Annotated in this window: 112 protein-coding genes, 1 tRNA gene and 1 pseudogene (1 of these 114 only partly in view); 74 read left to right on the top strand and 40 right to left on the bottom strand. The window is 69.4% G+C overall.

The window, feature by feature from the left end:
- Window positions 1-615 carry the 3' end of a 3'-5' exonuclease gene (locus ACYQ0J_RS03550; RefSeq protein ID WP_460170799.1) on the top strand. The gene continues 1,275 nt to the left of window position 1, outside the view, so only the last 615 of its 1,890 coding nucleotides appear in the window; its start codon lies off the left edge, out of view; its stop codon occupies window positions 613-615.
- On the opposite strand, the gene purD is transcribed toward ACYQ0J_RS03550, so the two are convergent.
- The 5 genes from purD to ACYQ0J_RS03525 are packed head-to-tail and all read right to left on the bottom strand — an operon-like array spanning window position 605 to window position 4,977.
- Window positions 605-1,858 (bottom strand): phosphoribosylamine--glycine ligase, encoded by a 1,254-nt coding sequence (gene purD / locus ACYQ0J_RS03545; protein ID WP_460170798.1) that lies wholly within the window; start codon window positions 1,856-1,858, stop codon window positions 605-607. The two genes, ACYQ0J_RS03550 and purD, sit on opposite strands and share 11 nt — an antisense overlap.
- Window positions 1,855-2,745 carry a phosphoribosylglycinamide formyltransferase gene (gene purN / locus ACYQ0J_RS03540; protein ID WP_460170797.1) on the bottom strand — a complete coding sequence of 297 codons (891 nt, stop codon included), beginning with the start codon at window positions 2,743-2,745 and terminating at the stop codon, window positions 1,855-1,857. The genes purD and purN overlap by 4 nt, the downstream gene beginning before the upstream one ends.
- Before the next feature lie 4 nt (window positions 2,746-2,749).
- Window positions 2,750-3,646 carry an MBL fold metallo-hydrolase gene (locus ACYQ0J_RS03535; RefSeq protein WP_460170796.1) on the bottom strand — a complete coding sequence of 299 codons (897 nt, stop codon included), beginning with the start codon at window positions 3,644-3,646 and terminating at the stop codon, window positions 2,750-2,752.
- On the bottom strand, window positions 3,640-4,434 hold the full coding sequence (locus ACYQ0J_RS03530; protein WP_460170795.1) for a fumarylacetoacetate hydrolase family protein: 795 nt from the start codon (window positions 4,432-4,434) through the stop codon (window positions 3,640-3,642). The genes ACYQ0J_RS03535 and ACYQ0J_RS03530 overlap by 7 nt, the downstream gene beginning before the upstream one ends.
- A 9-nt stretch (window positions 4,435-4,443) precedes the next feature.
- Entirely contained in the window at window positions 4,444-4,977 is a 534-nt protein-coding gene (locus ACYQ0J_RS03525) for a glycerol-3-phosphate acyltransferase (protein ID WP_460170794.1), read from the bottom strand.
- A gap of 94 nt (window positions 4,978-5,071) precedes the next feature.
- Here ACYQ0J_RS03525 and ACYQ0J_RS03520 point away from each other — a divergent pair, with 94 nt between their 5' ends.
- The 9 genes from ACYQ0J_RS03520 to ACYQ0J_RS03480 all read left to right on the top strand — a co-directional run bounded on the left by ACYQ0J_RS03520 (window position 5,072) and on the right by ACYQ0J_RS03480 (window position 12,811).
- The gene (locus ACYQ0J_RS03520) at window positions 5,072-6,106 is read left to right on the top strand and encodes a LacI family DNA-binding transcriptional regulator (protein ID WP_460170793.1); all 1,035 of its coding nucleotides are present in this window, start codon (window positions 5,072-5,074) and stop codon (window positions 6,104-6,106) included.
- An 11-nt stretch (window positions 6,107-6,117) separates the two neighbouring features.
- A complete protein-coding gene (locus ACYQ0J_RS03515) occupies window positions 6,118-6,561 on the top strand; it encodes a YqhA family protein (RefSeq protein WP_460170792.1) in 444 nt (147 codons plus the stop codon).
- Window positions 6,562-7,242, top strand: a complete 681-nt coding sequence (locus ACYQ0J_RS03510; RefSeq protein ID WP_460170791.1) for a hypothetical protein — start codon at window positions 6,562-6,564, stop codon at window positions 7,240-7,242.
- Complete coding sequence (gene mqnE, locus ACYQ0J_RS03505) at window positions 7,239-8,357, top strand: aminofutalosine synthase MqnE (protein ID WP_460170790.1); 1,119 nt, start codon at window positions 7,239-7,241, stop codon at window positions 8,355-8,357. Before ACYQ0J_RS03510 ends, mqnE begins: the two co-directional genes overlap by 4 nt.
- On the top strand, window positions 8,354-9,169 hold the full coding sequence (locus tag ACYQ0J_RS03500; protein ID WP_460170789.1) for a menaquinone biosynthetic enzyme MqnA/MqnD family protein: 816 nt from the start codon (window positions 8,354-8,356) through the stop codon (window positions 9,167-9,169). Before mqnE ends, ACYQ0J_RS03500 begins: the two co-directional genes overlap by 4 nt.
- Before the next feature lie 63 nt (window positions 9,170-9,232).
- Window positions 9,233-9,769, top strand: coding sequence for a YceI family protein (locus ACYQ0J_RS03495; RefSeq protein ID WP_460170788.1), 537 nt, complete (start codon window positions 9,233-9,235; stop codon window positions 9,767-9,769).
- Window positions 9,766-10,527, top strand: coding sequence for a VOC family protein (locus tag ACYQ0J_RS03490; RefSeq protein WP_460170787.1), 762 nt, complete (start codon window positions 9,766-9,768; stop codon window positions 10,525-10,527). The genes ACYQ0J_RS03495 and ACYQ0J_RS03490 overlap by 4 nt, the downstream gene beginning before the upstream one ends.
- 173 nt (window positions 10,528-10,700) lie before the next feature.
- Window positions 10,701-11,735: a 3-deoxy-7-phosphoheptulonate synthase gene (aroF, locus tag ACYQ0J_RS03485; protein WP_460170786.1), complete on the top strand. Its 1,035-nt coding sequence runs from the start codon at window positions 10,701-10,703 to the stop codon at window positions 11,733-11,735.
- Window positions 11,732-12,811: a prephenate dehydrogenase/arogenate dehydrogenase family protein gene (locus tag ACYQ0J_RS03480; RefSeq protein WP_460170785.1), complete on the top strand. Its 1,080-nt coding sequence runs from the start codon at window positions 11,732-11,734 to the stop codon at window positions 12,809-12,811. Before aroF ends, ACYQ0J_RS03480 begins: the two co-directional genes overlap by 4 nt.
- Here ACYQ0J_RS03480 and ACYQ0J_RS03475 read toward each other — a convergent pair.
- The 3 genes from ACYQ0J_RS03475 to ACYQ0J_RS03465 all read right to left on the bottom strand — a co-directional run bounded on the left by ACYQ0J_RS03475 (window position 12,808) and on the right by ACYQ0J_RS03465 (window position 15,667).
- Window positions 12,808-13,746: a GGDEF domain-containing protein gene (locus ACYQ0J_RS03475; RefSeq protein ID WP_460170784.1), complete on the bottom strand. Its 939-nt coding sequence runs from the start codon at window positions 13,744-13,746 to the stop codon at window positions 12,808-12,810. The two genes, ACYQ0J_RS03480 and ACYQ0J_RS03475, sit on opposite strands and share 4 nt — an antisense overlap.
- A 76-nt stretch (window positions 13,747-13,822) precedes the next feature.
- Entirely contained in the window at window positions 13,823-15,175 is a 1,353-nt protein-coding gene (locus ACYQ0J_RS03470; RefSeq protein WP_460170783.1) for an FAD-binding oxidoreductase, read from the bottom strand.
- Between the two features lie 9 nt (window positions 15,176-15,184).
- Window positions 15,185-15,667, bottom strand: coding sequence for a hypothetical protein (locus ACYQ0J_RS03465; protein ID WP_460170782.1), 483 nt, complete (start codon window positions 15,665-15,667; stop codon window positions 15,185-15,187).
- Window positions 15,668-15,736: 69 nt separating this feature from the next.
- On the opposite strand from ACYQ0J_RS03465, the gene ACYQ0J_RS03460 reads away from it, so the two are divergent.
- Window positions 15,737-16,189, top strand: coding sequence for an EVE domain-containing protein (locus ACYQ0J_RS03460; protein ID WP_460170781.1), 453 nt, complete (start codon window positions 15,737-15,739; stop codon window positions 16,187-16,189).
- On the opposite strand, the gene pilC is transcribed toward ACYQ0J_RS03460, so the two are convergent.
- Window positions 16,164-17,384 carry a type IV pilus assembly protein PilC gene (gene pilC / locus ACYQ0J_RS03455; RefSeq protein WP_460170780.1) on the bottom strand — a complete coding sequence of 407 codons (1,221 nt, stop codon included), beginning with the start codon at window positions 17,382-17,384 and terminating at the stop codon, window positions 16,164-16,166. The genes ACYQ0J_RS03460 and pilC overlap by 26 nt on opposite strands.
- Here pilC and ACYQ0J_RS03450 point away from each other — a divergent pair.
- Window positions 17,383-17,976 (top strand): L-threonylcarbamoyladenylate synthase, encoded by a 594-nt coding sequence (locus tag ACYQ0J_RS03450; protein ID WP_460170779.1) that lies wholly within the window; start codon window positions 17,383-17,385, stop codon window positions 17,974-17,976. The genes pilC and ACYQ0J_RS03450 overlap by 2 nt on opposite strands.
- Window positions 17,969-18,499 (top strand): SMC-Scp complex subunit ScpB, encoded by a 531-nt coding sequence (gene scpB, locus ACYQ0J_RS03445; protein WP_460170778.1) that lies wholly within the window; start codon window positions 17,969-17,971, stop codon window positions 18,497-18,499. The genes ACYQ0J_RS03450 and scpB overlap by 8 nt, the downstream gene beginning before the upstream one ends.
- Here scpB and ACYQ0J_RS03440 read toward each other — a convergent pair.
- Window positions 18,437-19,522 carry a PIG-L deacetylase family protein gene (locus ACYQ0J_RS03440; protein WP_460170777.1) on the bottom strand — a complete coding sequence of 362 codons (1,086 nt, stop codon included), beginning with the start codon at window positions 19,520-19,522 and terminating at the stop codon, window positions 18,437-18,439. The two genes, scpB and ACYQ0J_RS03440, sit on opposite strands and share 63 nt — an antisense overlap.
- Before the next feature lie 37 nt (window positions 19,523-19,559).
- Between ACYQ0J_RS03440 and ACYQ0J_RS03435 the strand changes: the two genes are divergently transcribed.
- The 6 genes from ACYQ0J_RS03435 to ACYQ0J_RS03410 are packed head-to-tail and all read left to right on the top strand — an operon-like array spanning window position 19,560 to window position 28,167.
- Complete coding sequence (locus tag ACYQ0J_RS03435; RefSeq protein WP_460170776.1) at window positions 19,560-20,192, top strand: N-acetyltransferase family protein; 633 nt, start codon at window positions 19,560-19,562, stop codon at window positions 20,190-20,192.
- 7 nt (window positions 20,193-20,199) lie between these two features.
- Window positions 20,200-22,401 carry a DEAD/DEAH box helicase gene (locus ACYQ0J_RS03430; protein WP_460170775.1) on the top strand — a complete coding sequence of 734 codons (2,202 nt, stop codon included), beginning with the start codon at window positions 20,200-20,202 and terminating at the stop codon, window positions 22,399-22,401.
- A 9-nt stretch (window positions 22,402-22,410) separates the two neighbouring features.
- Window positions 22,411-22,821, top strand: a complete 411-nt coding sequence (locus ACYQ0J_RS03425; protein WP_460170774.1) for a hypothetical protein — start codon at window positions 22,411-22,413, stop codon at window positions 22,819-22,821.
- Between the two features lies 1 nt (window position 22,822).
- A complete protein-coding gene (locus tag ACYQ0J_RS03420) occupies window positions 22,823-25,432 on the top strand; it encodes an AAA family ATPase (protein ID WP_460170773.1) in 2,610 nt (869 codons plus the stop codon).
- Window positions 25,411-27,141: a DNA primase gene (dnaG, locus tag ACYQ0J_RS03415; RefSeq protein WP_460170772.1), complete on the top strand. Its 1,731-nt coding sequence runs from the start codon at window positions 25,411-25,413 to the stop codon at window positions 27,139-27,141. The genes ACYQ0J_RS03420 and dnaG overlap by 22 nt, the downstream gene beginning before the upstream one ends.
- Before the next feature lie 42 nt (window positions 27,142-27,183).
- Entirely contained in the window at window positions 27,184-28,167 is a 984-nt protein-coding gene (locus ACYQ0J_RS03410; RefSeq protein ID WP_460170771.1) for a malate dehydrogenase, read from the top strand.
- An 84-nt stretch (window positions 28,168-28,251) separates the two neighbouring features.
- Here the strand turns inward: ACYQ0J_RS03410 and ACYQ0J_RS03405 are convergent, their stop codons facing one another.
- Window positions 28,252-29,469 carry an aspartate kinase gene (locus tag ACYQ0J_RS03405; protein ID WP_460170770.1) on the bottom strand — a complete coding sequence of 406 codons (1,218 nt, stop codon included), beginning with the start codon at window positions 29,467-29,469 and terminating at the stop codon, window positions 28,252-28,254.
- Between the two features lie 88 nt (window positions 29,470-29,557).
- Here ACYQ0J_RS03405 and ACYQ0J_RS03400 point away from each other — a divergent pair, with 88 nt between their 5' ends.
- Both ACYQ0J_RS03400 and rpoD read left to right on the top strand, forming a co-directional pair.
- On the top strand, window positions 29,558-30,709 hold the full coding sequence (locus ACYQ0J_RS03400) for a methyltransferase (protein ID WP_460170769.1): 1,152 nt from the start codon (window positions 29,558-29,560) through the stop codon (window positions 30,707-30,709).
- Between the two features lie 11 nt (window positions 30,710-30,720).
- Window positions 30,721-32,076: an RNA polymerase sigma factor RpoD gene (gene rpoD / locus ACYQ0J_RS03395; protein ID WP_460170768.1), complete on the top strand. Its 1,356-nt coding sequence runs from the start codon at window positions 30,721-30,723 to the stop codon at window positions 32,074-32,076.
- Here rpoD and ACYQ0J_RS03390 read toward each other — a convergent pair.
- Complete coding sequence (locus ACYQ0J_RS03390; RefSeq protein WP_460170767.1) at window positions 32,073-32,585, bottom strand: 2'-5' RNA ligase family protein; 513 nt, start codon at window positions 32,583-32,585, stop codon at window positions 32,073-32,075. The genes rpoD and ACYQ0J_RS03390 overlap by 4 nt on opposite strands.
- 170 nt (window positions 32,586-32,755) lie before the next feature.
- On the opposite strand from ACYQ0J_RS03390, the gene ACYQ0J_RS03385 reads away from it, so the two are divergent.
- The 10 genes from ACYQ0J_RS03385 to ACYQ0J_RS03340 all read left to right on the top strand — a co-directional run bounded on the left by ACYQ0J_RS03385 (window position 32,756) and on the right by ACYQ0J_RS03340 (window position 41,627).
- Window positions 32,756-33,871, top strand: coding sequence for a hypothetical protein (locus ACYQ0J_RS03385; RefSeq protein WP_460170766.1), 1,116 nt, complete (start codon window positions 32,756-32,758; stop codon window positions 33,869-33,871).
- Window positions 33,872-33,923: 52 nt separating this feature from the next.
- Window positions 33,924-34,412, top strand: a complete 489-nt coding sequence (locus ACYQ0J_RS03380) for an NUDIX hydrolase (protein ID WP_460170765.1) — start codon at window positions 33,924-33,926, stop codon at window positions 34,410-34,412.
- Window positions 34,390-35,274, top strand: coding sequence for a riboflavin biosynthesis protein RibF (gene ribF / locus ACYQ0J_RS03375; protein WP_460170764.1), 885 nt, complete (start codon window positions 34,390-34,392; stop codon window positions 35,272-35,274). The genes ACYQ0J_RS03380 and ribF overlap by 23 nt, the downstream gene beginning before the upstream one ends.
- A 40-nt stretch (window positions 35,275-35,314) precedes the next feature.
- Window positions 35,315-36,283 carry a sensor histidine kinase gene (locus ACYQ0J_RS03370; protein WP_460170763.1) on the top strand — a complete coding sequence of 323 codons (969 nt, stop codon included), beginning with the start codon at window positions 35,315-35,317 and terminating at the stop codon, window positions 36,281-36,283.
- Entirely contained in the window at window positions 36,280-36,876 is a 597-nt protein-coding gene (locus tag ACYQ0J_RS03365; RefSeq protein ID WP_460170762.1) for a response regulator, read from the top strand. The genes ACYQ0J_RS03370 and ACYQ0J_RS03365 overlap by 4 nt, the downstream gene beginning before the upstream one ends.
- Before the next feature lie 140 nt (window positions 36,877-37,016).
- A complete protein-coding gene (locus ACYQ0J_RS03360) occupies window positions 37,017-37,544 on the top strand; it encodes a TorD/DmsD family molecular chaperone (RefSeq protein ID WP_460170761.1) in 528 nt (175 codons plus the stop codon).
- Entirely contained in the window at window positions 37,516-39,813 is a 2,298-nt protein-coding gene (locus ACYQ0J_RS03355) for a molybdopterin-dependent oxidoreductase (protein WP_460170760.1), read from the top strand. The genes ACYQ0J_RS03360 and ACYQ0J_RS03355 overlap by 29 nt, the downstream gene beginning before the upstream one ends.
- Entirely contained in the window at window positions 39,813-40,400 is a 588-nt protein-coding gene (locus tag ACYQ0J_RS03350; protein WP_460170759.1) for a 4Fe-4S dicluster domain-containing protein, read from the top strand. The genes ACYQ0J_RS03355 and ACYQ0J_RS03350 overlap by 1 nt, the downstream gene beginning before the upstream one ends.
- Entirely contained in the window at window positions 40,393-41,151 is a 759-nt protein-coding gene (locus ACYQ0J_RS03345) for a polysulfide reductase NrfD family protein (protein WP_460170758.1), read from the top strand. The genes ACYQ0J_RS03350 and ACYQ0J_RS03345 overlap by 8 nt, the downstream gene beginning before the upstream one ends.
- A 44-nt stretch (window positions 41,152-41,195) precedes the next feature.
- Window positions 41,196-41,627: a rhodanese-like domain-containing protein gene (locus ACYQ0J_RS03340; RefSeq protein WP_460170757.1), complete on the top strand. Its 432-nt coding sequence runs from the start codon at window positions 41,196-41,198 to the stop codon at window positions 41,625-41,627.
- Between the two features lie 96 nt (window positions 41,628-41,723).
- Here ACYQ0J_RS03340 and gcvPB read toward each other — a convergent pair whose 3' ends face one another.
- The 8 genes from gcvPB to ACYQ0J_RS03300 form a co-directional block, all read right to left on the bottom strand.
- Window positions 41,724-43,148: an aminomethyl-transferring glycine dehydrogenase subunit GcvPB gene (gcvPB, locus tag ACYQ0J_RS03335; protein WP_460170756.1), complete on the bottom strand. Its 1,425-nt coding sequence runs from the start codon at window positions 43,146-43,148 to the stop codon at window positions 41,724-41,726.
- A complete protein-coding gene (gene gcvPA / locus ACYQ0J_RS03330) occupies window positions 43,145-44,461 on the bottom strand; it encodes an aminomethyl-transferring glycine dehydrogenase subunit GcvPA (RefSeq protein ID WP_460170755.1) in 1,317 nt (438 codons plus the stop codon). Before gcvPA ends, gcvPB begins: the two co-directional genes overlap by 4 nt.
- A 112-nt stretch (window positions 44,462-44,573) precedes the next feature.
- Window positions 44,574-44,960 (bottom strand): glycine cleavage system protein GcvH, encoded by a 387-nt coding sequence (gene gcvH, locus ACYQ0J_RS03325; RefSeq protein WP_460170754.1) that lies wholly within the window; start codon window positions 44,958-44,960, stop codon window positions 44,574-44,576.
- An 18-nt stretch (window positions 44,961-44,978) separates the two neighbouring features.
- A complete protein-coding gene (gcvT, locus tag ACYQ0J_RS03320; protein ID WP_460170753.1) occupies window positions 44,979-46,028 on the bottom strand; it encodes a glycine cleavage system aminomethyltransferase GcvT in 1,050 nt (349 codons plus the stop codon).
- Window positions 46,029-46,048: 20 nt separating this feature from the next.
- Complete coding sequence (locus ACYQ0J_RS03315; RefSeq protein ID WP_460170752.1) at window positions 46,049-47,773, bottom strand: ATP-binding protein; 1,725 nt, start codon at window positions 47,771-47,773, stop codon at window positions 46,049-46,051.
- Entirely contained in the window at window positions 47,773-48,657 is an 885-nt protein-coding gene (locus ACYQ0J_RS03310; RefSeq protein WP_460170751.1) for a DNA double-strand break repair nuclease NurA, read from the bottom strand. Before ACYQ0J_RS03310 ends, ACYQ0J_RS03315 begins: the two co-directional genes overlap by 1 nt.
- 4 nt (window positions 48,658-48,661) lie before the next feature.
- Complete coding sequence (locus ACYQ0J_RS03305; protein ID WP_460170750.1) at window positions 48,662-50,392, bottom strand: NAD-dependent malic enzyme; 1,731 nt, start codon at window positions 50,390-50,392, stop codon at window positions 48,662-48,664.
- A gap of 84 nt (window positions 50,393-50,476) precedes the next feature.
- Complete coding sequence (locus tag ACYQ0J_RS03300) at window positions 50,477-50,812, bottom strand: metal-sulfur cluster assembly factor (RefSeq protein ID WP_460170749.1); 336 nt, start codon at window positions 50,810-50,812, stop codon at window positions 50,477-50,479.
- Window positions 50,813-50,987: 175 nt separating this feature from the next.
- Here ACYQ0J_RS03300 and ACYQ0J_RS03295 point away from each other — a divergent pair, with 175 nt between their 5' ends.
- Together ACYQ0J_RS03295 and ACYQ0J_RS03290 are read left to right on the top strand one after the other, a co-directional pair.
- Window positions 50,988-51,677, top strand: coding sequence for a TerC family protein (locus tag ACYQ0J_RS03295; RefSeq protein ID WP_460170748.1), 690 nt, complete (start codon window positions 50,988-50,990; stop codon window positions 51,675-51,677).
- Entirely contained in the window at window positions 51,674-52,207 is a 534-nt protein-coding gene (locus tag ACYQ0J_RS03290; protein ID WP_460170747.1) for a DedA family protein, read from the top strand. The genes ACYQ0J_RS03295 and ACYQ0J_RS03290 overlap by 4 nt, the downstream gene beginning before the upstream one ends.
- Window positions 52,208-52,229: 22 nt before the next feature.
- Here the strand turns inward: ACYQ0J_RS03290 and ACYQ0J_RS03285 are convergent, their stop codons facing one another.
- Both ACYQ0J_RS03285 and ACYQ0J_RS03280 read right to left on the bottom strand, forming a co-directional pair.
- Entirely contained in the window at window positions 52,230-52,532 is a 303-nt protein-coding gene (locus ACYQ0J_RS03285; protein WP_460170746.1) for a P-II family nitrogen regulator, read from the bottom strand.
- Window positions 52,533-52,534: 2 nt separating this feature from the next.
- A complete protein-coding gene (locus ACYQ0J_RS03280; RefSeq protein ID WP_460170745.1) occupies window positions 52,535-53,491 on the bottom strand; it encodes a sodium-dependent bicarbonate transport family permease in 957 nt (318 codons plus the stop codon).
- Between the two features lie 47 nt (window positions 53,492-53,538).
- Between ACYQ0J_RS03280 and purE the strand changes: the two genes are divergently transcribed.
- The 5 genes from purE to ACYQ0J_RS03255 all read left to right on the top strand — a co-directional run bounded on the left by purE (window position 53,539) and on the right by ACYQ0J_RS03255 (window position 58,427).
- Window positions 53,539-54,033: a 5-(carboxyamino)imidazole ribonucleotide mutase gene (purE, locus tag ACYQ0J_RS03275; protein ID WP_460170744.1), complete on the top strand. Its 495-nt coding sequence runs from the start codon at window positions 53,539-53,541 to the stop codon at window positions 54,031-54,033.
- On the top strand, window positions 54,030-55,139 hold the full coding sequence (locus tag ACYQ0J_RS03270; protein WP_460170743.1) for a 5-(carboxyamino)imidazole ribonucleotide synthase: 1,110 nt from the start codon (window positions 54,030-54,032) through the stop codon (window positions 55,137-55,139). Before purE ends, ACYQ0J_RS03270 begins: the two co-directional genes overlap by 4 nt.
- On the top strand, window positions 55,136-56,194 hold the full coding sequence (locus tag ACYQ0J_RS03265; protein WP_460170742.1) for a glycoside hydrolase family 130 protein: 1,059 nt from the start codon (window positions 55,136-55,138) through the stop codon (window positions 56,192-56,194). Before ACYQ0J_RS03270 ends, ACYQ0J_RS03265 begins: the two co-directional genes overlap by 4 nt.
- Window positions 56,195-56,229: 35 nt before the next feature.
- Window positions 56,230-57,366 (top strand): phenylacetate--CoA ligase family protein, encoded by a 1,137-nt coding sequence (locus tag ACYQ0J_RS03260; protein WP_460170741.1) that lies wholly within the window; start codon window positions 56,230-56,232, stop codon window positions 57,364-57,366.
- 140 nt (window positions 57,367-57,506) lie between these two features.
- Window positions 57,507-58,427 (top strand): carbohydrate kinase family protein, encoded by a 921-nt coding sequence (locus ACYQ0J_RS03255; RefSeq protein WP_460170740.1) that lies wholly within the window; start codon window positions 57,507-57,509, stop codon window positions 58,425-58,427.
- Here ACYQ0J_RS03255 and hisH read toward each other — a convergent pair.
- The 3 genes from hisH to ACYQ0J_RS03240 all read right to left on the bottom strand — a co-directional run bounded on the left by hisH (window position 58,398) and on the right by ACYQ0J_RS03240 (window position 60,730).
- A complete protein-coding gene (gene hisH / locus ACYQ0J_RS03250) occupies window positions 58,398-58,994 on the bottom strand; it encodes an imidazole glycerol phosphate synthase subunit HisH (RefSeq protein ID WP_460170739.1) in 597 nt (198 codons plus the stop codon). The two genes, ACYQ0J_RS03255 and hisH, sit on opposite strands and share 30 nt — an antisense overlap.
- 115 nt (window positions 58,995-59,109) lie before the next feature.
- The gene (gene hisB / locus ACYQ0J_RS03245; RefSeq protein ID WP_460170738.1) at window positions 59,110-59,694 is read right to left on the bottom strand and encodes an imidazoleglycerol-phosphate dehydratase HisB; all 585 of its coding nucleotides are present in this window, start codon (window positions 59,692-59,694) and stop codon (window positions 59,110-59,112) included.
- On the bottom strand, window positions 59,687-60,730 hold the full coding sequence (locus tag ACYQ0J_RS03240; protein ID WP_460170737.1) for a pyridoxal phosphate-dependent aminotransferase: 1,044 nt from the start codon (window positions 60,728-60,730) through the stop codon (window positions 59,687-59,689). Before ACYQ0J_RS03240 ends, hisB begins: the two co-directional genes overlap by 8 nt.
- Before the next feature lie 28 nt (window positions 60,731-60,758).
- Here ACYQ0J_RS03240 and ACYQ0J_RS03235 point away from each other — a divergent pair, with 28 nt between their 5' ends.
- Both ACYQ0J_RS03235 and ACYQ0J_RS03230 read left to right on the top strand, forming a co-directional pair.
- Complete coding sequence (locus tag ACYQ0J_RS03235; protein ID WP_460170736.1) at window positions 60,759-61,139, top strand: HEPN domain-containing protein; 381 nt, start codon at window positions 60,759-60,761, stop codon at window positions 61,137-61,139.
- A complete protein-coding gene (locus ACYQ0J_RS03230; RefSeq protein WP_460170735.1) occupies window positions 61,096-61,455 on the top strand; it encodes a nucleotidyltransferase domain-containing protein in 360 nt (119 codons plus the stop codon). Before ACYQ0J_RS03235 ends, ACYQ0J_RS03230 begins: the two co-directional genes overlap by 44 nt.
- 104 nt (window positions 61,456-61,559) lie before the next feature.
- Here the strand turns inward: ACYQ0J_RS03230 and ACYQ0J_RS03225 are convergent, their stop codons facing one another.
- Window positions 61,560-62,495, bottom strand: a complete 936-nt coding sequence (locus ACYQ0J_RS03225) for a thiamine-phosphate kinase (protein WP_460170734.1) — start codon at window positions 62,493-62,495, stop codon at window positions 61,560-61,562.
- 27 nt (window positions 62,496-62,522) lie between these two features.
- Here ACYQ0J_RS03225 and ACYQ0J_RS03220 point away from each other — a divergent pair, with 27 nt between their 5' ends.
- The 4 genes from ACYQ0J_RS03220 (at window position 62,523) to ACYQ0J_RS03205 (ending at window position 67,168) form a co-directional block, all read left to right on the top strand.
- Window positions 62,523-63,239: a 2-phosphosulfolactate phosphatase gene (locus ACYQ0J_RS03220; RefSeq protein WP_460170733.1), complete on the top strand. Its 717-nt coding sequence runs from the start codon at window positions 62,523-62,525 to the stop codon at window positions 63,237-63,239.
- Window positions 63,227-63,931 carry a WecB/TagA/CpsF family glycosyltransferase gene (locus tag ACYQ0J_RS03215; protein WP_460170732.1) on the top strand — a complete coding sequence of 235 codons (705 nt, stop codon included), beginning with the start codon at window positions 63,227-63,229 and terminating at the stop codon, window positions 63,929-63,931. Before ACYQ0J_RS03220 ends, ACYQ0J_RS03215 begins: the two co-directional genes overlap by 13 nt.
- A 9-nt stretch (window positions 63,932-63,940) precedes the next feature.
- Entirely contained in the window at window positions 63,941-65,830 is a 1,890-nt protein-coding gene (locus ACYQ0J_RS03210) for a tetratricopeptide repeat protein (RefSeq protein ID WP_460170731.1), read from the top strand.
- Between the two features lie 168 nt (window positions 65,831-65,998).
- Window positions 65,999-67,168: a motility-associated ABC transporter substrate-binding family protein gene (locus ACYQ0J_RS03205; protein WP_460170730.1), complete on the top strand. Its 1,170-nt coding sequence runs from the start codon at window positions 65,999-66,001 to the stop codon at window positions 67,166-67,168.
- 41 nt (window positions 67,169-67,209) lie between these two features.
- Here the strand turns inward: ACYQ0J_RS03205 and ACYQ0J_RS03200 are convergent.
- A tRNA-Ala gene (locus ACYQ0J_RS03200) sits at window positions 67,210-67,285 on the bottom strand.
- A gap of 37 nt (window positions 67,286-67,322) precedes the next feature.
- Window positions 67,323-67,658: a hypothetical protein gene (locus tag ACYQ0J_RS03195; protein WP_460170729.1), complete on the bottom strand. Its 336-nt coding sequence runs from the start codon at window positions 67,656-67,658 to the stop codon at window positions 67,323-67,325.
- Window positions 67,659-67,720: 62 nt separating this feature from the next.
- Between ACYQ0J_RS03195 and ACYQ0J_RS03190 the strand changes: the two genes are divergently transcribed.
- The 18 genes from ACYQ0J_RS03190 to ACYQ0J_RS03105 all read left to right on the top strand — a co-directional run bounded on the left by ACYQ0J_RS03190 (window position 67,721) and on the right by ACYQ0J_RS03105 (window position 84,508).
- Window positions 67,721-68,359 carry a Rad52/Rad22 family DNA repair protein gene (locus tag ACYQ0J_RS03190; RefSeq protein WP_460170728.1) on the top strand — a complete coding sequence of 213 codons (639 nt, stop codon included), beginning with the start codon at window positions 67,721-67,723 and terminating at the stop codon, window positions 68,357-68,359.
- Window positions 68,356-69,102: a metallophosphoesterase gene (locus ACYQ0J_RS03185; RefSeq protein WP_460170727.1), complete on the top strand. Its 747-nt coding sequence runs from the start codon at window positions 68,356-68,358 to the stop codon at window positions 69,100-69,102. The genes ACYQ0J_RS03190 and ACYQ0J_RS03185 overlap by 4 nt, the downstream gene beginning before the upstream one ends.
- Window positions 69,095-69,910, top strand: a complete 816-nt coding sequence (gene rsmA / locus ACYQ0J_RS03180; RefSeq protein ID WP_460170726.1) for a 16S rRNA (adenine(1518)-N(6)/adenine(1519)-N(6))-dimethyltransferase RsmA — start codon at window positions 69,095-69,097, stop codon at window positions 69,908-69,910. The genes ACYQ0J_RS03185 and rsmA overlap by 8 nt, the downstream gene beginning before the upstream one ends.
- A 166-nt stretch (window positions 69,911-70,076) precedes the next feature.
- Entirely contained in the window at window positions 70,077-70,436 is a 360-nt protein-coding gene (locus ACYQ0J_RS03175) for an NADH-quinone oxidoreductase subunit A (protein WP_460170725.1), read from the top strand.
- Window positions 70,427-70,972: a NuoB/complex I 20 kDa subunit family protein gene (locus ACYQ0J_RS03170; protein WP_460170724.1), complete on the top strand. Its 546-nt coding sequence runs from the start codon at window positions 70,427-70,429 to the stop codon at window positions 70,970-70,972. Before ACYQ0J_RS03175 ends, ACYQ0J_RS03170 begins: the two co-directional genes overlap by 10 nt.
- Before the next feature lie 3 nt (window positions 70,973-70,975).
- Window positions 70,976-71,596, top strand: coding sequence for an NADH-quinone oxidoreductase subunit C (locus ACYQ0J_RS03165; protein ID WP_460170723.1), 621 nt, complete (start codon window positions 70,976-70,978; stop codon window positions 71,594-71,596).
- Window positions 71,593-72,813 (top strand): NADH dehydrogenase (quinone) subunit D, encoded by a 1,221-nt coding sequence (gene nuoD / locus ACYQ0J_RS03160; protein ID WP_460170722.1) that lies wholly within the window; start codon window positions 71,593-71,595, stop codon window positions 72,811-72,813. The genes ACYQ0J_RS03165 and nuoD overlap by 4 nt, the downstream gene beginning before the upstream one ends.
- A gap of 8 nt (window positions 72,814-72,821) precedes the next feature.
- Window positions 72,822-73,367: an NADH-quinone oxidoreductase subunit NuoE gene (nuoE, locus tag ACYQ0J_RS03155; RefSeq protein ID WP_460170721.1), complete on the top strand. Its 546-nt coding sequence runs from the start codon at window positions 72,822-72,824 to the stop codon at window positions 73,365-73,367.
- Window positions 73,364-74,677: an NADH-quinone oxidoreductase subunit NuoF gene (gene nuoF, locus ACYQ0J_RS03150; protein ID WP_460170720.1), complete on the top strand. Its 1,314-nt coding sequence runs from the start codon at window positions 73,364-73,366 to the stop codon at window positions 74,675-74,677. Before nuoE ends, nuoF begins: the two co-directional genes overlap by 4 nt.
- Before the next feature lie 2 nt (window positions 74,678-74,679).
- Window positions 74,680-77,031: an NADH-quinone oxidoreductase subunit NuoG gene (gene nuoG, locus ACYQ0J_RS03145; RefSeq protein ID WP_460170939.1), complete on the top strand. Its 2,352-nt coding sequence runs from the start codon at window positions 74,680-74,682 to the stop codon at window positions 77,029-77,031.
- Window positions 77,028-78,125, top strand: a complete 1,098-nt coding sequence (nuoH, locus tag ACYQ0J_RS03140) for an NADH-quinone oxidoreductase subunit NuoH (RefSeq protein ID WP_460170719.1) — start codon at window positions 77,028-77,030, stop codon at window positions 78,123-78,125. Before nuoG ends, nuoH begins: the two co-directional genes overlap by 4 nt.
- The gene (gene nuoI / locus ACYQ0J_RS03135; RefSeq protein WP_011174264.1) at window positions 78,122-78,670 is read left to right on the top strand and encodes an NADH-quinone oxidoreductase subunit NuoI; all 549 of its coding nucleotides are present in this window, start codon (window positions 78,122-78,124) and stop codon (window positions 78,668-78,670) included. The genes nuoH and nuoI overlap by 4 nt, the downstream gene beginning before the upstream one ends.
- The gene (locus ACYQ0J_RS03130) at window positions 78,667-79,197 is read left to right on the top strand and encodes an NADH-quinone oxidoreductase subunit J family protein (RefSeq protein ID WP_353300243.1); all 531 of its coding nucleotides are present in this window, start codon (window positions 78,667-78,669) and stop codon (window positions 79,195-79,197) included. The genes nuoI and ACYQ0J_RS03130 overlap by 4 nt, the downstream gene beginning before the upstream one ends.
- A complete protein-coding gene (nuoK, locus tag ACYQ0J_RS03125) occupies window positions 79,194-79,481 on the top strand; it encodes an NADH-quinone oxidoreductase subunit NuoK (RefSeq protein ID WP_011227704.1) in 288 nt (95 codons plus the stop codon). Before ACYQ0J_RS03130 ends, nuoK begins: the two co-directional genes overlap by 4 nt.
- Window positions 79,482-79,483: 2 nt before the next feature.
- Window positions 79,484-81,304, top strand: a complete 1,821-nt coding sequence (gene nuoL / locus ACYQ0J_RS03120; RefSeq protein ID WP_460170718.1) for an NADH-quinone oxidoreductase subunit L — start codon at window positions 79,484-79,486, stop codon at window positions 81,302-81,304.
- Window positions 81,298-82,707 carry a complex I subunit 4 family protein gene (locus ACYQ0J_RS03115; RefSeq protein ID WP_460170717.1) on the top strand — a complete coding sequence of 470 codons (1,410 nt, stop codon included), beginning with the start codon at window positions 81,298-81,300 and terminating at the stop codon, window positions 82,705-82,707. The genes nuoL and ACYQ0J_RS03115 overlap by 7 nt, the downstream gene beginning before the upstream one ends.
- A complete protein-coding gene (locus ACYQ0J_RS03110; protein WP_460170716.1) occupies window positions 82,704-83,981 on the top strand; it encodes an NADH-quinone oxidoreductase subunit N in 1,278 nt (425 codons plus the stop codon). The genes ACYQ0J_RS03115 and ACYQ0J_RS03110 overlap by 4 nt, the downstream gene beginning before the upstream one ends.
- Window positions 83,982-84,130: 149 nt before the next feature.
- Window positions 84,131-84,508 carry a hypothetical protein gene (locus tag ACYQ0J_RS03105; protein WP_460170715.1) on the top strand — a complete coding sequence of 126 codons (378 nt, stop codon included), beginning with the start codon at window positions 84,131-84,133 and terminating at the stop codon, window positions 84,506-84,508.
- Between the two features lie 5 nt (window positions 84,509-84,513).
- On the opposite strand, the gene rocF is transcribed toward ACYQ0J_RS03105, so the two are convergent.
- Complete coding sequence (gene rocF / locus ACYQ0J_RS03100) at window positions 84,514-85,389, bottom strand: arginase (protein WP_460170938.1); 876 nt, start codon at window positions 85,387-85,389, stop codon at window positions 84,514-84,516.
- 147 nt (window positions 85,390-85,536) lie between these two features.
- Here rocF and ACYQ0J_RS03095 point away from each other — a divergent pair, with 147 nt between their 5' ends.
- The 9 genes from ACYQ0J_RS03095 to lysN all read left to right on the top strand — a co-directional run bounded on the left by ACYQ0J_RS03095 (window position 85,537) and on the right by lysN (window position 93,073).
- Complete coding sequence (locus tag ACYQ0J_RS03095) at window positions 85,537-86,073, top strand: DUF177 domain-containing protein (protein WP_460170714.1); 537 nt, start codon at window positions 85,537-85,539, stop codon at window positions 86,071-86,073.
- 60 nt (window positions 86,074-86,133) lie between these two features.
- A complete protein-coding gene (rpmF, locus tag ACYQ0J_RS03090) occupies window positions 86,134-86,316 on the top strand; it encodes a 50S ribosomal protein L32 (RefSeq protein WP_015716502.1) in 183 nt (60 codons plus the stop codon).
- Window positions 86,317-86,407: 91 nt separating this feature from the next.
- Complete coding sequence (locus tag ACYQ0J_RS03085; protein WP_460170713.1) at window positions 86,408-87,376, top strand: beta-ketoacyl-ACP synthase III; 969 nt, start codon at window positions 86,408-86,410, stop codon at window positions 87,374-87,376.
- Window positions 87,376-88,293: an ACP S-malonyltransferase gene (fabD, locus tag ACYQ0J_RS03080; RefSeq protein WP_460170712.1), complete on the top strand. Its 918-nt coding sequence runs from the start codon at window positions 87,376-87,378 to the stop codon at window positions 88,291-88,293. The genes ACYQ0J_RS03085 and fabD overlap by 1 nt, the downstream gene beginning before the upstream one ends.
- On the top strand, window positions 88,286-89,023 hold the full coding sequence (gene fabG / locus ACYQ0J_RS03075) for a 3-oxoacyl-[acyl-carrier-protein] reductase (protein ID WP_460170711.1): 738 nt from the start codon (window positions 88,286-88,288) through the stop codon (window positions 89,021-89,023). Before fabD ends, fabG begins: the two co-directional genes overlap by 8 nt.
- Window positions 89,024-89,060: 37 nt before the next feature.
- Window positions 89,061-89,303, top strand: coding sequence for an acyl carrier protein (gene acpP / locus ACYQ0J_RS03070; protein WP_460170710.1), 243 nt, complete (start codon window positions 89,061-89,063; stop codon window positions 89,301-89,303).
- A gap of 71 nt (window positions 89,304-89,374) precedes the next feature.
- Window positions 89,375-90,601 (top strand): beta-ketoacyl-ACP synthase II, encoded by a 1,227-nt coding sequence (gene fabF, locus ACYQ0J_RS03065; protein ID WP_460170709.1) that lies wholly within the window; start codon window positions 89,375-89,377, stop codon window positions 90,599-90,601.
- A gap of 2 nt (window positions 90,602-90,603) precedes the next feature.
- Window positions 90,604-91,734, top strand: a complete 1,131-nt coding sequence (locus ACYQ0J_RS03060; RefSeq protein WP_460170708.1) for a deoxyguanosinetriphosphate triphosphohydrolase — start codon at window positions 90,604-90,606, stop codon at window positions 91,732-91,734.
- Between the two features lie 145 nt (window positions 91,735-91,879).
- Window positions 91,880-93,073: a 2-aminoadipate transaminase gene (gene lysN, locus ACYQ0J_RS03055; RefSeq protein WP_460170707.1), complete on the top strand. Its 1,194-nt coding sequence runs from the start codon at window positions 91,880-91,882 to the stop codon at window positions 93,071-93,073.
- Here the strand turns inward: lysN and ACYQ0J_RS03050 are convergent.
- The 5 genes from ACYQ0J_RS03050 to panB all read right to left on the bottom strand — a co-directional run bounded on the left by ACYQ0J_RS03050 (window position 93,047) and on the right by panB (window position 96,549).
- On the bottom strand, window positions 93,047-93,193 hold the full coding sequence (locus ACYQ0J_RS03050) for a hypothetical protein (protein ID WP_460170706.1): 147 nt from the start codon (window positions 93,191-93,193) through the stop codon (window positions 93,047-93,049). The two genes, lysN and ACYQ0J_RS03050, sit on opposite strands and share 27 nt — an antisense overlap.
- A gap of 517 nt (window positions 93,194-93,710) precedes the next feature.
- Complete coding sequence (locus ACYQ0J_RS03045; protein ID WP_460170705.1) at window positions 93,711-94,604, bottom strand: DNA-methyltransferase; 894 nt, start codon at window positions 94,602-94,604, stop codon at window positions 93,711-93,713.
- Window positions 94,601-95,527: an RluA family pseudouridine synthase gene (locus ACYQ0J_RS03040; RefSeq protein ID WP_460170704.1), complete on the bottom strand. Its 927-nt coding sequence runs from the start codon at window positions 95,525-95,527 to the stop codon at window positions 94,601-94,603. The genes ACYQ0J_RS03045 and ACYQ0J_RS03040 overlap by 4 nt, the downstream gene beginning before the upstream one ends.
- 5 nt (window positions 95,528-95,532) lie before the next feature.
- The gene (locus tag ACYQ0J_RS03035; protein WP_460170703.1) at window positions 95,533-95,718 is read right to left on the bottom strand and encodes a hypothetical protein; all 186 of its coding nucleotides are present in this window, start codon (window positions 95,716-95,718) and stop codon (window positions 95,533-95,535) included.
- Window positions 95,719-95,766: 48 nt separating this feature from the next.
- Window positions 95,767-96,549, bottom strand: a complete 783-nt coding sequence (panB, locus tag ACYQ0J_RS03030; RefSeq protein ID WP_460170702.1) for a 3-methyl-2-oxobutanoate hydroxymethyltransferase — start codon at window positions 96,547-96,549, stop codon at window positions 95,767-95,769.
- A gap of 24 nt (window positions 96,550-96,573) precedes the next feature.
- On the opposite strand from panB, the gene ruvB reads away from it, so the two are divergent.
- Window positions 96,574-97,551: a Holliday junction branch migration DNA helicase RuvB gene (gene ruvB / locus ACYQ0J_RS03025; RefSeq protein WP_460170701.1), complete on the top strand. Its 978-nt coding sequence runs from the start codon at window positions 96,574-96,576 to the stop codon at window positions 97,549-97,551.
- Between the two features lie 38 nt (window positions 97,552-97,589).
- Window positions 97,590-98,627 (top strand): DUF4388 domain-containing protein, encoded by a 1,038-nt coding sequence (locus ACYQ0J_RS03020; RefSeq protein ID WP_460170700.1) that lies wholly within the window; start codon window positions 97,590-97,592, stop codon window positions 98,625-98,627.
- A gap of 102 nt (window positions 98,628-98,729) precedes the next feature.
- On the opposite strand, the gene ACYQ0J_RS03015 is transcribed toward ACYQ0J_RS03020, so the two are convergent.
- A complete protein-coding gene (locus ACYQ0J_RS03015; protein ID WP_460170699.1) occupies window positions 98,730-100,082 on the bottom strand; it encodes a tetratricopeptide repeat protein in 1,353 nt (450 codons plus the stop codon).
- A gap of 74 nt (window positions 100,083-100,156) precedes the next feature.
- On the opposite strand from ACYQ0J_RS03015, the gene ftsH reads away from it, so the two are divergent.
- A complete protein-coding gene (ftsH, locus tag ACYQ0J_RS03010) occupies window positions 100,157-102,004 on the top strand; it encodes an ATP-dependent zinc metalloprotease FtsH (RefSeq protein ID WP_460170937.1) in 1,848 nt (615 codons plus the stop codon).
- A 78-nt stretch (window positions 102,005-102,082) separates the two neighbouring features.
- Here the strand turns inward: ftsH and ACYQ0J_RS03005 are convergent, their stop codons facing one another.
- From ACYQ0J_RS03005 to ACYQ0J_RS02985, 5 genes and pseudogenes are all read right to left on the bottom strand, one after another.
- The gene (locus ACYQ0J_RS03005) at window positions 102,083-103,618 is read right to left on the bottom strand and encodes an FAD-dependent oxidoreductase (protein WP_460170698.1); all 1,536 of its coding nucleotides are present in this window, start codon (window positions 103,616-103,618) and stop codon (window positions 102,083-102,085) included.
- Window positions 103,615-105,102, bottom strand: a complete 1,488-nt coding sequence (gene glpK / locus ACYQ0J_RS03000) for a glycerol kinase GlpK (protein ID WP_460170697.1) — start codon at window positions 105,100-105,102, stop codon at window positions 103,615-103,617. The genes ACYQ0J_RS03005 and glpK overlap by 4 nt, the downstream gene beginning before the upstream one ends.
- The gene (gene galT / locus ACYQ0J_RS02995; RefSeq protein ID WP_460170696.1) at window positions 105,099-106,145 is read right to left on the bottom strand and encodes a galactose-1-phosphate uridylyltransferase; all 1,047 of its coding nucleotides are present in this window, start codon (window positions 106,143-106,145) and stop codon (window positions 105,099-105,101) included. Before galT ends, glpK begins: the two co-directional genes overlap by 4 nt.
- Window positions 106,129-107,577 carry a glycoside hydrolase family 36 protein gene (locus tag ACYQ0J_RS02990; RefSeq protein ID WP_460170695.1) on the bottom strand — a complete coding sequence of 483 codons (1,449 nt, stop codon included), beginning with the start codon at window positions 107,575-107,577 and terminating at the stop codon, window positions 106,129-106,131. The genes galT and ACYQ0J_RS02990 overlap by 17 nt, the downstream gene beginning before the upstream one ends.
- Window positions 107,578-107,651: 74 nt before the next feature.
- Window positions 107,652-107,874: pseudogene (locus ACYQ0J_RS02985) on the bottom strand (transposase); the annotation flags it as partial.

Here is a 107,874-nt window from a genome sequence, read left to right as displayed (position 1 = left end):
CTCTCCCTCCTCCAGGTCCCGGAGGCGCTGGAGGAAGCCCCCCTGGACGCCCTCCTCTACACCGCCTTTGACCTGGAAACCACGGGCCTGGAGCCGGAAAAGGACGCCATCATCGCCCTGGGGGGGGTGCACGTCTTGGGGACCAGGGTCCTTGCCCTCGAGGCCTTCGAGGCCCTGGTGGACCCAGGCCGTCCCATCCCCCAGGCGTCCACCCAGGTCCACGGCCTCACCTGGGAGATGCTCCAGGGAAAACCGCGCCTGGAGGAGGTCCTCCCCTCCTTCCGGGCCTTCATAGAGGACACGGTGCTCCTGGCCCACAACGGGGCCTTTGACATGGCCTTCCTGCGGCGGGCCGGGATCCACCAGCCTCCCCTGGTGGACACCCTCCTCCTCTCCCACCTCCTCTTCCCCGACCTGAAGGACCACCGGCTGGAAACCCTGGCCGCGCGCTTCGGGGTGCCGGTCCTGGGCCGGCACACCGCCTTGGGGGACGCCCTCATGACCGCAGAGGTCTTCGCCCGCATGGTCCCCCTCCTCAAGGAAAGGGGGTACCGCACCCTAGGGGAGGTGCTCCAAGCCTGCGAAAGGCTTCCCCTGGCCCGGCTCAGGTATTGAGCCGGGCCAGGGCCCGTCCGCCGATGTCCCTGCGGTAAAGGGCCCCGGGAAAGCCCACCTTCGGGATAAAGGCGTAGGCCCGCTCCAGGGCCTCCTTCAGGTCCTTCCCCAGGCCCACCACGTTCAAGACCCTTCCCCCGGCGCTCACCAGCCGCCCCCCTTCCCACCGGGTGCCCGCGTGGAAGACCAGGACCCCTTCCGGGGGCTCGGGAACGTGGAGGGGGATTCCCTTCCTGGGGTTATCCGGGTAGCCGGGGGCCGCCAGGACCACGGCGGCCGCGGCCCCTGGCCTCCAGGCAAGCCTCGTCCCGGCAAGCCGTCCCTCGGCCACCTTGAGGGCCAGCTCCACCAGGTCATTCTCCAGAAGGGGCAGGACCGCCTGGGCCTCGGGGTCGCCGAAGCGGGCGTTGAACTCCAGCACCTTGGGGCCCTCCCGCGTGAGCATGAGCCCCGCGTAGACCACCCCCCGGTAGACCACCCCTTCCGCCCGCAGGCCTTGAATGAGGGGCTTGAGGATCTCCTCCTCCACCCGCTTCAGGGTGGCCTCGTCCAGGGGGTAAGGGGCCACCGCCCCCATGCCCCCGGTCATGGGGCCCTGGTCCCCGTCCAAAAGGCGCTTGTGGTCCTGGGAGGGGAGGAGGGGGAGGATGGTCTTTCCATCGGTGAGGGCGAGGACCGTGGCCTCCTCCCCCTCCAGGTACTCCTCCATGACCACCTCACCCCCCTCGGCCCGGTTCAGGATGTTGACCACCGCCTGCTTGGCCTGGTGCAGGTCAAAGGCCACGGTGACCCCCTTGCCCGCGGCCAGGCCGGAGTCCTTGATCACGATGGGGACCCCCACCCTTTCCAGGTACTCCAGGGCCAGGATGGGGTCCTGGAAGACCCGGTAGCGGGCCGTGGGGATGCCATAGCGCTCCATGAGGCCCTTGGCGAAGGCCTTGGAGCCCTCAATCATGGCCGCCCTCTGGGTGGGGCCAAAGACGGCCAGGCCCCGCTCCGCGAAGGCGTCGGCGATGCCCTCCACCAGGGGGGCCTCCGGCCCCACCAGGGTGAGGTCTATGCCCTCCGCCAAGGCCCACTCGGCCAGGGCCTCCACGTCCCCACCCCAGGGAACGAGCTCCGCCAGGGCGGCCATCCCCGCGTTGCCGGGAGCGGCGTAGAGCCTGTCCACCAGGGGGCTTTGCGCCGCCTTCCACAAAAGGGCGTGCTCCCGCCCCCCGGAACCCACCACCAGCACCCTCATACGGAGGATTCTACCCGGGAAAGGGCCTCCTCCACCCGCAGGCGCACCTCCCCCGGGAGCTCGGCCAGCTCCCGGCGCAAGGCCGGGTGCTCCTCCGAAAGCAGGTGGGCCGCCAGAAAAGCCCCCCGGCCCCAGGCCCCCGCCTCCCCTAGGAAGGCGGCGGGGGCGAGGTCCGGCCTGCCCCAGGCGAGGAGGAGGGCAAAAGCGCGCAGGTAAAGGGGCTTCTCCCGGGGGGAAAGCCCCTGGAAGCGGGGCCAGGCCCCGCCCAGGAGGGGCTTGAGCCCCTCCCCCGGGGGGAAGGCCAGGCCCGAGAGGACCAGGCGCACCGCCTTGGGGTAGAGCCGGTGCTCCAGGAAGAGCACGCGCCGCTCCAGCACCTCCGGGGTGTCCCCGGGCAGGACGGGCACCCGCCCCTGCAGGACGATGGGCCCCGTGTCCATCCCCTGGTCCACGAAGTGGACGGTGGAGCCCGTCTCCTTTTCCCCCGCCTCCAGGACCCGCCGGTGCACGTGAAGCCCCGGGTAGTCCGGGAGGAGGGAGGGGTGGATGTTGAGGAGGCGGCCGTACCAGGGCTCCACGAACCGGGGGGAGAGGAGGCGCATAAAGCCCGCCAGGAGGACGAGGTCCACTCGCCTTTCCTTAAGGAGCCCCAAGGCCTCCGCCTCAAAGGCCCGGCGGCCCCGCCAGGGGAGGGCCACCGCCTCCACCCCCCGCCCCCTCGCCCGTTCCAGGGCCAGGGCCTCGGGGTTATCGGAGACCACCAGGACCACCTCCCCCAAGGGATGCCCCTTGGGGAAGGCCTGGAGGAGGGCCTCGAGGTTCGTCCCCCGCCCGGAGGCGAAGACGGCAAGGCGCGCCGGGCGGCCTAAGGGAAAGGGGCCCAGCATGGCCTTACCCCAGGGCCTCCGGGTGGTGCTTCTGCCAGTAGCGCACGAGGCCCTGCAGGTTCATGTAGGGGGGATCGGCCAGCTCATAAAGGCGCATCCCCGCCTCATCCACCCCGGCCCTCTGGAGGTTCTCCCGCCAGTAGGCCTCGAAGCGGGGGATCATGGCCTCCAGGGAAACCCCCTCCCTGAGGCGGCTTAAGGTCCAGCCCGCCCAGTCCTCCAAGGCCTGGCGCAGGGTCTGCAGGTGGTCCTCCACGTCCCCGTAGGCCCCGAAGTGGGTGAGGTAAAGGGCCTCCGGCCTGAGGGCCAGGATGCGGTCCAGGGCGTGGTACCAGCTCTCCAGGTGGATGTCGGGGGGCGGGGTGGGGGGGAGGACCGGCCCAGGGGCGATGCGCACCCCGGCGATGTCCCCGGTGAAGAGCACCCCCTCCACCAGGTAGGCGTGGTGGTGGGCCGCGTGGCCCAGGGTCTCCACGGCCTGGACCCCAACCCCCCCCAGGTCCACCCGCTCCCCGTCCGCCAGGACCCGCACCCTCCCGGGGGGGATGCCCTTAAGCTCCCCCCAAAGGGGCTTGAGCATCTCCCCATAGATGCGCCCCGCCGAGGCCAAAAGCCGGGAGGGGTCCACCAGGTGCGGGGCCCCCTTGGGGTGCACGTAGACCGTGGCCCCCTTTTCCGCCAGGCGCCAGGCCGCCCCGGCGTGGTCCAGGTGGATGTGGGTGACGAAGACGTGGCGCACCTCCTCAGGCTCCACCCCCTCGGCCCGCAAGGCTTCCACCAGGCGGGGATAGGTGCTCTCCGGGCCGGTCTCGATGAGGACAGGCCCCTCAGGGGTCTCCAGGAGGAAGCTGGCGATGACCCGCGCCACCCCTTGGAAGCGGAGGTCCAGCACCTTCACCACCGGGGCTCCTCCTTGGGTCCGATGCGGGTGTGCAGGGTGCCGATCCCCTCCACCGCCACCTCAATCCGGTCCCCCGGGTTCAGGGCCCCCACCCCTTCCGGGGTGCCGGTGAGGACCACGTCCAAGGGCTCCAGGGTCATGAAGCCCGAGATATAGGCAAGGATCTCCGCCACGCTGAAGATCATCTGGGAGGTGTGCCCCTCCTGGCGGAGTTCCTCGTTCACGTAGGTGCGCACCCAGGTGTTCTGCGGGTCCAGGTCGGTCTCAATCCAGGGCCCCAGGGGCAAGAACTTGTCCGCGCTCTTGGCCCGCACCCACTGCAGGTCCTTCTTCTGGGCGTCCCGGGCGGTGATGTCCACGGCGATGGTGTAGCCCAAGACGTGGTCCAGGGCCCTCTCGGGGGGAACGTTCCGCATCCGGTCCCCGATGACCACGGCGAGCTCCCCCTCGTAGTGGAGCTCCTGGGTAAAGGCCGGGTAGGGCACCGCCTCCCCCGTGTTCCCCGGGTCCCGGGGGTTGGCCGGGTGGGCCAGGGCGTTGGGGGCCTTGAGGAACAGGCCCGGTTCCTTGGGGAGGTCCTGGCCGAAGTCGTGCCCCATCTCCCGGATGTGCTCCCGGTAGTTTCGCCCCACGCAGACGATCTTGCTGGGCGTGGCGGGCACCAGGAGGCGCACCGAGGCCAGGTCGTAGCGCCTTCCCGTGGGGTTACCCCCGGGGCCATCGGTTTCCAGCACCATCTCCCCTTCCAGGATCCCCCAGCGGCCCTCGTTAAAGCGCAGGATCTTCATGCCCTAAAGCTACCATCTTCCCTTAAGGATTTGCAGGCCCCGGAGGGCCACCACCCCCGCCACCAGGACCGCCCCCAGCCTGCCCTCCCCTGGGACCAGGAGGAGGAGGGCGAGGTACCCGAAGAGGGCGCCGAAGGGGATGGGGTAGATGCCCCGCCGGTGGAAACGCCAGTGGAGGCCGTGGTAGACCCCGGCCACGAGAAGCCCCAGGAGGGTGGCCAAGAGGGTCTCCCGGGGGAACCAGACCAGGAAGAAGCCCAGGGAAGGGGCGATGCCCCCACCCCCCCGGAAGCGGAAGAAGAGGGGCCAGGTGTGCCCCGCCACCACCGCCGCCCCCGCCAAGGGGCGCCAGGCCTCGGGGGCGAGGAGGGCGGCCAAGGCCCCCTTGCCCAGGTCCACCAGGACCACCAGGGCCGCGGCCAGGGGCCCCTTACGGCGGAAGACCCCCGAGCCCCCGGGGAGGTCCTGGCCCCGCACCTCCGGGAAGAGGAGAAGCCCCCCCACCAAGGAGCCCAAAAGGTAGGCCAGGAGCACGTAGGCCACGCCTCCATTCTTGCAGACCGCCCCCGTTTGTCCTATCCTGAGGATGGAAGTTTCCATGAAGCGCTTCCACCCCCGGGCACCAGAGGACCAGGCTATGAGAGGGAAAAAGCCCACCATCCACGAGGTGGCCGCCCGGGCCGGTGTGGGCCTGGGCACGGTGAGCCGGGTGCTCAACAACCACCCGGCGGTGCGCCCGGAGACCCGGGCCCGGGTCTTAAGGGCCATGGAGGAGCTGGGCTACGCCCCCAACCCCCACGCCCGGCGCATCGCCGGCGGAAGGAGCTACACCGTGAGCATCCTCCTGCCCTTCGTGGCCACGGAGTTCTACCGCAGGCTCCTCGAGGGCCTCGAGGGCGTCCTCCTGGAAAAGCGCTACGACCTGGCCCTCTTCCCCATCCTCTCCCAGGCCAGGCTTCGGCGCTACCTGGAGAGCACCACCCTGGCCTACCTCACCGACGGCCTCATCCTGGCCTCTTACGACCTCACGGAGCACTTCGAGGAGGGGCGCCTGCCCACGGACCGCCCGGTGGTCCTGGTGGACGCGCAAAACCCCCGGTACGACTCCGTCTACCTGGACAACCGCCTGGGGGGACGGCTCGCGGGGGAGTACCTGGCCCGCTTCCCCGGGGCCATCTTCGCCATCAAGGTGGAGGAGGAACCCGACCAGGCCTTCCGCCACACCGTCTTCGCCGAACGCATGGCTGGGTTCCAAGAGGCGTTGCAGGAGGCGGGGCGCCCCTTCCCCCAGGACCACCTCTACACCACCCGCCTCTCCCAGGAAGGGGGGAGGCTGGCCCTCCGCCACTTCCTGGAAAGGAGCTCCCCCCCCATCAACGTCTTCGCCGGGGCGGACCAGGTGGCCTTAGGGGTCCTGGAGGAGGCGGAGCGCCTGGGCCTGGCCGTGGGCCGGGAGGTGCGGGTGCTCGGCTTTGACGGCCACCCCTTCACCGAGGAGGTGGGGCTTTCCACCATCGCCCAGCCCGTGGAGGCCATGGGGACCAGGGCCGCCCAGCTCCTCCTGGAGCGGATGCAGGGCTACGCGGGCCCGCCCCGGGAGGTGCGCTTTGAACCCCTCCTGGTGGAAAGGGCCTCCACCGGGACGCCCGAAACCATCCCCTACATCCCGTAGGCTATAGGCCTATGCGCTGGGAGACCTTGGCCAACCTGGTGCGCTGGATCATGCTCCTGCCCGTGGCGGGGCTCCTCCTCGGGGCCGTCTACTTCGCCTGGCACGCCCTCGTGGAGGCCCTAAACGCCCTGGGAAAGGACCTCGAGGCCGCCCTCCCCGCCCTGGTGGGGGCCGTGGACCTGGCCCTTTTGGCGGCCATCTTCCTCATCTTCGGCCTGGGCCTCTTCGAGCTCTTCCTGCGCGAGCTGGACCTCCCCATGGAAAACGTCCTGGCGATAAAAAGCCTCGCCGACCTGAAGGGAAAGCTCGGCCAGGTCATCGTCATGATCCTGGTGGTGAAGTTCTTTGAAAGGGCCATGGGCTTTAAGCCCCAAGGGGCCCTGGACTTCCTCCTCTTCGCCGGGGGGGTAGCCCTCCTGGCCGCCGCCCTCTGGCTCAGCCGGGAGAAAGGGTAGGTGCTGGTCTACCTGGACCAAAACTACGCCAGCCGCATGGCCAAGCACCTCCTGGGCCAGCGGGGGCACGAGCCCTTCGGGCGGCTCTTCCAGGCCCTAAAGGGGAAGGTCCTGGCCCCGCCGAGCCCCTTCCACGTGCTGGAAACCCTGCACCCGGTGCGGGGGCCCGAGGAGAAGGCGGGCTACCTGCTTCCCGTGCTCCAGGAGGTCTTCGCCGCCCTGGGCGGGGGGCTTTGGGTGCGGCCCTGGCAGGAGGTGGCCGCCAGGCAGGCCCGGGGGCTATTCCGGGAGGACCTGCTCTGGACGGGGGGAAGCTGGGCCTCCCCCGCCGACCTCGGCCCTTTCCAGGGCCTCCTCGAGGCCCTCCGGGGCCTCCCCTACCGCGAGGCCGCGGAAACCGCCCTCCGTGAGGTGAAAGGCCGCACGGGCCTGGGCGAGGTGCCCTTCGTGCGCCTCCTGGCCCACCTCCTCGCCCGCATGGCCTCCGACCTCCACCGCAAGCCCCGCCCCTCCGACCTCCTGGACGCGGTGATGGCCGCCACCGTCTACCCCTACGTGGACCTCCTCCTCACGGACCGCTACCTGCGGAACCTGCTGCCGCAAAAGAGCGTGGGGGGAAGGCGGAAGGAGGTGGAGGCCCTGGTCAGCCGCTTCGCCCAGGGAGTAGACTCCTTGCCGTGAAGGGGATCAAGGACCCCCGCCTCCTGCCCATCGCCGAGAAGGTGATGGAGGGGAAGCGGCTTTCCTTCGCGGAGGGGCTCGTCCTCTACGAGACCCAGGACCTCCCCACCCTCATGCGCCTGGCCAACCTGGTGCGGGAGCGGAAGCACGGGCACAGGACCTACTTCGTCCACTCCATCCGCGTCTCCCAGACCAACATCTGCTACGTGGGCTGCACCTTCTGCGCCTTCCAAAGGCGCTTCGGCGAGGAAGGGGCCTGGGACTTTGACGTGGAGGAGGTGGTGGCCTGGGTGAGGGAGCGCTACCAGCCCGGCCTCACCGAGATCCACATGACCGCGGGCCACCACCCCAAAAGGCCCTTCTCCTACTACCTGGACCTGGTGCGGGCCCTCAAGGAGAGCTTCCCCGGGGTGCAGGTGAAGGCCTGGACCGCGGCGGAGATCCACCACTTCTCCAAGATCGCCCGCCTCCCCTACCGGGAGGTCCTGGAGGCCCTAAAGGAGGCGGGCCTGGACGCCATGCCGGGGGGCGGGGCGGAGATCTTCGCCGAAAGGGTGCGCAGGAAAATCGCCCGGGCCAAGGTCTCCGCGGAGGGGTGGCTTGCCATCCACCGCACCGCCCACGAGCTCGGCATCCCCACCAACGCCACCATGCTCTACGGCCACATAGAAACCCTGGAGGAGCGCCTAGACCACATGGACCGCCTGCGCCGCCTCCAGGACGAGACGGGGGGCTTCATGAGCTTCATCCCCCTAGCCTTCCAGCCCGACGGGAACCAGCTCGCCCGGGAACTCGGCAAGCGGGAGTTCACCACGGGGCTGGACGACCTCCGCAACCTGGCCGTAGCCCGGCTCTACCTGGACAACTTCCCCCACATCAAGGGGTACTGGGCCACCCTGACCCCGGAGCTGGCCCAGGTCTCCCTGGACTGGGGGGTGACGGACATAGACGGCACCCTCATTGAGGAGAGGATCGTCCACATGGCGGGAAGCCCCACGCCCAAGGGCCTCACCAAGCGGGAGCTCGCCCGGATCATCCTGGCGGCGGGCCGCCTCCCCGTGGAGCGGGACGCCCTCTACCGGGAGGTGCGGGTCTGGGACCGGGTGGAGGCGTGAGGCCCTACGTCCTCGGCCTTCCCCGCTACGCCAACGTGGCACCCCTCCACCGCTTCCTGAGGCCCGAGGGCTTTCAGGTCCTCTACGCCGTGCCCGCGGAGCTCAACCGCCTGGTGCTTGCGGGGGAGGTAGGGCTTTCCCTGGTCTCCAGCTACTTCTACCTGGAGCACCAGGAGGCCTTGGGCCTCCTCCCGGACTTCTCCGTGGCCGTCCTGGGGCGGGTGTACTCGGTGAACCTCTTCCACCGGGGGAGGCTGGAAACGTTAGAGCGGGTGGCCCTCACCACGGAGAGCGCCACCAGCGTGGCCCTGCTCCAGCTCCTCCTCGGGGAGAGGGGCATCTTTCCCGTCTACCGGCGGGCCGAGGGGGGGCTCGAGCTCCTGGAGGCCTACGATGGCGTCCTCCTCATCGGCGACCGGGCGGTGAAGACCTACGCCGACCTCCTCCCAGAGCTCCCCCCGACCCCCCACGCCCTCCCCACCCGCTTCGGCGAGGTACAGGTGGTGGACCTCTCCATGCTGTGGTTTGACCGCACCCGGCTCCCCTTCGTCTTCGCCGTCTGGGCCTACCGCAAGGAGAACCCTCCCCCCAAGGCCCTGGTGGAGGCCCTGAGGCGGGCCCGGCGGGAAGGCCTGGGACGGCTTAAGGAGGTGGCCCTCGCCGAGGCCCTAAGGCTCGGCATCCACCCCGCCCTCATGGAGCACTACCTCTGGAACTTCCGCTACCACCTGGAGGAGCCCGACCGCTTGGGCCTGAAGGCCTTCGCCGAGGCCCTGGGCCTCCCCTTTGCCCCCGTGTACTACCCCGAATAGCGCTTGACTTTCTATAGCGCTCTGGATAATATGGCCCTGGGCCCAGGGCCCGAGGAGGTAAGGATGCGTTGGAACCTAGACCCCACCCACACCAGCGTGGAGTTCGCCGTGCGGCACCTGATGATCGCCACGGTGAGGGGGACGGTGGGCCTCAAGGAGGGGTATGTGGAGACGGACGAGAGCGGCAGGCCCGTCCGGGTGGAGGCCCGTTTGGACGCGGGGAGCATCCACACCGGCGTGCCCGACCGGGACAACCACCTGCGCTCGCCCGACTTCCTGGACGTGGCGAACCATCCCGAAATCGTGTTCAAGGGCGAGCGGATCACGCCTCTTGGGGAAGGGCGCTACCGGGTGGAGGGGGAGGTGGCCATCCGGGGCGTGACCCGGCCCCTGGCCTTCGAGGTGGAAACCTCTGGCCCCGCCAAGGATCCCTGGGGCAACGAGCGCATCGCCGCCCACTTTGAGGGGAGGCTGAACCGGAAGGACTTCGGCCTCACCTGGAACGTGCCCCTGGAGACCGGGGGCGTCCTGGTGGGCGAGGAGGTACGCTTCAGCGTGGACACCCAGGCGGTGCGGGCGAAGGAGGCCGTGGGCGCGTGAGGCACCTTGGGCGGCTCCTCTCCTTGAGCCTCCGGGTCAAGGACCTGGGGGCCGCCCTCGCCTTCTACCGGGACCTCTTGGGCCTAACCCTGGAGGCCGAGCCACCCCGCTACCGCCTATTTCCCCCAGGGCAGGGCTTCTTCCTGGAGCTAATCCATGACCCTCAGGCCCCCCTCAGGCCCTACCCCTCGGTGGGCCTCTACCACTTTGCCCTCCTCCTGCCGGACCGCAAGGCCTTGGCCGGGGTCTTCCGCAGGCTCTTGGAGGCCGGGGTCCACTTTGAGGGGGCCGCGGACCACGGGGTCTCGGAGGCCCTCTACTTCCGCGACCCCGAGGGAAACGGCCTGGAGCTCTATTGGGACCGGCCCCAAGGGGAGTGGCCCAAGGGGCCCTTGATGTTCACGGCACCCCTTGACTTGGAGAGGCTCCTGGCCGAAAACCCCAATCCGGGCCCCCTTCCTCCGGAAACCCGGCTTGGGCACATCCACCTCCACGTGCCGGACCTTAGGGAGGCCGAGGCCTTCTTCGCGGGGAAGCTGGGCATGGCCGTCACCTTGCGCACCTACCCCGGGGCCCTCTTCTTCGCCTGGGACGGTTACCACCACCACGTGGGAGCGAACACCTGGGCGGGAAGGCGCAAGGCCCCGGAAGGGGCCACGGGGCTCTTGGGCTACGGCCTCCTGGCCCCCCGCGGCGTGGCCCCGGGCAGGTACCTGGACCCATCCGGGGCCTGGGCCGAGGCGGTATCCCACGCGTAGGGCCACCTTGACGGGAAGAGCCCCTTGGCCTTACACTCTAAGCCAACTATGTGGACCCGTGGGCGCTACTTCGGCTTTTATTATCCCGCCGGGGGCGCCCTGCGGTTCGCGTAGGCTTATACCGCGAAAAGGGCGCCCCAGAAGGGGCGCCCAAAGCTTTTGGGAGGAGAGCCATGCTGATCGTGATGAAGCGGGGGCACACGGAGGAGGAGCTGCAGGAGGTGGTGCGGGAGATAGAGAAGGTGGGCTACCGCCCCCACCTTTCCCGGGGGGTGGAAACCACCCTGGTGGGGGCCATCGGCAAAGGCCCCACCCCCGAGCTCATGGAGCACTTCCGGGCCTTGCCGGGGGTGGCCGAGGTCATTCCCATCTCCAGGCCTTGGAAGCTGGCGAGCCTCGAGGTCCAGCCCTTCCCCACCGTCTTGGAGTTCCCCACGGGCAAAACGGGGGACGGGCACGTGATGGTGGCGGCGGGCCCCTGTGGCGTGGAGTCCTTGGAGCAGACCCTGAGGGCCGCCCGCTTCGTGAAGAAGCACGGGGGAGCCATGCTCCGGGGCGGGGCCTTCAAGCCCCGCACGAGCCCCTACGCCTTCCAGGGCCTGGGCGTGGAGGGGCTCAAGATCCTGGCCGAGGCCCGCAAGGAGACCGGCCTCCCCATCGTCACCGAGGTCCTCTCCCCGGAGCAGGTGGAGCTGGTGGCGGCGTACGCGGACGCCCTGCAGATCGGCGCCCGCAACGCCCAGAACTTCCCCCTCCTCCAGGCGGTGGGGGAGGCGGGCAAGCCCGTCCTCCTCAAGCGGGGGATGAGCATGACCCTGGAGGAATTCCTCATGAGCGCGGAGTACATCCTCTCCCGGGGCAACATGCGGGTGATCCTGGTGGAGCGGGGCATCCGCACCTTTGAGAAGGCCACCCGCTTCACCCTGGACGTGGCGGCGGTGCCCGTCCTCAAGAGCTGGACCCACCTCCCCGTCTGGGTGGACCCCTCCCACCCGGCGGGCAAGAGGGACTGGGTCATCCCCCTGGCCCTGGCGGGCCTGGCGGCGGGGGCCGACGGCCTCATCGTGGAGACCCACCCCGAGCCGGAGAAGGCCCTCTCCGACGCCGCGCAACAGCTCCACGAGCACGAGTTCGCCGAGCTCATGGACAAGGCCCGCCGCCTGGCCGAGGCCTTGGGCAAGACCCTCGCCGCCCCGGTCCTGGGATGAGGCCCCTCTTCGGCAAGGTGGGGATCTTCGGGGTGGGCCTCCTGGGGGGAAGCGTGGCCCTGGGGCTCAAGGAGCGCTTCCTGGCCGAGGAGGTCCACGCCTACGACCAAGACCCGAGCGCCCTGGAGAAGGCCCTCTTCCTGGGGGTGGTGGACCGGGTCCACGCGGAGCCGGGCCCGTGGGTGAGGGAGCTTTCCCTGGGCATCCTGGCCGCCCCCGTGGGGGCCCTGCCCGCCCTGGGAAGGGCCCTCGCCCCCTTGGCCCACCCGGATAGCCTCTGGACCGATGTGGGAAGCGTGAAGGGCAAGGTGGTGGCCGCCTTGGAGGGCCTTCTCCCCCACTACCTGGGGGGCCACCCCATGGCGGGAAGCGAGAAGGCGGGGGTGGAAAACGCCCACGCGGGCCTCCTGCAAAACGCCATCTGGGTCCTCACCCCCACGGAAAGGACGAGCCCCAGGGCCAAGGAGGCGGTGCGCCGCCTGGTGGAGGCCCTGGGGGCCTACCCCCTGGAGCTACCCCCAGGCCTCCACGACGAGCTGGTGGCCCGGGTCTCCCACCTCCCCTACCTCCTGGCCGTAGCCCTGAACCGCATGGTGGCGCAAAGCCCCCACAAGGACCTCCTCATCTTCCTGGCGGCGGGGGGCTTCCGCGACCTCACCCGGGTGGCCTCGGGAAGCCCCCGCATGAGCCGGGACATGGTGGTGGAGAACAAGGAGGCCCTGAAGGGGGCCATAGAGGAGTTGCGGGCGGCCCTCGGGGAACTGGAGGGGCTTTTGGACGAGCCCGAGGCGCTCCTGGAGGTGGCCGAGGCCGCCAAGCGCACCCGGGATAGCCTCCCCATCGTGCGCCGTAGCCTCCTTCCCGAGATGCACGACCTGGTGGTCCAGGTCCCCGACCGCCCCGGACAGATCGCCAGGATCGCCACCGCCCTGGGCGAGGCCGGGGTCAACATCAAGGACATCGAGGTGCTCACCGTCCGGGAGGAGGCGGGGGCCATACGGCTCTCCTTCGCCACCCGGGAAGAAAAGGAAACCGCCAGGGAGGTCTTGCGCCAGGCGGGCTACCGGCTCCCTTAGGCTTCCCCCGGGCTTCCCTCCACCCGGTTCTTGCCCAAGGCCTTGGCCCGGTAAAGGGCCCGGTCCGCCCGCAGGAAGAGGTCCTGGAGGTCCCCCTGGTAGGGGGCCACCCCGAAGCTCGCGGGATAGCCCAGGCGGGACAACCCCTCCTGCAGGCGCCGGGCCAGGCAGTCCGCCTGCTTTAGGTCCGTCTCCGGCAGGAGGAGGGCAAACTCCTCCCCGCCCCACCGCCCCACCAGGTCCCCCTTGCGCACGTGTCCCCTGAGGTAGCGGGCCACCTCCTTAAGCACCCGGTCCCCCTCCGCGTGCCCCTTGGCGTCGTTGATGCCCTTGAAGTCGTCCAGGTCCAGGAGGACCAGGCTGAAGGGCCGCGCCCCCCGCTCCACCCGGGCCGCCTCCCGCTCCAGGCTCATCTCCAAGGCCCGCCGGTTGGGCAGGCCGGTGAGGGGGTCGGTGAGGGCCTGCTCCCGCCAGAAGCGGGCCTGGCCGTAGGCCTCCCGGAAGCGGGCGAGGAGCAGGGTGAGGGCCAAGAGGACCCCCTGGGCCAGGGCGAAGTGGGCCCACAAGACCCCCGGGGCCTCCAGCCCCAGGAGGAGGGCCAGGGCCCCTCCCCAAAGGAGGCCCACCGCCAGGGCCCGGGGCAAGGGGTAGGCGAAGGCGGCGAGGAGGTAAAGGGCCGGGGACCAGAAGCCCGCCACCCACCCCATCTCCCGGCCCCTCCAGGCCTCGAAGAGGAGGTAGAGGGCGAGGGCGTGCACCAAAAGCCGGGGAGCCCCCCTGGGGCCCCGCCAGAGGGCCCAGAGGAAGAGGAGGGCGAAAGGGGGGTAGAAGGCCCACTCCCAGCCCGAAGGGGGGCGCGCCCAGACCTGAAGCCCCATGCCCAAGGGGAGGCCCACCCAGGCCAGGGCGTAGAGGAGTCGGTAGAGGCCCTCCATGCCCCACACCTATTCCACGCCCATAAAAGCGGTGTGAAAGCCAAGGGCCTATCCCATCAGCTTTGCGGAGGGAAGCTTAAGGGAGCACCTTGCCCGGGTTCAAAAGGCCCCAGGGGTCCAGGGCCTCCTTGACCCGGTGAAGGACCCCCAGGGTCTCGGGGTCCACCGCCTCCAGCATGAAGTCTCGCTTCATCAGGCCGATGCCGTGCTCCCCGGAGAGCACCCCCCCGTGCCTCAGGGCCACCCGGGCGATCTCGTGGGCGAGCTCCCAGACCCTTTCCTCGCTTTCCCGTCTGGGGTCAAAGAGGATGTTGGGGTGCAGGTTCCCGTCCCCGATGTGGCCGAACTGCACCACGATGAGGCCGTAGGCCTCCCCCAGGCGGGCCACCTCCCCCACCACCTGGGGCAGGGCCGAGCGGGGCACGGCGATGTCCTCGTTCACCCGCTTGGGGCGGATGCGGCCCAAAGCAGGGCTCACCGCCCGCCTGGCCCGCCAGAGGGCCTCGGCCTCGTCCGCATCCCGCGCCCGCCGGACCTGGGCCCCAAAGGCCCTCGCCGTCTCCTCCAAAAGGGCCAGCTCCTCCTGGACTTCCTCTGGGTCGTCCCCGTCCGTCTCCGCCAGGAGGAGGGCATGCCCGCGGGGAAGGCCCATGCCCAGGTAGTCCTCCACCGCGTCCACGCAAGCGGGGTCCAAAAACTCCAGCCTGGCGGGCACCGCGCCCAGGGCGATGGCCCGGGAGACGGCCTCCGCCAAGGGTCCCACCCCGGGAAAGGCGGCCATCAGGGTGGCCCGGTGGCGGGGGAGGGGCAGGAGCTTGAGCCTGGCCCCGGTGAGGAGGCCAAGGGTGCCCTCGGAGCCGATGAGGAGCCCGGCCAGGTCGTAGGCCCTGCGGTCCAGGCGGTGGACCTCGCCCCAGGCGTCCACGAACTCCAGCTCCAAGACGTAATCCCCCGTGACCCCGTACTTGAAGCAGAGGGGCCCCCCCGCGTTCTCCCCCAGGTTCCCCCCTAAGGTGCTGGTGCGGTAGGAGGCGGGGTCCGGGGGGTAGAAGAGGCCGAAGGGCCTGGCCGCCTCGGAGATCCTGGCCGTGGTCACCCCGGGCTCGGCCCAGGCGGTGCGGGCGTGGGGGTCCACCTCGAGGCGGGCCATGCGGGTAAAGGCCACCACGATGGCCCCCTCCTGGGGCACCGAGCCCCCGCTTAGGCCGCTCCCCGCCCCCCGGGGCACCAGGGGGGGGCCGTACGCCCGGGCCAGGCGCACCAAGGCCTGGACCTCCTCGCGGGTCTCGGGGAGGACCACGGCCAGGGGTTCGGGCCCCACCAGGATGGCGTCGTAGCGGTAGACCTCCTTCTCCGGGCGGGCCAGGAGGGCCCTCGGCCCCAAGAGGCGCTTGAGCTCGGCCAAAAGCGGTGCCCGTGCCACCCCCATGCCTCCAGGCTACCAGGCGGGGTCGCAAAAGGAGGAGGCGTCCGCGCGCACGGGGTTGGCCGCGGCCACGTATGGCCCCGCAAGCCCCCCGGTGAACCCCCGAAGCCAGAGCCTGCGGTCGGGCAGGGCGGGCTCCACCCTAATACCCTGGGGAAGGGAGGCACCTTGGGGGGAAACCAAGGAGACCGCCTGGATGCTCCCATCCGGGGTAACCTCCACGAAACCCCGGACGTGGCCCCCGTAGATGGGTCCCCCTAGGGCCGAACGCTCCTGCGGCTCTGCCTCCCAAGGGGCTTTCCCCTCGGGGACCCAGTAGAACTCCAAGCGGTCCACCCTTCCTTCCAGGTAAAAGCGGTAGTCCACCCGCGTGTTGCCGGAAGCGCAGTAGGTGGGCTGGGTCTCCAGGCGGCTGATCCGGTGGCCCGGGTAGACCACCTCGAGGGTCAGGGAACAGGCGGCGAGAAGGGGCAGGAGCAGGGCTAGGCCACGCACTCCCCAAGCGTAACCCCTCCCCCCTAAAGGGGGCTTTGCCGGGGCTAAAGGGGGCTTTAGACTTCCCCCATGGCCTACTGGCTCCTAAAGTCGGAACCCCAGGTGTACAGCATTGAGGACCTAGAGCGGGACGGCAAGGCCATCTGGGACGGGGTGCGGAACTACCAGGCCCGGAACTACCTGATGCGGATGAAACCCGGCGACCTCTGCTTCTTCTACCACTCCAGCGCCACCCCCCCGGGGATCGCGGGGCTTTGCCGGGTGGTGCAGGCCCTCGTCCCCGACCCCACCCAGTTTGACCCGGAAAGCCCCTACTTTGACCCCAAGGCCACCCGGGAGAGGCCCCGCTGGCACACGGTGGAGGTGGCCTTCGTGGCCAAGTGGCCCCTCATCCCCCTCGCCGAGCTCAAGGGGCTCTTCCCCCCGGACCACCCTCTGGTGAGGCGGGGGAACCGGCTTAGCGTGATGCCGGTCCCCCCGGAGGTGGCGGAAACCCTTATTGCGCGGAGAGGGTCCCGATGATCTTGAAGAGGGGCAGGAACATCCCCGCCACGATCATGCCCACGATCACGCCCAGGAAGATGATCATGAGGGGCTCGATGGCCGCGGTGAGGCTTGCCACCGCCTCGTCCACCTCCCGCTCGTAGAAGTCGGCCACCTTGGAAAGCATCGTATCCAAAGCCCCCGTCTCCTCGCCGATGGCCACCATGGAGCTCACCATGGGGGGGAAGACGAAGGGGTGCTGGGCCAGGGTGAGGTTCAAGGGGTCGCCCTGCTGGATTCTGAGCTTGGCGGCCTCCACGATCTCCTCCACCACGCTGTTGCCCGCCGTCCCCTTGGTGATGTCCAGGGACTCCACGATGTTCACCCCGCTGGTGAGGAGGAGGGCCAGGGTGCGGGAAAAGCGGGCCACGGCGGTCTTGCGGTTCAGGTTGCCGAAGACGGGCACGCGGAGCTTGATGCGGTCCACCACCTTCCGGCCCTGGGGGGTGCCGTAGTACCAGCGGTAGGCGAAGAAGAGGGCCACCGCCAGGAGAAGGAGGGGCAAGGTGGCCGCCCGCAGGAAGTTGGAAACGGCGATGAGGAAGCGGGTGAGGAGGGGGAGCTCCGAGCCCAGATCGGTGAGGATCTGGGCGAACTGGGGCACGATGCCGGTGAGGAGGAAGTAGGCCACGCCCACGGCGAAGACGAAGACGATGACGGGGTAGGTCATGGCGCTTCGGATCTTGCCCCTTAGCTCCAGCTCCTTCTCCAGGAAGGCCGCCAGGCGGTCCAGGATCACGTCCAGCCCCCCCGAGGTCTCCCCGGCCCGCACCAGGTTCACGTAGAGGCGGGAGAAGAGCTTGTGTTTGCCCAGGGCCTCGGAGAAGGCCATGCCGCCCTCTATGTCGGTGCGCACCTGCTTGATGATCTCCCGGAACTTCTTGTTCTCCGTCTGGCGTTCCAGGATGGCCAGGGACTGCAAGAGGGTGAGCCCCGCCCCCAGCATGGTGGCGAGCTGCCGGGAGAAGATGGCGAGGTCCTTCAGGCCGGGCCCCCGCTCCAAAACGGGGAGCCGCACCTCCCTTTGCAGGCCCCTCCCCGGCTCCTTGATCTCGGCCACGAAGAGCCCGCGGTCCCGGAGGAGCCTGGCGGCGGTGCGCAGGTCCTCGGCCTCTATGGTGGCCTCCACCAGGCGGCCCTGCCGGTCCCGGGCCTTATACTGGTAGACTGGCATGGCAGAAGTATACCAGAGGGAGCTCACCGAAGGGGCGGAGGTCCTGCGCCAAGGGGGTCTTTTGGCCTTCCCCACGGACACGGTCTGGGGGGTCTTGGCGCGCATGGAGGACGAGGCCGCCTGCAAGCGCATCTACGCCCTCAAGGGACGGGGGGAGGAAAAGCCCCTGCAGGTCCTGGTGGCGGACCTGGAAAGCGCCCTGAGGCTCGCCGACCTCGGGGCCCTAAAGGCCAAGTTCCTGCGCCTGGCCGAGGCCTTCTGGCCCGGGGGCCTCACGGTGGTGGTGCCGGGCCGGGGCATCCCCCCCTGGATCAGCAAGGACGGCTCCGTGGGCCTCCGGATGCCCGCCCACGAGCTCCTCCGGGAACTCCTCCGCCGCGTGGGGGGGTACGCGGCGGCCACCAGCCTCAACCGAAGCGGCGAACCCCCCGTGCGCACCGAGGCCGAGGCCCGCACCTTCCCCGTGGACTACGTCTTCCCCGGAGAGGCCTTGGGCCTCGCCTCCAGCGTGGTGGACCTGCGCACGAACCAGGTGCTTCGGGAAGGGGCCATCCCCAAGGAAGCCCTCCTGCCCTACCTCCAGGATGCCTGACCTCAAGGCCAAGCTCCTCGCCGTCCTCTTCGCCGCGGGAAGGCCCGTGGGCCTCAAGGAGTTCAAGGCCCTGGGCTACCCCGAGAAGACCCTGCTCCGGGCCCTAGGGGCCCTGGAGGCGGAGCTTCGGGAAGGCCACCTGGGGGTGGCCCTGGAGCAGGTGGCGGGGGGGTGGCGGCTTCTGGTGCACGAAGGGGTCCTGGAGGCCGTGGAGAAGGTGCTCAGGCCCTCCCCGCCCCGCCTCTCCAAGGCGGCCCTGGAGGTGCTGGCCCTCATCGCCTACCACCAGCCCATCACGCGGGCGGAGCTCGAGGCCATGCGGGGAAGGAGCGTGGAAGGCGTCCTGGAAAGCCTCCTGGAGCGGGGGCTCATCCGGGTGGTGGGGGAGAAGGAGGCCCCCGGCCGCCCCAAGCTCTACGGCACCACGGCGCGCTTCCTGGAGGTCTTCGGTCTGAATAGCCTAGAGGACCTCCCGCCCCTCGGCGGGGACCGGGAGGGGCCACCCCTCCTCCTCCGGGGCTAGCTCCCCTTGGGCGGGGATGGGCAGGGGGCTAAAGAGCTCGTTCTGGCGCACGAAGGCGAGGAGGAAGCGGGCGAGGAGCCGCATCTGGCTCCGGTGGGCCCGGATGGCCTTCTCCTTGAGGCGCACCTCCTCCTCCGTGAGGGGGAACCGCCGCCAGGGAAGGCCCCTTCCCCGGGGAGGGGGGTAGAGGGGCAGGCGGGGGTGGAGCCCCTTAGGCAAGGGGTACTGGTACCCCCCGTGGACCATGTAGTACTCCAGCCGCCCCTCCATCCCCAAGGCGGCCGCCGCCTGCATGCCGAAGTAGCCCGCGGCCTGGTGGTCCCGGTGGGCGTCCAGGGGGCTCGGGAGGAGGATGCGGTCGGGCTTCAGGGCCTGGAAGAGCTCCACCAGGGTGGCCTCCAGGGCCTTCCCCGTGTAGGGAAGCCCCACCCGGTAGCACCCCGGGTAGGCCACCGCCCTGAGCCCCGTGTAGGGGCTCTCGTAGGGGAGGTAGTAGTGGGTGGTGAAGAGCTGAAAGAGCCCCTGGTCGGGGAACCCCAGGAAGTGGGCGCTCTCCCGGGGAAGCCCCAGGGCCTCGAGGCCCCGCCAGGCCTCCACCATGCGCCTAAGGGCCAGGCGGCGCATGGCCTCCCTGCCGGGCAGGGGGGTGCCCGCGGCCAGATCAAAGGCGTCCCCCGAGGTCAGGTAGACCACGCTCACCCGCCCTCCCCGCGCCAGGGTGCGGCGCATGAGCCCGCCCGCGGCCAGCACCTCGTCGTCGGGGTGGGGGGCGAGCACCAGGAGGTGCTCCCCCGAGGGCTCCCGGGCCAAGGGGAGCCTCCGCACCCGCACCGAGGTCACGAAGGCGTGGTAGTAGGCGAAGAGGAACCGCCCGTTGATGAAGGCCCAGACCCCCAGGGCCGCCAGGATGAGGCCCAGGCGCTCCGCCCAGAGGAGCCCCAGCCAAAGGCGCAAGGCCTCCGCCAAGGCCAGGTAGAGGACGAGGAGGAGGAGAAGCCACTGCCAGGGCCGAAGACGGCGCACGGGGGCATTCTATACCCGGGAAAGGTAGACTGGGTTCGTGGTCCAGGTCCGCCCCGCCCGGGAGGAAGACCTTCCCGCCATCGCCAAGCTCTCCCACGAAACCCTCCTCCTGGGCCGGGAAGGGGGAGGGGTTTTCCCCAGCCGGGAGCTCTGGGGCGAGCTCTTCGTGGCCCCCTACCTGCGCCGGGGCTGTTGCGGCCTGGTGGCCGAGGAGGAAGGGGTGGTCCTGGGGTACGTGCTGGGGGCCTGCTCCGGGCTCGCCCTGGCCCTAGACCTCCTCCCCCGCCTCCCCTGCCTCCTTCTCAGGCTCCTTTTGGGGCGGTATGGGCCCCTTTGGCCCCACCTCCGCTACCTCCTCCGCCTCCTCCGCTACCCCGGCCCCAAGGCCCCGCGAAGGGCCTTCCCCGCCCACCTGCACATCGCGGTGAGCCCCGAGGCCCAAGGGAAGGGGTTGGGGAAGGCCCTCCTCGCCGCCTTCCTGGACTGCCTTAAGGCCAAGGGGGTAAAGGGGGTGCAGCTTTCCACCACCCGGGCCAACGCCGCCGCCAGAAGGCTATACCGGAGCCTTGGTTTTCGCCTCTACGCCAAGAAGGCCAGCCCCTTCTGGGCCCCCTACCACGGCCACCCCGTCATCCACGAGGTCTGGGTGAAAGAGCTCCAGGGGGCATAATGGAAGCGTGCTGCCCGAGGCCCTAAGGGGGTGGGAAAGCTACCGGGAGTGGCTGGAGGCCGACCCCGAGTTCCGGGGCCGCCTGGTCTTCGCCCGGACCCTGCCCGCCAAGCCCCCCCGGGGCGTGGCCTACGAAGGGGCCTTCGCCGGGGTGCTTCGGGCCTTGGGCCTCACCCCCTTCGCCCACCAGAAGGAGGCCCTCCTGGCGGTGGAGGCGGGCCAGAACCTGGTCATGGCCTACTCCACCGCCGCCGGGAAGAGCCTGGTCTTCCAGGCCCCGGTGCTGCATGCCGCCCTGGAGGGGGCCACAAGCCTCCTCCTCTTCCCCACCAAGGCCCTGGCCCACGACCAGCTGCGGCGCCTGAAGGCCATGGCCGAGGCCCTGGGGGTGAAGGGGGTGTACCCCTACGACGGGGACACGGCGGGCCCCTTGCGGCGCAGGGCCCGGGAGGAGGGGCTCGTCCTCCTCTCCAACCCCGACATGCTCCACTATGGCCTCCTGCCCCGGCACGGGGACTGGGCCCATTTCCTTTCCCGCCTCCGCTACCTGGTCCTGGACGAGGTGCACGCCTACCGGGGGGTGTTTGGCACCCACGTGGCCCTGGTCCTCTTCCGCCTCCTCCGCCTGGCCCGCCACTACGGGGCCCACCCCCAGGTGATCGCGGCGAGCGCCACCATCGGAAACGCCAAGGCCCACGCGGAGAACCTCACCGGCCTCCCCTTCGTGGCGCTCGAGGAGGAGGTGGCCCGCTCGGAAAGGGAACTCCTGGTCCTCCTCCCCAAGCCCCTGGACGCAAAGGGGGAGAGGCGGCGAAGCCCCCTCCTCGAGGCCGCCTACCTGGCCCGGGCCCTGGCGGAGGGGGGCCTAAGGGGCCTCGTCTTCACCAACGCCCGGAAGAGCGCGGAGCTCATCGCCCGCTACGCCGCCCACCCGGCGGTGCGCCCCTACCGGGCGGGGTACACGGCCAAGGAGCGGCGGCGCCTGGAGGAGGCCCTGAAGCGGGGGGAGGTGCGGGTCCTGGTCAGCACCAGCGCCCTGGAGCTCGGGGTGGACATCGGGGAGCTGGACGCGGTGGTCCTGGTGGGCTACCCGGGCTCGGTCTCCGCCTTCTGGCAGCGGGCGGGGAGGGCAGGGCGGGGGGAGCGGCGGGCCCTGGTGGTCTACATCCCCCGGGAAGACCCCCTGGACGAGTACTTCCTCCACCGCCCCGAGCTCCTCCTGCAAAGCCCCCCGGAGGAGGCGGTGGCCGACCCCAAGAACCCCGTGCTCTGCCCCCTCCACCTGCACGCCGCCGCCTGGGAAATGCCCCTCTCCCGGGAGGAGGTGCTCTGCCTCGAGGCCCTGGCGGAGCTTAAGGAAAAGGGGGGGCGGTACTACACCCCGAGGCGCCACCCCCACCGGCACCTCACCCTAAGGGGCCTAGGGGCCACCTTCACCCTGAGGGGCCCGGAGGGGGAGGTCCTGGGCCACTTGGACGAACGCCAGGCCTACTGGGAAGCCCACCCCGGGGCGGTGTACCTGCACGGGGGGGAGAGCTACCTGGTGCGGAACATTGACCCCCGAAAGCGAGAGGTCTGGCTCCTGCCCGCCCTGGAGGACTATTACACCGAACCCCGGGCGGAGACCCACCTGGAGGTGGTGGAGGGGGAGCCCGTGGGCCACGGGGTCTGGGTGGGCCGGGTGGTGCTCCGGGAAAGGGTGGTGGCCTACGTGAAGAAGCGCTTCTTCACGGGGAGCGTCCTGGAGGAAGCGCCCCTGGAACTCCCCGAGATCTCCTTCCCCACGGAGGCCCTCTGGTTCCACCCCCCCGAGGTGGTGCCCCCCCACCAGATCCCGGGGGGCATCCACGCCCTGGAGCACGCCCTGATCGGCCTCCTGCCCCTCTTCGTCCTGGCGGAACGGCAGGACATCGGGGGCCTCTCCTACCCCTTCTACCCCCGTCCTCTGCCCTCGGGGCAGGGCCCCACGGTCTTCATCTACGACGGCTACCCCGGGGGGGTCGGCTACGCCCGGGCGGCGGCCCGGCGCTTCCCGGAGTGGGTCCGGGCCGCCCTGGAACTCCTCAGGCGCTGCCCCTGCGAGGAGGGCTGTCCCCGGTGCGTCCTCTCCCCTAAGTGCGGCAACGGCAACCAGTACCTGGACAAGAAGGCGGCCCTCATGCTGGCCGCCAACCTGGCCCTCTCCCTCCCCCGGGGCCCGGTGCATTAGACTCCTCGCATGAGCCCTAAGGGCCCCGCCCTGGAGGAAAGCCCGGAGAGCTTCTTCGCCCGCTTCCAGGCCCATGCCCTCACCGCCTACCTCTTCCCGGAGCCCTGGGGAAGCCCCCTCTTGGAGGTGCTGGCCGAGGGCCACCTGGTCTACGCCTTTGACCGGGGAGCCCCCCCGGCCCCCACGGGGTGGCAGCGGGTCCTCCTCCACGGGGTGGTGCGGGAGGCTAGGCCCCACTTGGGGGAGCCCTTCCTGGAGCGGGAAGGCCCCGCCTACCGCCTGGGGGGGCGGGCGGTCCCCCTGGGGGAGGGGTTCTACCTCCTGGAGGGCCCCGTGAAGGTGGTGGTGCACGCGGAAGACCCCTTGCCGGAAGCGGTCCAGGTGCTCCTCTGGCCGCCCCTCATGCTCTTCCGGGAGTGAGATGCGCTGCGAGTGCGGGCAGAAGAACCCCCCCGAGGCCCGGTTCTGCATGGCCTGCGGCCGGGCTTTGGGGGTGCTTCTCTCCCAGGAGCGGCGGCTGGTGAGCGTGGTCTTCTTTGACCTGGTGGACTCCACCCAGGGCTTCCGCCAGGGCCTCCACACCGCCTACCACCGCCTGCAGGAGGCCCTGGAGGGGGCCGCCCGGGTGGCCCGGGCCAAGGGGGGGTTCGTCCACCGGTTCCTGGGGGACGGGATCCTGGCCCTCTTCGGGGCCCCCAGGGCCCGGGGCAAGGAGCCCTGGCGGGCCCTGCAGGCGGCCTTGGAGATGGTAAAGACCTCCCCGCTTCCCGCCCGCGCGGGGGTGGCCAGCGGGGAGGTGCTCTGGGCCCCTTTGGGGGATGGCCAGGCGGGGGAGCCCACCGCGGTAGGCCCCCCGGTAGCGCTGGCCGAAAGGCTCTCCAAGCTGGCCGCCCCCGGCCAGGTGCTCACCGAGCCCCAGACCCTGGCCCTGGCCCCCGGGGTGCGGGCGGAAGGCCTGGGGGCTAAGGAGGCCAAGGGCCTGGGAAGGGTGGAGGCCTTCCGGGTAGAGGCCGTGGAAATGGACCTAGGCCCCGAAGGGGAGGCCCTCCTCCTGGCCCTGCGGAAGGCCTTCTCGCGCCCGCCCGCCCGCCTGAACCTGGTGGGCCCACCGGGAAGCGGCAAAAGCCTCCTCCTGGAGAAGTTCCTGGAAGCTCCCCCCTTCCCCGCGGTGGTCCTGGAGCGGATGGGCCCCGAAACCCCCCTCCGCTCCACCCTCCGCCAGGCGGTGGAGCGGGTCTTCGGCCAGGCGGAGGACCTCCTGGCCCTGGGGAACCTGCCCCCGGAGCTGGCCCTGGCCTGGCGCTACAGCCTGGGCCTCGAGGCCCGGCCCCCCTGGGGGCGAGAGGCCCTGGCGGAGGCCATCCTCGAGGCCTGGAAACGGGTGCTCCTGGGGCTCAAAAAGCCCCTCCTCCTGGTGCTCAAGGACCTCCACGCCCCCGATGCCACCCTGGCCCGCCTCCTCCAGCACCCCTTCCCCCACCTCCTGGTCCTGGCGGAAAGCCGCCGCCCCCTCTTCCCGCCCCTGGTGGAGGTGAAGGGCCCGAAAGCGCCTCCCCTCCTGGCCCTGCAGCCCGCCCTGGACGCCCTTCCCTTGGCGGAACGCCAGGCCCTTTTGGCCCTCGGGGTCCTGGAGGAGGCCCCAGACGAGCTCCTCTTGCGCCTGGTGGGCACCTTCTCGCGGGAGCGCCTGGAGGAGGAGGGGCTTTTGGTCCAGGGGAAGCCCCTGCCCGAGGTGGTGCTGGCCGCCCGGGCCCTGGTCCCCGGGCCCCGGGCCCAGGCCTGGCACCTGGAGGCCGCCGAGTTCTACCGGGAGGCCAAGCGGCCCTTGGCCATGGCCCGCCACCTGAAGCAGGCCGGCCAGGGCCAGGAGGCGGCCTCCGTCCTGCGCGTCCTGGCCCAGGGGGCCTGGCGGGCGGGGCACCCGGAGGAGGCCATCCCCCTCTACCAGGAAGCCCTCGAGGCCGCCCCAGAAGGCTGGCGCCCGGCCCTGGCCCAGGAACTCCAGGACGCCGAGGCCTCCTTGGGCCTGAAGCCGGAGGCGGCCTCCGGCCCCAGGTCCCAGGACCCGGCCCTCAAGGCCTTGCGGGAGACCCAAGACCCCCAAACCCTCCTCCCCCTCCTCCCCGCCCTCAAGCCCTATCCCCTGGACGAGGCCCAGGCCCGCCTCCGGGCAGCCGGGGCCCTGTGGCGGGCCTTCCAGCCCCGGCTGGCCCTCTCCCTCCTCCAGGAACCCCACCCCCTGGTGCCCCCCGCCCTGAAGCTCCACGGCCAGAGCCTCAAGGCGGGGCTTCTCATGGACCTGGGGCGGTACGGGGAGGCGGAGGCCCTCCTCCCGCCCCTGGAGCCCGAGGGCCTGGAGGGGGACTACCTCGAGGCCTGGGTGCGCTTCCAGGCCACCCGCCTGCGCCTCCTCCTGGAGACCGGGCGGCTGGAAAGGGCCTTGGCGGAAGGGGAGTCCCGCTACCGGGAGGCCCCCCACCCCTGGCTGGCCGCGGCCCTCCTCAGCGCCTGGACCCTGAAGGGGCGCCTCCGGGAAGACCTCTTCCAGAAGGCCCTAAAACACCAGGACGGCAGGGGCCTGGCGGTCCTGGCCCTGGCCCACCACCGGTGGCAGCGGGGCCAGGACCCCACCCCCCTCCTCAAGGAAGCCCTGCGCGAGGCCCGCCGCCTCGCCAACCCCTACGTCTACCACCTGGCCCTGACCTCCCTCACCCTCTACCTCTGGCCCCGGTCCCCCAAGAAGGCCAAGGCCCTCTCCCAGCACCTCCTCTACCAGACCCACCGCACGGGCTTCGCCGTCCACCTGGAGGTGGCGCGGCTGGTGCGCGCCCAGCTCCTCCTGGAGGAGGGGGAAAGGGTGGAACACCTCCTGGTCTTCACCCCCTCGGTGCCCCTGACCCGGGCCTGGCACAGGGTTTTGGCCGGGGAGGAGCCGGGGGAGGACCTCCGGGGGTACGGTATCCTGGGAAGGTGGATACGGGAACTCTGGCGTAGGCGGGGGGTGGTGGGGTGGACGCGGCCCAGGCGGTAGAGGTCATCAAGCAGCGCCTTTCCCTCAAGGAGGTGGTGTCCCGCCACGTGGCGCTGAAGCCCGCGGGCCGGGGGCGCTGGAAGGGCCTCTGCCCCTTCCACCAGGAGAAGACCCCCTCCTTCTACGTGGACGAGGAGAAGGGCCTCTTCCACTGCTTCGGCTGCAAGGCGGGGGGCGACCTCTTCGCCTTCGTGGAGCGGATCGAGGGCCTGGACTTCCTGGGCGCCCTAGAGCGCCTGGCGGAGGAAGCCGGGGTGGAGATCACCCAAAGGGGCGCCCCGCAGAACCGCCGCGAGCTTCTGGACGTCCTCAAGCTGGCCCAGGCCTACTTTGCCGAGGGCCTAAGGGCCTCCCCCGAGGCCCAGGCCTACCTCCGGAAGCGGGGCCTTACGGAGGAGAGCGTGGCCCGCTTCGGCCTGGGTTACGCCCCCCCCAAGGCGGACGGCCTCCTGGCCCACCTGGGCCGCCACGGGGTGAGCCCGGAGGAGGGCGTGAGGGCCGGGGTGCTGGGGGAAAAGGACGGGCGCTTCTACGACCGCTTCCGCCACCGCATCCTCTTCCCCATCAAGGACCACCTGGGGCGGATCGTGGCCTTCACGGGGCGGGCTCTGGGGGAGGAGAACCCCAAGTACCTGAACTCCCCGGAAACCCCCCTCTTCCGCAAGCGGGAGGTGCTCTTCGCCTTCCCCGAGGCCAAGCCCAAGCTCCGGGAAGGGCGGGCCATCGTGGTGGAGGGGCTTTTTGACGCCATCGCCCTGCACCAGATGGGCTTCACCGAGACCGTGGCCGTCCTGGGCTCGGGGCTTTCCGAGGAGCAGGCCCGCCTCCTCAAGGCCCAGGAGGTGCGGGAGGTCTACCTGGCCTTTGACGCGGACGAGGCGGGGCAGAAGGCCGCCTTGCAAAGCCTGGACCTAAAGCTCGCCCGACAGTTCCTCTTCCACGCGGTGCGCCTCCCCACCAAGGACCCGGGGGACCTCCTCCTCCACCCCGAGGGCCCCGCCCTCTTCCAAAGGGCCCTGGAGGAGGCGCTCCCCGAGGTGGCCTTCCGCTTCCAGGAGGCAACCAAGGGCCTGGACCTCTCCCGCCCCGAGCACAAGCGCAAGGTCCTCGAGGCCCTCACCCCCCGGATGCTCTCCCCCGAGCCCTTTGACCCCGTGGCCGAGCGCCTGAAGGCCCTGGTGGTGGAGCGGCTGGGCCTAAGCCCGCGCCAGCTGGAGGAGTACCTCCTGAGCCGCAGACGGGGCAAGCCCCCGCCCCCGCCCCTGCCCAAGGCCGATCCCCGGAACCGCACCCTCCTTTTGGAGCTGGACGTGATCGCCCTCCTCCTCTCCGTGGACCAAGCCCGCTTCCCGGAGTGGGTGGCGTACGTGGCCGACCACGCCTGGCCCCCGGAGGGATCCTTCCTCGCGGAGTTCCTGGAGTTGGCCCAAAAGGAACCCCGCCGGGACTACCTGCGCCAGGTCTTAAGCCGCAAGGAGGCGGGGGGAATCTTCCTGGAGAAGCTGATGATGGTGCCCACGGTGGAGGAGCCCCGGCTCCAGGAGGTGCTGCGGAAGACCCTGGCCCGCCTGCGGGAGGCCTACTACCTGGAGAGGCGGGCCAAGCTGAAGGAGGCCCTGCACCAGAACCCCAGCCTGGAGATCCTGCGGGAAATCCAGGAGCTAGACCAGGCCATTGAGGCGGAGCGGCGCACCTACCGCAGCCTCTAGGGGTAGAATGCCCCTGGGCGGAAGCCCACGGGAGGTAGAGCCATGAAAAGCCCCGTTCGCGTGGCGGTTACCGGTGCCGCAGGCCAGATCGGCTACAGCCTTCTCTTCCGCATCGCCGCGGGGGAGATGCTGGGCAAGGACCAGCCCGTGATCCTCCAGCTCTTGGAAATCCCCCAGGCCCTGAGAGCCCTGGAAGGGGTCATCATGGAGCTGGAGGACTGCGCCTTCCCCCTGTTGGCCGGGGTAGTGGCCAGCGACGACCCCAGGGTGGCCTTCAAGGAGGCGGATTACGCCCTTCTGGTGGGGGCCGCTCCCAGGAAGGCGGGCATGGAGCGCCGCGACCTCCTGGAGATGAACGGCAAGATCTTCACCGAGCAGGGCCGGGCCCTGGCGGAGGTGGCCAAGAAGGAGGTCAAGGTGCTGGTGGTGGGCAACCCCGCCAACACCAACGCCCTCATCGCCTACAAGAACGCGGAGGGGCTCAACCCCAGGAACTTCACCGCCATGACCCGCCTGGACCACAACCGGGCCAAGGCCCAACTCGCCAAGAAGACCGGGACGGGCGTGGACCGCATCCGCCGCATCGCGGTCTGGGGCAACCACTCCTCCACCATGTTCCCTGACCTCTTCCACGCGGAGGTGGAGGGCAGGCCTGCCCTGGAGCTCGTGGACATGGACTGGTACGAGAAGGAGTTCATCCCCACCGTGGCGGGGCGGGGTGCCGCCATCATCCAGGCCCGGGGGGCCTCTAGCGCCGCCAGCGCCGCCAACGCCGCCATAGAGCACATCCGCGACTGGGCCCTGGGCACCCCGGAGGGGGACTGGGTCTCCATGGCCGTGCCCTCCCAAGGGGAGTACGGCATCCCCGAGGGGATCGTCTACTCCTTCCCCGTGACGGCCAAGAACGGGGCGTACCGGATCGTGGAGGGTCTGGAGATCAGCGAGTTCGCCCGCAAGCGCATGGAGATCACGGCAAAGGAGCTTCTGGAGGAGATGGAGCAGGTGAAGGCCCTGGGCCTCATCTGAGAGACCTGCCTCAGAACCCCCACCGCGGGGCGCGGTGGGGGCTTTAACCTTCGGGCCAGGCCTCGAGGGCCCAAGGGTAGACCATCAGGCCTTGTCCAGCTCAAAGGCCTGGTGCACGGCCCTAAGGGCGGCCTCCGCGTACTGGGCGGGGATGATGACCGAGATGCGCACCTCGCTGGTGGCGATCATCTCAATGTTGGCCCCCACGCCCGCCACCGCCTGGAACATCCTGGCCGGGATCTCGGGGGCCGAGGCCAGCCCCACCCCCACGATGGACACCTTGGCGATGTCCGGGCGGAGGATGGCCTCGCCCCCGATCTCGGAAAGCACGGGCTCCAGGGCCTCCAGGGCCTCCTGGGCGAAGTCCTTCTTCACCGTAAAGGCCATCTGCTGCCGGGAGGGGTCGTGCCCGGGAACGCCCTGGATGATCATGTCCACGGCGATGCCCCTTTCCGCCAGGGCCTGGAAGACCTTGGCCGCGATGCCCGGCTGGTCGGGAATGCCAATGAGCCCGATCTGGGCGTGGTCCAGGTCCAACGCCGCGCCCGTAACCGCCTTGCCCATCTCCATAGGGACCTCCTTCACCAGGGTACCGGGATTGTAGGAGAAGCTAGAGCGCACGTGAAGCACCACTCCGTAGCGCTTGGCGTAGTAGACCGCCCGGGGGTGGAGGACCCTGGCCCCCAGGGCGGCCATCTCCAGCATCTGGTCGTATCCGATGGCGGGGAGCTTCCTCGCCTCCGGGATCAGGTGGGGGTCGGTGGTGTAGACCCCCTCGGTGTCCGTGTAGATCTCGCACTCCTTGGCCCCGAGGGCGGCGGCGATGGCCACCGCGGTGGTGTCCGAGCCCCCCCGGCCTAAGGTGGTGACCTCCCCCTCCGGGGTGGTGCCCATGAACCCGGCGATCACCGCCACAAAGCCCTGGTCCAACGCCGCCTGGATGCGGCTTGGGTCCACCTCCAGGATGCGGGCATCCCCGTAGCGCCCATCGGTCTTGATGCCGATCTGGTGCTGGACGAACCCCCGGGCCGGGATGCCCATGGCCCATAGCTGCAGGGAGAGGAGGGCCACGGAGACCTGCTCCCCCGTGGTGGTGAGGAGGTCCAGCTCCCGAAAGGGAGGTCTCGGGTTCACCCGCCTGGCCAAGGCGATGAGCTCGTCCGTGGTGTGGCCCATGGCCGACACCACCACCGCAAGCTTGTGCCCCTTCTCCCGGTAGTGGGCGATGCGCTGGGCCACCTTGTGGATGCGCTCCAGGTCGCCCACCGAGGTGCCGCCGTACTTTTGTACCACCAGGGCCACGCTCGCCTCCTTTCCGCCCAGGGGGCGGTTTGAAGAGGAATGCTATCACATTTGCCCTCTCCCCCCAAGCCCCTTATCCTGGAGCGTTGTGGCCCTGACCCTCGCGGAGTACCACCGCCTCACCCCCCTGCCCCGGCCCGGGGGGGTGCTTTACGTCAAGCCGGGGGCCCGGGGCTACCGGGACCCCGCCTACGAGCTGCTCCAAAAGACCGTGGCCCCCTTCGGCGAGAAGGCCCTGGACCTGAACCCTGGGGTGGGCTGGGGCAGCCTACCCCTGGAGGGCAAAATGGCGGTGGAGAGGCTGGAGACCTCGAGGGCCGCCTTCCGCTGCCTTACGGCAAGCGGCCTCCAGGCCCGCCTGGCCCCGCCCTGGGAGGCGGAGGAAGGGGCCTACCACCTGGTGGTCCTGGCCCTCCCGGCGGGCCGGGGCACCCGCTACGTGGAGGCCAGCCTGGTGGCCGCCGCCCGGGCCCTCCGGCCGGGGGGCCGGGTCTACCTGGCCGGAGATAAGAACAAGGGCTTCGAGCGCTACTTCAAGGAAGCCAGGGCCCTCTTGGGCTACGGGGAGGTGGTGAAGCGGGAAGGAGGGGTGCGGGTGGCCCTCCTGGAGAAGGAACGGGAGGCCCCACCCCTTCCTCCCCTCTGGCAGAGCTTCCCGGTTCGCCTTTTGGGGGAGGCCTTCACCTTCCACCACCTCCCCGGGGTCTTCTCCGCGGGGAAGGTGGACCCCGCCTCCCGCCTCCTCCTGGAGGCCCTTCTGGGAGAGGTGGGGCGGGAGGGGGTGCGGGGCAAGGCCGTGTTGGACCTGGGGGCCGGCTACGGGGCCCTCACCCTTCCCCTGGCCCGCCTCGAGGCCCAGGTGACCGCGGTGGAGGACGACCTGGTCTCCGTCCTTTCCCTCAAGCGGAGCCTGCGGGAAAACGGGCTAGAGGCCAGGGTTTTGCACTCCGATGTGGATGAGGCCTTGACGGAAGAGGAGCGGTTTGACATCATAGTGACGAACCCCCCCTTCCACGTGGGGGGTGCGGTCATCCTGGATGTGGCCCAGGCCTTCGTGGAAGCGGCGGCAGCCCGGCTGAAGCCGGGCGGTGGGTTTTTCCTGGTGGCAAATCCCTTTCTCAAGTACGAGCCCCTCTTGGCGGAGCGCTTCGGCGCTTTCCGGACCCTTTTGGTGAAGGAGTACAAGGTGCTCTTCGCGGAAGGGGCAAGGCTAAGCCAGCGCGAGGGAGGTCGGCGTTGAAGAAGGCCAAGATGAAGAAGACCAAGACCGCGGTGACGGAGATGGGTGGCGCCCCGGATGTCCGGGGCTTGGGTCAGCCCGAGGGCTATGTTCACGAGGCCGCAGGAAGGGAGGAAGGGCTTCCCCCGGCGCCGGAGGCGGAGGCCCTTCCTGGGGAGCTCGCGGACCTTCCCGAGCCGGACCCCGAGCTCCTGGAGGCCGACCCCGACCTGGGGGCCCTGGACGAGCCCCTGGACCTGGAGGCCGAAGACCTCCTCCTTCCCGAGCCCGAGGGCGAGGAACTCTTTGAGGAGGAGGAAGAGCTTCTCATCCCCAAGGTCTCCACCTCCGACCCCGTGCGCCAGTACCTGCACGAGATCGGCCAGGTACCCCTCCTCACCCTGGAGGAGGAGATTGAGCTGGCCCGGAAGGTGGAGGAGGGGATGGAGGCCATCAAGAGGCTCTCCGAGGCCACGGGCATGGACCAGGACCTCATCCGGGAGGTGGTGCGGGCCAAGATCCTGGGCACGGCCCGCATCGCCCAGATCCCCGGTCTCAAGGAGAAGCTAGACCCCAAGACGGTGGAGGAGGTGGACGGGAAGCTCAAGAGCCTCCCCAAGGAGCTCAAGCGCTACCTGCACATCGCCCGCGAGGGGGAGGCGGCCAGGCAGCACCTCATCGAGGCCAACCTCAGGCTCGTGGTCTCCATCGCCAAGAAGTACACGGGCCGCGGCCTATCTTTCCTGGATTTAATACAGGAGGGTAACCAGGGCCTCATCCGGGCGGTGGAGAAGTTCGAGTACAAGCGCCGCTTCAAGTTCTCCACCTACGCCACCTGGTGGATCCGCCAGGCCATCAACCGGGCCATCGCCGACCAGGCCCGGACCATCCGCATCCCGGTGCACATGGTGGAGACCATCAACAAGCTCTCCCGCACCGCCAGGCAGCTCCAGCAGGAGCTGGGCCGCGAGCCCACCTACGAGGAGATCGCCGAGGCCATGGGGCCGGGCTGGGACGCCAAGCGGGTGGAGGAAACCCTCAAGATCGCCCAGGAACCGGTTTCCCTGGAAACCCCCATCGGGGACGAAAAGGACAGCTTCTACGGGGACTTCATCCCCGACGAGAACCTTCCCTCCCCCGTGGACGCCGCCGCCCAGAGCCTCCTGGCGGAGGAGCTGGAAAAGGCCCTTTCCAAGCTCTCCGAACGCGAGGCCATGGTGCTGAAACTCCGCAAGGGGCTGATTGACGGGCGGGAGCACACCCTCGAGGAGGTGGGGGCCTACTTCGGGGTTACCCGGGAGCGCATCCGCCAGATTGAGAACAAGGCCCTGAGGAAGCTCAAGTACCACGAGTCCCGCACCCGGAAGCTCAGGGACTTCCTGGACTAGCCAAGACCCCGCCCCACACCGAGGGGGAAACGGGCCACCTCCTGGAGGTGGCCCTCGTCTTCATCCCGCACCAAGGCCACTTCCCTCACCACGAAGGAGCGCCTTTGGGGAGCGGGAAGCTCCTGCGCCAGCCTCCTTGCCTCCTCCTCGGATAGCCCCAGGGCCAGGGTGATGTGGGGCACGTAGCTGGGCCCTTCGATCTCCTTCAGGGGCGGGGCCAAGGGCTCCAGGGCGTGGTAGAGGCGCCGGAAGGCCCCGCCCCCGGAGGCCCGGAGGTAGACCACCCCCTGGGGAAAGAAGCCCCAGCCCCCCAGGCGAAGGCGAAAGGGAGGATGGCCCCGCAGGATGCCTTCCAGGGCGATCTTCAAGGCCTCCTCCTCGTAGGGCCAGTCAAAGGGCTGGCGGAGGTTCAGGTGGGGCGGGCCGAACCCCTTGACCCCGTGGCGGGCCTGAAGTTCCTCCATGAACCGCCTCAGGTCCTCGGGCGGCCACACCAGCACCCCGTACACGCCGCCAGTATACCGGGAGACCTGGCGAAAACGGCTCCAACCTCCCCCGCTCAACCCGGAGCAGGGGCCATCCCGCCTCCCCGGGGGTGGGGCTCCCCCCTGCGGGACATATTACCCTTGACTTAAGTCATGGCAGGGGTGTGAGCTATCCCCGTAAGGAGGTGGCGCTTATGAAAAAAGCTCTACTCGCCCTCCTGGCCCTGGGCCTTATGGTGGCTTTCTCCAGCAAGGAGGCCATCCAGAAGGAGTGGGAGCAAAGCGCCCACAACAACGGGGTCATGGGGGCAAAGACCCTTGCCGTGGCCACGGTGGAGGCCAGGGGCGAGGCCGCCGCCCACTGTGCCCGCTGCCACAGCGAGCAGGGCTTCTTGGCCTGGCTGGATCAGCTTAAGAAGGGGAACCCGGGGAACATCGTGGGACCCGATGGCAAGCCGGCCACGGTGGACTACCTGAAGGGCCTCGGCCTCACCCAAGCCCAGGTGAAGCCCATCACCTGCAACACCTGCCACGACGAGGACGGCGACCTGCGCCTGGCCCAAGACACCCCCATGCTTCCCTCCGGCTTCAAGGCCATCGCCGTGGGGAACGCCGCCTTGTGCATCGCCTGCCACAACTCCCGCAACGGCCGCATCACCTGGAACGCCGAGGACCCCGGGCGCTACACCTACCCCCACGCCTCGAGCCAGGGGGACGTGATCCTGGGCAAGAACGCCTTCTTCGTGGACGACACCCGGGAGTGGCCTAACCCCCACGCCTTCTTCACTGGGAACGCCTGCTCCACCTGCCACATGAGCCTGGCGGGGACCGGCGAGTACAGCAGCCACACCTTTAAGGCTCCAGAAAACCTCTGCGCCTCCTGCCACGGGGCCAAGTACACCCAGGAGATGGTCCAGGAGAACACCGAACACCTCCTCGCCCTGGTGCGGACCAAGGTGAACGCCCGGGTGCTGGCGGTGCGGGACCGGATCAAGACGGTGCGGGCTTACAACCCGGAAAACGGCCAGTTCACCCCCAACACCCCGGTCAAGGCCCCGGTCTACCGGGTGGACATCCTCTCCATCGCCGGGCAGATCGCCTTCAAGATGACCCTCACGGACGGCACCGTCCTCTACAGCCAGCTCGGAGACATCCGGGACGAGAAGGGCCAGCCCGTCTTCGCCACCAAGGACCCCATCGTCCGGGCCAGCTGGAACTACCTCTTGATCCAAAACGACGGCTCCAAGGGGGTCCACAACCCCACCTACACCCGCCAGGTCCTCCTGGCCACCCTGAACGCTCTCCAGTAAAAGGCGCGAACGCCCCGGGGGCAGGGTGCCCCCGGGGCCTTAACATAAGGGGGTGGAGCGCACCTACCTCTACCGGGGCCGCATCCTGAACCTGGCCCTTCAAGGCCGTTACGAGATCGTGGAGCACAAGCCGGCGGTGGCCGTGATCGCCCTGAAAGACGGGAAGATGCTCTTCGTGCGCCAGATGCGCCCCGCCGTGGGCCTCGCCCCCTTGGAGATCCCCGCGGGGCTCATAGAGCCCGGGGAGGACCCCTTGGAGGCGGCAAGGCGGGAGCTCGCGGAGGAGACTGGCCTTGCGGGAGACCTCACCTACCTCTTCAGCTACTACGTCTCCCCCGGCTTCACCGACGAGAAGACCCACGTCTTTTTGGCGGAGAACCTCAAGGAGGTGGAGGCCACCCCCGACGAGGACGAGGCCATAGAGGTGGTCTGGCTGGAGCCAGAAAGGGCCCTGGCCATGCACCAAAGGGGCGAGGTGGAGTTTTCCGCCACCGGGATCGTGGGGGTCCTTTACCACCATGCTTTTCTCCGAGGTCGCTGACGTCCCCAAGGGCCCCAAGGTGGTGGCCGTGGGCTCCTTTGACGGGGTCCACCTTGGCCATCAGCACCTCCTCCACCAGGCCCTGGCCGAGGCCAAGGCCCTAAAGGAGCCCCTCCTGGTCTACACCTTTGACCCGCCCACCAAGGTCTTCACCCGGGGGGAAGGGTTCCTCATGGACCTCCAGGAGAAGGTGGAGGCCCTAAGGGGGATAGGCGTGGAGCTGATCCTGGCGGTGCCCTTCAACGAGGAGTTCGCCAGAAGACCCCCCGAGGCCTTCCTGGAGGACCTAAGGGCCCTTCAGGCGAGCCGCATCTACGTGGGGGAGGACTTCCGCTTCGGCCGGGGCCGGGCGGGGGGCCCGGAGGCCCTGGAAAAGGTGGCCCCCACCCGGGTCGTCTCCCTCCTGAGCCTCGGGGGAGAGGCGGTGAAGAGTAGCCGCATCCGCGACCTCCTCAAGGAGGGGAAGGTGGAGGAGGCCCGCCACCTCCTGGGCCGGCCCTACGGGGCCTACGGGGTGGTGGTGGAGGGGGACCGGATGGGAAGGCGTCTTGGCTTTCCCACCGCCAACCTGGCCGTTCATCCCTTGAAGGTCCTTCCCCCCGGGGTCTACGCCGTGGAGGCGGAAGGAGCCTTTGGCCGCTACAAGGGGGTGGCCAACGTGGGGACGCGGCCCACCCTGGGGGGGGAGGAAAGGCGCTTGGAGGTGCACCTCCTCGGCTTCGCCGGGGAGCTTTACGGGGAGGAGGTGCGGGTGCGCTTCCTCAAGCGCCTCCGGGAGGAGAGGCGCTTTCCCTCCCTCGAGGCCCTAAGGGCCCAGATCGCAGAGGACGTGGCGGCGGCCCGGGCCTACTTCGGCCTCTAGGGACACCCTTCCCTCCCCCCGGGGGCTAACCTGGGAAGGGATGGACTGCACCCGTCTGGCCTTGGCCCTGGCGGAAGCCAAAACCCGGGAGGAGGTGATGCGCAAGGCCCTCCGCCTCCTGGAGGAAGAGGGCTACATCCGCTGCGGGGAGGCCTACTGGGTGGGGGAGGGGCTTCGCCTCTTCCAGATGCAGGCCTGCCGCACCACCTGTAGCCTGGTGGTCCGTTCGCGGCGGCTGGCCGAGGAGGCCGTGGCCCAAGGAAGCCCGGTGCGGGCGGACACCTTCTTGGCCCTCCCCGTGGGCGAGCCAGGGAGGAGGCCCTTGGCCGTCCTGGTCCTGAGCCTCGAGGAGGGAGCCACGCCCCCCGAGGCCCTGGCCCCCCTCTTGCTCCTCGCCCTGAAGCGGGCGGGCCTGGGCCAGGCGGCCCGGCTCCTCCGCGCCCAGGAGGAGGAACGCCGCCGAGTGGGCCGGGAGCTTCATGACGGGGTGGGAAGCCTCCTCACCGCCGCCCTCCTCACCCTCAAGGTGGCGGAGAAACACCCGGAAAAGCTCCCCGAGGCCCGGAACCAGGTGGCCGAGGCCTTGGAGGAGGTGCGCCGCCTCTCCCGGGAGCTGCGCCTTCCCCTTCTGGACAACCTAGGCCTCGAGGCCGCCCTCAGGCGCTATCTGGAAGAGTACCAAAAAAGTGGCCTGCGAGTGGAGGCGGACCTCCAAGTGCCTCCCCTTCCCAAGGAAAAGGAGGTGGCCCTCTTCCGCGTGCTGCAGGAGGCCCTCACCAACGTCCTCCGCCACGCCAAGGCCCGGCGGGTCCGGGTAGCCCTCTGGGTGGAGGAGGACCGCCTCTTCGGGGCGGTGGAGGACGACGGGGTAGGCTTTGACCCGGAAAGGACCCCGGTTTCCGTGGGCCTCCTGGGCATGCAGGAGCGCATAGAGGGCCTGGGCGGAAGCCTCCACCTGCGCTCGGCCCCCGGGGAAGGCACCCGGGTGGAGTTCGGGGTGCCCTTATGAGGGTAGCGCTGGTGGAGGACCACCACCTGGTGCGCAAGGGCCTCAGGCTCCTCCTGGAGGAGGGCGGCCACCAGGTGGTGGCCGAGTTCGCCCGGGCGGAGGAGGCCCTAAAGGCCCCTTGGGAAGCCGACCTGGTCCTCCTGGACCTGAACCTTCCGGGCATGGGGGGCCTCGAGGCCCTGCCCCAGTTGGCGAAGAGGGCCAAGGTGCTGGTGGTCTCCATGCACGACGAGCCCGCCTACGTGGCCCGGGCCTTCGCCTTGGGAGCCAAGGGGTACCTGCCCAAGCACGCCCTGGACCAGGACCTTCTGGAGGCCTTGGAGCGTCTGGGGCGGGGCCTCCGCTACCTCCACCCCAGCCTGACCGAGGCCCTTTTGGAGGGGCAAGGGGAGCCAGGACCCGAGGTCCTCTCCGAAAGGGAGCGGGCGGTGGTGGTCCTGTTGGCCCAGGGGTACACCCTCTCCCAGGTGGCGGAGCGCCTGGGGATTTCCGTAAAAACCGCCTCCACCTACAAAGGGCGGGCCCTGAACAAGCTGGGCCTCATGGAAACCCCCGACCTGGTGCGCTGGGCCCGGGAACAGGGCCTGGCCTGAGTACCCCGCCCTGGCGAAGGCCCCAAAGACCGCCCCGGGCCGGGGACATTCGTCTTAGGACGCCCTCCGACGCGGACCGGTAAACCCCTCCGTCTTGTGAAGGAAAGGACAAGGCCTACCCTGGGGCCAGGAGGTGAGGCATGGAACTCCTGGGCTGGGTTACGGCAAACCTCTTCGCCCCCCCGGGGGAGGCCCTTTTCCGGGAGCTCGCCGCCGGCACCCTGGGGGAGGCCCTGGAGGAACTCGCCGGCCATCCCGTGGCCCTCCCCCGGGTGTCCCCAGGGGAGCTCCAGGCGGCCTACACCGCCCTCTTCGTCACCAACCCTCAAGGGGTGCCGGCCCCGCCCTACGCGGGCTATGCCCGGGACGGGGAGCTCCTCGGGCCTTCCTTCCACCGCCTCCTGGCGCTCTACCAGGAGGGGGGCCTCGAGGTCCAGGAGACCTGGCGGGACCTCCCCGACCACCTCTCCGCCCTGGGCGAGGCCATGGCCCTCCTGGCCCCCCGGCGCCCCGACCTGGCGCAAAGGCTCGCCCGGGAGTTCCTCGCCCCCTGGCTGAAGCGCTTCGGCGAGGCGGTGAAAACCCACGACCCCACGGGCTTCTACGCCACCCTCGTGGACCTTTTAGAGGAGGTCGTCCATGCAAAGACGGGAGTTTCTGAAGCTTAGCGCCCTAGGCGCCGGGGCTCTGGCCTTAAGGGGCAGCACCCCGGCCAAGGCCAGCCCGGTGCCCTGGTACGCCAAGGAGGTGCGGAGCGTCTACCAGATCTGCGAGGGGTGCTTCTGGCGGTGCGGCCTCGTGGCCCACGCGGTGGGGAACCGGGTCTACAAGGTGGAGGGGTACGAGGCCAACCCCAAAAGCCGCGGCCGCCTCTGCCCCCGGGGGCAGGGCGCCCCCCAGACCACCTACGACCCCGACCGGCTGAAGCGGCCCCTCATCCGTGTGGAGGGCAGCGAACGGGGGGAGGGCAAGTACCGGGTGGCCACCTGGGAGGAGGCCCTGGACTACGTGGCCCAGAAGATGCTGGCCATCCGGGAGCGGTACGGCCCCGAGGCCATGGCCTTCTTCGGCCACGGCACCGGGGACACCTGGTTCGTGGACTTCCTCCCCGCCGCCTGGGGAAGCCCCAACGCCGCCAAGCCCTCGGTGGCCCTCTGCACCGCTCCCCGGGAGGTGGCCTCCCAGTGGGTCTTCGGCCGGCCCATCGGGGGCCACGAGCCCGTGGACTGGGAAAACGCCCGCTACATCGTGCTCATCGGCCACCACATCGGGGAGGACACCCACAACACCCAGCTCCAGGACTTCGCCCTGGCCCTCAAGCGGGGAGCCCGGCTGGTGGTGGTGGACCCCCGCTTCTCCACCGCCGCCGCCAAGGCCCACCGCTGGCTTCCCATCAAGCCCGGCACCGACCTGGCCCTGCTCCTGGCTTGGATCCACGTGCTCATCTACGAGGACCTCTACGACAAGGCCTACGTGGAGAAGTACACCACGGGCTTCGCCGAGCTAAAGGCCCACGTGAAGGACTTCACCCCCGAGTGGGCCGAGAAGGAGACGGAGATCCCCGCGGGGGTCATCCGGGAGGTGGCCCGGGAGATGGCGGCCCATAAGCCAAGGGCCGTGCTTCCCCCCACGCGGCACACCGTCTGGTACGGGGACGACACCTACCGCATGATGGCCCTCTACTACGTCAACGTCCTCCTGGGCAACTACGGCCGCCCCGGCGGGTTCTACATCGCCCAAAGCCCTTACCTGGAGAAGTACCCCACCCCGCCCCTCCCCCTCGAGCCCGCCGCCGGGGGCTGCTCCGGGCCTGCGGGGGGGGACCACGAGCCCGAGGGCTTCCGTCCCCGGGCGGACAAGGGCAAGTTCTTTGCCAGGACCACGGCCATCCAGGAGCTCATTGAGCCCATGATCACCGGGGAGCCCTACCCCATCAAGGGGCTTGTGGCCTACGGCATCAACCTCTTCCACTCCATCCCCAACGTGCCCCGCACCAAGGAGGCCCTCAAGCGCCTGGACCTTTACGTGGCCATAGACGTCCTGCCCCAGGAGCACGTGATGTGGGCGGACGTGATCCTGCCCGAGGCCACCTACCTGGAGCGCTACGACGACCTGGTGGCCGTGGCCCACAAGACCCCCTTCCTGGAGCTCCGGGTGCCCGCCCACGAACCCCTCTTTGACACCAAGCCGGGCTGGTGGATCGCCCGGGAGCTCGGGGTGCGGCTTGGCCTCGAGGCCTTCTTCCCCTGGAAGGACATAGAGGAGTACCTGAACACGCGCCTGCAAAGCATCGGCTTTGACCTGGAGACCCTGAAGGGCATGGGCACCCTGGTGCAGAAGGGCAGGCCCTGGCTGGAGGACTGGGAGAAGGAGGGGCGCCTTCCCTTCGGCACCCCTTCGGGGAAGATCGAGCTCTACTGCCAGGCCTTCAAGGCGGCGGGGCACCAACCCCTCCCCGTCTACACCCCCCCGGAGGCCCCGCCCCAGGGCTTCTACCGCCTCCTCTACGGGCGTAGCCCCGTCCACACCTTCGCCCGCACGCAGAACAACTGGGTTCTCATGGAGATGGACCCCGAGAACGAGGTCTGGATCCACAGGGAGGAGGCCCAAAGGCTCGGCCTGAGGAACGGGGACTACGCCTACCTGGTGAACCAGGACGGCATCCGGGAGGGCCCGGTGCGGGTCAAGGCCACGGAGCGCATCCGCAGGGACTGCGTCTACCTGGTCCACGGCTTCGGCCACAAGGCCCCCCTCATGCGGATCGCCCACGGGCGGGGGGCCTCGGACAACTACCTGCAGACCCGCTACCGGCTGGACCCCATCTCCGGGGGGGCAGGCCTCAGGGTCAACTTCGTCCGGCTGGAAAAGGCGGAAAGGCCTAAGCTCCCCTCCCTCACCACCCTGGCCCGCAGACCCTTTGACGAAAGGAGGATGTGATGCCCCGTTACGCCATGGCCATAGACCTGAGCCTGTGCGTGGGCTGCGCCGCCTGCGCCGTGGCCTGCAAGATGGAAAACGAGGTGCCCCCGGGGGTCTTCCGCCTCTGGATCCGGGAGCGGGAGCTGGGGGTCTTCCCCGACCTTCTGGTGGAGTTCCGTCCGGAGCAGTGCCTGCACTGCGAGAACCCCCCTTGCGTCCCCGTCTGCCCCACGGGGGCGAGCTACCAGACGGAGGAGGGCCTGGTGCTGGTGGACCCCCGCAAGTGCATCGCCTGCGGGGCCTGCGTGGCCGCCTGCCCTTACGATGCCCGCTACCTGCACCCGGCCGGGCACGTGAGCAAGTGCACCTTCTGCGCCCACCGGATAGCGCAGGGCCGGCTTCCCGCCTGCGTGGAAACCTGCCCCACGGGGTGCCGGACCTTCGGCGACCTGGACGACCCGGAAAGCCCCGTGGTCAAGGCCCTCGAGGCAGCGGGAAGGGTGGACGTGCTTCGGGAAGAACTGGGCACAAGGCCCAAGCTCTTCTACCTGAACGCCCCTTCCAAGAAGGGGCTCACCCGGGAAAGCGAGGTGCGCCATGACTGAGTTCTACGGCCTGCCCAACGCCGGGGAGTTCTGGCACTGGACCAACGCCCTCCACTTCGTCCTGGTGGGCTTGGCGGGCGGGGTCGCTCTGCTAGCGGCCCTCCTCCACCTGGGGAGGCAGGAGGAGGCCCGGCGCTACACCCTCCTCGCCCTCCTCCTCATCGCCCTGGACCTCCTCGTCCTCTGGGCCGAGTCCCCGGCCCGCTTCCGCTTCACCCACCCCTGGCTCTTCCTCTCCTTCCACCCCCAAAGCCCCATCTGGTGGGGGGCCTGGGGGCTTGCCCTCGCCTTCGTAGCGGCTGGCCTCCTCCACCTGGGCTGGGGGCCAAGGAGGCTTCTCGCCTGGGCCCTCCTCCTCTTCAGCCTGGTGGCCCTGGGCTATCCGGGGATGGCCCTGGCCGTGAACCTCAACCGCCCCCTCTGGAACCCCCTCGTGGCGGGGATCTTCCCCCTCACCGCCATGGGGCTCGCCCTGGCCCTGGCTGCCCTCCTGGGAAGCCCCTGGGCCAAGGCCCCCCTGCGCATGGCCATGGGCGGGGGCCTCTTCCTCGGCCTCCTCTACCCCCTCACCCTCTCCCCCGAGGCCAGGGGCCACCTCCTGGAGGAAGGGGGCCTTTTCTTCCTCTTCCTCCTGGTGGGGCTTGGGGTCTTCGGCAAGGAGCGCCTCGCCCCCTGGGCGGGGCTCCTCTCGGCGGCGGGCCTCCGGGCCCTCTTGGTCCTGGTGGGCCAGTGGCAAGGTCTAGGCCTTTAGGGGCCTATAGCCCCTGGGGAATAAGGAGGTGTGTCATGAAAGGCATGAAGAAGCTGGCTTGGTTGGGTCTCCTTCTGGCGCTTCCGGTTCTGGCCCAGGCCACCACCGCCACTTTCTCCGCCCTCACGGTGCGGGAGGTGGGGAACTTCCTCGCCACCCTGCCCGCGGACTTCTACGGCATCCAGCCTGCGGCGGCCAAGCAGATGATGGACACCCTGGACGTCTTCGTCCTGGACGTGCGTGAGCCCGCGGAGTTCAAGGACGGGCGCATCCCGGGCGCGGTGAACATCCCCATCCGCGACCTGCCCAAGCGGATCGGCGAAATCCCCAAGGGCAAGCCCATCATCATCTACTGCGGCATCGGGCACCGCGGGGCCATGGGCCTGGTCTTCCTCCGGGGCCAGGGTTACAACGTGAAGAGCATCCTGGGCGGCTACAAGGCCTGGACCGGGGCTAACCTCCCCGTGGAGAAGTAGGGCCCCAAGCGGACGGGGCGGGCCTCACAGCCCGCCCCTTAACGGCTTTTGCCGCGGTGGGGGCCCCAGGAGGGCTTCCCCAAAGCCCTTTTGACCTTAGGCCTCGTCAAAGTAGGTGAGCTTGGGGTGCTTGTTGGCCCGAACCTCGTCCAGGCGGCGGACCGGGGTGGAGTAGGGGGCGTTTTCCAGCCACTCCTTGGGCCTTTGCAAAAGCTCCCCCATGGCCTCGGCGAAGGCCTCGAGGGTCTCCTTGCTCTCCGTTTCCGTGGGCTCGATCATCAGGGCTTCCTTGACGATCAAGGGGAAGTAGACGGTGGGGGGATGGAAGCCCAGCTCCAAAAGCCCCTTGGCGATGTCCAGGGCGCGGAAGCCCTGGGGGGGCTGGGCCACGAACTCGTGCATGGAGGGCCCGTCGTAGGGCACCCGGTAGCCCTTTTCCTTCAGGAGCTCCTTCAGGTAGCGGGCGTTGAGGACGGAGAGGGCCGCAGCCCTCTTGAGGCCCTCTAGCCCCAGGGTGCGGATGTAGGCCCAGGCCCGGACCAAGGCCAGGAAGTTTCCGTAGAAGCTCCGCACCCTGCCGATGCTCTTGGGCCGATGGAAGTCCAGGTAAAAGCCCTCCTCCCCCTTGGCCACCAAGGGCACGGGGAGGTAAGGGGCGAGGTGGGCCTTCACCCCCACGGGGCCCGAGCCGGGCCCGCCCCCGCCGTGGGGCACGGTGAAGGTCTTGTGGAGGTTCAGGTGGACCACGTCAAAGCCCATGTCCCCAGGCCTCGCCCAGCCCATGATGGCGTTCAGGTTGGCCCCGTCGTAGTAGAGCTGGACCCCGGCCTCCTTGGCCAGGCGGGAGATCTCCAGGATGCGCCGCTCAAAGAGGCCCAGGGTGTTGGGGTTGGTGAGCATGATGGCGGCCACGTGGGGGCCGAGCTCCCGCTTTAGGGCCTCGAGGTCCACCTCTCCCTCGGGCCCCGAGGGGACCTCCTTCACCTGGTACCCCGCCATGCTGGCGGTGGCGGGGTTGGAGCCGTGGGCAGAATCCGGCACCAGAACCACTCGCCTCTCTTTCCCCTCCCCCCGGTCCTGGTGGTAGGCGCGGATGACCAAAATCCCCGTGAGCTCCCCGTGGGCCCCGGCCGCAGGTGCCAGGGTGATGGCGTCCATGCCGGTGAGGGCCTTCAGGTACTCCCCGAGCTCCCACATGAGCCCCAGGGCCCCCTGGACCGTCCTCGGGTCCTGGTAGGGGTGGAGGTCCTGGAAAAGCCGCGCCGCCTCCTCGTGGAGCTTGGGGTTGTACTTCATGGTGCAGGACCCCAAGGGGTAGAAGGTGGTGTCCACCCCCACCTGGCGGCGGGAAAGCCCCGTGTAGTGGCGCACCAGGGTGAGCTCGTCCACCTCGGGGAGGCGGGGCGGGGTTTCCCGCAGGTGTTCCTTGGGGATCAGGTCCTCCGCCTTGGGCACCGCCTTCACCAGCTTTAGGCCCCGCCTACCCTTCCGGCTCCGTTCAAAGATGAGGGGGAAACTCATGCCAGCACCTCCTTAAGGGCCTCCCGGAAGGCCAGGAGGTCCTCCTCCTCGTGGAGCTCGGTGGCGGCGAAGAGGGCCAGGTTCTCCCCGTACTCCTCGGGCACCGGGGTGGCCCCGTGGAAGCCCCGCGCCGCCAGGGCCTCACGCACCTTTTCCGGGGGCCTGGGAAGCCTCAGGGCGAACTCGTGGAAGAAGGGCTCGGGGGTGAAGGGCCTGACCCCCGGGACCTCCAAGAGGAGGGCGTGGAGCTTACGGGCCATCTCCACGCCCTTCAGGGCCACCTCCCTAAGCCCTTCAGGCCCCAAGGCCGCCAGGTACATGGCCCCCATGAGGGCGGTGAGCTGGGCGTTGGTGGTGATGTTGCTCTTGGCCTTGGCCCGCCTGATGTACTGCTCCCGGGCCTGGAGGGTGAGGATGAAGCCCCGCCTTCCCTCCGCGTCCACGGTCTCGGAGACGAGCCTCCCCGGGAGCTGGCGCACGAAGGCCTTTCTGGTGGCGAGGTATCCGAAGTGGGGCCCGCCAAAGCCCATAGGGAGGCCCAGGGTCTGCCCGTCCCCCACGGCGATGTCCGCCCCATAGGCCCCCGGGGGCTTCAGCACCCCCAAGGAGAGGGGGTCGGCCACGGCCACGAAAAGCGCCCCCGCGCCGTGGGCCGCCTCGGCCAGGGGGGCCATGGCCTCCAGGGCTCCCAGGTAGTTGGGGTTTTGCGCCACCACCGCCCCCACCCCTTCCCCCACCTCCGGCACCGGGGTCCTTCCCCCTTCCAGGGGGAGGGTCTTGAGCGTGGCCCCCACCGCCTCCAGGTAGGCCTCGAGGACGGCGCGGTACTCGGGGTGGACCCCTTGGGAGACCAGGACCCCCATCCTCCCCGTCTCCCTGAGGGCGAGGAGCACCCCCTCCGCCAAGGCGGTGGCCCCGTCGTACATGGAGGCGTTGGCCACCTCCAGCCCCGTGAGCTCGGCCACCATGGTCTGGTACTCAAAGGTGGCCTGCAACACCCCCTGGCTCACCTCGGGCTGGTAGGGGGTGTAGGCGGTGAGGAACTCGCCCCTCGAGGCCAGGGCCTGCACCACAGGGGGAACGTGGTGGCTCCTGATCCCGCCGCCCAGGAAGGCCTTGAAGGCGGGCCGGTTCCTCCCCGCAAGCTCCTTTAGGGCCTCGAGGACCGCCCACTCCGGCAGGGGCTCGGGCAGGGCAATCCCCGGGTTCAGGATCTCCTCGGGCAGGTGCCGGTAGAGGTCCTCCAGGCTCCCTGCCCCCACCCGCTCCAGCATGGCCCGGATCTCTTCCTCCGTGTGGGGCGTGTAGTCCATAGGACCATCCTTAAACAAAACCCCCGGGCCATTTGACCCGGGGCCACAGGAGGGCCCCGCCGCCCGGACCCAAGCCGGGAACCCCGGAGCCCCCGCGCCTCCATAGGCCCGCCTACGCCTCGCTCTCCAGGACCCTCTGGTACCCCTCCGCGTCCAGGAGGTCGTCCAGGTGGCCCATGTCCAGGGGACGGATGCGGAAGATCCAACCCTCCCCGTAGGGGTCCTGGTTGATGAGCTCCGGGGTCTTCTCCAGGGCCAGGTTGACCTCCACCACCTCCCCGTCCACGGGCGCGTAGATATCGGAAGCGGTCTTGACGCTCTCCACCACCGCCACCGCCTCACCCTTCTCCACCTTACGCCCCACCTCGGGGAGCTCCACGTACACCACGTCCCCCAGGGCATCCTGGGCGTAGTCCGTGATGCCCACCAGAACCGTATCCCCCTCGGGAAGGGCCCACTCGTGGGTCTTGGTGTAAAAGCGGTCCTTGGGTATGTCCATAGCGCCTCCTAACCCCCGCTATTTTAGCGGCACAAAGGGCAAGGGGCTAAGGGAAGCCCGCACCGGCCTGCCCCTAACCTCCACGAAGAAAGGCCCCTCCGCCTCGCTAAGCACGTAGGCCAGGGCGATGCCCTTCTCCAAGAGGGGCGAGTAGCCCCCGCTCGTCACCCGGCCCACCGCCTCCTCCCCGGAGAGCACCCGGTAGCCCTCCCTTGGGATGCCCGCCTCCAGCACCAACCCGATGAGCTTCTCCCGGCAAGGCGCGGCCCGCATGGCCTCCTTGCCGTAAAAGTCCTTGTCCAGCTTCACCACCCAGGCCCACGGGGTGCAGAGGGGATTGGTCTCCTCCGTGAGCTCGTGGCCGTAAAGGGGGAACCCCGCCTCCAGCCTCAAGGTGTCCCGGGCGCCCAGGCCGGCCAGGGTGGCCCCCGCCGCCACCAGGGCCTCAAAGACCCCCTCCGCGTCCTCGGCCTCCAGGAGGATCTCAAACCCGTCCTCCCCCGTGTACCCCGTGCGGGCAAGGAGGGCGGGCCTCCCGGCCACCCGGGCCCGGAAAACCTCGTTCTTCTTGCGGGGGGCAAGGTCCTCGTCCACAAGGCCCTGGAGGAGGGAGGCCGCCAGGGGGCCCTGGAGGGCGAGGAGGGCGGTTCTTTCGGAGGCGTCCTCCAGCTCCACCTGGAAGCCCTCCGCCAGGGCCACGAGGTGGGCGAGGTCCTTGGCCACGTTGGCGGCGTTCACCACCATGAGGTACTCCGCCTCCCCCAGGCGGTAGAGGTAGATGTCGTCCACCACCCCGCCCCTTGCGTTTGGGAGCATGGAGTACTGGGCCCGGCCCACCTTGAGCCTGCCCGCATCGTTCACCGTGGCCCACTGGAGGAAGGCCAGGGCCCCCGGGCCCCGGATCCAGAACTCCCCCATGTGGCTCACGTCAAAAAGCCCGGCCCCCCGGCGCACCGCCAGGTGCTCCTCGCGAATGGAGGTGTACTGGACGGGAAGGGCGTATCCGGCGAACTCCACCATGCGCCCCCCGTGGCGCAGGTGGGCCTCGTAAAGCGGGGTCTTCCTCATGGCAAGGCTATCCTACCCCTTCAAAAAAACTCCCGCCTGAGGGTTTCCGCGGAGTTGTCCTCCAGAACCTCCTCCCGCTTGGTGGCCCAGGCGGGAAAGGGGAAGCGCACCAGGAGGGGCACGGGGATCTCGGGCTGGGAGAGGATCACCGCCCCTTGGGGCAGGATGAGGGCCCTTTGCCGGAAAGAGGTGGGAAGATAGCGGTACTCGGGGCGCTCCGCCTCGGCGGCATCCAGCCGGCCCACCACCCGGATGGCGGCGTTCCCCACCACGCGGCGCTCCACCTCGCTCGCCGTCTGCTGGGCCCCGATGAGGATGACGCCCAAGGAACGGCCCCGCTCGGCGATGTCCAAGAGGACGTCCTTGATGGGGCTTTCCTCGTCCCGGGGGGCGTACTTGTTGAGCTCGTCCAAGACGATGAAGACCCGGCCCCGGTACTGCCCCCGCTCCTTGCGCTCAAAGACGTCCTTGAGGAGGCTCCCCACCACGAACATCTGCGCCTGGGGGGAGAGCTTGGCCAGGTCCACCACGTGCACCTGCTCCCCCTGAAGGGGGTCTGGGGGGCTCCCGGGCCGGTCGCCCCGGATGAGGTGGCGGACGTTTTCCACGCTTGAGCGCAGGCGCCGCACGAAGGCCTCGAGGGTCCCCCGGGCCTGCCGGGCGGTCCAGGTGCGGTCCCCTTCCCCCTCCCCGCTTTGGGGCCCCAGGAGCTTGAACTCCAGGTAGTCCACGAGCTCGGCGAACGCCTTCAACCGCACCTTGCCCAGGGCGTCAAAGGAGATCTCCTGGGGAAGCTCCTCCTCGGGCCAGTCCTCCACCAGGAGGTGGGGGCCTTTCTGCTTCTCCGCGAGCCGCCGCAGCTTCTCCGTCACGTGGGCCACCAGGAAGCCCAGGTTGCTCAGGGCCCCCTTGTCGGCGAAGAGGAAGGGGAGAAGGCCCTTCTGGCAGAACTGGACCAGGTCCCAGTGGTAGGCCTTAACCCCCTCCAGCCGGGTGTCCACGTCCGGGAGGTACCCCTCCTTCTTGGGGGGGGCCAGGAAGGCCACGCTCCCGAAGGGGGTGGGGGGCAGGCCCAGGCGGGCGTAGGCCTCCCTGGCCTCCTCCGTGAGGCGGGCGTTGGGCTTGTCCAGGAAGAAGAGGTCCTCCCCCTTCACGTTGAAGAGGAGGACCTTGGCCTGGTGGGCGTTCTCCAAGACGCCGCTTTCCAGAATGCTCTTGAGGAGAAAGGCCGCGTAGCTGGTCTTGGCCGCCACCCCGCTGATGCCGGAGATGTTCACGTGCCCGCCCTTGACCCCGTTTAAGAACTCCAGGTTGAGGTAGGCCACCTCCCCGTTCTTGAGGAGGCCAGCGGGGAGCTTGGTGCTTCCCCGCTGGTTTTTCATGGCCTCGTAGTAGAGAGCGAGCTCCAGGTCCTCCCCCTGGGCCAGGTAGACGGGGGAGCCGGGGTCCGGGGGGAAGAACTCCTCGGGGAGGATGCGGGTCACGCTCACGTGGGCCACGTAGGCCAAGGAGACGGGGATGCGCCCCTCCACCGCCAAGAAGGTGTCGGTGTCAAAGCTTTCCCCCTCGTGGGCCTTGGCCACGTGGTCCACCATGCCGAAGTAGCGCACCCTCCCCACCTTGGGGTGGAACCCCTCCACCACCACCAGGTCGTCCAGGCGCAAAAGCTCCTCGCCCTCCACCCCCACCCAGAACTCCAGGGGGGTGGCCTCGCGGCTCCCCAGCACCACACCGATGCGTTCCACTAGGCACCTCCCAGATGCCGGGCCAGGATGCGGCCCACCACCTCGCGGCTTCCCATCCTGCGGGCAAGCTCCCGCTCAAGCCCCCCGATGGGCAAGAGGTTCTGCGGGGCCCGGGGGTCCTTCACCGGGTGGGAGGCCAGGGCGGGGAAGAGGCTCAAGGAGAGGTCGGCAAGGGCCGAAACCTCCCCCGCCAAGGGGGTCTCCACCCGCAGGAGCCCGCTTTCCGGGGGGCGTAGCCCCTCGGGGGGAAGGGGCAGGCGCAGGTACCAGCTGGCGAGCTCCAGCCCCCCGCGGCGCACCCGGAAAAGGGGCGTCCGCTCCCCGGGCCTCAGGGCCCGAAGGAGGGCCTCCTGCTCCTTGGGGAGGTAGCGGGCCCAGTGGGTCTTGATGTAGCCCAATAGGGCCCCTTCCCGGGGTACCCGCACGGGGCCATCCACCACCAAAAGCCCCCCGGCAAGCCCCCGGGCCACCTCCGCCTCCAGGGCGGCCCGGGCCTGCCGCAACCCCTCCTGAAGGCCCTCGAGGCCCTCCCCCATCGGGGGCACCGCCTGGTAGAGGAGTTCCCCCACCTCCAGGGGCCCCTCCAGCCCCACCCCCACCCGCCGGACCACGGGGGGGAGGAGGCGCATCCGCCCCCCCTGCCACGCCACCGCCCCCGCGGCCACACACCCCAGGAGGGCAAGCCGCCCCCCCTCGGCCACCAGGCCCTCCGCCCGCTCCCGCCCGTCCAGGAAGTAAAGGGGCTCGGGCCAGGGCCTAGGGGGTGCGGTCTTGGCCTCCCAGGGCGCCTCCAGGGGGTGAAAGGCCTCGGGCTCACCCTCCCGCAAGGGCCCCTCCTCGGCCCCCTGCCGGGGGACCTCCAAGGCGTAGAGCCGCCAGCCCATGCCCCTAGATTACCGGGGCCGGGCGGTAGGGCAGGTACCGGGGCTCCCAGAAGCGGGAGCGCACGAACTCCAAAAGCCCTTTGAAGGAGAGGCCCTGCACCCGCTCCTCCTCGGCCACGCCCTCCTCCAGGGCCTTCTGCATCACCCGGGCGGCCACGTAGGGGGCCACCTCCCGCAACCGGGCCACGGGGGGGTAGAGGAGGTCGGGGAAGTGGGCCTTGGTGTAGTCGTAAAGGGCATAGGCGGCCTCCAGCACCATGCCGTCCGTGACCTCCCGGGCCCGGGCCAGGACCGCCCCCAGGCCGAGCCCGGGGAAGATGAAGGCGTTATTCCCCTGGCCCACGGGGATGGTGCGGCCCATGTACCCCACCGGGGGAAAGGGGCTTCCCGCGGCCACCAGGGCCCTGCCCTCCGTCCAGTAGACGAGGTCGTCCGGGAGGGCCTCGCTGGCGGAGGTGGGGTTGGAGAGGGGGAAGATGACGGGGCGCTCGGTATTCTCCAGCATGGCCCGCGCCACGGGCTCGGTAAAGCTCCCCCCCTGGCCAGAAAGGCCCAAGAGCACCGTGGCCCGGGCGTTCACCAGGGTTTCCAGGAGATTGGGGTAGGGCCCCGCGAAGCGCCACCCCGCCAGGCGCTCCGCCCTTTGGGCGTAGGGGCGCTTGTACGCCTCCATGCCCCGCCCCTCCACCAAAAGCCCCTTGGAGTCCAGGACCAGCACCCTGGCCCGGGCCTCCTCCGGGGAAAGCCCTTCCCGCTTCATCCCCTCCACCAGGGCCCAGGCCACGCCGATGCCTCCCGCCCCGGCCCCGTAGACCACGATGACCTGGTCCGCAAGCCTCTCCCCCTTCAGGCGGCAGGCGGAAAGGACCCCGGCCAAGGCCACGGCCCCGGTCCCTTGGATGTCGTCGTTGAAGGAGGGCACCACCTGGCGGTAGCGCTCCAGAACGGCAAAGGCCGCCTCCTTGGAGAAGTCCTCCCACTGGATGAGGGCCTTGGGGTACCGCTTCCGCACCGCCTCCACGAAGCGGTCCAGAAAGCGGTAGTACTCCTCGCCCCTTAGGCGCTTGTGCCGCACCCCCAGGTACAAGGGGTCCTGCAGGAGGTCCTCCCGGTCCGTGCCCACGTCCAGCTCCACGGGCAGGGTCTTATCCGGGCCCACCCCCCCGGCGGCGGTGTACAGGGTGAGCTTGCCGATGCTGATGGCCATCCCCCCGTAGCCCTGGTCCCCGATGCCCAAGATGGCCGAGGAGTCGGTGGCCACGATGAGGCGCACCTCCTCCAGGGGCACGTTGGCCAGGGCCTCTTCAATGCGGTGGATGTTCCTGGTGCTGGCGGTGAAGCCCCGGGGGTAGCGGTAGATGTGGGAGAACTCCCGCACCGCTTCCCCCACCGTGGGGGTGTAGAGGATGGGGAGCATCTCCTCCAGGTGGTCCACCAAGAGGGCGTAGAAGAGCACCTCGTTCCGGTCCTGGAGGTGGCGCAGGTAGATGTGCTTCTCCAGGGGGCTCGAGATGAGGCGGTAGCGGCGGTAGACCCGTTCCTTCTGCTCCTCCAGGGTGTTCACGTGGGGGGGGAGAAGCCCCTCCAGGCCCAGGGCTCTCCGCTCCTCCTCGGTGAAGGCCGTGCCCTTGTTCAGGAGGGGAAGCCTGAGGAGCAAAAACCCGGTGACGTAGGGCTCCAGGTAGCGCTCGCCTTTCTCATCCCGCTTGACGTCGTAATAGCGGCTAACCGGCATGGCCCCATTCTCCCACTTCCCCTCGCCCGGGGCCAGGGGATAGACGTCCCTAAGGAGGGGGAGTACCCCTCCATCCCTTCCCGGCTAAACGTTGAAGCCGAACATGCGCATCATGCGCTTGCCCTCCTCGGTCATCTTGGCGGGGGTCCAGGGCGGGGTCCAGACGAACTCCACGTTCACCCCCTGCACCCCGGGCAGGCGCATGACCGCCATCTCCGCATCCGCCTTCACCACGTCCTGGGCCGGGCAGCCGATGGCGGTGAGGGTCATGGTGATGTCCACCATCCCGTTCTCGTGGACCTCCACGTCGTAGACCAGGCCCAGGTCCACGATGTTCACGGGGATCTCGGGGTCATAGACCACCTTGAGGGCCTCGAGGACCTGCTCCTTGGTGGGGAGCTCCTTCACCTCCGCGTCCATGCCCCCAGTATACCCGGAAAACCCCATCTCTTTTTGGGTATAATGGCCCCGTTGGGGAGTAGCCCCTAAGCCGGCCTTTCGTCAGGACGGGCCCACGGGCCCCGGAAGGCCGGGGGCGGAAGCCCGGGCAAGACCACCGCAGCCTGCGGTGGTCTTCCTTTTTGGGAGGTTAGGGATGGAAATGGGTTTCCTCTCGGTGATCCTGATCCTGGTGGCCCTGGAGGTCATCCTCTCGGCGGACAACGCCCTGATCCTGGGGGTTATCGTGCAGAAGCTGCCCCCCTCCCTCCGGCGCAAGGCCCTCTTCTACGGCATCCTGGGGGCTTACCTCTTAAGGGGCCTCGCCCTCCTCTTCGCCGCCTTGGTCATCAAGCTCTGGTGGGTGCAGGCCCTGGGGGCGGCCTACCTCCTCTACATCGCCCTCAGGCACTTCCTGAGGCCCGAGGAGGCCCACGCCCCCCCGCCCCTGGAGGTTTCCGCCACCCAGTTTTGGAAGGTGGTGGCCCAGGTGGAGCTCATGGACCTGGCCTTCGCCGTGGACTCGGTCCTGGTGGCCGTGGCCCTTTCGGACAAGCTCTGGATCATCTACACCGGGGTCTTCCTGGGGATCCTGGCCCTCAGGATGCTGGCGAGCCTGGTGGTCTCCCTCCTGGACCGCTACCCCCGGTTCAAGCACCTGGCCTACCTGGTGGTGGGCCTCGCCGGAGTGAAGCTCGCCGTAGGCGGGTGGGATAAGCTGGCCAAGGAGGTCCTCCTCCGCCCTGAGCTCGCCCTCGGCCTGGACAAGGAGGCCTTCAGCCTCCTCATCCTCCTGGTGCTCCTCTTGGGCAGCCTCTGGGCCACCCGCAAGCCCGCCCCCGCATGAAGGCCCTTCTCTTTCTGGCCCCCCTTTCCCTCTTCCTGGAGACAGGCCTCCCCATCGGCCTCGTTGTGCCCGGGGGGGACACGCTTCTCCTCGCCCTGGGGGCCCTGGCCGCGGAAGGGCGCCTTGCCTCCTTCCCCCTCCTCTTCCTCCTCTTCCTGGGAAGCTTCCTCGGCCACCTCCTGGGCTACGCCGTGGGGCGCTACGGGGGAAAGGCCTTACGGGGACGCTTCCCCCAGGAGCTCTGGAAAAAGGGCGGGCGCCTTGCCCTCCGCTTCGGCCCCCTCGTCCTCCTCCTCGCCCCCTTCCTGGGAGGGGTGCGCACCCTCGTCCCCTTTCTCTTCGGAGCCTGGGGGTTTCCCCTCTCCCGCTTCGTCCCCCTGGTGGCCTTGGGGAGCCTCCTCTGGACCCAGGGGCTTTTCTTCCTGGGCTACTTCCTGGGGCGGTACCTTCCCCTTTGGGCCATCCTCCTGGGGCTTCTTCTCCTCGCGGCTGTGGGGCTTCTCCTCTCCCGGCGCTCCCGCGCGGGGTAGGTCCTGCCAGCACGGGGTGGTATCACACGTACTTCTCCCCCCGCACCACCCACACGTTTTCCACGTAGGCGATGACGGCGTAGTGGGGGAAGTATTCCTCCTGAAGCTTTTGCAAAATCCTCAGGGCCACCTCCTCGGGGACGATGGTCTCCAGGCGGATGTTCTGTCCCTCCCAGTCCACGCTCCTAATCCCCCTCGAGCCCTCCCCCCGGGCGGGGACCAGCGTGTACCCCTTGGCTCCCAGGCGCTTGATCTCCTCCACCAGCTTCTTCTCCAGGAGGCTTTCCGCCACGATGGTCACCAGCTTCAAAGGCACCAGGTTCATCCTCACCCCCCGATCCACCGGGCCAGGGCGTGGTACACGGGTATGCCCAAGACCAGGTTAAAGGGAAAGGTCACCCCCAGGCTGGCCCCCAGGTAGAGGCTGGGGTTGGCCTCGGGAAGGGCGATGCGCACCGCAGCGGGGGCGGCGATGTAGCTGCTGCTGGCCGCCATGGCGCCCAAGACCGTGGCCCCGCCCGGGGAAAGCCCCACCAAGTGGCCCAGGTACACCCCCAGGGCCCCGTGGAAGAGGGGGAGGAGGGTGCCGTAGAGGACCAGGCGGAAACCCACCTGCCTGAGGACGGAAAACCTCGAGGCCGCCACCATCCCCAGGTCCAGGAGGAAAAGGGTCAGGGCCCCGTAGAAGGGGTCCACGAAGAAGGGCTTGACCCGCGCCATCCCCGCCTCCCCGGAAAGGGCCCCGATGGCGAGCCCCCCCAGGAGCAGGACCACGCTCCTCCCCGACAGCACCTCGCCCAGGGCCTCGCCCAGGTTCCCACCCCCCCGCTTGGCCAAAAGGAGGGCCAGCACGATGCCCGGCACCTCCAGAAGGGCCACCAGGGTGGGCAAGAACCCCTCCGGACGGTGGCCCACCCCCTGGGCGAAGGTGAGGGCCGCCAGGAAGGTGACCGCGGACACCGAGCCGTAATGGGCGGCCAGGGCCCCGGCGTCCGTGCGCCCCACCCCCAGGAAGCGGCGGGCCAGGAGGTAGGCGGAAAGGGGCCGGAAGAGGCCCAGGAGGAGGGTGGCGAGGAGGGGAAGGAGGAGGAGGGCCAAGGGGGTCTTGGCCAGCTCCACCCCGCCCTTGAGGCCGATGGCGAAGAGGAGGTAGAGGGACAAGGCGGTGTACATGGCCTCGGGGAAGGCCAAGTCGCTCTTGAGAAGCCGGGCCAAGACCCCCAGGGCGAAGGCCAGGACCATGGGGGAAAGGAGGTTGAGCCTGAGGAGCTCCAAGGCGTCCATCCCCTGCCTTCTACCACGGGGAGGGGGGCCTGGTACAATCCGGTACGATGCGGCCTTTGGTGGGCGTGATCATGGGTTCCAAGTCGGACTGGGAGACCCTGCGCCACGCGGCGGAGACCCTCGAGGCCCTGGGCGTCCCCTACGAGGTGCGCGTGGTCTCCGCCCACCGCACCCCGGACCTCATGGCGGAATACGCTAAGACCGCCGAGGAACGGGGAATCCAGGTGATCATCGCCGGGGCCGGGGGGGCGGCCCACCTCCCCGGCATGACCGCGGCCCACACCCCCCTCCCCGTCCTGGGGGTGCCCGTGGAGAGCAAGGCCTTGAGGGGCCTAGACTCCCTCCTCTCCATCGTGCAGATGCCCGCAGGCGTCCCCGTGGGCACCCTGGCCATCGGCAAGGCGGGGGCGGTGAACGCCGCCCTCCTCGCCGCAAGCATTTTGGGCCTCAAGCACCCCGAGGTGATGGAGCGGCTCAAGGCCTACCGCCAGGCCCAGACCGCAGCGGTCCTGGCCCACCCCGACCCCCGGGAGGAGGCGTGATCGGGATCTTGGGCGGGGGGCAGCTCGGGCGGATGCTGGCCCTTGCGGGCTACCCCCTGGGGCTTTCCTTCCGCTTCCTGGACCCCTCCCCCGAGGCCTGCGCCGGGCAGGTGGGGGAGCTCGTGGTGGGGGACTTCCTGGATGAGGCGGCGCTCTCCCGCTTCGCCGCCGGGGTTTCCCTCGTCACCTACGAGTTCGAAAACGTCCCCGTGGCGGCGGCCCGGGCCTTGGCGGCGAGGCTTCCCGTGTACCCTTCGCCCCTGGCCCTGGAGGTGGCCCAGGACCGCCTCCGGGAAAAGCGCTTCTTCCAGGGCCTGGGCGTGCCCACCCCTCCCTTTCACCCCGTGGACGGCCCCAAGGACCTGGAGGAAGGCCTCAAGCGGGTGGGCCTTCCCGCCCTCCTCAAGGCGAGGCGGGGCGGCTACGACGGCAAGGGGCAGGCCTTCCTTCGCTCCCCTGAGGAGGCGGCGGCCGCCTTCTCCGCCCTCGGGGGGAAGGATCTCCTCCTCGAGGGCTTCGTCCCCTTCCAGCGGGAGGTCTCCCTCCTGGCGGTGCGGGGAAAGGGCGGGGAGGCGGCCTTCTACCCCCTGGTGGAAAACCGCCACCGAGGGGGCATCCTCCGCCTCTCCCTGGCCCCGGCCCCCGGGCTCACCCACGCGCTTCAGGAACGGGCGGAGGCCTACGCCCGAAAGGCCCTGGAGGCCCTGGGGTACGTGGGCGTCTTGGCCCTGGAGTTCTTCCAGGTGGGAGAGGAACTCCTCCTCAACGAGATGGCCCCCCGGGTGCACAACTCCGGCCACTGGACCATCGAGGGCGCGGAGACGAGCCAGTTCGAGAACCACCTCCGGGCCCTCCTGGGCCTTCCCCTGGGGAGCACCGCGCCAAGGGGCCACAGCGCCATGGTGAACCTGATCGGGCTTCAGCCCGACTTCGCCCGGATCCTGAGGGTGGAGGGGGCCCACCTCCACTGGTACGGTAAGGCGGTGCGGCCCGGCCGCAAGGTGGGGCACGTCACCCTGCGCCGGGAGGACCCCCAGGCCCTGGAGGAGGGCCTGGCCCAGCTGGCCGAGCTCGTCCCCGAGCTCCCTGGGAGGAGGAACCTATGACCATCTCCGAACTAGAGGAAGCCCTGAAGGAAGAAGCCCGGCTCTTCCTCAGCCGGGCGCGGGGGCTTCGGGTCCCCCACACGGAAGACCTCTTCGCCCGCAGGGTCTACATCGCCCCCGAGGACCTCTACGTGGAAAACTACCCCCGCCGCCGCCCCCTGGCCGCCTTCAACCCCGGGGCGGTCCTGGAGGGGGAGGTGGTCCACCTCTTCCCCCGCCTCGTCTTCGACTACTACAGCTACGCTTCCGCCATCGGCCACGCCGCGGTCCCCGTGGCGGACCTCCTGGCGGGGCGGCTACCCAAACCCCTCCCCGTGCGCATCCTCCTCTACCCCACAGAGCTCTTCGAGGCGGTGCGGGGGTGCGAGGACGCCCGGGCCCACCGCCGGGAAGGGGGCTACGCCCTCTTTTACACGGGGGTGGGCAAGCTGGGAGACGCCCGAAACACCGACAACAAGGAGGTCTACACCGCCCTCCTCTCCCTGGCGGAGTTCGACGAGGGTCTGGCGCTCAAGCGCAAGGCCCCCCTCCGCATCGGGGTTTCCGGGGAAGAAACGGGGCTTGCCCTGTACCTCCCCTCCAAGAACGCCACCTTCCTGGAGGGGGACCACATCCTCCTCAGGCCCAGCCTCACCGGGCTTCCCGACCTCTGCTGGCGGGGCAAGCTGGACCTCAAGACCCTCAAGGCCTACGACCTCAAGCCCATCCTGGCCCCGGAGGCCTTCGAGTACAAGGTGGGCTGGTCCACCAACGCCCTTAGGCTCCCGGACGGCACCTACCTGGTGGGCTACCACGGGATCTTCCGCTACGACCTCTCCTACCGCCACGGCTTCATGCGCCTAAGCCCCGAGGGAAGGCCCTTGGGCCTTTCCCACTACCTCCTCGCCCCCCAGGGCCTGGCGGAGAGCTACGGGGACCGGCCCCTCACCCTCTACGGCAACGGGCTTTTCGTCCAGGGGGAGGAACTGGTCTGGGTGGGCGGGGTGGGGGACTACGCCATGGGGGTCTTCACCGCCCCCTTGGAGGAGGTCCTCAGGCGGGTCTCCCCCTTGTGAGGGTATAATCCTGGGCGAAGCCAAGGAGGTTGACCGTGGACCGTCTCGCCAGGCTTAGAGAAGTGGTAGCGCGGGCCCAAGCCCACCCGGTGTACCGGGAAAAGCTCAAGGGGGTTGATCCCCAGGAGCTGACCCTCGAGGCCCTTAAGGACCTTCCCCTCACCACCCGGGAGGAGTGGGTGGCCTTCCTCAAGGAAAACCCCAGGCCCCCCGAAGGGGCGAGCCTCATGCACCTCACCCCAAGCCCCGCCTTGGGCTGGATGCCCGAGTACCTCTCCCAGGAGGACCTCCGCTACCAGGCGGAGGCCCTGGCGGCCCACTACCGCCGGATGGGCCTGGTGGGGAAAAGGGTCCTGGTGGCCTTCAGCTACCACGTCTTCGCCGGGGGGTGGCTTTTCCACCAGGCCCTCTGGCGGGCGGGGAACCTGGTCCTCCCCCACGGCCCCGGGGAGGCCGCCCGCATCGCCGAGATCGGCCAGGCCTACGGCTTTGAGGTCCTGGTCACCAACCCCTCCTTCGCCCTGAAGGTGGGCCAGGCGGGGGGGCGGTTCCCCCTCCTCTTGGCGGGCGGGGAGCCCTTCACCTCCGTGCCTGGCTTCCGGGAGCGGGTGGAGGCCGCCTTGGGCGGGGTGGCCCTGGACGCCTACGGCACCAGCGAGCTCGGCATCGTGGCCGGGGAGCGCCCGGAGAAGGACGGCCTCTGGGAAATCCCCGAGATGGCCGTCCTGGAGGTCCTGGACCCCGAGACCCTGAAGCCCGTCCCCGACGGGGAGAAGGGGGAGCTGGTGGTCACGGCCTTGAGCCGCACCCTCATGCCCATGGTGCGGTTCCGCACCGGGGACCTGGCCATCGCCGAGCGCCGGGAGGGGCTCACCGTGCTCCCCCGGGGGGTCTTCGGCCGCACGGACCAGATGGTGAAGGTGAAGGGGGTCAAGCTCTACCCCACGGAGCTCGCCCCCATCCTGGGGGGGTTCGGCCTGGACCCCAGGGGGTTCCAGGTGGTGGTGGAGAGGAAGCTGGAGGGCACCGACAAGCTCATCCTGAGGCTCAAGGCGGAAAAGGTCCCCCCCGGGCTTTTCGAGGCCATCCAAAAGGCCACCGGCCTCCGGGTGGACGAGGCGGAGCTGGTGGCGGAGCTCGAGGGCGGCCTGGTGGTGGACCGCAGGTTCTAAACCCCGCAAGGCCCGCCCTGGCCCCCGTAGGGGGGCTTGTTATTCTTCTCTCATAATGGGGCGGTAAGCTTGGGGGCAAAGCAACGGGGCCCTTGCGCTATAGTGAGGGCAAATCCCTGGTGTCGGTGAAAGGGGGCAAGATGCGGTTTTTTGTTCTGGGAGACGTTTCCGTGGACCTCCTCTTCTTCGTGGAGCGGATACCCGAACCCGGGGAAGAACTCCCCTCCCGCCGGGCCCTCATGAAGCCCGGGGGAGCCGGGGGCACCCTGGCCGCCCAGCTGGCGAGCCTGGGCCACCGGGTCTACCTGGCCGGGCGGGTGGGCCAGGACCCCCTGGCCGACCTGGCCCTGAGCCGGGTGCGGGAGGTGGGGGTGGACCTCCGCCACCTGCAGGAGGACCCGGAGCACACCACCAGCTCCGTGCTCATCCTGGTGGTGCCGGGAGGGGAAAGGGCCATGGTGAGCGCGGAAGGGGCCAGCCGCTACCTGGACCCCTCCCTCTTCAAGCCCCGCCACCTGGACCAGGCGGACGCGGTGGTCCTCTCCGCCTACGCCCTGGTGGGAGGGCCCAGCCGGAGCTATGCGGTGGAGGTCCTCGAGGCGGGAAGACGGCGGGAGATGCCCATCTTCGCCGACCTGGGCACGGGGGCGGTACGGGCGGCCGGGCGGGAACTCCTCAAGTACCTCCGGGGGGTCACCTGGCTCCTCATGAACCAGACCGAGCTCCTGGCCCTCACCAACACGACCTCCCTCTCCCAGGGGGTGGCCCGGCTCCGAGAGGAGGGCTTCACCCACATGGCCGTCAAGGTGGGGGCCATGGGCTCCATCGTGGTGAGCCCGGAAGGGGAAGAGCTGGTGGAACCCTTCCCCATAGAGGACATCGTGGACTCCACGGGGGCGGGGGACGCCTACACCGCCGCCTTCGCCCACGCCATCCTCTCGGGCAAAAAGCCCGTGGAGGCGGCCCGCCTGGCCAACCTGGCGGGGGCGCTGGCCGCCACGGGCCTGGGGGCCCAGGGGCGGCTCGTACGCCTAGAGGACCTGGAAGTAGCGGCGGGCTAGGGCCAAGAAGGCCAGGCCCGCCCGCCCGCTTTTCTCCGGGTGGAACTGGGGAGCGAGGAGGTTCTCCCGCGCCAGGAGGGCGGTGAAGGGGGTGGCCTCGTACACCCCTACCCCCAAGGAGGAGGGGGTGAGGGGGCCATAGTAGGAGTTGGCGAAGTAGAAGTGGCGGCCCGTGAGGGAGGCGAAGGCCCCCTGGAACTCCACCTGGTTCCAGCCCATCTGGGGCACCCGGCCCCGGAGGAAGCGGCGCACCACCCCCGGAACCAGGCCCAGGCCCCTGACCCCGGGGGCCTCCTCGCTGGCCTCGTAGAGCACCTGCATGCCCACGCAGATCCCGAGGAAAGGCAGGCCCCTTTCCAGGTGGCGGAGGACCCGCTCCACGAAGCCGCTTTCCCGGAAGGCCCGCATCACCTGGCCGAAGTGGCCCTGGCCGGGGAGGACGAGGAGGTCCGCGTCCTCGCGGGCCTTGGGGTCCTGGGAGACCGCCACGTCAAACCCCGCGGCCTCGAGGGCCTTGGCGGCGCTTCTCAGGTTGCCTGAGCCGTAGTCAATGAGCAGCGCCTTCATCCTCACTCCCAAAGGGGGCATCATCCGGTTTCCTTCGTCCGACTGGCCCGGGGAGGCTCCCTCAGGGAGCTTTTGCCGGGGCCCCCATGCTGGCGCAAGCCAGCATGGGGGGGCATCAAAGCACCCCTTTGGTGCTGGGGACCCCCTCCCCCGTGCGCCGGGTCGCCTTGTGGAGGGCCCGGGCCAAAGCCTTAAAGCTCGCCTCCACCACGTGGTGCGCCTCCCTTCCGGAAAGGAGCCTCAGGTGGAGGGTGAGCCGCCCGTGGTTCACCAGGCCCCGCAGGAACTCCCGCAGGTGGTAGTGGTTCACCCCGCCCGCCTCCCCCACCACGGGCCAGGCCTCGGGACGGTACTCCAGGTGGGGCCTTCCCGAGAGGTCCAAGACGCAGAGCACCAGGGTCTCGTCCATGGGGGCGAAGGCCTCGGCGTAGCGCTCCAGCCCCGCCCCGTCCCCCAGGGCCTCCTTCAAGGCCATCCCCAGGGCGATGCCCACGTCCTCCACCAGGTGGTGCACGTCCACCTCGAGGTCCCCCCTGGCCTCCACCTCCAAGAGGAAGCGGCCGTGCCGCTGGAGCTGGAGGAGCATGTGGTCCAGGAAGGGAAGGCCCGTGGCCACCTTTCCCCCCGGGGGCCCGTCCAGGCCCAGGCGGAGCCGGACCCAGGTCTCCGCCGTGGCCCTTTCCACGGTGGCCTCACGCATAGGCCACCCCGAAGGCCGCCCTCAGGAAGGCGTCCATCTCCTCCCTCAGGCCGATGGTGACCCGGAAGCACCCCGCAAGCCCCGGGTAGCGGTCCTGCCGCCGCACCAGCACCCCCTGGGCGAGGAGGTGGCGGAAGGCCTCCTCGGCATCGGGGGTCTTCACCAGGAGGAAGTTGGTGTGGCTCGGGTAAGGCCGCCAGGTGGGGTGGTTTAGGAGCCCGGCGTAGGTCCGCTCCCGCTCCCGCCTGACGCCCTCCACCACCTCCCGCACGTACCCCGGGTTCTCCAGGACCACCTCCAGGATGGCCCCGGTGTGGGCGGGGAGCACGAAGGGGGGAAGCACCTCCCGCACCACCTCCGCCACCTCCGGGCTCGCCAGGAGGTACCCGGCCCTCACCCCCCCCAGGGAGAAGGCCTTGGAAAAGGTGCGAAGGAGGGCCACGTGGGGGTTTTCCCGGGCCAAAGCGCTATGGTCCGTTCCGGCAAACTCCCGGTAGGCCTCGTCCACCACCAAGAGCCCCCCCACCTCCTTGGCCCTTTCCGCCAGGGCCCAAAGGGCCTCCTCCGGGAAGAGGGCCCCCGTGGGGGCGTGGGGGTTGGGGAGGAAGAGCACCCCCCCCGTGAAGGCGGAAAGGAGCCCCTCCAGGGGAAGGGCGAACCCCTCCTCCAAAGGCACCGCCCGGTAGGGCGTCCCCGCCACCTTGGCCGCGTGGGCGTAGTGGGGGAAGGAGGGGGAAAGGTCCAAGACCTCCTCCGCCGCCAGGGCCAAGGCCAGGATGAGGAGGTTGGAGCCGGGGGCGAGGACGATCCCCTCCTCGGGCCAGCCCAGAAGGGCGGAAAGCCTCCGCCGCAGGGCCTCGGCGTGGATCTCGGGGTAGCGGTTCCAGGGAATGGACCCAAGCCGCCTCAAGGCCTCCTCCTTGAGGGCCTGCGGGAGGTCAAGGGGGCTTTCGTTCTGGTCCAGCTTCACCGGGGCCTCCACCTTCTTGTAGGGGTAAGGGGTAAGGCCCCGGAGGTGCGCCTTGAAGGCCCGCATGCCCCGAGTATAGCGGTAAACTCAAGGCATGAACCGGGCCCGGGACTGGCTCCTCCAGGCGGAGAAGGACCTGGAGATGGCCGAGATCGCCCAGGGCGCAGGAAGGCACGAATGGGCCTGCTTCGCCGCCCAGCAAGCGGCCGAGAAGGCGGTCAAGGCCCTCCACCTCCACCTGGGCCAGGAGGCCTGGGGGCGCCTTGTGGCCCGGCTCCTGAAGGAGCTTCCCCTTCAAGTGCCCCAGGAGCTGGTGGAAAAGGCCCGCTATCTGGATGGGCTCTATATCCCCACCCGCTACCCCGACGCCTTCCCCGAGGGGCCTTCGGCGGAGCACTACGGGCCTTTGCAGAGCGAGGAGGCCATAGGCCATGCCCGTGAGATCCTTGGGTTCGTCCGTGCTCAGATGGCCTAGCCGGGACGAGGTGGAGGAGGCCCTGAAGGCCTGGCTCGCCCGCCACCCTATCCCTGGGCTCGTGGCCGCGGGCTACTTCGGCTCCTACGCCCGGGGGGAGGCGGGGGTGGGAAGCGACCTGGACCTCCTCCTCCTGGTGGCGCGCTCCCCCCTCCCCCCCTGGAAGCGCCCCCTGGAGCTTCCCCTAGAGGAGCTTCCCGTGCCCACGGAGGCCCTGGTCTACACCCTGGAGGAGTGGAAAGGCCTGCCCCAAAGAAGCCCCCGCCTGGCCCGCGTCCTCCGGGAGGAGACCCGCTGGCTTCTTCCCCCTCCCTAACGCGTACCCTTCATAACCCTTTATTACGTTCGCCCCGTTGCCACCGGGAATCCCCACCAGGACTTTTTACCCCCCATGCCGGCCTGCGCCGGCATGGGGTGGCATCAGAAGTGGGCGTATCCCTTCCGGGGAAGGGGCGTCCCGCGGAAGTGGACCCCTTCCCCCTCCAGAACCCTCCCCGCCCGGAAGAGGGGAAGGCCCGCCGCCTCCGCCCTGGCGCGCACCTTTTTCTCCTCCTCCCTCGGCACCACCAAGACCGCCTCAAACTCCTCGCCCCCGTAGAGGACGAACTCCAGGGCCTTCTCCTCGCTCCCCGCGAAGGCCAGGACATCGGGGTAAAGGGGAAGGGCCTCCACCTCCACCCGCACCCCGAGCTCCGCAAGCTGCCAAAGGGTTTCCGCCAGGCCATCCGAGGAGTCCAGGCTTCCCCGAAGCAGGCCGGAAAGAGTCAAAAGCTCCAGGCGGGGCAGGGGATAGAAGGCGGCCTTCCGAATCTCCGGAAACTCTTCCAGAGAGCGCCCCTGGTAATGGGCCCCTATGGCGGCTCCCGCCCTCCCCCACCGGTCCCCGGCCAGGTAGAGGAGGTCCCCGGGGAGGGCCTTCCGGGGCAAGGGCGCCCGGGTCCGGGCCAGGCCGGAGACGGTGAGGGCCACCTCCCCCCCGGCGTTGGTGTCCCCCCCCAGAAGGAAGGCCCCAAGCCGCCCTGCAGCCTCCGCCGCCCCCTGGACCATCTCCAGAACGAAAGCCTCTTCCAGGTCCTCCGGCAGAAAGAGCCCCAGGGTAAACCCCAGGGGCCGCCCCATCTTGGCGAGGAGGTCGGAGGCGGTGGCCGCCACCCCCCGGAAGCCCACCTCAAAGGGCCCCATGCCCTCTAGGGCCACCTCCCGGTAGAGGAAGCCGTCCGTCTTCAGGAGCCAGGCCTCCCCCTCCGCCCACACCCCCCCGGCATCATCCCCCGGGGGCAAGGGGGCCCCCTCGGGGTAGCCCAAAGGGGCTAGCTTTTTTAGAAGGGCCCGCTCGCCCAAGTCCTTAAGCCGCATACGCCCAGGCTAGGGTATCATGGCGGGGTGTGCCGGGTTGACCTGTGCTTGCGGCCCACCCCTGGCCCCCTCCTAGTGCTAGAGGTCCTGCCCGCGGGAAGCGTCCTCAGCCTCCTCCTGGCCCGGGGGGCCAAGGAGGTCTGGGTAGCCCCTGGCCCCAAGGTGGCGCGGCTCCTCGCCGAGGAAATGGGCCGGGAGACCCTCCTTCTGGGCGAGGTGGAGGGGTTTCCCCCCGAGGGGTTCCACGGCCGGCTCTCCTTGGTGGACCTGGAAGGGGCCGAGGTGGAGGGGAAACGGGCGGTCCTGGTGGCCCCCATCCTGAACGGAAGCCTCCTCCCCGGGGAGGAGGAGGTGTACCTGGCCAACCTGCGCAACGCCACGGCCGCCCTGGCCCTGGCCCGGACCCTAAAGGCCCCCACCCTCCGTCCCGCCGGGAGCGAAGAACCCCTCCTCTCCGCCCTGGTGGCCGCCGGCTTCCTCCTCAAGCGGCTCTGCCCCGAGGCCATCCCCTCCCTGGCCACCGCCCTCCTCAAGGCCTTCCCCGACCCCCAGGAGGCCCTCTTCCAAAGCTGGGAGGGCCAGGCCCTCCACAAGGAGGGGCGCACAGAGGAGCTGGCCCGGGCCAGCCTCATCGGGGTGGACCCGGTGGTGCCGAGGCTCGCCGGAGTCCGCTTCTTCCCCAAGGAGGCTTTCGGCCTCACCCAGGACCGCTACGCCCAGAGGTTCGTGGCATGGAGCGCCTAGAGCTTCTCGGCCTGCCCTTAGACCCCGTGGGGATGGAGGAGGCCCTTGAGCGCATCGCGGGCTTCCTCCGGGAGGAGAAGACCCACCAGGTGGTGACCCTAAACCCGGAGATCGCCGTGCGGGCGCGGGAGGACGCGGCCCTGCGCCGGGCCATCTGGGAGGCGGAACTGGTCACCCCGGACGGGGTGGGCATCCTCTGGGCGGTGCGAAAGCGCCTCGGCCTGGCCCTCCGGGAGCGGGTCACGGGCGTGGACCTCACCCTGGCCCTCTTTCGCCGCTTTCCCGGGATCCGGGTCTACCTCCTGGGGGGCAGGCCCGGGGTGGCGGAGCGGGCCGCCTTGGAGGCCGGGCGCCTGGGGGCCGAGGTGGTGGGCTTCCACCACGGCTACTTCCAGGAGGAAGGCCCGGTGGTGGAGGAGATCCGGCGCAAGGCCCCAGACCTCCTCCTGGTGGGAATGGGAGAGCGCCAGGAGGTCTTCATCCACCGCCACAAGCCAGCGCTCGGGGCGAGGGTGGCCATGGGGGTGGGCGGCACCTTGGACGTGTTGGCGGGGGAGGCCAAAAGACCCCCCCTCTGGGCCCAGCGCCTGGGCCTGGAGTGGCTTTTGCGGGTGGGCCTGGACCCCAAGCGCTGGAAGCGGGCCCCGCGGCTTTTCCGCTTCGCTTACATGGTCCTCAGGGAAAAGGACTAGAATGCCCCCATGAGGCGCTTTCTGGCTCCCCTTCTCCTCCTCTTGTCGGGCGCTTTGGCCCAGGGCCTGGTCCTGCCCTTCCAGGGGGCGGAGGGCTACCGCCTGGCCCAGGCCTTCGCCCAAGGGCTAGGGGCCCCTCCCCCCACGGCCTTAGCCCTGGTCCTCCCCGATTTGCCCTGGCGGGGCAGCTACGACCTGGCGGGGGGGCTCTACACCAAGGCGGGAGCCCGCCTGGCCCAGGCCGCCACAGGGGCGGACTGGGTGCTTCTCGGGCGGCAGGAAGAAGGGGGCCTCAGGCTTTTCCTGGCCCGGGCTGGTGGGGTAAAGGAGGGCCTCTTCCCTACCCCGGGGCTGGCCTGGCTCTGGCTCCAGGGGCAAGGCCTGGCCCCCCTCTTCCGCCCGCTCCCCTCCCCCACCCTTTCCGAGGAACGCCTGCGCGCCCTGGCCCAGGGGCAAGACCCCGATCCTCTGCACCGGTCCGCCTTGGACCTGAGGGAGGGGCGGGGGGCCGGGCTCCTGGAGGGGCTTTTGCCCAAAAGGCTCCTCCTCCTCTGGCAGGGCCAGCTTCCCCCCGCCTACCGGGCCTTCGCCCTCCTCTCCGAGGGGAAGCGGGAAGAGGCCCTCGAGGCGGCAAAAAGCCTAGGGGAAGGGGACGTCTTGGAGAGGACCGCCGCCCACCTGGTCCTAAGGGCCCTGGAGGACCCCCGCTGGCAGGAAAGCGCCCGCGCCCTGGCCCAGGCCTTTCCCGAGCTTCCCCTGGCCTGGGAGGAGGTGAGCTTCGCCGCCTTCGCCGAGGGGAAGGGCCCTGAGGCCAAGGAAGCCCTCCTCCACGCCCTCAGGCTCCGCCCCGACTACTGGCTCTACTGGACCAACCTGGGCTGGGCCTACTACCTCACGGGGGACCTTCCCCGGGCCCTCCTGGCCTCGGAGCGGGCGGTGCGGCTTCAGCCGAACGCCACCGCCTTCTACAACCTGGGGCTTTTCAGGGCCATCTACGGGGACTTCCTGGGGGCCAAGGCCGCCTATGACCGCGCCTTGCGCCTGGACGAGGGGGAGGACTTCCCGGAGGCCCTGAAGGACCTGGAGGGGCGGGAAGAACCCCTCGCCCGCTACTTCCGGGCCTACCTGGCCGAACGGGCGGGGCTGCCCGCCCGGGAGCTCTACCAGGCCTTCCTGGAGGCCCACCCCAAGCACCCCGCGGCCCTCGCCGCAAGGCGGGCCCTTTCGCAGCTCGGCCAAAGGACCCTCCGGCTGGAGGTGGCCAAGCTCACCCTTATCCCCGGGGACCTGGAGGCCCGGCCCTTCCGCGCGGGGGAGGCCGTCTTCCCCGAGGTGCGCCTGGAAGGCCTCCCCTACCTGGAGCGGGGCAACCTGGAAACCCTCCTCTGGCAGGAAGGGAAAACCTTGGCGCGGGGGGAAAAACCCCTGGGCTTCCCCCCCCTCACCGCCCGCCTGGAGGCGGTGGCCCCCGCCGTCACCCTTCCCGAACCCGGGCGGTACACCCTGGAGGTCCGCTACGGGGAGGCTAAGGCCCTCCTGCCCCTGGAGGTGGGCCCACCGAGCCTCGCCCGCAGGCTTTACGCCCTGGGCCTCGAGGCGCGGGACCTCTCGGGCCAGGCCCTCCTCACCCCCAAGGAGGCCCTGGGGCCGGAAGGGGAAAAGCTCCTCCTGGAGCGGACCCTAGAGGCCCTTAAGGAGGCCGCCCCCTTGGCCACCGCCCCCCGGTTTACCACCCCCCTGGACAAGGGTCCCTACCAGGGGCGAAGCGTGCAAGACCTCCTCAGGAGCCCCACCCTCGAGCTGGTGCGGGCCTTCTACCAGGCCGTTCTGGAAAATCCCGAACTCCTCGGGGAAAACGACGTGGTGAACGCTTTCGTGGGGTGGCTCCTTGGCCTGTAACGGGGTAACGCTCCTGTAACGCTGCCCCCCGTCTAAACTGGTCTAGGTCCCTCGGGACCGGATTGGAGGCGGATTCAAATGGGTATTCCCGGGTATTGGCGTCTAAGCGCTCTAGCATTGCTGGCAGCCCTGGGGGCTTGTTCCGGCCCTCAAGGCGTGGTTCCCAACATGGTGGTCCCGGGCCCCCGGGACGATGCCGGGGGCGACCCCGCCCAGGCCTGCGGCGAGGTGGCCAAGGCCGCCATGGGCCCGAAGGGGGGCATCCTGGTCTGGAATACCGCGGACACCCTCTTCGTGCGGCTTTCCGGGGTCTCCCCTTACCAGCTCACGGAAAGCCACGCCTATGCGGGCACCGCAGCCCCCGGAGGCTGGTGGAGCTACCCCGCCCAGGCGGTGCACGACCCCTACGTGGACACCTTCACCTACGCCTTCCCCCTGGCGGACCTGGGCACCAACCCCGGGGACAGCCTCCACGTGGCCGGCCACGCCTTTCTCCTGAGCCCAGGCTACAGCTTCGCCGAGGGCCAGGGCCATCTGGAGTACACGGTCCAGGCCTGCCAGAACACCCCACCCCCGCCCGGCAAGGACATCGTGGTGTTTAACGACATCAACCCCTTTGACAACACCGCCATGGCCAACCCCAACAACCAGCTCATGGCCCGCAACCTGGTGAACTACACCACCGCGGGCCCCCGGGGCGCAGGCACCAAGGTGCTCTTTGACCGGGGCCGCAACTCCGTGTGCGGGGGCACGGGGGAGTGTAGCGATGCGGGCCTAGCCACGTTCCGGAACGTGATCCAAGGCGAGGGCTTCACCATTGAGGAGCTCAACTCCACCCAGGGATCCATCACCGCCTTGCCCCTCGAGGTCAAGGTCATCTTCCTCTGGAACCCCCGCGAGACCTTCACCAACGCGGAGATCAACGTGCTCAAACAGTTCGCCGACGAAGGGGGGCGCGTGGTCTTCATCGGCGAGTGGCAGGGCTATTACGACGCCATCACCCTGGAGAACGACTTCCTGGGCAAGATGGGGGCCGTGATGACCAACACCGGCCAGGCGGTGGACTGCGGTTACAACACCTTGCCCCAGGCCTCCTTGCGCCCTCACCAGATCACCCAGGGCATGACGAACGTAACCATGGCCTGCTCCTCGGTGCTGGTGCCTGGGCCGAACGACTACCCCCTCTACTACGACTCCACCAACTCCAAGGTCCTCTCGGCGGTGGCCACCATAGACCCCACGCCCTTACCCCTCAACTACGTGGCACCCCAGCGGGGCCAGGTGGCCCCCCAGGGCCTCGCTCCCCTCCTGAACCCCCGCTCCTCCACGGGCTACTGAGCGGAAAAACCAAACCTCCCGCCTAGAGGCGGGAGGTTTCCTGGTGGAGCCGACGGGACTCGAACCCGTGACCTCCTGAGTGCGATTCAGGCGCGCTCCCAGCTGCGCCACGGCCCCACGCGCCCTCTAGGGTAGCAAGGGGCCATGGCCTTGTCTAGTCCCCTTCCTTGAGCCGCACCTCCACCCGGCCCTTCTGGTCCTTCACGGAAAGCTTGGCCTTGGCCTTGCCCTTGCGGTACTCCGCCTTCCACTCGTCCTTCTTGACCTCGTACTTCACCCGCACCCAGCCCCGGCGGCGGAGGTCCTCATCGTGATAGCGGAAGATGGCCTCGGGCCGCGAATAGCTGTAGACCACCACCACGCCCCGGGGCTCCGCCACCTGCTCCACCACCACCGCATGGGGAAAGAGGTCAAAGGAAAAGGTGGCGGTGAGGCGCACCTCCAAGGCCCAGGCCGAGACCAAGAGGGGTAGGATCCAGACCCAGCGCATGCCCCTAGCTTAGCCCAAAGCCCCCCTACCCCCGTGAGTGCAGGCTAAAGTACACTTTAAGCATGGACGAAGTTTGGCAAAAGCTCGCCGAACCCTTCCCCCCGGAGGAGGTGCAGTGGCGCGTGGAGGCCCTCTCCCGGGACAAGAAGCGGGCCCTGGTGGTGCCCTACGTGGACGCCCGCACCGTCTTGGACCGCCTGGACCGCACCGTGGGCCCCGAGGGCTGGCAGGATACCTACGAGGTGCTTTCCGACCAGGAGCGCACCGTCAAGGACGAGCGGGGCGAGCGGCGGGAGCGGCTTTGCGAGGTGAGGTGCCGCCTCACCGTCCTGGGGGTAAGCAAGGAGGACGTGGGGGAGGGGGATTCCCTCAAGGCCGCCTTCTCCGATGCCCTGAAGCGGGCGGCGGTGAAGTTCGGGGTGGGGCGCTACCTCTACCGCCTGGAGAAGCAGTGGGTGGACTACGATGCGGAAAGGGGCCGGTTTACTCCCCCCAAGCTCCCCGAACCCGAAGGCGGGGAAGCCCAGGAGGAGGGAAAGCCCGAGGCCTACCGCCTCATCGACCAGCTCATGGAGCGCCTCAAGGAAAAGGGCATGGGGAAAGAGGCGGCCCGGATCGTCACCAAGTACGGGGGGTACGGCAGAACCCCCGAGGAAACCAAGCGCCTCTACGGGGAGCTCCGCGCCCTGCTCAAGGGATGAGGGTCATCGCCGTCGGAGACCTCCACGGAAACTTTCCCGCCCTCTGGCGCATCCTCAAGGCAGAGGGTCTGGCGGACCCTGGCCTTAAGCCCAGCGAGGAGCTACGCTCGGGAAGGGCCCGGGTGGTGCTCCTCGGGGACCTGGTCCACCCCAAGACCCTCTGGGACTACGAGCGCCTCACCGGCTTGACCCCCTTTGACCCCCACGACCCCGCCCACCTGCGCCTGGCGGCCAGCTGGCAAATCCGCGAGCTTTTCCGCCTCAAGGCCTTTCAGGAGGCGGCAGCGGGCCACGTGACCATCCTCCTCGGCAACCACGACGAGGCGGCCCTCAAGGGGGAACCCCTCCTGGGCAACCGCCAGCTCAAGCACCTGGAGTTCCACCCCGAGCACGGGGGCAAGCCCCTGCCCGAGGCCCTAAAGGCCTGGTTCGCCAGCTTCCCCCGGGAGGTCTCCCTCCTCGGGGTCCACTTCGCCCACGTGGGCCCCGTGCCCTGGTTGCAGGAGTACGATGACCTCTTCTACGCCCAAAGCGAGCCCAAGACCTGGTGGTTCCGCACCCCGGACTACGTGGAGCGCATGGGCCACCGCTTTGGCGTGTACGGGCACATCCCCATGAAAGACGGCATCCTCCTCAAGGAGCGCTTCGCCCTCATCGACGCCCTGGACTTGGGGCAGTACCTGGAACTCTTTCCCGAGGAGGAACCCTTGCGCCTTCTCATCAAGCGCCTCCCCCATGCCTAGGCTCACCTCGCCCAAGGAGGTGCGGGCGTTGCTCCTGCGCCACGGCCTCTTCGCCGACAGGCGGTTTGGCCAGAACTTCTTGGTGTCCGAAGCCTACCTGAGGCGCATCGTGGAGGCCGCCAAGCCCTTTACGGGACCCGTCTTCGAGGTGGGCCCGGGCCTCGGGGTGCTTACCCGGGCCCTCCTCGAGGCCGGGGCGGAGGTCACCGCCATCGAGAAGGACCTCCGCCTGAAGCCGGTCCTGGAGGAGACCCTTAAGGGCTTCCCCGTGCGCCTGGTCTTCCAGGACGCCCTCCTTTACCCCTGGGAGGAGGTGCCCCAGGGAAGCCTTCTCGTGGCCAACCTCCCCTACAACGTGGCCACGCCCCTCGTCACCCGGCTTTTACAGACGGGCCGCTTCGCCCGCTTGGTCTTCCTGGTGCAAAAGGAGGTGGCGGAGCGCATGGTGGCCCGGCCCGGCACCCCCCAGTACGGCCTCCTCTCCCTGCGGGTGGCCCACCACGCCGAGGCGGAGAAGCTCTTTGACCTCCCCCCGGGCGCCTTCTTCCCCCCGCCCAAGGTGGTGAGCAGCCTGGTGCGCCTCACCCCAAAGGGGACGCCGGACGACCCGGAACTCTTCCGGGTCATAGAGGCCGCCTTCGCTAAGCGGCGCAAGACCCTAAGGAATGCTCTCCTGGCCGCGGGTTACCCCAAGGAGCGGGTGGAGGCGGCCCTGGGGTCCCTGGGCCTTCCCCCCCAGGTGCGGGGGGAAAGCCTGGACCTGGACCAGTTTCGCCGCCTGAAGGAGCTTCTCTACACAGGCGTGTAGGTTTTCATTCCCTGATAAGTAAGCTCCTTACACCGATTAGCCCCCTCCCCGGTGTAGCCCACCCCTGTTGCCCGGAAAGGAGGGTGGTAAGATGGGCGGGAAATGAGGGGGGGCCGTGGGGTTTTGGGCTCCCACCTCGTGAAGAGATGCACGAAAGGAGGGGACCTTGGCGCCGATTGCGGAGTATGTGAACGTCCTCATCTATCTGGGGGTGGCCCTCTTCATCGGGGTAGCGGCCCTCTTGGTGGGAGCCCTCCTGGGTCCCAAGAAGCCGGGCAGGGCCAAGCTGATGCCCTACGAGTCGGGGAACGACCCCGCGGGGGAGGTGCGGCGCTTTCCCGTCCACTTCTACGTGGTGGCTATGCTCTTCATCCTCTTTGACGTGGAGGTGGCCTTCCTCTGGCCCTATGCGGTGAGCGCGGGGGGGCTTGGCCTCTACGGGTTCTGGGGGGCCCTGGGCTTCACCCTCCTCCTCTTCGTGGGCTTCCTCTACGAGTGGTGGAAGGGGGTGATGCGGTGGCACTGAAGGACCTCTTCGAAAGGGACGTGCAGGAGCTGGAGCGGGAGGGCATCCTCTTCACCACCCTGGAGAAGCTGGTGGCCTGGGGGCGGAGCAACTCCTTGTGGCCCGCCACCTTCGGCCTCGCCTGTTGCGCCATAGAGATGATGGCCTCCACGGACGCCCGAAACGACCTAGCCCGCTTCGGGAGCGAGGTCTTCCGGGCAAGCCCCCGCCAGGCGGACGTGATGATCGTGGCCGGCAGGCTATCCAAAAAGATGGCCCCGGTGATGCGCCGGGTCTGGGAGCAGATGCCCGACCCCAAGTGGGTGATCTCCATGGGGGCCTGCGCGAGCTCGGGCGGGATGTTCAACAACTACGCCATCGTGCAGAACGTGGACTCGGTGGTGCCCGTGGACGTCTACGTGCCGGGATGTCCCCCGCGCCCCGAGGCCCTGATCTACGCGGTGATGCAACTCCAGAAGAAGGTGCGGGGCCAGGCCTACAACGAGCGGGGAGAGAAGCTCCCCCCGGTGGCGGCCTGGAAGCGGGCGAGGGGGTGAGGCATGCGGCTTGAGCGCGTCTTGGAGGAGGCCAGGGCCCAGGGTTACCCCGTGGAGGACAACGGCCTCGGCAACCTCTGGGTGGTCCTGCCAAAGGAGCGCTTCAAGGAGGCCATGGCCCGCTACAAGGAGATGGGCTTCAACTACCTGGCGGACATCGTGGGCCTGGACTACCTGACCTACCCGGAGAAGAAGCCTGAGCGCTTCGCCGTGGTCTACGAGCTGGTCTCCCTCCCCGGGTGGAAGGACGGGGACGGAAGCCGCTTCTTCGCCCGGGTCTACGTGCCCGAGAAGGACCCGAGGCTCCCCACGGTCACCGACCTCTGGGGAAGCGCGAACTTCCTGGAAAGGGAGGTCTACGACCTCTTCGGCATCGTCTTTGAGGGCCACCCGGACCTGCGCAAAATCCTCACCCCGGAGGACCTCGAGGGCCACCCCCTGCGCAAGGACTTCCCCCTAGGGGAAACCCCCACCCTCTTCCGCGAGGGGCGGTACATCATCCCGAGCGAGTTCCGGGCCGCCCTCACCGGCCAAGACCCCGGCCTCACCACCTACCGGGGGGGAGCCCGCAAGGGCTACAAGGCGCTTTGGGCCGACCTCGTCAAGGCCAAGGAGGTCAAATGAAGGACTACCTGGACCTGGACCCCCAGGTGGTGGAGGAACCCAAAGAACTCCGCACCGAGGTCATGACCCTGAACGTGGGGCCCCAGCACCCCTCCACCCACGGGGTGCTTCGCGTGGTGGTCACCCTCTCGGGCGAGGAGGTCTTGGACCTCGTCCCCCACATCGGCTACCTCCACACGGGGTTTGAGAAGAACATGGAGCACCGGACGTATACGCAGGTGATCACGTATACGCCCCGGATGGACTACCTCCACTCCTTCGCCCACGACCTGGCCTACGCCCTCGCCGTGGAGAAGCTGGTGGGGGCCGTGGTGCCGCCCAGGGCGGAGACCATAAGGGTCATCCTCAACGAGCTCTCCCGCCTGGCCAGCCACCTGGTCTTCCTGGGGACGGGGCTTTTGGACCTCGGGGCCCTCACGCCCTTCTTCTACGCCTTCCGGGAGCGGGAGACCATCCTGGACCTCTTCGAGTGGGTCACGGGCCAGCGCTTCCACCACAACTACATCCGCATCGGCGGGGTCAAGGAGGACCTGCCCGAGGAGTTCGTCCCCGAGCTCAAGAAGCTCCTCGAGGTCCTACCCCACCGCATCGACGAGTACGAGGCCCTCTTCGCCGAAAGCCCCATCTTCCACGAACGGGCCCGGGGCGTGGGGGTCATTCCCCCTGAGGTGGCCATCCACCTCGGCCTCACCGGGGGGTCTCTGAGGGCGAGCGGGGTGAACTACGACGTGCGCAAGGCCTACCCCTACGCGGGCTACGAGACATACCGCTTTGAGGTGCCCCTGGGGGAGCACGGGGACGTGTTTGACCGGATGATCATCCGCATCCGGGAGATGCGGGAGTCGGTGAAGATCATAGAGCAGGCTCTGGAGCGCCTCGAGCCCGGGCCCATCCGCGACCCCAACCCCCAGATCACCCCGCCCCCCCGCCACCTCCTGGAGACCTCCATGGAGGCGGTCATCTACCACTTCAAGCACTACACCGAGGGCTTTCACCCCCCCAAGGGGGAGGTGTACGTGCCCACGGAGTCGGCCCGGGGGGAACTCGGCTACTACATCGTCTCCGACGGGGGGAGCATGCCCTACCGGGTGAAGGTGCGGGCCCCGAGCTTCGTCAACCTGCAAAGCCTCCCCTACGCCTGTAAGGGGGAACAGGTGCCGGACATGGTGGCCATCATCGCAAGCCTTGACCCCGTGATGGGGGACGTGGACCGCTAGGAGGGAAGATGGGGTTCTTTGACGACAAAAAGGACTTCCTGGAGGAGACCTTCGCCAAGTACCCGCCCGAGGGGCGCCGCTCGGCCATCATGCCCCTTCTCCGCCGGGTGCAGCAGGAGGAGGGCTGGATCCGCCCGGAGCGCATAGAGGAGATCGCCCGCCTCGTGGGCACCACCCCCACCGAGGTCCTGGGGGTGGCGAGCTTCTACTCCTACTACCAGTTCGTGCCCACCGGGCGCTACCACCTCCAGGTCTGCGCCACGCTAAGCTGCAAGCTTGCGGGGGCGGACGAGCTTTGGGACCACCTGACGGAGGAGCTAGGCATCGGCCCCGGGGAGGTGACCCCGGACGGGCTCTTCAGCGTGCAGAAGGTGGAGTGCCTTGGGTCTTGCCACACCGCCCCCGTGGTCCAGGTGAACGATGAGCCCTACGTGGAATGCGTGACCCGGGAGAGGCTTAAGGCGCTTCTGGAAGGCCTCAGGGCGGGGAAGCGGCTTGAGGAGATTGCGCTTCCCGGCAAGTGCGGCCACCACGTGCACGAGGTGGAGGTATGACCGGGCCGATTCTTTCCGGGCTGGACCCCCGCTTTGAACGGACCCTCTACGCCCACGTGGGGAAGGAAGGGTCCTGGACCCTGGACTACTACCTCAAGCACGGGGGGTACGAGACCGCCAGGCGGGTCCTCAAGGAAAAGACCCCGGAGGAGGTCATCGAGGAGGTGAAGCGCTCGGGGCTACGGGGCCGGGGCGGGGCGGGCTTCCCCACGGGGGTCAAGTGGGGCTTCATGCCCAAGGACGGGAAGCAGCACTACCTCATCTGCAACGCCGACGAGTCCGAGCCCGGGAGCTTCAAGGACCGCTACATCCTGGAGGACGTCCCCCACCTCCTCATTGAGGGCATGATCCTGGCCGGGTACGCCATACGGGCCACGGTGGGCTACATCTACGTCCGGGGGGAGTACCGCCGGGCGGCGGACCGGCTGGAGACGGCCATAAGGGAGGCCCGGGCGCGGGGCTATTTGGGGAAAAACCTCTTCGGCACGGACTTCTCCTTTGACCTCCACGTCCACCGCGGAGCCGGGGCCTACATCTGCGGGGAGGAGACGGCCCTCATGAACTCCCTGGAGGGCCTCAGGGCGAACCCCCGCTTGAAGCCCCCCTTCCCCGCCCAGGCGGGCCTCTGGGGCAAGCCCACCACCATCAACAACGTGGAGACCCTGGCCGCCGTGGTGCCCATCCTGGAGCGGGGCGCGGACTGGTTCGCCCAGATGGGCACGGAGCAGTCCAAGGGGATGAAGCTCTACCAGGTCTCGGGGCCCGTGCGGCGCCCCGGGGTGTATGAACTCCCCATGGGCACCACCTTCCGCGAGCTCCTCTACGAGTGGGCGGGAGGCCCCTTGGAGCCCATCCAGGCCCTCATCCCCGGAGGGTCCTCCACCCCGCCCTTGCCCTTCACCGACGAGGTCCTGGACACGCCCATGAGCTACGAGCACCTGCAGGCCAAGGGCTCCATGCTGGGGACGGGCGGGGTCATCCTCATCCCCGAGCGGGTGAGCATGGTGGACGCCATGTGGAACATCACCCGCTTCTACGCCCACGAGTCCTGCGGCAAGTGCACCCCCTGCCGCGAGGGCGTGGCGGGCTTCATGGTGAACCTCTTCGCCAAGATCGGCTCTGGCCAGGGCGAGGAAAAGGACGTGGAGCACCTGGAAGCCCTCCTGCCCCTGATTGAGGGCCGGAGCTTCTGCCCCCTGGCCGACGCCGCCGTCTGGCCGGTGAAGGGGTCTTTGAAGCACTTCAAGGACCAGTACCTGGCCCTGGCGCGGGAGAAGAAGCCCGTGCCCAGGCCCGTGCTCTGGAGGTGAAGGTGGTCAGGGTCAAGGTCAACGACCGCATCGTGGAGGTACCCCCGGGAACGAGCGTCATGGACGCGGTCTTCCACGCGGGGTACGACGTGCCCCTCTTCTGCTCGGAAAAGCACCTCTCCCCCATCGGGGCCTGCCGCATGTGCCTGGTGCGGATCGGCCTCCCCAAGAGGGGCCCGGACGGGAAGCCCGTCTTGAACGAGGCGGGTGAGCCGGAGATCGCCTGGCAGCCCAAGCTCGCGGCAAGCTGCGTCACCGCTGTGGCGGACGGGATGGTGGTGGACACCCTCTCCGAGGTGGTGCGGGAGGCCCAGGCGGGGATGGTGGAGTTCACCCTCCTAAACCACCCCTTAGACTGCCCCACCTGCGACAAGGGCGGGGCCTGCGAGCTCCAGGACCGCACGGTGGAGTACGGCCTCTACGAGAAGTACTACCAGAAGGGCCCCCTGGAGCTTCCCGTCTACACCCGCTTTGAGTTCACCCGCCGCCACGTGGACAAGCACCACCCCCTCTCCCCCTTCGTAGTCCTGGACCGGGAGCGGTGCATCCACTGCAAGCGGTGCGTGCGCTACTTTGAGGAGGTTCCGGGGGACGAGGTCCTGGACTTCATTGAGCGCGGGGTGCACACCTTCATCGGCACCATGGACTTCGGCCTCCCCTCGGGCTTCTCCGGCAACATCACGGATATCTGCCCGGTGGGGGCCCTTTTGGACCTCACCGCCCGCTTCCGGGCCCGCAACTGGGAGATGGAGGAGACCCCCACCACCTGCGCCCTCTGCCCCGTGGGGTGCGGGATCACCGCGGACACCCGGAGCGGCGAGCTCCTAAGGGTGCGGGCCCGGGAGGTGCCCGAGGTGAACGAGATCTGGATCTGCGACGCGGGCCGCTTCGGGCACGAGTGGGCGGACTCGGACCGGCTCAGAACCCCCTTGGTCCGTAGGGAGGGGAGGCTGGTGGAGGCCACCTGGGAGGAGGCCTTCCTGGCCATCAAGGAGGGCCTGAAGGGGGCGAGAGGCGAGGAGGTGGGGCTTTACCTGGCCCACGACGCCACCCTGGAGGAGGGCCTTTTGGCCTCCGAGCTCGCCCAGGCCCTCAAGACCCCCCACCTGGACTTCCAGGGCCGCACCGCCGCCCCGGCGAGCCTCTTCCCCGCGGCCACCCTGGAGGACCTCCTGCGGGCGGACTTCGCCCTGGTCCTGGGCGACCCCACGGAGGAGGCCCCCATCCTCCACCTGCGCCTCAGCGAGTTCGTGCGCGACCTCAAGCCCCCCTTCCGCTTTGGCCACGGCACCCCCTTCGCCGACCTAGGGATCAAGGAGAGGATGCCGCGGCGCACGGACAAGATGGCCCTCTTCGCCCCCTACCGCGCCCCCCTCATGAAGTGGGCCGCCATCCACGGGGTCCACCGCCCCGGGGAGGAGCGGGAGATCCTCCTCGCCCTCCTGGGGGAGAAGGAGGGAAGCGAGGCGGTGGCGAAAGCGAAGGAGGCCTGGGAGAAGGCGCAAAGCCCGGTGCTCCTCCTGGGGGCCTCCGTGCTCCAGGACGCGGTGGCTGCGGAGAGGGCCCGCCTCCTCGCCGAGCGCAAGGGGGCCAAGGTCCTCGCCATGACCCCGGCGGCCAACGCCCGGGGCCTCGAGGCCATGGGGGTCCTCCCCGGGGCGAAGGGGGCCTCCTGGGACGAGCCCGGGGCCCTCTACGCCTACTACGGCTTCGTGCCCCCGGAAGAGGCCCTTAAGGGCAAGCGCTTCGTGGTGATGCACCTAAGCCACCTCCACCCCCTGGCGGAGCGCTACGCCCACGTGGTCCTCCCCGCCCCCACCTTCTACGAGAAGCGGGGCCACCTCGTGAACCTGGAAGGCCGGGTCCTCCCCCTAAGCCCCGCCCCCATCGAAAACGGGGAGGCGGAGGGCGCCCTCCAAGTCCTGGCCCTCCTCGCCGAGGCCCTGGGGGTCAAGCCCCCCTTCCGGCTCCACCTCGAGGCGCAGAAGGCCCTGAAGGCCAGGAAGGTCCCGGAGGCCATGGGCCGCTTCGCCTTCCGCCTCAAGGAGCTCCGGCCCAAGGAGCGGGAGGGCGCCTTCTACCTCCGGCCCACCATGTGGAAGGCCCACCAGGCGGTGGGCAAGGCCCAAGAGGCGGCCCGGGCGGAACTCTGGGCCCACCCGGAGACGGCGCGGGCCGAGGCCCTGCCTGAGGGGGCCCAGGTGGCCGTGGAGACCCCCTTCGGCCGGGTGGAGGCCCGGGTGGTCCACCGGGAGGACGTGCCCAAAGGCCACCTCTACCTCTCGGCCCTGGGGCCCGCGGCGGGCCTCCGGATGGAGGGGCGCGTCCTGGTGCCCGCGGGAGGTGAAGCGTGACCTGGTCCTACCCCGTAGACCCTTACTGGATGGTGGCCCTGAAGGCCCTCTTGGTGGTGGTGGGCCTCCTCACCGCCTTCGCCTTCATGACCCTCATTGAAAGGAGGCTCCTCGCCCGCTTCCAGGTGCGCATGGGGCCGAACCGGGTGGGGCCTTTTGGCCTCCTCCAGCCCCTCGCCGACGCCATCAAGAGCATCTTTAAGGAAGACATCGTGGTGGCCCAGGCGGACCGGTTCCTCTTCGTCCTCGCCCCCCTCATCTCCGTGGTCTTCGCCCTCCTCGCCTTCGGGCTCATCCCCTTTGGCCCGCCGGGAAGCTTCTTCGGCTACCAGCCCTGGGTGATCAACCTGGACCTGGGGATCCTCTACCTCTTCGCCGTGAGCGAGCTCGCCGTCTACGGGATCTTCCTCTCCGGGTGGGCCTCGGGGAGCAAGTACAGCCTCTTGGGCTCCCTCCGCTCCTCGGCGAGCCTCATCTCCTACGAGCTCGGCCTGGGCCTCGCCCTCCTCGCCCCCGTGCTCCTCGTGGGCAGCCTCAACCTGAACGACATCGTGAACTGGCAGAAGGAGCACGGCTGGCTCTTCCTCTACGCCTTCCCCGCCTTCCTGGTCTACCTCATCGCCAGCATGGCCGAGGCCGCCCGCACCCCCTTTGACCTCCCCGAGGCGGAGCAGGAGCTCGTGGGCGGGTACCACACGGAGTACAGCTCCATCAAGTGGGCCCTCTTCCAGATGGCGGAGTACATCCACTTCATCACCGCCAGCGCCCTCATCCCCACCCTCTTCCTGGGCGGCTGGACCATGCCCGTCCTCGAGGTCCCCTACCTCTGGATGTTCCTCAAGCTCGCCTTCTTCCTCTTCTTCTTCATCTGGATCCGGGCCACCTGGTTCCGCCTGCGCTACGACCAGCTCCTCCGCTTCGGCTGGGGCTTCCTCTTCCCGGTGGCCCTCCTCTGGTTCCTCGTCACCGCCCTCGTGGTGGCCCTGGACCTCCCCAAGACCTACCTCCTCTACCTCTCCGCCCTAAGCTTCCTCGTCCTCCTGGGAGCGGTCCTCTACACCCCTAAGCCCGCCCGCAAAGGAGGTGGCGCATGACCCTGAAGGCCCTCGCCCAAAGCCTCGGCATCACCCTAAAGTACCTCTTCTCCAAGCCGGTGACGGTCCCCTACCCCGACGCCCCCGTGGCCCTCAAGCCCCGCTTCCACGGGCGGCACGTCCTCACCCGGCACCCGAACGGGCTAGAGAAGTGCATCGGCTGCTCCCTCTGCGCCGCCGCCTGCCCCGCCTACGCCATCTACGTGGAGCCGGCGGAGAACGACCCGGAAAACCCGGTCTCCGCGGGGGAGCGGTACGCCAAGGTCTACGAGATCAACATGCTCCGGTGCATCTTCTGCGGCCTCTGCGAGGAGGCCTGCCCCACGGGGGCCATCGTCCTGGGGTACGACTTTGAGATGGCGGACTACGAGTACTCCGACCTCGTCTACGGCAAGGAGGACATGCTGGTGGACGTGGTGGGCACCAAGCCCCAGCGCCGCGAGGCCAAGCGGACGGGCAAGCCCGTGAAGGTGGGCTACGTGGTGCCCTACGTGCGGCCCGAGCTGGAGGGGTTCAAGGCCCCCACGGAAGGGGGGAAGCGATGAGCCTTCTTGAAGGCCTCGCCCTCTTCCTCCTCCTCCTGAGCGGGGTCCTGGTGGTCACCCTCAGGAACGCCATCCACGCCGCCCTGGCCCTGATCCTCAACTTCCTGGTCCTCGCCGGGGTCTACGTGGCCCTGGACGCCCGCTTTCTGGGCTTTATCCAGGTCATCGTCTACGCCGGGGCCATCGTGGTCCTCTTCCTCTTCGTCATCATGCTCCTCTTCGCCGCCCAAGGGGAGATCGGGTTTGACCCCCTGGTGCGCTCCAAGCCCCTCGCCGCCCTCCTCGCCTTAGGGGTGGCGGGGATCTTGGCCGCGGGGCTTTGGGGGCTGGACCTCGCCTTCACCCAGGACCTGAAGGGCGGGCTTCCCCAGGCCCTGGGGCCCCTGCTCTACGGCGACTGGCTCTTCGTCCTCCTCGCGGCGGGCTTCCTCCTCATGGCCGCCACGGTGGTGGCCGTGGCCCTGGTGGAGCCCGGGAAGGCCTCGAGGGCCAAGGAGGCGGAGAACCGGGAGGAGGTGGCGCGGTGAGCTACCTCCTCACCTCCGCCCTTCTCTTCGCCCTCGGGGTCTACGGGGTCCTCACCCGGAGGACCGCCATCCTGGTCTTCCTCTCCATTGAGCTCATGCTGAACGCGGCCAACCTCTCCCTGGTGGGCTTCGCCCGGGCCTACGGGCTTGACGGCCAGGTGGCCGCCCTCATGGTCATCGCCGTGGCCGCCGCCGAGGTGGCCGTGGGCCTCGGCCTCATCGTGGCCATCTTCCGCCACCGGGAGAGCACCGCGGTGGACGACCTCTCGGAGCTTCGGGGGTAAGCATGGCGCTTCTCGGGACGATTCTCCTGCCCTTCTTGGGCTTCGCCCTCCTCGGCCTCTTCGGCAAGCGGCTAAAAGAGCCCCTCCCCGGGGTCCTGGCCTCGGGGCTCGTCCTCGCCTCCTTCCTCCTGGGGACGGGGCTTCTCCTCTCGGGCGGGGCCCGCTTTGAAGCGGAGTGGCTTCCCGGCATCCCCTTCAGCCTCCTTCTGGACAACCTCTCCGGCTTCATGCTCCTCATCGTCACCGGCGTGGGCTTCCTCATCCACGTCTACGCCATCGGCTACATGGGGGGGGACCCGGGCTACAGCCGCTTCTTCGCCTACTTCAACCTCTTCATCGCCATGATGCTCACCCTGGTCCTCGCCGACAGCTACCCGGTGATGTTCATCGGCTGGGAGGGGGTAGGCCTGGCGAGCTTCCTCCTCATCGGCTTCTGGTACAAAAACGCCCAGTACGCCGACAGCGCCCGCAAGGCCTTCATCGTGAACCGGATCGGCGACCTGGGCTTCATGCTGGGTATGGCCATCCTCTGGGCCCTCTTCGGGACGCTCTCCATCAGCGAGCTCAAGGAGGCGATGGAGGGCCCCCTGAAGAACCCCGACCTCCTCGCCCTGGCGGGGCTTCTCCTCTTCCTCGGGGCCGTGGGCAAGAGCGCCCAGATCCCCCTCATGGTCTGGCTCCCCGACGCCATGGCGGGCCCCACCCCGGTCTCCGCCCTGATCCACGCGGCCACCATGGTGACGGCGGGGGTCTACCTGGTGGCCCGGAGCTCCTTCCTCTACGCCAACCTCCCCGACGTCTCCTACGCCATCGCCGTCATCGGCCTCCTCACCGCGGCTTATGGGGCGCTATCCGCCTTCGGCCAGACCGATATCAAGAAAATCGTCGCCTACTCCACCATCAGCCAGCTCGGGTACATGTTCCTGGCGGCCGGGGTGGGGGCGTACTGGGTGGCCCTCTTCCACGTCTTCACCCACGCCTTCTTCAAGGCCCTCCTCTTCCTGGCCTCGGGGAGCGTGATCCACGCCCTGGGGGGCGAGCAGGACGTGCGCAAGATGGGGGGCCTCTGGAAGCACCTGCCCCAAACCCGCTGGCACGCCCTCATCGGGGCCCTGGCCCTGGGCGGCCTTCCCCTGCTTTCCGGCTTCTGGTCCAAGGACGCCATCCTCACCGCCACCCTCACCTACCCCTTCGGGGGGGTGGGGTTCTACGTGGGGGCGCTCCTCGTGGCGGTCCTCACCGCCATGTACGCCATGCGCTGGTTCGTCCTGGTCTTCCTGGGGGAGGAGAGGGGCCACCACCACCCCCACGAGGCCCCGCCGGTGATGCTCTGGCCCAACCACCTCCTGGCCCTGGGCTCGGTGCTGGCAGGCTACCTGGCCCTGCCCCACCCCTTGCCCAACGTCCTGGAACCCTTCCTGAAGCCGGCCCTGGCGGAGGTAGAGGCCCACCACCTCTCCCTGGGGACGGAGTGGGGCCTCATCGCCCTCTCGGCGGCGGTGGCCCTTCTGGGGCTCTGGGCGGGTTTCGTCTTCTTCCAGCGCAAGGTTTTCCCCGCCTGGTACCTGGCCTTTGAGGCGGCGAGCCGGGAGGCCTTCTACGTGGACCGGGCCTACAACGCCCTCATCGTAAACCCCTTGAAGGCCCTGGCGGAGGCCCTCTTCTACGGGGACCGGGGCCTCTTAAGCGGCTACTTCGGCCTGGGCGGGGCGGCGCGGAGCCTGGGTCAGGGCCTCGCCCGCTTGCAGACCGGCTACCTTAGGGTTTACGCCCTCCTCTTCGTCCTGGGGGCGCTTCTCCTTCTGGGGGTGATGCGGTGGTAGTCCTGGCGGTCCTTCTACCGGTGGTCTTCGGGGCCCTGCTCCTTTTGGGCCTGCCCCGGGCCCTCGGGGTTTTGGGGGCGGGGCTTTCCTTCCTCCTCAACCTCTACCTCTTCCTCACCCACCCGGGCGGGGTGGCCCACGCCTTCCAAGCCCCCCTCCTCCCCGGGGCGGGGGTGTACTGGGCCTTCGGTCTGGACGGGCTTTCCGCGCTTTTCTTCCTCACCATCGCCCTCACCGTCTTCTTAGGGGCTTTGGTGGCGAGGGTGGAAGGGCGCTTCCTGGGCCTCGCCCTCCTCATGGAGGGGCTTCTCCTCGGCCTCTTCGCCGCCCGGGACCTCCTCGTCTTCTACGTCTTCTTTGAGGCCGCCCTCATCCCCGCCCTCCTCATGCTCTACCTCTACGGGGGGGAGGGGCGGACGCGGGCCCTCTACACCTTCGTCCTCTTCACCCTGGTGGGCTCCTTGCCCATGCTCGCCGCCGTCCTCGGGGCCAGGCTCCTCTCGGGCAGCCCCACCTTCCTCCTGGAGGACCTCCTCGCCCACCCCCTCCAGGGAGAGGCCGCCTTCTGGGTCTTCCTGGGCTTCGCCCTGGCCTTCGCCATCAAGACGCCCCTCTTCCCCCTCCACGCCTGGCTTCCTCCCTTCCACCAGGAAAACCACCCTTCGGGCCTCGCCGACGCCCTCGGCACCCTTTACAAGGTGGGGGTCTTCGCCTTCTTCCGCTTCGCCATCCCCTTGGCCCCCGAGGGCTTCGCCCAGGCCCAGGGCCTCCTCCTCTTCCTGGCGGCCCTTTCCGCCCTCTACGGCGCCTGGGTGGCCTTCGCCGCCAAGGACTTCAAGACCCTCCTGGCCTACGCCGGGCTTTCCCACATGGGGGTGGCGGCCCTGGGGGTCTTCTCGGGCACGCCGGAAGGGGCCATGGGGGGGCTATACCTCCTGGCGGCCAGCGGGGTCTACACCGGGGGGCTCTTCCTCCTCGCGGGAAGGCTTTACGAGCGGACGGGCACCCTGGAGATCGGGCGCTACCGGGGCCTGGCAGAGAGCGCCCCGGGCCTCGCCGCCTTGGCCCTCATCCTCTTCCTCGCCATGGTGGGCCTTCCCGGGCTTTCCGGCTTCCCCGGGGAGTTTCTGACCCTCCTCGGGGCCTACAAGGCCAGCCCCTGGCTTGCCGCCTTGGCCTTCCTCTCCGTGATCGCCTCCGCGGCCTATGCCCTCACCGCCTTCCAGAAGACCTTCTGGGAGGAGGGAGGGTCTGGGGTGAAGGACCTCGCGGGGGCGGAGTGGGGCTTCGCCCTGCTTAGCGTCCTCGCCCTCCTCCTCATGGGGGTCTTCCCCGGCTACTTCGCCCGGGGGCTCCACCCTCTGGCGGAGGCCTTCGCCAAGCTTCTTGGAGGTGGCGCATGACCCTGGCGATCCTCGCGGTCTTCTCCGTGGCCTTGACCCTTCTCGGCTTCGTCCTCCCGCCCCAGGGCGTGAAGCGGGCCACGCTCCTGGGCCTGGCCTTGGCCCTCGTAAGCCTCCTCCTCACCTGGGGGAGGCCCTTCGCCTTCGGGCCCTACGCGGTGGACGGCGTCTCCCAGGTCTTCACCCTCCTCGCCCTCCTGGGGGCCTTGTGGACCGTGGGCCTCGTGCGCTCGGGGCGGTTTGAGTTCCACCTCCTGGTGCTCTACGCCGCCACGGGCATGCACCTCTTGGCCTCCACCCAGAACCTGGTCCTGATGCTGGTGGCCCTCGAGGCCCTCTCCCTCCCCCTCTACGCCCTGGCCACCTGGCGGCGGGGGGAGGGGCTGGAGGCCGCCCTCAAGTACTTCCTCCTGGGGGCCTTGGCCGCCGCCTTCTTCCTCTACGGGGCGGCCCTCTTCTACGGGGCCACGGGGAGCCTCGTCCTGGGCGCCCCCGGGGAAGGCCCCCTCTACGCCCTGGCCCTGGGCCTGCTCCTCGTGGGCCTGGGCTTTAAGGCGGCCCTCGCCCCCTTCCACTTCTGGACCCCCGACGTCTACCAGGGAAGCCCCACCCCCGTGGTCCTCTTCATGGCCACCTCGGTGAAGGCCGCGGCCTTCGCCGCCCTCCTCCGGGTGGCCGCACCCCCCGAGGCCCTCGCCCTCCTCGTGGCCCTCTCCGTGGTGGTGGGGAACCTGGCGGCCCTGGCGCAGAAGGAGGCCAAGCGGCTTCTCGCCTACTCCTCCATCGCCCACGCCGGGTACATGGCCCTCGCCCTTTACACCGGGCGCCTCGAGGCCCTGGGCTTTTACCTCCTCACCTACGTCCTGGCCACGGGGCTCGCCTTCGCCGTCCTCGCCGAGGTCTCCCCGGACCGGGTGCCCCTGGAGCGGCTCAAGGGCCTCTTCCACCGGGACCCCCTCCTGGGCCTCGCCCTCTTCGTGGCCGCGCTTTCCCTCCTGGGCCTGCCGCCCTTGGCGGGCTTTTGGGGCAAGTACCTGGTCTTCACCGAGGCCGCCCGGGTGGGCGAGTGGGGGCTTTTAGTCCTCGCCCTCCTCACCAGCGCGGTAAGCGCCTACTACTACCTGGGCCTGGGCCTCGCCGTGTTCCAGAAGGGGGAAGCGGAGGTGGCCCCCCGGCCCCTGGCCCGCAACGTGGCCCTCCTGGTGGCCCTCCTGCTCCTCTTCCTCGGCCTCTTCCCCGGCCTCGTCCTCCCCGCCTTGGCCCAGGGGGGCTAAGTACCCCGCTCTGGCTTTCGCCAGAGCGGGGACCCCAAGAGCGGTAGCCGAGGCCTCCCGGGTTGGGGAACGGGGGTGCGGGCGCACGCATAGGAGCCTAGAGACCCCCTTGCCCTCTGGCCTCGTGGGGTCTAGAGTGGGACCAAACCATGGACGACCCCCTGGCCCGCCTGCCCCAGGAGCTCTTGCGCAAGGACCCCTTGGCCTACGTGGCCCAAGGCGCCGAGGCCCTGCCCAAGGCGCACAGGGGAGCCTGGCTTTTGGGGGTGGTAAGCGGCTTTCTCTGGCCTGAGGCCCCGCCCCCCAAGGACCTCCCCGCCCTCTTCCGCCGCATGGAGGGCGCCTGGCGGGAGGCGGAGGCCTACTTCCTGGAGACCGGGGTTGACTTCCCCGTGCTGGTGAGCGAGTGGGCCCGGGAGGCCCTCGAGGCCCTCCTCCGCAAGCGGCGCCTCCCGGACTACGCCGCCTTGCGCGAAACCTTCGCCCGGGGCCTGGCCTTGGGAAGGCGGTTGCGCCCGCCCGGCTAAGTGCCCTACAGGATGCGCTTGCCCAAAAGGCTCAAGGCCAGGCCCACCATCATCTCTGCGGTGCGGTTCTTCTCGTCCAGGATGGGGTTTACCTCCACCAGGTCCAGGCTTCGCACCCGGCCCGACTGGGCCAGGATCTCCATGAGGAGGTGGGCCTCCCGGTAGGTGAGGCCCCCGGGCACGGGGGTCCCCACCCCCGGGGCCAGGGTGGGGTCCAGCACGTCCGCGTCCAGGGAGACGTGAAGGGGCAGGCCGGAGAGCTTCTCCAAGGCCTCCTCGGCGATCCTGGCCACCCCCAGGCGGTCCACCTCGTGCATGGTGTACACGGAAACCCCCGCCTCCCTAAGCAGGCGCCGCTCGCCCGGGTCCAGGCTCCGGACGCCCACCAGGACCACGTCCTTGGGGTCCACCGCGGCGAAGGCCTCCGTGAGCCGGGGGTGGCCTAGGCCGCACAGGACCGCCAGGGGCATCCCGTGGATGTTCCCGGAAGGGCTGGTCTCCGGGGTGTTGAAGTCTGCGTGGGCGTCCACCCAGATGACCCCCACCCGGCCCCGGGCCACCCCGGAGGCCGAGCCCATGGACAGGGAGTGGTCCCCCCCGAGCACGATGGGGAATACCCCTTCGGGAAGGCCCCTTAAGCGGTCCCGAAGCTCCAAGGCCGCCTGGCGGATCTCCTCGGTGTAGGGGCCCTTTCGCTTCCTCAAGGTCTCGGCCAGGGGGACCCGGACATCCCCCAGGTCTTCCACCTCCAGCCCCAGGGCCTCCAGCTCCTCCAAAAGCCGGGCGTAGCGCAGGGCGGAAGGCCCCATGTCCACCCCGCGCCGTCCCGCCCCCAGGTCCATGGGCACGCCCACCACCACCACCCGCTCCATGGGGGGCATGGTAGCAAAAAGCCCCATGCACCGCTTGGGAAGTTTATGCCCCCCTGCCGCCCCGGCGAGAGGGGCTTTAGGGGGTTCTCGGGGCCAGCAGCGGGAAGAAAGGCACCCCCCTAGGAAAAGGGACCTTTCGGCGCTATACTTGGAAGGATGGAGTACCGCGAGGTGGCAAGCATCAACCTGGCCCGCCTCCTGAAGGAGGGGGGGACCACCCGCGCTGCGGGCGTGGTGCGGGAGGCCTTCCGCGTGGGCCAGGAGACCTTCTCCCTCCAGGGGGAGGCCGCCTGGAAGGTGGCGGTCTCCGCCGTGGGGGAGGGGGAGTACTGGCTCTCCGGGGAGGTGGAGGGGGTGGTGCTCATGGAGTGCCGCCGCTGCCTCAAGCCCACCCCTACCCCCGTGCACGCCCACTTCCAGCACATGCTCCGCTACCAGCAGGGCCTCGAGGGGGTGGCCTTCCACGAGGAGGACGAGGACGAGTACTACGCCTTCGGCGCGCCGGACCTGGACCTCCTTCCCTTCCTCACCGAGGCCTTCGTGACGGAGATGCCCTACACCGTGCTCTGCGAGGAGGGGTGCAAGGGGCTCTGCCCCGTCTGCGGGGCGGACCGCAACCTGGTGGACTGCGGCCACCAGGTGGAGGCCCACCACCCCCTCCTCGGCCTCAAGAACCTCCTTCCCGAACTCTAGCGGGTCTGCTATACTACCAGGGGTTTAGCGGGGGGCAAGCCCCCCTTTGGAGGACTGGAGATGGCCAAGCACCCTGTACCCAAGAAGAAGACCTCTAAAGCGCGGCGGGACGCCCGGAGGAGCCACCACGCCCTGACACCCCCCACCCTCGTCCCCTGCCCGGAGTGCAAGGCGATGAAGCCCCCCCACACCGTCTGCCCGGAGTGCGGCTACTACGACGGGCGCAAGGTGCTGGAAGTCTAGACCGGGTCAAGACTCCGGGGCCCCGCACCCCGGGGCCTCAACTTTTTTCACTCCCGGAGGGTATAGTGGAGCCCATGACGGGAGGTCGGCCATGAGCGGCATCCTGGCCCTTGGGGCCTACGTGCCCCAAAGGGTCATGAAAAACGAGGAGTTCGAGGCCTACCTGGACACCTCCGACGAGTGGATCGTGACCCGCACCGGGATCCGGGAAAGGCGGATCGCCGCAGAGGACGAGTACACCTCGGACCTGGCCTTCAAGGCGGTGGAGGACCTCTTGGGGAGGCACCCGGGGGCCCTCGAGGGGGTGGACGGGGTCATCGTGGCCACCAACACCCCGGACGCCCTCTTCCCCGACACCGCCGCCCTGGTCCAGGCCCGATTCGGCCTCAAGGCCTTCGCCTTTGACCTCCTGGCGGGGTGCCCGGGCTGGATCTACGGCCTGGCCCAGGCCCACGCCCTGGTGGAGGCGGGGCTAGCCCGCAAGGTGCTGGTGGTGGGGGCGGAGGCCCTTTCCAAGATCCTGGACTGGAACGACCGGGCCACCGCCGTCCTCTTCGGGGACGCGGGCGGGGCGGCCGTGGTGGGGAGGGTCAGGGAGGGGTTTGGCTTCAAGTCCTTCGTGTTGGGGGCGGACGGCACCGGGGCCAAGGAACTCTTCCACGCCTGCGTGGCCCCCCGCCTGCCCGACGGCACCTCCATGAAAAACCGCCTTTACATGAACGGGCGGGAGGTGTTCAAGTTCGCGGTGCGGGTGATGAACACCGCCACCCTCGAGGCCATTGAGAAGGCGGGCCTCACCCCCGAGGAGATCAAGGCCTTCGTGCCCCACCAGGCGAACCTGAGGATCATTGACGCCGCCCGGGAACGCCTGGGCCTCCCCTGGGAGCGGGTGGTGGTGAACGTGGACCGCTACGGCAACACCTCCACCGCCTCCATCCCCTTGGCCCTGAAGGAGGCGGTGGACGAGGGGCGGATCCGGGAAGGGGACCACGTCCTTTTGGTCTCCTTCGGGGCCGGGCTCACCTGGGCCGCCGCCGTGCTCACCTGGGGGGGTGCCTGATGTACGCCGCCCTCTTCCCCGGGCAGGGTTCGCAGCGGCTAGGCATGGGAAGAAGCCTCTACGAGGCCTTCCCCGCCGCCAAGGAGGTCTTGGACCGGGCCGAGGCCACCCTCCCCGGCCTCCTCAAGCTCATGTGGGAGGGCCCGGAGGAGGCCCTCACCCTCACGGAAAACCAGCAGCCCGCCCTCCTCGCCGTGGGCTACGCCGCCTACCGGGCCTTCCTGGCCGAAGGGGGCCGCGAGCCCGCTTTGGCCGCCGGGCACTCCCTGGGGGAGTGGACGGCCCACGTGGCCGCGGGCACCCTTGAGCTGGAGGACGCCCTCCGCCTGGTGCGCCTCAGGGGGCGGTACATGCAGGAGGCCGTGCCCCCGGGGGAAGGGGCCATGGCCGCCGTCTTGAAGCTTCCCCTGGGGGAGATAGAAAAGGCCCTGGAGGGGCTGGAAGGGGTGGAGGTGGCCAACCTCAACGCCCCGGAGCAGACGGTGATCTCCGGGAAGAAGGAGGCGGTGGAAAGGGCGGCGGAAAGGCTTAAGGCCCTGCGGGCCCGGGTGGTGTTCCTCCCCGTTTCCGCCCCCTTCCACTCCTCCCTCATGGCCCCCGCGCAAGAGCGGCTGGCCCAGGACCTGGCCCAAATCTCCCTGAGGCGGCCCCGCTTCCCCGTCTACAGCAACGTGACAGCGCGGCCCGAGGAGGACCCGGGAAGGATCCGGGAACTCCTCCTCCAGCAGATCACCGCCCCGGTGCGCTGGGTGGAGATCCTACGGGACATGGAGGCGAGGGGCGTCAAGCGCTTTCTGGAGTTCGGGAGCGGGGAGGTGCTGAAGGGCCTGGTGAGCCGCACCCTGAGGGAAGCGGAGGCCCTGAGCGTCCAGGACCCGGAGAGCCTAAGGAAGGCGTTGGAGGTGCAGGATGCGTAAGGCGCTCGTCACCGGAGGAAGCCGGGGCATCGGGCGGGCCATCGCCCTGAGGCTCGCGGAGGAGGGCTTTGCCCTGGTCATCCACTACGGGCATAACCGGGAAAAGGCGGAGGAGGTGGCGGAGGAGGCGAGGAGGCGGGGAAGCCCCCTGGTGGGCGTCCTGGGGGCCAACCTCCTGGAAGCGGAGGCGGCCACGGCCCTCGTCCACGGGGCGGCGGAGATCCTGGGGGGCCTGGACACCCTGGTGAACAACGCGGGCATCACCCGGGACACCCTCCTCGTGCGCATGAAGGACGAGGACTGGGAGGCGGTCCTCGAGGCCAACCTCTCCGCCGCCTTCCGCACCACCCGGGAGGCCATCAAGCTCATGATGAAGGCCCGCTTCGGGCGCATCGTGAACATCACCAGCGTGGTGGGCCTCCTGGGCAACCCCGGCCAGGCCAACTACGTGGCCTCCAAGGCGGGGCTCATCGGCTTCACCCGGGCCGTGGCCAAGGAGTACGCCCAAAGGGGCATCACGGTGAACGCCGTGGCCCCGGGCTTCATTGAGACGGAGATGACGGAAAGGCTCCCCCAGGAGGTGAAGGAGGCCTACCTGAGAGAGATCCCCGCCGGGCGCTTCGGCAAGCCTGAGGAGGTGGCCGAGGCCGTGGCCTTCCTCGTCTCGGAGAAGGCGGGTTACATCACCGGCCAGACCCTGTGCGTGGACGGGGGGCTCACGCCCCACTGAGGCGTTTCCGTGCTAAAATCCCTGCGGGAGGTTTTCCATGACGGAGCAGGAAATCTTTGAAAAGGTCAAGGCCGTTATCGCGGACAAGCTCTCCGTGGAGCCCGAGAAGATTGCCCTCGAGGCCCGCTTCATTGAGGACCTCGGGGCCGACAGCCTGGACACCGTGGAGCTCATCATGGGCCTGGAGGACGAGTTCGGGCTGGAGATCTCCGACGAGGAAGCCGAAAAGATCCGCACCGTGCGGGACGCGGTGGCCTACATCCAAAGCAAACTGGGCTGAGGGCCCGCCTCTTTGCCGAGGGGGCGCAAAGCGCCCCCTTTTCCCTTAGACCCACCGGGTATACTACCCCCATGCGACGTGTGGTCGTCACCGGCCTAGGGGCCCTCACCCCCATCGGCGTGGGGGCGGAAGCCTACCACCGGGCCCAGCTGGAAGGCAAAAGCGGGGTGCGCCCCATCACCCGCTTTGACGCCTCGGTCCTTCCCGTGCGCATCGCCGCCGAGGTGGACGTGAACCCCGAGGACTACCTGGACAAGAAGGAGCTCAGGCGCCTAGACCGCTTCGTCCAGTACGCCCTCATCGCCGCCCACCTGGCCCTGGAGGACGCGGGGCTCTCCCCGGAGGAGCTGGACCCAAAGCGGGTGGGCACCCTGGTGGGCACGGGGATTGGGGGCATGGAGACGTGGGAGGCCCAGAGCAAGGTCTTCCTGGAAAGGGGCCCGAACCGCATCAGCCCCTTCTTCATCCCCATGATGATCGCCAACATGGCCTCGGCCCACATCGCCATGCGCTACGGCTTCATGGGGCCCTCCTCCACCGCCGTCACCGCCTGCGCCACGGGCTCGGACGCCATCGGAAGCGCCTTCCGCATGATCCAGCTGGGGGAGGCGGAGGTGGTCTTGGCCGGGGGCACGGAGGCCGCCATCACCCCCATGGCCATCGGGGCCTTCGCCGTGATGCGGGCCCTTTCCACCCGGAACGAGGAGCCCACCAAGGCGAGCCGCCCCTTTACCCTAAGCCGGGACGGCTTCGTCATGGGGGAGGGGGCGGGGGTCTTGGTCCTGGAGGCGTACGAGCACGCGAGGAAGCGGGGCGCTCGCATCTACGCCGAGCTCGTGGGCTTTGGCCGTAGCGCCGATGCCCACCACATCACCGAGCCCCACCCCGAGGGCAAGGGGGCGGCCTTGGCCATGGCCAGGGCCCTGGAGGACGCCAAGGTGGCCCCGGAACGGGTGGGCTACATCAACGCCCACGGCACCTCCACCCCCGTGGGGGACCGGGCGGAGGTCTTGGCCATCAAGGAGGTCTTCGGGGAGCACGCCAAGAAGCTCATGGTCTCCAGCACCAAGAGCATGACCGGGCACCTCCTGGGGGCGGCGGGGGGCATTGAGGCCATCGCCACGGTACAGGCCCTTTACCACGGGGTCATCCCCCCCACCATCAACCTCGAGGACCCCGACCCCGAGCTGGACCTGGACTTCGTGCCCGAACCCCGGGAGGCCCGGGTGGACTACGCCCTCTCCAACTCCTTCGCCTTCGGGGGGCAGAACGCGGTGCTCCTCTTCAAGCGGGTTTAGCCATGCTCTTCCCCCGGGAGAGGCTCTTGGCCCTGGAGGCGCAAAACCTCGCCCCTTACGCCCAAAGGGCCGGGGACACCCGGGGGCGGGAGTACCCCGAGCCCGAGTCCCCTTACCGCACCCCTTTCCAGAAGGACCGGGACCGGATCCTCCACACCACCGCCTTCCGCCGCCTGGAGTACAAGACCCAGGTCTTCCCCAACTGGGCCGGGGACTACTACCGCACCCGCCTCACCCACACCCTGGAGGTGGCCCAGGTGTCCCGCTCCATCGCCCGCGCCCTAGGCCTCAACGAGGACCTCACCGAGGCCATCGCCCTCTCCCACGACCTGGGCCACCCCCCCTTCGGCCACACCGGGGAGAAGGTGCTCAACGCGCTGATGCGGGACCACGGGGGGTTTGAGCACAACGCCCAGGCCCTGCGCATCCTCACCCACCTGGAGGAACGTTACCCCCGCTTCCGGGGGCTCAACCTCACCTACGAGGTCCGGGAGGGCATCGCCACCCACGAGGCCGCCTACGCCCCCGGCTTCAAACCCCTCTACCCCGGGCAGGGGACCCTCGAGGCCCAGGTGGTGGACCTCTCGGACGCCATCGCCTACGCCGCCCACGACCTGGACGACGGGCTGAGAAGCGGCCTTTTGGCCCCGGAGGAGCTTGCCGAGGTGGCCTTTCTCCAGGCCCTGGCCCGGGAGGAGGGGCTGGACCTCCTTAGGCTCACGGAGCTTTCCCGCCGCATCCTGGTGCGGCAGCTTTTGGGCTACTTCATCACCGCCGCCATCCTGGCCACCCACCGGCGGGTGGAGGAGGCGGGGGTGCAAAGTGCGGAGGCGGTGCGCCACCACCCGGAGCGCCTCGCCGCCCTCACGGAAGAGGCGGGAAAGGCCCTTAAGGCCCTCAAGGCCTTCCTCATGGACCGCTTCTACCGCCACCCCGAGGTCCTCAGGGAGAGGCGCAAGGCAGAAGCCGTGCTGGAGGGGCTTTTCCTCGCCTACACCCGCTACCCCGAGCTTCTCCCCCGGGAGGTGCAGGCCAAAATCCCCGAGGAGGGGCTAGAGCGGGCGGTGTGCGACTACATCGCGGGCATGACGGACCGCTACGCCCTCGAGGCCTACCGCAGGCTCTCCCCCTAAGTGCCCCGCTCTGGCTTTCGCCAGAGCGGGGGCCCCAAAAGGCCTCCCGGTAAGCCCAGCCAGGTGGCGAAACCGAGGTGCGGGCGCTTGGGGGCCCCGGCGGAAAATCCCGGCGGGGCGAAGGGGGGCGGTATAGACTATGGGGGTGAAAACCCTAAACTGGTCCGAGGCGTTCGGCAAAGGCGCAGGCCGCATCCAGGCCTCCACCATCCGCGAGCTCCTCAAGCTCACCCAGCGCCCGGGCGTCCTCAGCTTCGCGGGGGGGCTTCCCGCCCCGGAGCTCTTCCCCAAGGAGGAGGCGGCGCAAAAGGCGGCAGCGATCCTGCGGGAGAAGGGCGAGGTGGCCTTGCAGTACGGGCCCACAGAGGGCTACGCTCCCCTTCGCGCCTGGGTGGCGGCGTGGCTCGGGGTGGCCCCGGAGGAGGTCCTCATCACCACGGGAAGCCAGCAGGCCCTGGACCTACTGGGCAAGATCTTCCTGGACGAGGGGAGCCCGGTCCTCCTCGAGGCCCCCAGCTACCTGGGGGCCATCCAGGCCTTCCGGGCCTACGGGCCCCGCTTCCTCACGGTGCCCGCCGGGGAGGAGGGCCCGGACCTGGAGGCCCTGGCGGAGGTGCTCCGGAGGGAGCGCCCCCGCTTCCTCTACCTCATCCCCTCCTTCCAAAACCCCTCGGGCGGTCTCATGCCCCAAAGGGCGCGGGAAAGGCTCTTGGCCCTGGTCATGGAGCAGGGTCTTGTGGTGGCGGAGGACGACGCCTACCGGGAGCTCTACTTCGGGGAGAGGCGCCTTCCCAGCCTCTTTGAGCTGGCCCGGGAAGCGGGCTACCCGGGGGTCATCTACCTGGGGAGCTTCTCCAAGGTGCTGGCCCCGGGGCTTCGGGTGGCCTTCGTGGCCGCCCACCCCGAGGTGGTCCTCAAGCTCACCCAGGCCAAGCAGGGGGTGGACCTGCACACCCCGGCCCTCAACCAGATCCTGGTGCACGAGCTGGTGAAGGAGGGTTTCCCCAAGCGCCTGGAGAGGATCCGCGCCACCTACCGCGCCAAGGCCCAGGCCATGCTGGAGGCCCTGGCGCGGGAGATGCCCGAAGGCGTGCGCTACACCCGGCCCCAAGGGGGGATGTTCATCTGGATGGAGCTCCCCAGGGGGCTTTCCGCCGAAGCCCTCCTCCACAAGGCCCTGGAGGAAAACGTGGCCTTCGTGCCGGGGGGGCCCTTTTTCGCGGGCGGGGGTGGGGAGAACACCCTGAGGCTCTCCTACGCCACCTTAGACCCCGCCGGGATCGCGGAGGGGATACGGCGGCTCGGGCGGGCGCTAAAGGGGCTTTTGGCTGTGGTCTAGGAAGAGGAGGGGCTCTCTTCTTCTCAGCTCCCCCACCAGGGCGTCCAAAAAGGCTTCACCCTCCGCCACCGCTTCCTCGGGCCTCAGCAAAAGGGGCGCCCGGCGGGTGTCTATCTCCAAAACCCAGCAACCCTCTACGAGGCCTTGAGCCCAGAGAGGAGGGCGTCTTTGAGCAAGGGCGGCGAGCCCCTGCTTGAAGCGGGCGTAGATAGGGTCAAGCTCATTCCCCTGGGGAGGTCGGTAAACGCCTCCCCTTCGCTTAGTAGGCGCCCCGTAGTCCAGAACCACCACATACCCTACGACCACCTCGGGAAAAAGGAGCTGGACAGAGGAGACCTCCCCAACCAGATCGTCCAGGCGGTTAGGCCAGGACCCCGAGGGATTTTTCAGGATGGACTTCAGGGAAATGAGAAGCCGCGGTTTCTTGGGTAAGGATGAACCCGCGGGGTACACCAACCCCAGGTCCCATTTTTTCTCCCGGGCCAAACCGGGTACGGAAATCTCCTGCTCCAAGTGGGGCCAAAGATGTGGAGGTAAGCGCTCCCGCAAACGTTCTTCCAAATACCCCGCCAAAACCCCCTGGCGCCCGCTATCCTGGGAAGAGGTCCGTATCATGTTTTCTAAAAGCTTTTTCAACCTAACGGCGAGGATGGGTGGCTCCATCCAAGACCTCCAGGGAAAACCCAGGAACTTCCTTGGTAAAGCGCTCTTTGGCAAGCTGAGCGTACCGCGGCACGAGCTCCACGCCCAAGGCCCGCCGCCCCCACCTCGCCGCGGCGATGAGGGTGGTCCCGGTCCCGGCGAAGGGGTCTAAGACCACGTCCCCCACGAAGCTGAACATGCGCACCAGCCGCTCGGCGAGCTCTAAGGGAAAGGGGGCCGGGTGGTCCTTGGTGCTCTCCCCCGGGAGGTCGTCCCAGATCTGCCGGAACCAGCGGGCGAAGAGCTCCTTGGGGATGCGGGAGGCCTCCCGCTGCTCCGGGGTGGGTTTGCGGTAGCCCCCGGGCTTGCGTTGCATTAGGATGTACTCCACCTCGGTCTTGATGATGGCCCCAGGCTCGTAGGGCTTGCCCAGGAAGAAGCCCGGGCGGTCGGCCTCGAGGCTGGCGTTGGTGTGCTTGTGCCAGAGGATGGGGTTCAGGTTGTCAAAGCCCACCTTGCGGCACCGCACCTGGATGTCGGCGTGGAGGGGAAAGACCAGGTGCCGCCCATAGCGCCGCCTCGCCACGGCCACATCCCCCACCACGATGACGAGCCTTCCCCCAGGCACCAGAACCCGGTGGACTTCCCGCCACACCCGGTCCAGCTCGTCCAGGAAAGCCTCGTAGTCCTCCACGTGGCCAAGTTGCCCAGGCACGTCCTCGTAGCGCTTCAAGGTCCAGTAGGGCGGGGAGGTCACCACCAGGTGCACCGAGGCCTCGGGGAAGGTGGCGAGGACCTCCCGGGCGTCCCCCACGTGAAGGCGGTGAACTCCAAAGGGGGCCTCTTCCCCCTCTGAGAAGGCCTCCTTAGGCTTTGGAAAGGACCTCATTGCGCCCCAGTATACCCTTCCCGCACCACCTCTTCCGGCCACTCCCCCCCTAAGGCCTCCCAGGCCCGGGCCATGTCCTGGGGCACGGGGGCCAGGAACTCCATGACCTTTCGGGTGCGGGGATGGGGGATGCGAAGCTCGTAGGCGTGGAGGGCCTGCCGCCCGATGTGGGGGCTTTTCCGCCCGTAGAGCTCGTCCCCCAGGATGGGGGCCCTTAGGTGCCTGAGGTGCACGCGGATCTGGTGGGTGCGGCCCGTGTGGGGCCTCGCCTCCACCAGGGCGTAGGGGCCGGCGGTGGCCAGGACCCGGAAGTCCGTTTCCGCGTAGCGGGGGGCGATGCCGCCCACGTGCATCCGGTGCCGCTCCACGGGGTGGCGGCCCACGGGGGCGATGAGGGTGCCCTCCCTGGGCATCCCCTCGGTGAGGGCCAGGTAGCGCTTCAGGACCAGGCGGTCCCGGAAGGCCTGGGCGAAGGCCTCGAGGGCCCCCTTGTGCTTGGCCACCACCAGCACCCCGCTCGTGTCCTTGTCCAGGCGGTGGACGATGCCCGGGCGCACCAGCTCGGGCCGCTCGGCCGCCTCGGGCGGGAAGTAGCGGCCCAGCAGGGCGTTGACCACCGTGCCCCTGTAGACCCCTGGGGCGGGGTGGGTGAGGAGCCCGGGGGGTTTGTTGAGGACCAGCATGTCCTCGTCCTCGTAGAGCACGGGGATGGCCAGGTCCTCGGGCACCACCAGGGGCTTCTCCTCAGGGGGAAAGACCTGGACCTCCTCCCCCTTGAGGCGGTAGGAGGCCTTGGCCACCACCTTCTCCCCCACCCGCACCCGGCCCTGGGCGATCCAGTCCTGGGCCCGGGCGCGGCTTACGCCGCAGGCCTCGGCCACCGCCTGGTCCAGGCGCACCCCTTCGGCGCGAAAACGCACCACGCCCCTCATTGTAGGCGCCAGAGGGCAGGGATGGGCACGGCGTAAAGCCCCTCCTCCACGGCCAGAAGCTCCTCCCCCCGGAGAAAGCGCTCCCCCGCCAAGGACCTAAGGGCCTTCAGGTCGGCAAAGTCCCGGAGGCCCAGGGTGCGGGCCGCCTTGACCTCCACCCCCACCCGCCCTTCCCACCCCATGTCGCAGAAAAACCGCGAGGTGCTCGCAGATTTTCCACGGCAGAGGAGCTAGAAGCTGTGCTCCTCCCCGGGGAAGGCCCCTTCCCGTACCTCCCGCACGTACTGGCCCAGGGCCTGAAGGAAAAGCTGCTCCCCCTCCAGGTAGCGCTTCACGAAGCGGGGCTTGAAGGCCCCGTAAAGCCCCACCACATCGTGGAAGACCAGGATCTGGGCATCGGTGTGGGGCCCGGCCCCGATGCCCACCGTGTGGATGGAAAGCCTTTCCGTGGTCTCCTTGGCCGAGAGGGCGGGGACCATCTCCAAGACCACCCCGTAGGCCCCCGCCGCCTCCAGGGCCAAAGCTCCCCGCAGGATGCGCTCCGCCTCCTCGGGGCGCCTGCCCTGGAGGCGGTAGCCCCCGAGCTGGCTCGCCGTCTGGGGGGTGAGGCCCACGTGCCCCAGCACCGGCACCCCGGCCCGCACTAAGCCCTGGACGATCTCCGCCACCTCCTCGCCCCCCTCCAGCTTCACCGCATCCGCCCCCCCTTCCTTGAGGAGGCGCTCCGCGGCGAAGAGGGCCCGGTCCAAGGTGGCGTAGGAGAGGTAGGGGAGGTCGGCCACCAAGAAGGTGCCCGGGGCCCCGCGCCGGGCCGCCTTGGTGTGGTGGAGCATCTCCTCCAGGGTCACGGGCCCTGTGCTGGGGTAGCCCAGGACCACCATCCCCAGGGAGTCCCCCACCAGGATGGCGTCCACGCCCGCCGCCTCCGCCAGGCGGGCCGTGGGGTGGTCGTAGGCGGTGAGGTACACGAGCCTTTTCCCCTTGGCCTCGCGGAAGTCCTTCACGGTGCGCATGTCCCAAAGCTATCATGAGGGGGCGTGGAGGCGTACCCGGACCTCGCCCTAAGGCCCAAGACCCTGGACGAGTACATCGGCCAGGAGCGCCTGAAAAAGAAGCTCAGGGTCTACCTCGAGGCCGCCAAAACCCGAGGGGAGCCCCTGGAGCACCTCCTCCTCTTTGGCCCCCCCGGCCTGGGCAAGACCACCCTGGCTCACGTGATCGCCCACGAGCTCGGGGTGAACCTGCGGGTCACCTCGGGCCCCGCCATAGAGAAGCCCGGGGACCTGGCCGCCATCCTGGCCAACTCCCTGGAGGAAGGGGACATCCTCTTCATAGACGAGGTCCACCGGCTAAGCCGCCAGGCGGAGGAGCACCTCTACCCGGCCATGGAGGACTTCGTCATGGACATCGTCATCGGCCAAGGCCCGGCGGCAAGGACCATCCGGCTTGAGCTTCCCCGCTTCACCCTCATCGGGGCCACCACCCGGCCCGGCCTCATCACCGCCCCCCTGAGGAGCCGCTTCGGCATCGTGGAGCACCTGGAGTACTACTCCCTGGAGGAGCTGGCGGAAGGGGTTAGGCGGGACGCCCGGCTCCTGGGGGTGGGGATCACGGAGGAGGCCGCCCTGGAGATCGCCAAGCGGAGCCGGGGCACCATGCGCATCGCCAAGCGGCTCTTCCGTAGGGTGCGGGACTTCGCCCAGGTGGCGGGGGAGGAGGTCATCGGCCGGGACAGGACCCTAGAGGCCCTGGCCGCCCTGGGCCTGGACGAGCTGGGGCTGGAGAAGCGGGACCGGGAGATCCTCGAGGCCCTCATCCTCCGCTTTGGCGGCGGGCCCGTGGGCCTCACCACCCTGGCCACCGCCCTCTCCGAGGACCCGGGCACCCTGGAGGAGGTGCACGAGCCCTACCTCATCCAGCAGGGCCTCCTCAAGCGCACCCCCAGGGGCCGGGTGGCCACGGAACGGGCCTACCGCCACCTGGGCTACCCTCCGCCCGTGGAACCCCTCCTCTAGGGTTGCGCCCCCACCCGCCCCCCGGGAGAATGGGAGCCGTGATCCGGGCCACCCTGGAGGAGATGGACCTGGGAGAGCTTCTAAAGGCCCTGGCGGCGAACCGCAAGAGCGCGGTGGTGAGCTTCCAGGGGCGCATCTACGGCCGGGTGCACCTTCTCCAGGGGCGCATCCTCTACGCCCGCACCGAGCCAGGCCCCCACCTGGGGGAGTACCTGGTGCGCCTCGGCCACCTTTCCCTGGAAGAAGTGCAGGAACTCGTGGAGCGTCAGGGGCGGGAAAACCCCGGTACGCCCCTGGGGGCCTTGGCCCTGGAGCTCGGCCTCATCGGGGAAGAGGAGCTTAAGGAGGCCCTGGAGGCCCAGGTGCTGGAAGCCCTGGCCACCCTCCTGGGGGAAAAGGAGGGGGAGGTCCTGGCCGAGCCCCTGGTGGAGGGAAGCCAGGTGGCCCTGCCCCACACCCTGGACACGGACGCGGCCCTCATGGAGGCGGCCAGGCGCCTGGACGAGTGGCGGCGGGGCCAGGTGGACCCGGACGCGGTCTTCCACCTGGTGGAAGACCCCACCCGCCACCCCCTCACCCCGGAGGCCTGGACGGTGCTGGAGCTCCTGGACGGGGTGCGGCGGGCGAGGAGCATCGCCCTCCTCTCCGGCCTTCCCGAGGAAGCGGTCTACCACCTCCTCTACGAGCTCAAGGGCCGGGGCCTGGTCCGGCCCTCCACCCTGCTCCTGGAAGACCCCCTGGTCCTGCTTCTGGTGGAGAGCAGCGTGGTGCGGCGCCTCCTCCTCTACCTCCTCGAGGCCCACCGCTTTCGCGTCCTCCTCGCCCGGGACCTGGAAAGCGCCCTGAGGCTCCTCAAGGAGCGGCCCAAGGGCATCGTCCTCCAGGGGGAGAAGGCCTTGGAGATGGCCCGCAGGCTCCGGGCCCACCCGGAAGGAAAGCTCGCCTCCTTGTACCTGGTGAGCGACACCCCGCCCGGCCTCCTCTTCCGCCCCTTGCGGGTCCTCCACCTGCCCAAGCCCTTGCGGGCCCAGGAGGTGCTTAGGGCCTTGGCCCCCCTGCGCCGGGGAACGGGGTGATACCGCCCCGTGCTGGCTTGCGCCGGCACGGGGGCCCCGGTAAAGGGGGCCGGTAGAGGATATCCAGGGTCAGCGGGGCGAAGGAAAGGGGGAAGAAGGGCATCAGTTGGGCCGCCTGCCCCCCCTGAGCAGGGCCTCGGCCCGCTCCCGGTAGGCCAGGAGGGTCTGGTGCCACTCGTCGGCGGGGTGCACGTGGGGCAGAACCGCCTCGGCGCGGGCCAGGATCTCCTCCGGGGAGCGGTAGCCCAGCTGGGCCAGGGTGTCCACCACCATCTCCTGGGCCCCCACCCACTCCCGGCTCCCCTCCTCGGCCAGCTCCGCCGCCTTCCGGTAGTGGGCCAGGGCCTCCTCCAGGTGCATGAGGTCGTAGGCCACGTGCCCCAGGATGAGCTCCCCCGCGGCCTCCGCCCCCTGGGCCATGGCCTCCCGGGCCACCCCCTCCGCCTCCTGGTAGCGCCCCTGGCGGTAGAGGGCCTCCGCCAGGTCGGCCAGGGCCTGGGCCCGGTAGGGGTAGCCCTCCTCCTTCAGGAGGGCCTGGAGGTGCTCCTCGGCTTCCAGATAGGCCCCCTGGTCCAAGGCGGCCACCGCCATCTCGTGGAGCACGTAGCCCCGCTCCGCCCCCTCGGCCCGGGAGAGGGCTTCCCGGAAGGCGGCCATGCCCTCGGGGTAGCGGCCCAGGCGCAGGAGGATCTGGCCCTTGAGCAGGGGCGTTCCGTAGGCCTTATGGCCGCTTTCCTCCTCCAACCTCAGGGCCTCCTGCACCTCCTCCAGGGCCCGGTTGGGGTTGTCCAGGAGGAGGTGGGCCCGGGCCAGGAGGTAGCGGCGGGTGGCCTCGTCCTCGGGGTCCTCCTCCCCCACCGCCGCCAGGGCCTCCTCCAGGGCCAAAAGCGCCCGCTCCCCCTCCCCCGCCTCCAGCCACATGGCGGCGGCGTCCAGGAGGAGCCAGTAGCGCTCCAGGCCGAGGGCCAGCTCCGCCCCCCGCTCGTAGGCAAGGGCGGCCTCCCCGTGGCGGCCCAGACGCTCCAGGGCCCTCCCCTTCAGGCCTTCCGCCCGCCAGGCCAAGAAGGCGGGCAGGCCCTCCCTCAGGGTCTTCAGCACCTCCTCAAACCGGCCCAGGTAGAAGAGGGCCTGGGCCTGGTGGTAGCGGGCCCGGGGGTCCTCGCTGGGCAGAAAGAGGGGGAGCACCTCCCGTTCCGAACGGCCCTCGAGGGCCAAAAGCTCCCCCAGAAGGGCCCGGTAGAGGGGGTTATGCTCCAAGCCCCCAAGCTCGTAGGCCTCCTCCAGGGCCCGGTGCGCCCGCTCCAGCCCCTCCTCCCCGTAGAGGCTGTGGACCTCGGCCAGGAGGAGGAGGGCCTCCCTGGCCTCCTCCCTGGCCCCAAACAGGGCCTTGCGGGTGAGGCGCTCAATGGCGGTGTCGTAGTCCCCCTGGTGCAGGGCCTCGAGGACCCCCCTCATCGCCGCTAGAGGATACCACACCCCTCCCCCTTCGTTCCCTAAAAGGCCTTACCATAAGACCAGGGAGGTAGATGTTGCCGCAGCGGATCAACCCCTTCACCCTTGTCTTTTTGCTTCTCCTCGGCTATTTGGCCTACACCGCCTTCACCGGGCCCCCGGCCCCCACCCTCTCCTACACCGGGTTCCGCACCCTGGTGCGCGAGGGCAAGGTGGCCGAGGTCACCCTGGAGGAAACCCGCATCCTGGGCCAGTTAAAGGAGCCGGAGCGCTTCCCCACCCCGCAAGGGGGAAGCCAGGTGGCCCGGCGCTTCGCCGTGCCCCTGCCCCCGGCCCAGGTGGCCGACCCCGAGCTTTTGCGCTTCCTGGAGGAAAACGGGGTCAAGATCGTCACCAAGCCCCCTTCCCTGTGGCCCCAGGTCCTCCTCTACGTGGGGCCCACGCTCCTTCTCATCCTCTTCTTCTGGTTTTTCTTCATGCGGGCCCAGGGCGGGGCCGGCCAGGTGATGCAGTTCGGCCAGAGCCGGGCCCGGCTCTACGGCAAGGAGAAGCGGGTGGCCACCACCTTCAAGGACGTGGCGGGCCATGAGGAGGCCAAGCGGGAACTCATGGAGGTGGTGGACTTCCTCAAGAACCCCAAGAAGTACCTGGAGCTGGGGGCGGAGATCCCCAAGGGGGTTCTCCTGGTGGGCCCCCCCGGCACGGGCAAGACCCTCCTGGCCCGGGCGGTGGCCGGGGAGGCGGGGGTGCCCTTCTTCTCCGTCTCCGCCAGCGAGTTCATGGAGATGTTCGTGGGGGTAGGGGCAAGCCGGGTGCGGAGCCTCTTTGACGACGCCCGGAAGAGCGCCCCCAGCATCATCTTCATCGACGAGCTGGACTCCATCGGGCGCAAGCGGGGCGCGGGGATCGGGGGGGGACACGACGAGCGCGAGCAGACCCTGAACCAGATCCTCTCGGAGATGGACGGCTTTGAGAAGGACACCTCCGTCATCGTCCTGGCCGCCACCAACCGGCCCGACATCCTGGACCCGGCCCTTCTCCGGCCCGGGCGTTTTGACCGCCAGGTGGTGGTGGGCCTCCCCGCCCTGGAGGAGCGCAAGGACATCCTGCTGGTGCACATGCGGGGCAAGCCCGTGGCCGAGGACGTGGACCCCCTGGAGCTCGCCCACCTCACCCCGGGCTTCTCCGGGGCCGACCTCAAGAACCTGGTGAACGAGGCCGCCCTCCTGGCCGCCCGGGACGGGGAAAGAAGGATCCGCAAGGACCACTTCCTCAGGGCCCTGGACAAGATCGTCCTGGGCCTGGAGCGGCCCGCCCTGAAGCTTTCCGAGGAGGAACGCCGGGCCGTGGCCTACCACGAGGCGGGGCACGCGGTGGTGGGGGAGGTCCTGCCCCACGCGGACAAGACGGAAAAGGTCTCCATTGTCCCCCGGGGCATGGCTTTGGGGGCGCGCTGGAGCAAGCCCGAGGAGAGGGTCCTGGTGTCCCGGGAGCACCTCATGGACGAGCTGGCCGTGCTCATGGCGGGCCGGGTGGCCGAGGAGCTCTTCACCGGCACCGTGACCACGGGGGCGCAGGACGACTTCAAGCGGGCCACCCAGATCGCCAAGCGCATGGTCCTGGACTGGGGCATGGGGGAGCACTTCAAGAACATCGCCTGGGGTTCCGACTCCGGCCCCATCTTCCTGGGGGAGGAGATCGCCAAGAAGAAGGACCACTCCGAGGAGACGGCCCGCCTCATCGACGAGGACATCCGGCGCATCCTGGACGAGGCCTACGCCAAGGCCCGCCAGGTCCTCCTGGAGCACGCCGAGGCCATGCACCGGATCGCCGAGGAACTCCTCCGGGAGGAGACCATCCCCGGGGAGAGGGTCCGGGCCATCCTAAAGGAAAGCGCCCCCGTCCAGCGCACCTCGGAAGAGTAGCTGAGTACCCCGCCGAGGCGAAAGCCTCGGCGGGGGCCCCAAAAGGGCAAGCGCACAGGGAAATCAAGGCGCGGACGCTTAGCAAAGCGCGGGCAGGCTCCCCCTGGCCTCCTCCAGCTCCAGGCGTTGCGCCGCCTCCCCCCAGCCCAAGAGGCCCGCCATGAGTTCCACCACCCGGGGAAGGGCCTCCAGGGCCTTCTCCCGGTCCAAAAAGGCGAGGCCCATCCGCCGCGCCAAGACGTCCAGGGGCCTCCTGGCCAGCTCCCGCCGCACCGCCCACACCACCTCCCCCTCCAGGTAGGGAAGCCCGGGAAGGAGGGGCCGCTCCCCCAGGGCCAAGACCTTGGGGGCCAGGGCGCCGTAGGTCCCGTAGAGGTGCCGTGCCGTTTCCTCGGGGAGGGGAAGCTCGGGGCGCGGCCCCGCCCCGAGGAGGGGCGTGGCGTGGCTCGCCGAGGGGGGCAGGGAAAGCCCCAGGTCCTTGGCGAGGCGCTCCAAGAGGTCCAGGGCCATGAGGCGGAAGGTGGTCCACTTCCCCCCCACCAGGGTGTAGAGGCCCCGCCTTTCCTCTATGTAGTGGTCGCGCACCAGAAGCCTCGTCTCCCCCTTCCCCACCAGGGGCCTCAGGCCCGACCAGACCGCCCGCACTCGGGAGGCGAGGTCCCCCAGGTAGGGCCGCACCTCCTCCAGGAGGTAGGCCACCTCCTCCTCCCGGGGAAGGGGGCAGAAGGTGGGCTCGGCGGGAAGGTCGGTGGTGCCGAGGAGGGCCAGGCCCTGGTAGGGAAGGAGGAAGAGGACCCGGCCGTCCTTGGTCTTGGGGAGGAGGAGGCCCGCCTCTAGGGGGTAGTCCAGGACCAGGTGGACCCCGCTGGAGGCGGTGAGGAGGGGGGGAAGATGGGGGTCCAGAAGGCGGCGCACCCGGTCGGCGAGGGGTCCGGTGGCGTTCACCACCGCCTTGGCCCGCACCTCCACCTCCTTCCCCGAAAGCCGGTCCCGCACCACCGCCCCCCGCACCCGCCCCCCCTCCAGGAGGAGGGCGGTGGCCTCCGCGTGGTTCACCGCCACGGCGCCCCGCTCCAAAGCGGAGAGGACGAGGGCGAGGTTAAAGCGGAAGTCCGCGAACTGGCCGTCCTGGTAGGCCACGCCCCCTAAGGTCCTGGGCAGGTCGGGGAAGAGCCCCGCCACCGCCTCAGGGGGAAGGTAGCGGCTTGGGGCGAGGCGCATTTTCCCGGCGAGGAGGTCGTAGGCCTTGAGGCCCAGGTAGTAATAGGGGATCTCCAGGGGGCGGAAGAGGGGGGTGATGAGGGTGAGGGGCCGGGCCAGGTGGGGGGCGAGGCCCATCACCACCTTGCGCTCGTGGAGGGCGTCCACCACCAGCTTGAGTTGGCGCCGGTCCAGGCGCCTCACGGCAAGCTCCAGGTACCGCACGCCCCCGTGGAGGAGCTTGGTGGAGCGGGAGCTGGTCCCCGAGGCGAAGTCCTTCGCCTCCACCAAGGCCGCCCTCAGGCCCCGCAAAGTCGCCTCCCACAGGACCCCCGCCCCCGTGGCCCCACCCCCCAGGATGAGGAGGTCAAAGGGCTCCTCCAGGCGGGCGAAGAGGGCCTCGCGGTCCGTCATGCCTCCCTCGCCCAGTCCCGGGCCCGGGCCACCGCCTTAAGCCAGCCCCGGTAGAGGGCTTCCCGCCTCTCGGGGGGCATCCCGGGGGTAAACCTCCCCGCCTCCCGCCAACGCCCCCGCACCGCCTCCGGGGAAAGCGCCCCCGCCCCCACCCCCGCCATCAGGGCCGCCCCCAGGGCCGTGGTCTCCGTCACCGCCGGCACCACCACCGGCACCCCCAGGAGGTCCGCCTGGATCTGCAGGAAGAGGCGGTTCTGCGCCATGCCCCCGTCCGCCTTGAGGGCCTGGAGCTGGATCCCCGCCTCCTCCTCCATGGCCGACACCACGTCCCGCACCGAGAGGGCCACCCCCTCCAGGGCCGCCCGGGCCAGGTGGCCCGGGTCCGTCCCCCGGGTGAGGCCCAGGATGGCCCCCCGGGCGTAGGGATCCCAGTAGGGAGCGCCAAGCCCGGCGAAGGCGGGCACGAAGTAGACCCCGCCGCTATCCCCCACGCTCCCCGCCAGGGCCTCCACCTCGGCGCCTTCCCCGATAAGCCCCACCTCCCTAAGCCACTGGACCGCCGCTCCCGCCACGAAGAGGCTCCCCTCCAGGGCGTAGGTGGCCTTTCCCCCAAGGCTCCAGGCCACTGTGGCCAGGAGGCCTTTCCCCGAGGGCACGGGCTTTTCCCCCGTGTTCAGGAGGAGGAAGGCCCCCGTGCCGTAGGTGCACTTCCCCTCCCCCTCTAGAAGGGCCGCCTGCCCGAAGAGGGCCGCCTGCTGGTCCCCCAAAACCCCCCGGATGGGGATGGGGGCCCCAAGGTGCTCGGGAAGCGTCTCCCCGAAGTCCCCGTCCGAGGGGCGCACCTCCGGGAGGAGGGGGGATGGGACCCCCAGGGCCTCCAGGAGCTCCCCGTCCCAGGCCAGGGTGTGCAGGTTGAAGAGGAGGGTGCGGCTGGCGTTGGTGGGGTCGGTGGCGTGGACCCTTCCCCCCGTGAGGTTCCAGATGAGCCAGGTGTCCACGGTCCCAAAGGCCACCTCGCCCCGCTCGGCCCGCCCCCGAAGCCCGGGGAGGTTCGCTAACAGCCAGGCAAGCTTCGTCCCGGAAAAGTAAGGGTCCAGAAGAAGCCCGGTGTGCTCCCGGAAAAGGGGCTCCAGGCCCTCCGCCCGCAGGCGCTCGCACAGGGGGGCCGTCCTCCGGTCCTGCCAGACGATGGCGTTGTAAAGGGGCTTTCCCGTCCCCCGCTCCCACACCAGGGTGGTCTCCCGCTGGTTGGTGATCCCCAGGGCCAACACCTCCCTGGGATCTGCCCCCGCCCGGCGGAGCGCCTCCCGCGCCGCCCAAAGCGTGGTCTCCCAGAGCTCCAGGGGGTCGTGCTCCACCCAGCCTGGCTCAGGGTAAAGCTGCCGGAACTCCCGCTGGGCCACCGCCACCGGCTTCCCCTCCAGGGTGAAGAGGAGGGCCCGGCTCGAGGTGGTGCCTTGGTCCAGGGCCAGAAGATACCTCATAGGACCTCCCTAAGCCTCTCTGCCGCCTCCTCGGGCAGGGCGTCCACCACGAAGGTGCCCGCCCCCAGCTCCGTGCCCGCCAGGAACTTGAGCTTGTCCCGGGTGCGCCTCGGGGGGTAGAACTCCACGTGGAAGTGGAAGGTGCGCTCCTCCCCCAAGGGCGCGGCGTGGAAGACCATGACGTAAGGGAAGGGCTCCCCAAAGAGAGCGTCGTACCGGGCCACCACCCGGCCCAAGAGCCTGGCGAAGGCCGCCATCTCCCCCTCGGAGAAGGTCCAGGGGCCGGGGTGCCGCGCCCTTGGGGCCACCCAGACCTCAAAGGGGTAGCGGGCGAAGGGGGGGACGAAGGCGAGGAAGCCCCCTTCCTCGTCCACCGCGTAGGGCCCAAGCTTCGGGAAAAGCTCGAGGAGCACGGGCCTCTCCCGGAAAGCCTGGCTTTCCCGCTCCAGGACGGGCGGCACGAAGGGATAGGCGTAGATCTGGCCGTGGGGGTGGTGGAGGGTTACCCCCACCGCCTCCCCCCGGTTCTCGAAGGGCATGACGAAGCGCACCCCGTGCAAGGCGTAGAGGGCCTGGTACCGGTCCCGCCACACCCAGGCGAGGAGGAGCCGCTCTTCCTCCCTCAAGGTGGCGAGGCTTCCCACGTGGGCCGGGGTGTAGACCACCACCTCGCACCGGCCCCTCGCCTCCCCCCCGGGCACGGGAAGCCCCTCGGGAGGGGGAGGGGCCTCTTCCACGAGGGAGGGGAAGCGGTTCTCAAAGACCGCCACCTGGAAGCGGGGGAAGGGGATCTCCGTGGGAAAGCCCCCCTCCCGGCTCGGACACAAGGGGCAGTGCTCCTTGGGGGGCAGGAAGGTGCGCTCCTGGCGGTGGGCCGCGTAGACCACCCACTCCCCCCTCAAGGGGTGGTAGCGGAGGTGGGGGGCGGGGCGGAAGGGCTCGGCGGGCTCCGGGAAAGGGGGGTCCTCGTGGGGCGCCAGGCCGTAGAGGAGAAGCTCCCGCCCGTCCGCCTTCCGGTGGAGGCGCCTATAGAAGGGGGGCATAGTCCACCTCCTCCTCTCCCATCCGGAAGCGGTAGGAACCGAGGCGGTGCACCGGCACCTCCCGGGCCAGGAAGGCCGTAAGGCGCCCCCGCTCCTCCGGGGTAAGCCAGGAGGGCGGGTCGGAGGTGGCCTTGAAGCCGGTGAAGTGGGCCAAAACCTCCTGAAGCCGCATCTCTTCGGGGGAAAGCAGGTTAAAGCGGGTGCGGAAGTAGACCACGTCGGGGTCCACATGGACGTTTTCCCTAAGCCAGAGGCGGTGCAGGGTGGAGCGGAGGGCGTTCTTGAGGCCGGGCCCCGTGGGGTCGGAAAGCCAGAGGGAGCGGTCCTCGTTGTCCCAGTAGGGGGCCACGTCGGGCCCCACCCTAAGGCCATCGGCGAGGCCCAAGGAGGGAAGAACCGGGGCCCCGCAGAAGAGGAGGTAGGCCTCCCCCACCGCCTCCCGCAGGCGGGCCATGGCCTCCCGGTAGCGGGCCTCCCCCTCGGCCCCAGGGAGGGCGGCGGCGTAGAGGAAGTCCAGCTTCAGGTAGTCGTAGCCCCACGCCAGGGCCTTTCTGAGGAGGCCTGCGGCCCACTCCACCACCTCCTCGTTCCCGGAGTCCAGGGCAAAGAGGGGCTTCCCCCAGTTGAACCCCGCCCGCACGGGCCTCCCTTCCCCGTCCCTCAGGAGCCAGTGGGGCCGCTCCTTCAGGAGGGGGCTATCCGCGGTGACGAGGAAGGGGGCGAGCCAAAGCCCCGGCCTCAGGCCCTTTTCCCGGATCCTCGCCGCCAGGAAGGACATGCCCCGGGGGAAACGGTCGTTGGGCTCCCAGTCCCCTAAGGCCCGCTGCCAGCCGTCGTCCACCTGGAAGACCTCAAAGGGAAGCCCGGCCACCTCCTCCAGGACCTCGAGGAGAAGCCCCTCCCCGATCCGGGTGTAGAAACCGTACCAGGAGCACCAGACCCTGGGGGGCTTCCCGGAAAGGCGCCGGGGAAGGAGCCGGGCGTAGGCGGCGAAGACCTCCTCCTCCTCGCCGTAGCCCAGAAACCACTCCCCCTCTCCCCAAGCGTAACGGCCCAGGAGGAGGTCCTCCCGTCCCAAAACGCGCGCCCCTACCCCCAGGGCGCCCAAGAGGAGCACCTTCCCCCCTGGCCCCTTCAGGGCCCCCACGCCGCTTCCCCACCACTCCCCGGCCTCCAGCAGGAAGGGGTCATCCGCCTGGGGCCTGCGGGCCTCAGGGTAAAGGGGCTGCGGGGAGGACTCCAGGTCCACCCAGGCGGCGAGGCTCCAGCTCTGCCAGCCGTGGCGGAAGAACCCCTCTCCCCTAAAGGGGGGGAAGACCCGCACCTCCCTCCCCTTCAGCCGGTACCCTCCCGAAACGGGCTCCGAGGAGGCGGCCGCCACGGCCACCTCGAGGCGGCTTCCCTGCAAGGCATCCCCAAACTCCACCCGCATGCTCTACCCCCGGCATTCTATCCCCTGGCCCCGTAGGGAAACCGCGAGGCCAGCCCCAGGGCCAGACTTGACCGCTATACTGCATAGAGCCCCAGGAAGCGGAGGGCGGAGAGGGGGTTGAAGGAGAAAGCCTCCAAGGCCGCCTTCTTCCCCTTAACCCCCTCCCGGTTTAGCCGCGAGACCAAAAACCCCCGCAGCACCGCCAGGACCCACGCCCCTCTCCCCCGCACTTGGCAAGCGTCCTCGCGAAAGAGAACGTCCCGCACCCAAAAGGACCGGTTCTCCACTTCCCAACGG

It is taken from the genome of Thermus sp. FJN-A (genome assembly GCF_054655095.1).
Note: the sequence above shows the minus strand (reverse complement) of the source record. Positions and strands in the feature narration are given on the sequence as shown.

Coding starts and splice junctions, on each gene's coding strand:
- purD (WP_460170798.1), bottom strand. CDS start 1,858: ATGAGGGTGCTGGTGGTGGGTTCCGGGGGGCGGGAGCACGCCCTTTTG.
- purN (WP_460170797.1), bottom strand. CDS start 2,745: ATGCTGGGCCCCTTTCCCTTAGGCCGCCCGGCGCGCCTTGCCGTCTTC.
- ACYQ0J_RS03530 (WP_460170795.1), bottom strand. CDS start 4,434: ATGAAGATCCTGCGCTTTAACGAGGGCCGCTGGGGGATCCTGGAAGGG.
- ACYQ0J_RS03520 (WP_460170793.1), top strand. CDS start 5,072: ATGAGAGGGAAAAAGCCCACCATCCACGAGGTGGCCGCCCGGGCCGGT.
- ACYQ0J_RS03515 (WP_460170792.1), top strand. CDS start 6,118: ATGCGCTGGGAGACCTTGGCCAACCTGGTGCGCTGGATCATGCTCCTG.
- ACYQ0J_RS03495 (WP_460170788.1), top strand. CDS start 9,233: ATGCGTTGGAACCTAGACCCCACCCACACCAGCGTGGAGTTCGCCGTG.
- aroF (WP_460170786.1), top strand. CDS start 10,701: ATGCTGATCGTGATGAAGCGGGGGCACACGGAGGAGGAGCTGCAGGAG.
- ACYQ0J_RS03480 (WP_460170785.1), top strand. CDS start 11,732: ATGAGGCCCCTCTTCGGCAAGGTGGGGATCTTCGGGGTGGGCCTCCTG.
- ACYQ0J_RS03475 (WP_460170784.1), bottom strand. CDS start 13,746: ATGGAGGGCCTCTACCGACTCCTCTACGCCCTGGCCTGGGTGGGCCTC.
- ACYQ0J_RS03470 (WP_460170783.1), bottom strand. CDS start 15,175: ATGGGGGTGGCACGGGCACCGCTTTTGGCCGAGCTCAAGCGCCTCTTG.
- ACYQ0J_RS03460 (WP_460170781.1), top strand. CDS start 15,737: ATGGCCTACTGGCTCCTAAAGTCGGAACCCCAGGTGTACAGCATTGAG.
- ACYQ0J_RS03450 (WP_460170779.1), top strand. CDS start 17,383: ATGGCAGAAGTATACCAGAGGGAGCTCACCGAAGGGGCGGAGGTCCTG.
- pilC (WP_460170780.1), bottom strand. CDS start 17,384: ATGCCAGTCTACCAGTATAAGGCCCGGGACCGGCAGGGCCGCCTGGTG.
- scpB (WP_460170778.1), top strand. CDS start 17,969: ATGCCTGACCTCAAGGCCAAGCTCCTCGCCGTCCTCTTCGCCGCGGGA.
- ACYQ0J_RS03425 (WP_460170774.1), top strand. CDS start 22,411: ATGAGCCCTAAGGGCCCCGCCCTGGAGGAAAGCCCGGAGAGCTTCTTC.
- ACYQ0J_RS03420 (WP_460170773.1), top strand. CDS start 22,823: ATGCGCTGCGAGTGCGGGCAGAAGAACCCCCCCGAGGCCCGGTTCTGC.
- ACYQ0J_RS03410 (WP_460170771.1), top strand. CDS start 27,184: ATGAAAAGCCCCGTTCGCGTGGCGGTTACCGGTGCCGCAGGCCAGATC.
- rpoD (WP_460170768.1), top strand. CDS start 30,721: ATGAAGAAGACCAAGACCGCGGTGACGGAGATGGGTGGCGCCCCGGAT.
- ACYQ0J_RS03385 (WP_460170766.1), top strand. CDS start 32,756: ATGAAAAAAGCTCTACTCGCCCTCCTGGCCCTGGGCCTTATGGTGGCT.
- ribF (WP_460170764.1), top strand. CDS start 34,390: ATGCTTTTCTCCGAGGTCGCTGACGTCCCCAAGGGCCCCAAGGTGGTG.
- ACYQ0J_RS03370 (WP_460170763.1), top strand. CDS start 35,315: ATGGACTGCACCCGTCTGGCCTTGGCCCTGGCGGAAGCCAAAACCCGG.
- ACYQ0J_RS03365 (WP_460170762.1), top strand. CDS start 36,280: ATGAGGGTAGCGCTGGTGGAGGACCACCACCTGGTGCGCAAGGGCCTC.
- ACYQ0J_RS03360 (WP_460170761.1), top strand. CDS start 37,017: ATGGAACTCCTGGGCTGGGTTACGGCAAACCTCTTCGCCCCCCCGGGG.
- ACYQ0J_RS03355 (WP_460170760.1), top strand. CDS start 37,516: ATGCAAAGACGGGAGTTTCTGAAGCTTAGCGCCCTAGGCGCCGGGGCT.
- ACYQ0J_RS03350 (WP_460170759.1), top strand. CDS start 39,813: ATGCCCCGTTACGCCATGGCCATAGACCTGAGCCTGTGCGTGGGCTGC.
- ACYQ0J_RS03345 (WP_460170758.1), top strand. CDS start 40,393: ATGACTGAGTTCTACGGCCTGCCCAACGCCGGGGAGTTCTGGCACTGG.
- ACYQ0J_RS03340 (WP_460170757.1), top strand. CDS start 41,196: ATGAAGAAGCTGGCTTGGTTGGGTCTCCTTCTGGCGCTTCCGGTTCTG.
- gcvPB (WP_460170756.1), bottom strand. CDS start 43,148: ATGAGTTTCCCCCTCATCTTTGAACGGAGCCGGAAGGGTAGGCGGGGC.
- gcvPA (WP_460170755.1), bottom strand. CDS start 44,461: ATGGACTACACGCCCCACACGGAGGAAGAGATCCGGGCCATGCTGGAG.
- gcvH (WP_460170754.1), bottom strand. CDS start 44,960: ATGGACATACCCAAGGACCGCTTTTACACCAAGACCCACGAGTGGGCC.
- gcvT (WP_460170753.1), bottom strand. CDS start 46,028: ATGAGGAAGACCCCGCTTTACGAGGCCCACCTGCGCCACGGGGGGCGC.
- ACYQ0J_RS03310 (WP_460170751.1), bottom strand. CDS start 48,657: ATGGGCTGGCGGCTCTACGCCTTGGAGGTCCCCCGGCAGGGGGCCGAG.
- ACYQ0J_RS03305 (WP_460170750.1), bottom strand. CDS start 50,392: ATGCCGGTTAGCCGCTATTACGACGTCAAGCGGGATGAGAAAGGCGAG.
- ACYQ0J_RS03300 (WP_460170749.1), bottom strand. CDS start 50,812: ATGGACGCGGAGGTGAAGGAGCTCCCCACCAAGGAGCAGGTCCTCGAG.
- ACYQ0J_RS03295 (WP_460170748.1), top strand. CDS start 50,988: ATGGAAATGGGTTTCCTCTCGGTGATCCTGATCCTGGTGGCCCTGGAG.
- ACYQ0J_RS03290 (WP_460170747.1), top strand. CDS start 51,674: ATGAAGGCCCTTCTCTTTCTGGCCCCCCTTTCCCTCTTCCTGGAGACA.
- ACYQ0J_RS03285 (WP_460170746.1), bottom strand. CDS start 52,532: ATGAACCTGGTGCCTTTGAAGCTGGTGACCATCGTGGCGGAAAGCCTC.
- ACYQ0J_RS03280 (WP_460170745.1), bottom strand. CDS start 53,491: ATGGACGCCTTGGAGCTCCTCAGGCTCAACCTCCTTTCCCCCATGGTC.
- purE (WP_460170744.1), top strand. CDS start 53,539: ATGCGGCCTTTGGTGGGCGTGATCATGGGTTCCAAGTCGGACTGGGAG.
- ACYQ0J_RS03265 (WP_460170742.1), top strand. CDS start 55,136: ATGACCATCTCCGAACTAGAGGAAGCCCTGAAGGAAGAAGCCCGGCTC.
- ACYQ0J_RS03255 (WP_460170740.1), top strand. CDS start 57,507: ATGCGGTTTTTTGTTCTGGGAGACGTTTCCGTGGACCTCCTCTTCTTC.
- hisH (WP_460170739.1), bottom strand. CDS start 58,994: ATGAAGGCGCTGCTCATTGACTACGGCTCAGGCAACCTGAGAAGCGCC.
- hisB (WP_460170738.1), bottom strand. CDS start 59,694: ATGCGTGAGGCCACCGTGGAAAGGGCCACGGCGGAGACCTGGGTCCGG.
- ACYQ0J_RS03240 (WP_460170737.1), bottom strand. CDS start 60,730: ATGCGGGCCTTCAAGGCGCACCTCCGGGGCCTTACCCCTTACCCCTAC.
- ACYQ0J_RS03235 (WP_460170736.1), top strand. CDS start 60,759: ATGAACCGGGCCCGGGACTGGCTCCTCCAGGCGGAGAAGGACCTGGAG.
- ACYQ0J_RS03230 (WP_460170735.1), top strand. CDS start 61,096: ATGCCCGTGAGATCCTTGGGTTCGTCCGTGCTCAGATGGCCTAGCCGG.
- ACYQ0J_RS03225 (WP_460170734.1), bottom strand. CDS start 62,495: ATGCGGCTTAAGGACTTGGGCGAGCGGGCCCTTCTAAAAAAGCTAGCC.
- ACYQ0J_RS03215 (WP_460170732.1), top strand. CDS start 63,227: ATGGAGCGCCTAGAGCTTCTCGGCCTGCCCTTAGACCCCGTGGGGATG.
- ACYQ0J_RS03210 (WP_460170731.1), top strand. CDS start 63,941: ATGAGGCGCTTTCTGGCTCCCCTTCTCCTCCTCTTGTCGGGCGCTTTG.
- ACYQ0J_RS03205 (WP_460170730.1), top strand. CDS start 65,999: ATGGTGGTCCCGGGCCCCCGGGACGATGCCGGGGGCGACCCCGCCCAG.
- ACYQ0J_RS03195 (WP_460170729.1), bottom strand. CDS start 67,658: ATGCGCTGGGTCTGGATCCTACCCCTCTTGGTCTCGGCCTGGGCCTTG.
- ACYQ0J_RS03190 (WP_460170728.1), top strand. CDS start 67,721: ATGGACGAAGTTTGGCAAAAGCTCGCCGAACCCTTCCCCCCGGAGGAG.
- ACYQ0J_RS03185 (WP_460170727.1), top strand. CDS start 68,356: ATGAGGGTCATCGCCGTCGGAGACCTCCACGGAAACTTTCCCGCCCTC.
- rsmA (WP_460170726.1), top strand. CDS start 69,095: ATGCCTAGGCTCACCTCGCCCAAGGAGGTGCGGGCGTTGCTCCTGCGC.
- ACYQ0J_RS03165 (WP_460170723.1), top strand. CDS start 70,976: ATGCGGCTTGAGCGCGTCTTGGAGGAGGCCAGGGCCCAGGGTTACCCC.
- nuoD (WP_460170722.1), top strand. CDS start 71,593: ATGAAGGACTACCTGGACCTGGACCCCCAGGTGGTGGAGGAACCCAAA.
- nuoE (WP_460170721.1), top strand. CDS start 72,822: ATGGGGTTCTTTGACGACAAAAAGGACTTCCTGGAGGAGACCTTCGCC.
- nuoF (WP_460170720.1), top strand. CDS start 73,364: ATGACCGGGCCGATTCTTTCCGGGCTGGACCCCCGCTTTGAACGGACC.
- nuoI (WP_011174264.1), top strand. CDS start 78,122: ATGACCCTGAAGGCCCTCGCCCAAAGCCTCGGCATCACCCTAAAGTAC.
- ACYQ0J_RS03130 (WP_353300243.1), top strand. CDS start 78,667: ATGAGCCTTCTTGAAGGCCTCGCCCTCTTCCTCCTCCTCCTGAGCGGG.
- nuoL (WP_460170718.1), top strand. CDS start 79,484: ATGGCGCTTCTCGGGACGATTCTCCTGCCCTTCTTGGGCTTCGCCCTC.
- ACYQ0J_RS03110 (WP_460170716.1), top strand. CDS start 82,704: ATGACCCTGGCGATCCTCGCGGTCTTCTCCGTGGCCTTGACCCTTCTC.
- ACYQ0J_RS03105 (WP_460170715.1), top strand. CDS start 84,131: ATGGACGACCCCCTGGCCCGCCTGCCCCAGGAGCTCTTGCGCAAGGAC.
- rocF (WP_460170938.1), bottom strand. CDS start 85,389: ATGCCCCCCATGGAGCGGGTGGTGGTGGTGGGCGTGCCCATGGACCTG.
- ACYQ0J_RS03095 (WP_460170714.1), top strand. CDS start 85,537: ATGGAGTACCGCGAGGTGGCAAGCATCAACCTGGCCCGCCTCCTGAAG.
- rpmF (WP_015716502.1), top strand. CDS start 86,134: ATGGCCAAGCACCCTGTACCCAAGAAGAAGACCTCTAAAGCGCGGCGG.
- ACYQ0J_RS03085 (WP_460170713.1), top strand. CDS start 86,408: ATGAGCGGCATCCTGGCCCTTGGGGCCTACGTGCCCCAAAGGGTCATG.
- fabD (WP_460170712.1), top strand. CDS start 87,376: ATGTACGCCGCCCTCTTCCCCGGGCAGGGTTCGCAGCGGCTAGGCATG.
- fabG (WP_460170711.1), top strand. CDS start 88,286: ATGCGTAAGGCGCTCGTCACCGGAGGAAGCCGGGGCATCGGGCGGGCC.
- acpP (WP_460170710.1), top strand. CDS start 89,061: ATGACGGAGCAGGAAATCTTTGAAAAGGTCAAGGCCGTTATCGCGGAC.
- fabF (WP_460170709.1), top strand. CDS start 89,375: ATGCGACGTGTGGTCGTCACCGGCCTAGGGGCCCTCACCCCCATCGGC.
- ACYQ0J_RS03060 (WP_460170708.1), top strand. CDS start 90,604: ATGCTCTTCCCCCGGGAGAGGCTCTTGGCCCTGGAGGCGCAAAACCTC.
- ACYQ0J_RS03045 (WP_460170705.1), bottom strand. CDS start 94,604: ATGAGGTCCTTTCCAAAGCCTAAGGAGGCCTTCTCAGAGGGGGAAGAG.
- ACYQ0J_RS03035 (WP_460170703.1), bottom strand. CDS start 95,718: ATGGGGTGGGAAGGGCGGGTGGGGGTGGAGGTCAAGGCGGCCCGCACC.
- panB (WP_460170702.1), bottom strand. CDS start 96,549: ATGCGCACCGTGAAGGACTTCCGCGAGGCCAAGGGGAAAAGGCTCGTG.
- ACYQ0J_RS03015 (WP_460170699.1), bottom strand. CDS start 100,082: ATGAGGGGGGTCCTCGAGGCCCTGCACCAGGGGGACTACGACACCGCC.
- ACYQ0J_RS03005 (WP_460170698.1), bottom strand. CDS start 103,618: ATGACGGACCGCGAGGCCCTCTTCGCCCGCCTGGAGGAGCCCTTTGAC.
- glpK (WP_460170697.1), bottom strand. CDS start 105,102: ATGAGGTATCTTCTGGCCCTGGACCAAGGCACCACCTCGAGCCGGGCC.
- galT (WP_460170696.1), bottom strand. CDS start 106,145: ATGCCCCCCTTCTATAGGCGCCTCCACCGGAAGGCGGACGGGCGGGAG.
- ACYQ0J_RS02990 (WP_460170695.1), bottom strand. CDS start 107,577: ATGCGGGTGGAGTTTGGGGATGCCTTGCAGGGAAGCCGCCTCGAGGTG.